The organism is Salinibaculum sp. SYNS191 (assembly GCF_037338445.1).
GTDB classification, from domain to species: domain Archaea; phylum Halobacteriota; class Halobacteria; order Halobacteriales; family Haloarculaceae; genus Salinibaculum; species Salinibaculum marinum.
In genome coordinates this window covers 2348730-2459406 of the sequence record NZ_CP147838.1, presented here as the reverse complement: position 1 = coordinate 2459406, position 110677 = coordinate 2348730, and the positions used below count along the sequence as shown (strand labels likewise).

At 67.5% G+C, this 110677-nt stretch carries 111 protein-coding genes, 3 tRNA genes, 3 rRNA genes, 1 other RNA gene and 1 pseudogene (2 of these 119 only partly in view); 62 read left to right on the top strand and 57 right to left on the bottom strand.

From position 1 onward, the window contains the following. The 5 genes from WDJ57_RS13200 to WDJ57_RS13180 form a co-directional block, all read left to right on the top strand. On the top strand, positions 1-31 hold the final stretch of the coding sequence (locus WDJ57_RS13200; RefSeq protein WP_338901280.1) for a dCTP deaminase. Its footprint begins 395 nt before the window's first position; the window shows 31 of its 426 coding nt (coding positions 396-426); the start codon falls outside the window, past its left edge; the stop codon is at positions 29-31. Between the two features lie 253 nt (positions 32-284). Continuing rightward, on the top strand, positions 285-671 hold the full coding sequence (locus WDJ57_RS13195; protein WP_338901278.1) for a 30S ribosomal protein S6e: 387 nt from the start codon (positions 285-287) through the stop codon (positions 669-671). Then, positions 668-1099, top strand: a complete 432-nt coding sequence (locus WDJ57_RS13190) for a DUF7112 family protein (protein ID WP_338901277.1) — start codon at positions 668-670, stop codon at positions 1097-1099. The genes WDJ57_RS13195 and WDJ57_RS13190 overlap by 4 nt, the downstream gene beginning before the upstream one ends. An 83-nt stretch (positions 1100-1182) precedes the next feature. Beyond that, positions 1183-2061 (top strand): CheF family chemotaxis protein, encoded by an 879-nt coding sequence (locus tag WDJ57_RS13185; protein ID WP_338901276.1) that lies wholly within the window; start codon positions 1183-1185, stop codon positions 2059-2061. Positions 2062-2198: 137 nt separating this feature from the next. Beyond that, a complete protein-coding gene (locus WDJ57_RS13180) occupies positions 2199-2600 on the top strand; it encodes a twin-arginine translocation signal domain-containing protein (RefSeq protein ID WP_338901275.1) in 402 nt (133 codons plus the stop codon). Between the two features lie 286 nt (positions 2601-2886). On the opposite strand, the gene WDJ57_RS13175 is transcribed toward WDJ57_RS13180, so the two are convergent. From WDJ57_RS13175 to WDJ57_RS13155, 5 genes are all read right to left on the bottom strand, one after another. Beyond that, positions 2887-3750 (bottom strand): CheF family chemotaxis protein, encoded by an 864-nt coding sequence (locus WDJ57_RS13175; RefSeq protein WP_338901274.1) that lies wholly within the window; start codon positions 3748-3750, stop codon positions 2887-2889. Between the two features lie 66 nt (positions 3751-3816). Further along, positions 3817-5049, bottom strand: a complete 1233-nt coding sequence (locus WDJ57_RS13170) for a HEAT repeat domain-containing protein (protein WP_338901273.1) — start codon at positions 5047-5049, stop codon at positions 3817-3819. A 26-nt stretch (positions 5050-5075) separates the two neighbouring features. Then, positions 5076-5885 (bottom strand): CheR family methyltransferase, encoded by an 810-nt coding sequence (locus tag WDJ57_RS13165; protein ID WP_338901272.1) that lies wholly within the window; start codon positions 5883-5885, stop codon positions 5076-5078. Continuing rightward, positions 5882-7885, bottom strand: a complete 2004-nt coding sequence (gene cheA / locus WDJ57_RS13160) for a chemotaxis protein CheA (protein WP_338901271.1) — start codon at positions 7883-7885, stop codon at positions 5882-5884. Before cheA ends, WDJ57_RS13165 begins: the two co-directional genes overlap by 4 nt. 1 nt (position 7886) lies before the next feature. After that, entirely contained in the window at positions 7887-8942 is a 1056-nt protein-coding gene (locus WDJ57_RS13155) for a protein-glutamate methylesterase/protein-glutamine glutaminase (protein WP_338901270.1), read from the bottom strand. Positions 8943-9143: 201 nt separating this feature from the next. Between WDJ57_RS13155 and WDJ57_RS13150 the strand changes: the two genes are divergently transcribed. The 19 genes from WDJ57_RS13150 to WDJ57_RS13060 all read left to right on the top strand — a co-directional run bounded on the left by WDJ57_RS13150 (position 9144) and on the right by WDJ57_RS13060 (position 24678). Further along, positions 9144-9569 (top strand): chemotaxis protein CheW, encoded by a 426-nt coding sequence (locus WDJ57_RS13150; RefSeq protein WP_338901269.1) that lies wholly within the window; start codon positions 9144-9146, stop codon positions 9567-9569. Between the two features lie 53 nt (positions 9570-9622). Next, positions 9623-10348 (top strand): RAD55 family ATPase, encoded by a 726-nt coding sequence (locus WDJ57_RS13145; RefSeq protein ID WP_338901268.1) that lies wholly within the window; start codon positions 9623-9625, stop codon positions 10346-10348. 163 nt (positions 10349-10511) lie between these two features. Continuing rightward, on the top strand, positions 10512-10847 hold the full coding sequence (locus WDJ57_RS13140) for an ArsR/SmtB family transcription factor (protein WP_338901267.1): 336 nt from the start codon (positions 10512-10514) through the stop codon (positions 10845-10847). A gap of 252 nt (positions 10848-11099) precedes the next feature. Further along, positions 11100-11381 (top strand): DUF7521 family protein, encoded by a 282-nt coding sequence (locus WDJ57_RS13135; protein WP_338906298.1) that lies wholly within the window; start codon positions 11100-11102, stop codon positions 11379-11381. A gap of 49 nt (positions 11382-11430) precedes the next feature. After that, complete coding sequence (locus tag WDJ57_RS13130) at positions 11431-12042, top strand: archaellin/type IV pilin N-terminal domain-containing protein (RefSeq protein WP_338901266.1); 612 nt, start codon at positions 11431-11433, stop codon at positions 12040-12042. 264 nt (positions 12043-12306) lie between these two features. Continuing rightward, positions 12307-12948 (top strand): archaellin/type IV pilin N-terminal domain-containing protein, encoded by a 642-nt coding sequence (locus tag WDJ57_RS13125; RefSeq protein ID WP_338901265.1) that lies wholly within the window; start codon positions 12307-12309, stop codon positions 12946-12948. Positions 12949-12956: 8 nt separating this feature from the next. Then, entirely contained in the window at positions 12957-13586 is a 630-nt protein-coding gene (locus WDJ57_RS13120; protein WP_338901264.1) for an archaellin/type IV pilin N-terminal domain-containing protein, read from the top strand. A gap of 95 nt (positions 13587-13681) precedes the next feature. Further along, positions 13682-14332, top strand: a complete 651-nt coding sequence (locus WDJ57_RS13115; protein WP_338901263.1) for a DUF7500 family protein — start codon at positions 13682-13684, stop codon at positions 14330-14332. A 130-nt stretch (positions 14333-14462) separates the two neighbouring features. After that, positions 14463-14822 carry a chemotaxis protein CheY gene (gene cheY, locus WDJ57_RS13110; RefSeq protein ID WP_338901262.1) on the top strand — a complete coding sequence of 120 codons (360 nt, stop codon included), beginning with the start codon at positions 14463-14465 and terminating at the stop codon, positions 14820-14822. A 1-nt stretch (position 14823) separates the two neighbouring features. Beyond that, positions 14824-16035 (top strand): chemotaxis protein CheC, encoded by a 1212-nt coding sequence (locus tag WDJ57_RS13105; RefSeq protein WP_338901261.1) that lies wholly within the window; start codon positions 14824-14826, stop codon positions 16033-16035. 2 nt (positions 16036-16037) lie between these two features. After that, complete coding sequence (locus WDJ57_RS13100; protein WP_338901260.1) at positions 16038-16562, top strand: chemotaxis protein CheD; 525 nt, start codon at positions 16038-16040, stop codon at positions 16560-16562. 221 nt (positions 16563-16783) lie between these two features. Continuing rightward, positions 16784-18343: a FlaD/FlaE family flagellar protein gene (locus WDJ57_RS13095; RefSeq protein WP_338901259.1), complete on the top strand. Its 1560-nt coding sequence runs from the start codon at positions 16784-16786 to the stop codon at positions 18341-18343. Next, entirely contained in the window at positions 18327-18770 is a 444-nt protein-coding gene (locus WDJ57_RS13090) for a flagellin (protein WP_338901258.1), read from the top strand. The genes WDJ57_RS13095 and WDJ57_RS13090 overlap by 17 nt, the downstream gene beginning before the upstream one ends. A 16-nt stretch (positions 18771-18786) precedes the next feature. After that, positions 18787-19248 (top strand): flagellin, encoded by a 462-nt coding sequence (locus WDJ57_RS13085; RefSeq protein WP_338901257.1) that lies wholly within the window; start codon positions 18787-18789, stop codon positions 19246-19248. Between the two features lie 31 nt (positions 19249-19279). Then, a complete protein-coding gene (locus tag WDJ57_RS13080) occupies positions 19280-19747 on the top strand; it encodes a flagellar protein G (protein ID WP_338901256.1) in 468 nt (155 codons plus the stop codon). Next, the gene (locus WDJ57_RS13075; protein WP_338901255.1) at positions 19744-20505 is read left to right on the top strand and encodes an ATPase domain-containing protein; all 762 of its coding nucleotides are present in this window, start codon (positions 19744-19746) and stop codon (positions 20503-20505) included. Before WDJ57_RS13080 ends, WDJ57_RS13075 begins: the two co-directional genes overlap by 4 nt. 12 nt (positions 20506-20517) lie before the next feature. After that, positions 20518-22191, top strand: a complete 1674-nt coding sequence (locus tag WDJ57_RS13070; RefSeq protein ID WP_338901254.1) for a type II/IV secretion system ATPase subunit — start codon at positions 20518-20520, stop codon at positions 22189-22191. After that, positions 22191-23939 carry an archaellar assembly protein FlaJ gene (flaJ, locus tag WDJ57_RS13065; RefSeq protein WP_338901253.1) on the top strand — a complete coding sequence of 583 codons (1749 nt, stop codon included), beginning with the start codon at positions 22191-22193 and terminating at the stop codon, positions 23937-23939. Before WDJ57_RS13070 ends, flaJ begins: the two co-directional genes overlap by 1 nt. 310 nt (positions 23940-24249) lie before the next feature. Further along, positions 24250-24678 (top strand): DUF5807 family protein, encoded by a 429-nt coding sequence (locus tag WDJ57_RS13060; protein WP_338901252.1) that lies wholly within the window; start codon positions 24250-24252, stop codon positions 24676-24678. A gap of 168 nt (positions 24679-24846) precedes the next feature. Here the strand turns inward: WDJ57_RS13060 and WDJ57_RS13055 are convergent, their stop codons facing one another. Together WDJ57_RS13055 and WDJ57_RS13050 are read right to left on the bottom strand one after the other, a co-directional pair. Then, entirely contained in the window at positions 24847-25935 is a 1089-nt protein-coding gene (locus WDJ57_RS13055; RefSeq protein WP_338901251.1) for a DHH family phosphoesterase, read from the bottom strand. 45 nt (positions 25936-25980) lie between these two features. Next, on the bottom strand, positions 25981-26436 hold the full coding sequence (locus tag WDJ57_RS13050) for a universal stress protein (RefSeq protein ID WP_338901250.1): 456 nt from the start codon (positions 26434-26436) through the stop codon (positions 25981-25983). A gap of 88 nt (positions 26437-26524) precedes the next feature. Here WDJ57_RS13050 and WDJ57_RS13045 point away from each other — a divergent pair, with 88 nt between their 5' ends. Beyond that, a complete protein-coding gene (locus WDJ57_RS13045) occupies positions 26525-26965 on the top strand; it encodes a universal stress protein (protein WP_380629677.1) in 441 nt (146 codons plus the stop codon). Here WDJ57_RS13045 and WDJ57_RS13040 read toward each other — a convergent pair. Both WDJ57_RS13040 and WDJ57_RS13035 read right to left on the bottom strand, forming a co-directional pair. Further along, on the bottom strand, positions 26962-27486 hold the full coding sequence (locus WDJ57_RS13040) for a GNAT family N-acetyltransferase (RefSeq protein WP_338901249.1): 525 nt from the start codon (positions 27484-27486) through the stop codon (positions 26962-26964). The genes WDJ57_RS13045 and WDJ57_RS13040 overlap by 4 nt on opposite strands. After that, positions 27483-27845, bottom strand: coding sequence for a universal stress protein (locus tag WDJ57_RS13035; RefSeq protein WP_338901248.1), 363 nt, complete (start codon positions 27843-27845; stop codon positions 27483-27485). Before WDJ57_RS13035 ends, WDJ57_RS13040 begins: the two co-directional genes overlap by 4 nt. 114 nt (positions 27846-27959) lie before the next feature. Between WDJ57_RS13035 and WDJ57_RS13030 the strand changes: the two genes are divergently transcribed. After that, positions 27960-28634: a DUF5806 family protein gene (locus WDJ57_RS13030; protein ID WP_380629680.1), complete on the top strand. Its 675-nt coding sequence runs from the start codon at positions 27960-27962 to the stop codon at positions 28632-28634. Position 28635: 1 nt separating this feature from the next. Then, positions 28636-29052 carry a hypothetical protein gene (locus WDJ57_RS13025; RefSeq protein ID WP_338901247.1) on the top strand — a complete coding sequence of 139 codons (417 nt, stop codon included), beginning with the start codon at positions 28636-28638 and terminating at the stop codon, positions 29050-29052. Between the two features lie 13 nt (positions 29053-29065). Here WDJ57_RS13025 and WDJ57_RS13020 read toward each other — a convergent pair whose 3' ends face one another. From WDJ57_RS13020 to WDJ57_RS13010, 3 genes are read right to left on the bottom strand one after another with little or no spacing between them, the layout of a single operon-like run. Next, positions 29066-30448, bottom strand: coding sequence for a dihydroorotase (locus WDJ57_RS13020; protein WP_338901246.1), 1383 nt, complete (start codon positions 30446-30448; stop codon positions 29066-29068). 24 nt (positions 30449-30472) lie between these two features. After that, positions 30473-31150 (bottom strand): lipoyl protein ligase domain-containing protein, encoded by a 678-nt coding sequence (locus tag WDJ57_RS13015; protein WP_338901245.1) that lies wholly within the window; start codon positions 31148-31150, stop codon positions 30473-30475. Positions 31151-31190: 40 nt separating this feature from the next. Further along, complete coding sequence (locus WDJ57_RS13010; RefSeq protein ID WP_338901244.1) at positions 31191-31583, bottom strand: NUDIX hydrolase; 393 nt, start codon at positions 31581-31583, stop codon at positions 31191-31193. A 193-nt stretch (positions 31584-31776) separates the two neighbouring features. Here WDJ57_RS13010 and WDJ57_RS13005 point away from each other — a divergent pair, with 193 nt between their 5' ends. Continuing rightward, the gene (locus tag WDJ57_RS13005) at positions 31777-32598 is read left to right on the top strand and encodes a hypothetical protein (protein ID WP_338901243.1); all 822 of its coding nucleotides are present in this window, start codon (positions 31777-31779) and stop codon (positions 32596-32598) included. A gap of 20 nt (positions 32599-32618) precedes the next feature. Here the strand turns inward: WDJ57_RS13005 and WDJ57_RS13000 are convergent, their stop codons facing one another. Next, on the bottom strand, positions 32619-33083 hold the full coding sequence (locus WDJ57_RS13000; protein ID WP_338901242.1) for a GNAT family N-acetyltransferase: 465 nt from the start codon (positions 33081-33083) through the stop codon (positions 32619-32621). Further along, complete coding sequence (locus tag WDJ57_RS12995; RefSeq protein ID WP_338901241.1) at positions 33080-33652, bottom strand: cysteine hydrolase family protein; 573 nt, start codon at positions 33650-33652, stop codon at positions 33080-33082. Before WDJ57_RS12995 ends, WDJ57_RS13000 begins: the two co-directional genes overlap by 4 nt. A gap of 101 nt (positions 33653-33753) precedes the next feature. Here WDJ57_RS12995 and WDJ57_RS12990 point away from each other — a divergent pair, with 101 nt between their 5' ends. From WDJ57_RS12990 to WDJ57_RS12975, 4 genes are all read left to right on the top strand, one after another. Beyond that, positions 33754-35205: an Hvo_1808 family surface protein gene (locus WDJ57_RS12990; RefSeq protein ID WP_338901240.1), complete on the top strand. Its 1452-nt coding sequence runs from the start codon at positions 33754-33756 to the stop codon at positions 35203-35205. Next, the gene (locus WDJ57_RS12985) at positions 35202-36491 is read left to right on the top strand and encodes an Hvo_1808 family surface protein (RefSeq protein ID WP_338901239.1); all 1290 of its coding nucleotides are present in this window, start codon (positions 35202-35204) and stop codon (positions 36489-36491) included. Before WDJ57_RS12990 ends, WDJ57_RS12985 begins: the two co-directional genes overlap by 4 nt. 73 nt (positions 36492-36564) lie before the next feature. Next, positions 36565-37725: a nicotinate phosphoribosyltransferase gene (locus WDJ57_RS12980; RefSeq protein WP_338901238.1), complete on the top strand. Its 1161-nt coding sequence runs from the start codon at positions 36565-36567 to the stop codon at positions 37723-37725. A gap of 21 nt (positions 37726-37746) precedes the next feature. Then, complete coding sequence (locus WDJ57_RS12975; protein ID WP_338901237.1) at positions 37747-37953, top strand: hypothetical protein; 207 nt, start codon at positions 37747-37749, stop codon at positions 37951-37953. Between the two features lie 31 nt (positions 37954-37984). On the opposite strand, the gene WDJ57_RS12970 is transcribed toward WDJ57_RS12975, so the two are convergent. Both WDJ57_RS12970 and WDJ57_RS12965 read right to left on the bottom strand, forming a co-directional pair. Next, positions 37985-39058: an iron transporter gene (locus WDJ57_RS12970; RefSeq protein WP_338901236.1), complete on the bottom strand. Its 1074-nt coding sequence runs from the start codon at positions 39056-39058 to the stop codon at positions 37985-37987. Positions 39059-39170: 112 nt separating this feature from the next. Then, the gene (locus WDJ57_RS12965; RefSeq protein WP_338901235.1) at positions 39171-40445 is read right to left on the bottom strand and encodes a DUF7405 family protein; all 1275 of its coding nucleotides are present in this window, start codon (positions 40443-40445) and stop codon (positions 39171-39173) included. A gap of 285 nt (positions 40446-40730) precedes the next feature. Here WDJ57_RS12965 and WDJ57_RS12960 point away from each other — a divergent pair, with 285 nt between their 5' ends. Both WDJ57_RS12960 and WDJ57_RS12955 read left to right on the top strand, forming a co-directional pair. After that, positions 40731-41840 carry a spondin domain-containing protein gene (locus WDJ57_RS12960; RefSeq protein WP_338901234.1) on the top strand — a complete coding sequence of 370 codons (1110 nt, stop codon included), beginning with the start codon at positions 40731-40733 and terminating at the stop codon, positions 41838-41840. 86 nt (positions 41841-41926) lie between these two features. Then, the gene (locus tag WDJ57_RS12955) at positions 41927-42790 is read left to right on the top strand and encodes a hypothetical protein (protein WP_338901233.1); all 864 of its coding nucleotides are present in this window, start codon (positions 41927-41929) and stop codon (positions 42788-42790) included. Positions 42791-42861: 71 nt separating this feature from the next. Here the strand turns inward: WDJ57_RS12955 and WDJ57_RS12950 are convergent, their stop codons facing one another. From WDJ57_RS12950 to WDJ57_RS12915, 8 genes are all read right to left on the bottom strand, one after another. Then, positions 42862-43065: a hypothetical protein gene (locus tag WDJ57_RS12950; RefSeq protein ID WP_338901232.1), complete on the bottom strand. Its 204-nt coding sequence runs from the start codon at positions 43063-43065 to the stop codon at positions 42862-42864. Between the two features lie 330 nt (positions 43066-43395). Next, a tRNA-Lys gene (locus tag WDJ57_RS12945) sits at positions 43396-43469 on the bottom strand. 34 nt (positions 43470-43503) lie between these two features. Further along, positions 43504-44184 carry a DUF7119 family protein gene (locus WDJ57_RS12940; RefSeq protein WP_338901231.1) on the bottom strand — a complete coding sequence of 227 codons (681 nt, stop codon included), beginning with the start codon at positions 44182-44184 and terminating at the stop codon, positions 43504-43506. A 52-nt stretch (positions 44185-44236) separates the two neighbouring features. Then, positions 44237-44362, bottom strand: a complete 126-nt coding sequence (locus tag WDJ57_RS12935) for a hypothetical protein (RefSeq protein WP_338901230.1) — start codon at positions 44360-44362, stop codon at positions 44237-44239. 626 nt (positions 44363-44988) lie between these two features. Beyond that, positions 44989-45156 carry a DUF5786 family protein gene (locus WDJ57_RS12930; protein ID WP_338901229.1) on the bottom strand — a complete coding sequence of 56 codons (168 nt, stop codon included), beginning with the start codon at positions 45154-45156 and terminating at the stop codon, positions 44989-44991. Between the two features lie 66 nt (positions 45157-45222). Beyond that, positions 45223-46059 carry a ZIP family metal transporter gene (locus tag WDJ57_RS12925; protein WP_338901228.1) on the bottom strand — a complete coding sequence of 279 codons (837 nt, stop codon included), beginning with the start codon at positions 46057-46059 and terminating at the stop codon, positions 45223-45225. A 78-nt stretch (positions 46060-46137) separates the two neighbouring features. Beyond that, positions 46138-47115 (bottom strand): magnesium/cobalt transporter CorA, encoded by a 978-nt coding sequence (gene corA / locus WDJ57_RS12920; protein ID WP_338901227.1) that lies wholly within the window; start codon positions 47113-47115, stop codon positions 46138-46140. Next, positions 47108-47266: a hypothetical protein gene (locus WDJ57_RS12915; RefSeq protein WP_338901226.1), complete on the bottom strand. Its 159-nt coding sequence runs from the start codon at positions 47264-47266 to the stop codon at positions 47108-47110. Before WDJ57_RS12915 ends, corA begins: the two co-directional genes overlap by 8 nt. 77 nt (positions 47267-47343) lie before the next feature. Here WDJ57_RS12915 and WDJ57_RS12910 point away from each other — a divergent pair, with 77 nt between their 5' ends. Further along, positions 47344-48114, top strand: coding sequence for an HNH endonuclease (locus tag WDJ57_RS12910; protein WP_338901225.1), 771 nt, complete (start codon positions 47344-47346; stop codon positions 48112-48114). A gap of 12 nt (positions 48115-48126) precedes the next feature. Here the strand turns inward: WDJ57_RS12910 and WDJ57_RS12905 are convergent, their stop codons facing one another. After that, a complete protein-coding gene (locus WDJ57_RS12905) occupies positions 48127-49383 on the bottom strand; it encodes an iron-containing alcohol dehydrogenase family protein (protein WP_338901224.1) in 1257 nt (418 codons plus the stop codon). Positions 49384-49386: 3 nt separating this feature from the next. Continuing rightward, the gene (locus WDJ57_RS12900; RefSeq protein WP_338901223.1) at positions 49387-50340 is read right to left on the bottom strand and encodes a ring-cleaving dioxygenase; all 954 of its coding nucleotides are present in this window, start codon (positions 50338-50340) and stop codon (positions 49387-49389) included. Positions 50341-50451: 111 nt separating this feature from the next. On the opposite strand from WDJ57_RS12900, the gene WDJ57_RS12895 reads away from it, so the two are divergent. Together WDJ57_RS12895 and WDJ57_RS12890 are read left to right on the top strand one after the other, a co-directional pair. Continuing rightward, positions 50452-50667 carry a hypothetical protein gene (locus WDJ57_RS12895; protein WP_338901222.1) on the top strand — a complete coding sequence of 72 codons (216 nt, stop codon included), beginning with the start codon at positions 50452-50454 and terminating at the stop codon, positions 50665-50667. Then, positions 50664-51506, top strand: a complete 843-nt coding sequence (locus WDJ57_RS12890; protein WP_338901221.1) for a 3-keto-5-aminohexanoate cleavage protein — start codon at positions 50664-50666, stop codon at positions 51504-51506. Before WDJ57_RS12895 ends, WDJ57_RS12890 begins: the two co-directional genes overlap by 4 nt. A 1-nt stretch (position 51507) precedes the next feature. Here WDJ57_RS12890 and WDJ57_RS12885 read toward each other — a convergent pair whose 3' ends face one another. Both WDJ57_RS12885 and WDJ57_RS12880 read right to left on the bottom strand, forming a co-directional pair. Continuing rightward, positions 51508-51951, bottom strand: a complete 444-nt coding sequence (locus tag WDJ57_RS12885) for a MaoC/PaaZ C-terminal domain-containing protein (protein WP_338901220.1) — start codon at positions 51949-51951, stop codon at positions 51508-51510. Continuing rightward, positions 51951-52304 (bottom strand): winged helix-turn-helix transcriptional regulator, encoded by a 354-nt coding sequence (locus tag WDJ57_RS12880; RefSeq protein ID WP_338901219.1) that lies wholly within the window; start codon positions 52302-52304, stop codon positions 51951-51953. The genes WDJ57_RS12885 and WDJ57_RS12880 overlap by 1 nt, the downstream gene beginning before the upstream one ends. 182 nt (positions 52305-52486) lie before the next feature. Between WDJ57_RS12880 and WDJ57_RS12875 the strand changes: the two genes are divergently transcribed. Next, complete coding sequence (locus WDJ57_RS12875; RefSeq protein ID WP_338901218.1) at positions 52487-53122, top strand: alpha/beta hydrolase; 636 nt, start codon at positions 52487-52489, stop codon at positions 53120-53122. A gap of 774 nt (positions 53123-53896) precedes the next feature. Here the strand turns inward: WDJ57_RS12875 and WDJ57_RS12870 are convergent. The 4 genes and pseudogenes from WDJ57_RS12870 to WDJ57_RS12855 all read right to left on the bottom strand — a co-directional run bounded on the left by WDJ57_RS12870 (position 53897) and on the right by WDJ57_RS12855 (position 56956). Next, a complete protein-coding gene (locus tag WDJ57_RS12870) occupies positions 53897-54331 on the bottom strand; it encodes a hypothetical protein (protein WP_338901217.1) in 435 nt (144 codons plus the stop codon). A 68-nt stretch (positions 54332-54399) separates the two neighbouring features. After that, positions 54400-55402 (bottom strand): annotated as a pseudogene (locus tag WDJ57_RS12865) (RNA-guided endonuclease InsQ/TnpB family protein). A 144-nt stretch (positions 55403-55546) separates the two neighbouring features. Next, positions 55547-56386: a VOC family protein gene (locus WDJ57_RS12860; RefSeq protein WP_338901216.1), complete on the bottom strand. Its 840-nt coding sequence runs from the start codon at positions 56384-56386 to the stop codon at positions 55547-55549. A 42-nt stretch (positions 56387-56428) separates the two neighbouring features. Beyond that, entirely contained in the window at positions 56429-56956 is a 528-nt protein-coding gene (locus WDJ57_RS12855) for a hypothetical protein (protein WP_338901215.1), read from the bottom strand. Between the two features lie 144 nt (positions 56957-57100). On the opposite strand from WDJ57_RS12855, the gene WDJ57_RS12850 reads away from it, so the two are divergent. Next, entirely contained in the window at positions 57101-58354 is a 1254-nt protein-coding gene (locus WDJ57_RS12850) for an MBL fold metallo-hydrolase (RefSeq protein WP_338901214.1), read from the top strand. Positions 58355-58357: 3 nt separating this feature from the next. Here the strand turns inward: WDJ57_RS12850 and WDJ57_RS12845 are convergent, their stop codons facing one another. The 6 genes from WDJ57_RS12845 to WDJ57_RS12820 form a co-directional block, all read right to left on the bottom strand. Further along, on the bottom strand, positions 58358-59158 hold the full coding sequence (locus WDJ57_RS12845; RefSeq protein ID WP_338901213.1) for an ABC transporter ATP-binding protein: 801 nt from the start codon (positions 59156-59158) through the stop codon (positions 58358-58360). A 5-nt stretch (positions 59159-59163) separates the two neighbouring features. Continuing rightward, complete coding sequence (locus WDJ57_RS12840) at positions 59164-59964, bottom strand: ABC transporter permease (RefSeq protein WP_338901212.1); 801 nt, start codon at positions 59962-59964, stop codon at positions 59164-59166. Further along, positions 59954-61015 carry an ABC transporter substrate-binding protein gene (locus tag WDJ57_RS12835; RefSeq protein ID WP_338901211.1) on the bottom strand — a complete coding sequence of 354 codons (1062 nt, stop codon included), beginning with the start codon at positions 61013-61015 and terminating at the stop codon, positions 59954-59956. The genes WDJ57_RS12840 and WDJ57_RS12835 overlap by 11 nt, the downstream gene beginning before the upstream one ends. A gap of 93 nt (positions 61016-61108) precedes the next feature. Continuing rightward, a complete protein-coding gene (locus WDJ57_RS12830; RefSeq protein ID WP_338901210.1) occupies positions 61109-61384 on the bottom strand; it encodes a hypothetical protein in 276 nt (91 codons plus the stop codon). 99 nt (positions 61385-61483) lie between these two features. Next, positions 61484-61881, bottom strand: an RNA gene (gene rnpB / locus WDJ57_RS12825) — RNase P RNA component. A gap of 44 nt (positions 61882-61925) precedes the next feature. After that, the gene (locus WDJ57_RS12820; protein WP_338901209.1) at positions 61926-62933 is read right to left on the bottom strand and encodes a threonine aldolase family protein; all 1008 of its coding nucleotides are present in this window, start codon (positions 62931-62933) and stop codon (positions 61926-61928) included. A gap of 151 nt (positions 62934-63084) precedes the next feature. On the opposite strand from WDJ57_RS12820, the gene WDJ57_RS12815 reads away from it, so the two are divergent. Continuing rightward, positions 63085-64398, top strand: coding sequence for an MFS transporter (locus WDJ57_RS12815; RefSeq protein WP_338901208.1), 1314 nt, complete (start codon positions 63085-63087; stop codon positions 64396-64398). Between the two features lie 69 nt (positions 64399-64467). Here WDJ57_RS12815 and WDJ57_RS12810 read toward each other — a convergent pair whose 3' ends face one another. Continuing rightward, positions 64468-64953, bottom strand: coding sequence for a redoxin domain-containing protein (locus tag WDJ57_RS12810; protein ID WP_338901207.1), 486 nt, complete (start codon positions 64951-64953; stop codon positions 64468-64470). Between the two features lie 211 nt (positions 64954-65164). Here WDJ57_RS12810 and thiE point away from each other — a divergent pair, with 211 nt between their 5' ends. The 6 genes from thiE to WDJ57_RS12780 all read left to right on the top strand — a co-directional run bounded on the left by thiE (position 65165) and on the right by WDJ57_RS12780 (position 74413). Then, positions 65165-65842: a thiamine phosphate synthase gene (gene thiE / locus WDJ57_RS12805; protein ID WP_338901206.1), complete on the top strand. Its 678-nt coding sequence runs from the start codon at positions 65165-65167 to the stop codon at positions 65840-65842. Then, the gene (thiM, locus tag WDJ57_RS12800) at positions 65839-66669 is read left to right on the top strand and encodes a hydroxyethylthiazole kinase (protein ID WP_338901205.1); all 831 of its coding nucleotides are present in this window, start codon (positions 65839-65841) and stop codon (positions 66667-66669) included. Before thiE ends, thiM begins: the two co-directional genes overlap by 4 nt. Beyond that, positions 66666-67433 carry an SDR family oxidoreductase gene (locus WDJ57_RS12795; protein WP_338901204.1) on the top strand — a complete coding sequence of 256 codons (768 nt, stop codon included), beginning with the start codon at positions 66666-66668 and terminating at the stop codon, positions 67431-67433. The genes thiM and WDJ57_RS12795 overlap by 4 nt, the downstream gene beginning before the upstream one ends. A 115-nt stretch (positions 67434-67548) precedes the next feature. Next, complete coding sequence (locus tag WDJ57_RS12790; protein ID WP_338901203.1) at positions 67549-68946, top strand: MBL fold metallo-hydrolase; 1398 nt, start codon at positions 67549-67551, stop codon at positions 68944-68946. Then, on the top strand, positions 68943-69224 hold the full coding sequence (locus WDJ57_RS12785) for a DUF3006 family protein (RefSeq protein ID WP_338901202.1): 282 nt from the start codon (positions 68943-68945) through the stop codon (positions 69222-69224). The genes WDJ57_RS12790 and WDJ57_RS12785 overlap by 4 nt, the downstream gene beginning before the upstream one ends. A gap of 149 nt (positions 69225-69373) precedes the next feature. Next, on the top strand, positions 69374-74413 hold the full coding sequence (locus WDJ57_RS12780; protein ID WP_338901201.1) for a PAS domain S-box protein: 5040 nt from the start codon (positions 69374-69376) through the stop codon (positions 74411-74413). A gap of 15 nt (positions 74414-74428) precedes the next feature. On the opposite strand, the gene WDJ57_RS12775 is transcribed toward WDJ57_RS12780, so the two are convergent. After that, complete coding sequence (locus WDJ57_RS12775) at positions 74429-75823, bottom strand: FAD-dependent oxidoreductase (RefSeq protein WP_338901200.1); 1395 nt, start codon at positions 75821-75823, stop codon at positions 74429-74431. Between the two features lie 209 nt (positions 75824-76032). On the opposite strand from WDJ57_RS12775, the gene WDJ57_RS12770 reads away from it, so the two are divergent. Continuing rightward, positions 76033-76392: an ArsR/SmtB family transcription factor gene (locus WDJ57_RS12770; RefSeq protein ID WP_338901198.1), complete on the top strand. Its 360-nt coding sequence runs from the start codon at positions 76033-76035 to the stop codon at positions 76390-76392. 441 nt (positions 76393-76833) lie between these two features. Here WDJ57_RS12770 and WDJ57_RS12765 read toward each other — a convergent pair whose 3' ends face one another. Then, on the bottom strand, positions 76834-77232 hold the full coding sequence (locus WDJ57_RS12765) for an ArsR/SmtB family transcription factor (protein ID WP_338901197.1): 399 nt from the start codon (positions 77230-77232) through the stop codon (positions 76834-76836). A gap of 193 nt (positions 77233-77425) precedes the next feature. After that, a tRNA-Cys gene (locus WDJ57_RS12760) sits at positions 77426-77501 on the bottom strand. Between the two features lie 668 nt (positions 77502-78169). On the opposite strand from WDJ57_RS12760, the gene WDJ57_RS12755 reads away from it, so the two are divergent. After that, entirely contained in the window at positions 78170-78457 is a 288-nt protein-coding gene (locus WDJ57_RS12755; RefSeq protein WP_338901196.1) for a hypothetical protein, read from the top strand. Between the two features lie 97 nt (positions 78458-78554). Here WDJ57_RS12755 and rrf read toward each other — a convergent pair. The 5 genes from rrf to WDJ57_RS12730 all read right to left on the bottom strand — a co-directional run bounded on the left by rrf (position 78555) and on the right by WDJ57_RS12730 (position 84625). Beyond that, positions 78555-78676, bottom strand: a 5S ribosomal RNA gene (gene rrf / locus WDJ57_RS12750). 118 nt (positions 78677-78794) lie between these two features. Continuing rightward, positions 78795-81709, bottom strand: a 23S ribosomal RNA gene (locus WDJ57_RS12745). A gap of 254 nt (positions 81710-81963) precedes the next feature. Next, positions 81964-82035 (bottom strand) — tRNA-Ala (locus WDJ57_RS12740). A gap of 120 nt (positions 82036-82155) precedes the next feature. Further along, a 16S ribosomal RNA gene (locus tag WDJ57_RS12735) occupies positions 82156-83628 on the bottom strand. Together the 16S, 23S and 5S rRNA genes with 1 tRNA gene alongside form the textbook arrangement of a ribosomal RNA operon. 685 nt (positions 83629-84313) lie before the next feature. After that, positions 84314-84625, bottom strand: a complete 312-nt coding sequence (locus tag WDJ57_RS12730) for a non-histone chromosomal MC1 family protein (RefSeq protein ID WP_338901195.1) — start codon at positions 84623-84625, stop codon at positions 84314-84316. 236 nt (positions 84626-84861) lie between these two features. Between WDJ57_RS12730 and WDJ57_RS12725 the strand changes: the two genes are divergently transcribed. From WDJ57_RS12725 to WDJ57_RS12715, 3 genes are read left to right on the top strand one after another with little or no spacing between them, the layout of a single operon-like run. Further along, positions 84862-85059: a hypothetical protein gene (locus WDJ57_RS12725; protein WP_338901194.1), complete on the top strand. Its 198-nt coding sequence runs from the start codon at positions 84862-84864 to the stop codon at positions 85057-85059. A 16-nt stretch (positions 85060-85075) separates the two neighbouring features. After that, a complete protein-coding gene (locus WDJ57_RS12720) occupies positions 85076-86128 on the top strand; it encodes a quinone-dependent dihydroorotate dehydrogenase (RefSeq protein ID WP_338901193.1) in 1053 nt (350 codons plus the stop codon). Between the two features lie 55 nt (positions 86129-86183). Then, on the top strand, positions 86184-86933 hold the full coding sequence (locus WDJ57_RS12715) for an alpha/beta hydrolase (RefSeq protein ID WP_338901192.1): 750 nt from the start codon (positions 86184-86186) through the stop codon (positions 86931-86933). Between the two features lie 17 nt (positions 86934-86950). Here WDJ57_RS12715 and pheT read toward each other — a convergent pair whose 3' ends face one another. From pheT to endA, 4 genes are all read right to left on the bottom strand, one after another. Further along, on the bottom strand, positions 86951-88732 hold the full coding sequence (gene pheT, locus WDJ57_RS12710; RefSeq protein ID WP_338901191.1) for a phenylalanine--tRNA ligase subunit beta: 1782 nt from the start codon (positions 88730-88732) through the stop codon (positions 86951-86953). Next, entirely contained in the window at positions 88732-90243 is a 1512-nt protein-coding gene (locus WDJ57_RS12705; RefSeq protein WP_338901190.1) for a phenylalanine--tRNA ligase subunit alpha, read from the bottom strand. The genes pheT and WDJ57_RS12705 overlap by 1 nt, the downstream gene beginning before the upstream one ends. Positions 90244-90604: 361 nt before the next feature. Further along, the gene (locus WDJ57_RS12700; RefSeq protein WP_338901189.1) at positions 90605-92242 is read right to left on the bottom strand and encodes a tryptophan--tRNA ligase; all 1638 of its coding nucleotides are present in this window, start codon (positions 92240-92242) and stop codon (positions 90605-90607) included. Further along, complete coding sequence (gene endA / locus WDJ57_RS12695) at positions 92239-93306, bottom strand: tRNA-intron lyase (protein WP_338901188.1); 1068 nt, start codon at positions 93304-93306, stop codon at positions 92239-92241. The genes WDJ57_RS12700 and endA overlap by 4 nt, the downstream gene beginning before the upstream one ends. Positions 93307-93412: 106 nt before the next feature. On the opposite strand from endA, the gene WDJ57_RS12690 reads away from it, so the two are divergent. After that, complete coding sequence (locus WDJ57_RS12690; protein ID WP_338901187.1) at positions 93413-94063, top strand: HAD family hydrolase; 651 nt, start codon at positions 93413-93415, stop codon at positions 94061-94063. Between the two features lie 4 nt (positions 94064-94067). Here the strand turns inward: WDJ57_RS12690 and WDJ57_RS12685 are convergent, their stop codons facing one another. From WDJ57_RS12685 to WDJ57_RS12665, 5 genes are all read right to left on the bottom strand, one after another. Further along, the gene (locus tag WDJ57_RS12685) at positions 94068-94787 is read right to left on the bottom strand and encodes a DUF91 domain-containing protein (RefSeq protein WP_338901186.1); all 720 of its coding nucleotides are present in this window, start codon (positions 94785-94787) and stop codon (positions 94068-94070) included. 91 nt (positions 94788-94878) lie between these two features. Further along, positions 94879-95472 carry a DJ-1/PfpI family protein gene (locus WDJ57_RS12680; protein WP_338901185.1) on the bottom strand — a complete coding sequence of 198 codons (594 nt, stop codon included), beginning with the start codon at positions 95470-95472 and terminating at the stop codon, positions 94879-94881. A gap of 198 nt (positions 95473-95670) precedes the next feature. Further along, positions 95671-95919, bottom strand: coding sequence for a hypothetical protein (locus WDJ57_RS12675; RefSeq protein ID WP_338901184.1), 249 nt, complete (start codon positions 95917-95919; stop codon positions 95671-95673). Between the two features lie 196 nt (positions 95920-96115). Further along, positions 96116-98485 carry a DEAD/DEAH box helicase gene (locus tag WDJ57_RS12670; protein WP_338906295.1) on the bottom strand — a complete coding sequence of 790 codons (2370 nt, stop codon included), beginning with the start codon at positions 98483-98485 and terminating at the stop codon, positions 96116-96118. A gap of 75 nt (positions 98486-98560) precedes the next feature. Then, positions 98561-100966, bottom strand: coding sequence for a DUF2298 domain-containing protein (locus tag WDJ57_RS12665; RefSeq protein ID WP_338901183.1), 2406 nt, complete (start codon positions 100964-100966; stop codon positions 98561-98563). A 93-nt stretch (positions 100967-101059) separates the two neighbouring features. Here WDJ57_RS12665 and WDJ57_RS12660 point away from each other — a divergent pair, with 93 nt between their 5' ends. From WDJ57_RS12660 to WDJ57_RS12615, 10 genes are all read left to right on the top strand, one after another. Beyond that, positions 101060-101605: a hypothetical protein gene (locus WDJ57_RS12660; protein ID WP_338901182.1), complete on the top strand. Its 546-nt coding sequence runs from the start codon at positions 101060-101062 to the stop codon at positions 101603-101605. Between the two features lie 60 nt (positions 101606-101665). Further along, positions 101666-102646 (top strand): lipoyl synthase, encoded by a 981-nt coding sequence (lipA, locus tag WDJ57_RS12655; protein WP_338901181.1) that lies wholly within the window; start codon positions 101666-101668, stop codon positions 102644-102646. Between the two features lie 146 nt (positions 102647-102792). Then, a complete protein-coding gene (gene pdhA, locus WDJ57_RS12650; RefSeq protein WP_338906294.1) occupies positions 102793-103917 on the top strand; it encodes a pyruvate dehydrogenase (acetyl-transferring) E1 component subunit alpha in 1125 nt (374 codons plus the stop codon). Continuing rightward, a complete protein-coding gene (locus tag WDJ57_RS12645; RefSeq protein WP_338901180.1) occupies positions 103914-104918 on the top strand; it encodes an alpha-ketoacid dehydrogenase subunit beta in 1005 nt (334 codons plus the stop codon). Before pdhA ends, WDJ57_RS12645 begins: the two co-directional genes overlap by 4 nt. A gap of 2 nt (positions 104919-104920) precedes the next feature. Next, positions 104921-106546 carry a dihydrolipoamide acetyltransferase family protein gene (locus WDJ57_RS12640; protein ID WP_338901179.1) on the top strand — a complete coding sequence of 542 codons (1626 nt, stop codon included), beginning with the start codon at positions 104921-104923 and terminating at the stop codon, positions 106544-106546. A gap of 52 nt (positions 106547-106598) precedes the next feature. Beyond that, on the top strand, positions 106599-107024 hold the full coding sequence (locus tag WDJ57_RS12635) for a cyclic nucleotide-binding/CBS domain-containing protein (RefSeq protein WP_338901178.1): 426 nt from the start codon (positions 106599-106601) through the stop codon (positions 107022-107024). Positions 107025-107056: 32 nt separating this feature from the next. Next, positions 107057-108472, top strand: a complete 1416-nt coding sequence (lpdA, locus tag WDJ57_RS12630; protein ID WP_338901177.1) for a dihydrolipoyl dehydrogenase — start codon at positions 107057-107059, stop codon at positions 108470-108472. A 2-nt stretch (positions 108473-108474) separates the two neighbouring features. Beyond that, positions 108475-108921, top strand: a complete 447-nt coding sequence (locus WDJ57_RS12625; protein WP_338901176.1) for a DUF2085 domain-containing protein — start codon at positions 108475-108477, stop codon at positions 108919-108921. A gap of 77 nt (positions 108922-108998) precedes the next feature. Then, a complete protein-coding gene (locus WDJ57_RS12620; protein WP_338901175.1) occupies positions 108999-109433 on the top strand; it encodes a TM2 domain-containing protein in 435 nt (144 codons plus the stop codon). 120 nt (positions 109434-109553) lie between these two features. Next, positions 109554-109988: a hypothetical protein gene (locus WDJ57_RS12615; RefSeq protein ID WP_338901174.1), complete on the top strand. Its 435-nt coding sequence runs from the start codon at positions 109554-109556 to the stop codon at positions 109986-109988. Between the two features lies 1 nt (position 109989). Here the strand turns inward: WDJ57_RS12615 and phaC are convergent, their stop codons facing one another. Next, positions 109990-110677: the 3' portion of a class III poly(R)-hydroxyalkanoic acid synthase subunit PhaC gene (phaC, locus tag WDJ57_RS12610; RefSeq protein WP_380629713.1), read on the bottom strand. It continues 644 nt past the right edge of the window; 688 of the gene's 1332 nt are visible here — the last part of the coding sequence; the start codon falls outside the window, past its right edge; its stop codon occupies positions 109990-109992.

Here is a 110677-nt window from a genome sequence, read left to right as displayed (position 1 = left end):
CTCGACGCTGGTGGCCGCCGAGTCCGAGTAGCGGTCACTCGGGGTCGCCCGGCCAGGGGACGTCCGACCAGACGACGACGGCGGCGAGGACGTAGGCCACGGCGGCGATGGCGACCATGCCGCCGGACCACACGTTCGAGGTGTCGCCAGAGGGTGGCCCAGGGCGGGACACGGAGGGCAGCGCGCATGCCGGCACTCACCAGCGGTCAGCGTGAGTATGTTCGGGTGTCGGTGGCCGCTCGAAAAAGGTGGGCTTTTTAGGCCAGACCGGTTTCGAGTGGACAATGGCAGAATTCACCGTCGCCGTCGCGGACCCCGAGGACGGCACGACCTATCAGGTAGACGTGGCAGACCAGGACGCGAACCGCTTCATCGGCAAGGAGATCGGCGAGGACGTCGACGGGAGCGCCGTCGGCCTCGACGGCTACACGCTGGAAATCACCGGCGGGTCCGACGACGCCGGCCGACCGATGCGCGAGGACGTCCTCGGCGCGGACCTCAAGAACGTCCTGCTGGAGGGCGGCACCGGCTACAAGCCCCAGACCGAGGGCGAGCGCAAGCGCGTCACCGTCCGCGGCCGCGAGGTCAGCAACGCCACCCGCCAGATCAACGCCACCATCACCGGCCGCGGCGGCGGCGAGGTCGCGGACCTGCTCGGCGACGAGGAGTGAGCGACCGCGTCCCGTCCGACAGCGACGCCGTCGATACCCACCGCGCGCACGTCGAGACGGTCGGGCGGACCGCCCGCCCGCGGGTGCCGGTGCCGGAAGCTATCGACCTCGCCGTCGGTGACGTGATTCGACTCTCGCTGGAAGGCGACACGTACCACACACAGATAGCGGAGGCCCTCGACGGCACGCCCGACATCCGCGGGGCCTTCGCCAACGCGCGCCTGGCGCGGACACCGAACGAGGGCGAGGACCACCTCCGGCCGTGGACCGAAGCCGTCGGACTCAGTGCTGGGGACCCCGTGCTGGTCGACGTGGTGACACCGGGGTTCAAAATCGGACTGCGCCGGCCGGGCGAGCGGGTCGTCTACGAGGCGACGGACGCGCCGTCGGGGTCGCTGGCCGACATCGCGCGGGACCTCGACGGCTAGCGCGCGGCGACACCTCGTTTTCTCAACTGATACTGGCACGAAACGCTCAATATACGGCCGGAGTAATTGTCCGTCAGGAACACATGTCGGAGTCCGTCATCGCCGATTTCGTCGCCAAATTCAACTCCGAGAGCACCGCCCGGGGCAAACCCGCCACGGGTCGGGTGGTGCTCAGCCAGAAACGGCTGGTGCTGGCGGCGAACGACGAGGAGAAGGCGACGATTCCGCTCTCCGCCGTCTTCGACGTCGCCGTCGGGCACGTGCCCGACGACCTCGGCGACTTCTTCGACTCGACGGTCACCATCGCGTTCGAGCGCAACGGGAACCGCTACGTCGCGGCCGTCGAGGCCGGCGACGACAAGATAGAGAAGTTCTCGACGGTGCTGTTCAAGGCCATCCTCAACGGCACGGACATGACCGTCAAGCACCCGGCGCGGGTGGGCGGCCGCGTGACCGACAGCGAGTACGCCCCGGCGAAACTCTTTCTCCAGCCCCGGACCGTCGAGTTCAGGGGACGCGACGGCAGCGTGGACATCAGCCTCTCGACGGTCACGGAGTTCAGCCGGAGCACGCGGGAGATACACGGCACCAAGGCACCCGTCCTGGAGGTCCGCCACATGGACGAGGGGCAGTCGACGCTGACGATGGCCGCGACCGACTCCCCGCGGAAGATGTCCATCCTCGGCCGGTACCTCCGGCTCGAGTACTCGGACCTCATGGGCGAACTCGAAGACGTCGAGATAAACAACGACGAGAAGGAGATTCTCGTCGCGCTGTACTCCGGCGCGGGCGAGCAGGGCATGTCGCTGGCGAGCGTCGTCGGCAAGGACCCCTCGAAAGTGACGATGATGCTCAACAGCCTCGAAGCCGACGAACTCGTCGTGGACTCGAAGCAAGGGACGAAACTCACCCCGAAAGGGCAGGTCGTCGTGAGCAACCACCTCGAAGACGTCAACGCCTGAACCACGAGACAGCGCCGGGAAAGGTCGAGTTATTTCCACGCGAACGTGAAGTATCTAAAAAGTCCGCTGTACGCGGGCCATAACTATTCGCCTGACCGGTGAGACTTCGCACGGGCCATCGCGCCCGGTAACCCCAGATGGACGACAGAGAGCGGTACGACCGACGAACCGTACTGACGGCCGGCGCAGCCATCGGAGCGACGGTGCTCCTCGCCGGCTGTGGCTCCCCGGATACCGTCAACGAGACAGACGGAATCAACGACACTGACGTGGAGACGGAAACCGAGATGGCAGGAGCGGTGGAGACCGAAACCGAGACGGAGATGGCTGAAGCGACAGAGACGGAGATGGAGACGGAGACCGAAGCCGGAATGGACGAAACCGAGACCGAAGCCGGAATGGACGAAACTGAGACCGAAGCCGGAATGGAAGAAACAGAGACCGAAACCGGAATGGAAACCGCGTCGCCGGCGGGAAACGAGACGATGGAAGGCGGGTCCGAGATGGAGACGGCGACAGAGACGGCCGAAACGACCTGATTCGGGCCGTCGTCGACGGCCCGGTGATTTTTCCTGGCACGACCGGAGCACGGCCACCCGCTCAGTGTGCCCTCGCGCGCACCCTCTGATATCGTGCACTCACAGCCACGGGTCGCCGCTCGCTATTGGTGATTCCTCGCTTCGGTCAGAACCACGCTACTCGCTGCTCGCGGCTCCTAGTGTCGCCGCTCGCTATCCGAGGCCTCACTTCGTTCGGCCTCGCTCCTCACGGGTCGCTTCGCTCCCCGTTCGCGCTCCGTGGTTCTTCCCTTCGGTCAGAACCACGCTACTCCTCACCCATCGCTTCACTCGCGATGTGCCGGCCGCGGGCTTTCAGCGTCACCTCGCGGCGGACGCGCCGCTCTTCGAGGATGCCCTGTTCGATGAGGTCGTCGAACGTCTCCTCGACGGTCTCGACGTCCATCCCGACGAACTCCGAAATCTGGAACGGCGAGACGCCGGAGTACAGCGCCATCAACACCTCGCTCTCCTCGTCGGAGAGTTCGACGTCGGTGGTGTTCTTCTGCTCGCCCTTCCGGAGCAGCGAGGCGAGTACCTGCACGTGCTGGCGCTTGCCGGAGATGTTCGTCTGGACCGCGGTGGCGTCCTCGGTGTGTTCGACCTCGACGACCGCCCGCTCCTCGCCCGCGACCGTCGCCTCGTGTTGCTCGACGGACCCGACGTCGTCGATGTCGATTTCGACGAACTGCCCGGTGGCGATGGCGAGGTCGACCTCGCCCTCGTCTATCTTCAGCCGGCCCTTCTCCCAGCCGGTGTCCTGGACGACGCCGCCCTCGACGGCGGGGTGTTTCGCGAGGATGACCTCCTGGTCGAGAATCGCCCTGTAGAGGGTGTGTTCGAACGCCTCGTGGTCCTTCGGCGAGATGAGCGTGACGTCCCCGCCCATCTGCAGCGAGATGTAGCTCGACACCTGCGCGAGCGGCTGGTTGGCGTCCTGGCGGCCCTTGATGGTCCGGATGCGCGACAGCGGGATGGTGCGCTTGCCCTCGTTGCTCACGAGCACGAGTCGCTTCGTCGAGAGGAGGATACGGCCGCCGACCCACTCCACGTCGGGCACTTTCCGCCCGTCCTTGACGACCTGCGCGAACTGGCCGCGCTGGTCCGCCAGCTTCTGTTCACCCTCGCTCATCTGTGGCTGCGCTGTTCGTGCGTTGGAGGCACGGCAGTATTAACGGTTCGGCTGCCCACGCCGGCATCACATCCCGGAGTGACCGCCCAGCTTCGACAGCGCCGAGAAGGCCTTCTGTCTGACCTGCTCGTCCTCGGTGTCGTCGAGCAGTTGCTCGATGCGCCGGCCCGTCTCCTCGTCGCCGACCTTCCCCAGCGTGAAGACCGCGTGGCCGCGGGCCGTGCTGTCCCCGTCCGTGTCCTCGGCTATCTCCAGGAGTTTCCGCTCGACGTGGCTGCCGCCGATTTCGGCGAGGCTCGTCGCGGCGAACTGCTGGGCCATCTGGTCGCCCTCCTGGAGGACGTCGACCAGCGCGTCGATTGCGTCGTGGTTGGTCTGGTCTTCGGTCACCCGGCCGAGCAGCCACGCCGTGTTGCGCACCTGGGCGGGCTGGGTGCTCTGGCGGAGAATCTCGACCAGCGGTTCGACCACGGTGGCGTCGTCGGTCTCCGAGAGCCGCTCGACGACAGTCTCGCGAATCTCGTGGCTCTTCTCGGTCGGGACGTTCGCGAGCAACTGGATGAGCGAGTAGACGGCGGTCCGCCGGACGGCCGAGGACTCGTCGCCCAGCGCGTTGATGAGCGCCTCGACCGGGCGGTCGTTGTCGAAACTCCCGAAGCCGGCGACGGCGATGCGCCGGACGCGCTCGTCGCTGTCGTCGTACAGCTCCAGAAGCGCCTGCAGCGCCTGGCGGTTGCCGATGTTCCCCAGCGCCTCCGCGGCCTCGCGGCGGACGCCGGCCTTCGGGTCCGAGAGCAGTCCCGTGAGCGGGTCAGTCGCGCGTGCGTCGCCGATGACGCCGGTCGCGCGGGCGGCGCGAGCACGGACCCGGGGGTCCCTGTCGTCGAACACTTTCGCCAGTTCCGGGACCGCGTCTTCCACCTCCAGTTCCCCCAGCGCGTTCGCCGCGGCCATCCGGAGTTCGGGGACATCCGCCGACAGCGCGCGGACGAAGGCCTTTGCCTTCATCCAGTCGGCGGCGTCGTCGTCGAGGTCGACGTTCGCCATCCGCGTGAGCAGCTGCTCCAGCGCGTCCTGACCGAGCTGGTCGAGCGCGTCGATGGCCTCGGCGGCGACCTGCCCCTCCTCCTCGTCGGCAGCCTGAACCAGCGCTCTGACGATGTCGTCGCGGTCGTCGTGGTCCTCCAGCCGCCCCAGCATCTCGGCGGCTCGCTGGCGGACGCGCGGGTTCTCCGAGCGCCGGAGCGCCCCGATGAGTTCCTGGGCGTTCCCCTCGCGCTCGTACTCGTACAGCGACATTGGCAGGGGGTACGACCGGTCGACAATTAGTCCCGTCGGTAGATGCGGTGTTGCTTGTGCACCGGCTCGAAGTGCTCGCGCGATTCCGAGGGCAGGGTCTCGGTCATGCCTATCATCAGGTGCCCGTCGTCGCGGAGCGAGCCGCGGATGGTCTCGAAGATGGGAATCTTGTAGTCCGCGTCGATGTAGATGAGCAGGTTCCGACAGAGCACGAGGTCGAAGTCACGCTTCGGGTCGCCGCGGATGAGGTCGTGCTGTTCGAACGTGACCTTCTCCTTGACCCGGTCGCGGACGGCGAACTCGTCGCCGTCCTGGTCGATGTACGTCGAGTAGTCCTCCAGCGGCTCCAGTTCCTCCGCGATGTCGGTCGTCTGTGAGGTCTCGTACTGGCCGCGGCGGGCCTCCCGGAGGATGTCGCGGTTGATGTCCGTCCCCGTAATCTCGATTGCGCGGTCCCGGATGTCGGGGTCGTCGAGCGCCAGCATCGCCACCGAGTAGGGTTCCCGGCCGTCGGCACAGGGGGCCGACCAGATGCGCACCCGCCGGGAGTCGGCCGTCAAATCGCGCAGGACCAGGCGGAGCTTCTCCCAGGCATCGGGGTTGCGGAAGAACCCGGTGACGTTGATAGAGAGCGAATCGAGCAGGGCGTCCTGCTCGTCGGCGTCGCGGTCGAGCAGGCGCTGGTAGGCGCGGTAGCTGTCGACGTCGGTCCGGCGCATCCGCGCGGTGATGCGGCGGTCGAGGTACGCGTCGTTGTAGAACCCCGATTCGAAGTCCATCTCCGCCTCGATGTACTCTAGCAGACTGGTGAAGGCCCGGTCCTCCTGGCGACTCATAGGGTCACCACGTCGAGGATGTGGACGATGTTGCCGTCGCCGAGTACCGCCGTCCCGGAGAGACCGGGGGTGCCACTGAGGATGCCCTCCAGCGGTTTGACCACCACCTCCTCCTGTGCGTTGACGGAGTCACACTTCAGCGCGACCTGGCGCTCGGACTCGCGGATGCGGACCAGCATCCCGTCGTCCACCTCCTCGACGTTCTCCAGGTCCAGGTCCTCGCCGCTGCCGTCGGTCGCCGCGCGGCCGGGCACGTCGAAGGCCTCCCCGAGGTCGATGACGGGGTAGATCTCGTCGTTGTGCTTGATGACCTGCTGGTCGTTGACCCGCTTCATGTCCTCCGTGCGGGTAATCTCGTCGACGTTCTTGATGGGGATGCCGTACTCCTCGTCGCCCACCTCGACGAACAGCACCTTGACGATAGCCATCGTCACCGGCAGGCGCAGCGAGACGGTCGTCCCCTCGCCGGGCGTCGACTCGACGTCGACGGAGCCGTCCAGTTGCGTGACGGTGTCGTGGACGACGTCCATCCCGACGCCGCGGCCGCTGGTGTCGGTCACTTCATCGACCGTCGAGAAGCCGGGGTGAAAGACCAGGTCGTAGATGGCCGAGTCGTCCATCGTCTCCAGTTCCTCCGGCGAGCGCACGTCCTGGGCGATGGCCTGCTGCTCGATGGCCTCAACGTCCAGGCCGGCCCCGTCGTCCTCGACCTGGATGATGACGTGGTCGCGCTCGCGGGAGGCCCGCAGCGTGACCTGGCCCTGGCGGGGCTTGCCCTTCCGTTCGCGTTCCTCCGGCGGCTCGACCCCGTGGTCCAGGGAGTTCCGGATGATGTGCATCAGCGGGTCGGAGATCTCGGTGAGGATGGTGCGGTCGAGTTCGATGTCCTCGCCCTCGATGTCGAAGTCGACCTCCTTGCCGAGTTCCCGCGAGAGGTCCCGGACCATGCGGGGGAACTTCCCGACGACTTTCTTCAGCGGGATGAGCCGCATGTCCATCACCGTGTTCTGGAGGTTCGCGGTAATCTTGTCCAGTTCGTTCAGCGTCTCCCCCGCCGAGTCGAGGTCCTCCTGTTCAACCGCCCGGCGGAGCTTGATGCGGCTGGTGACCAGTTGCTCGACCAGGCCGTGCAGGTCGTCCAGCTGGTCGACGTCGACGCGGACGGACTTGATTTCGTCGACGGAGTGGTCCGAGTCGCCGCCGCTGTCCCCGGCGGAGGAGTTGTCGTCAGACCCGCCGAGGTCGTCGGTCACGTCGGTGACCGTCGCCGCCGCGATTTTGCCGACCGACTCCATCTCGGCGTCGACCCGTCCCAGGTCCCCGGCGTCGATGAAGAGGCTGAAGGTGTCGTCGTACTCGCCGTCCTCGATGGCCGCGCGGTCGGGACTGGTCGCCAGGATGTCGAACACCTCCTCGACGCCCTCCATGGCGAAGATGGCGTCGACGCCGGGCATGTCCGTCTCGCCGACGTCGACCGCCACGTGGACGACCTTCTCGTCGGCGTCGTCGGGGTCGACGTCGACGGCGTCCAGGTCCACGTCCGCCGCGCCTGCCCCGGACCCGCCGCCGGCGGTGCTGGTGCCGGCGTCACCGCCCGCGCCGCCTTCGCCGGCGACCTCGACGCCCTCCTCCAGCACCGCGCGGAGTTGCGAGACCATCTCGTCCGTCTCGGTCTGGGGTTCGCCGGTGTCCTCGATTTCGCCGACGATGACCTCTATCTGGTCGACGCCGGCGAAGATGAGGTCCATCACGTCGGGGGTGACCTCCATCTCGCCCTGGCGCATCTCGTCGAGCAGGTCCTCCATCGCGTGAGCGAGGTTCGAGGCCCCCTCGAAGCCCATCGCGCCGAAGTTGCCCTTCAGGGTGTGGGCCGTCCGGAAAATCTGGTCCATGGCCTCCCGGTCGCTCGGGTCGGACTCCAGGTCCAGCAGCGAGTTGTTCAGTTTCGTTATCTCCTCTTCACTTTCGCGGATGAATGCGTCGAGATACTGGTCGTCCATGTTAGTTCACCTCTGCTCGTGCCGTGTGCAGAATCCCGTCAACGATGTCCTCGATGGGGAGCACCTCGTCGACGGTACCCGTCTCGATGGCCCGCTTTGGCATCCCGAACACCGCCGACGTCTCCTCGTCCTGTGCGATGGTCCGGCCACCGGCCGCCTTGATGTCCTCGATGCCGGCCGCGCCGTCCTCGCCCATCCCGGTCAGGATGACGCCGACCAGCGGGTCCGTGACGACCTCCGCGGCGGAGGTCATCGTCGTGTCGACGGCGGGACGGACGCTGTTGACCGGCGGGTCCTCGTTGAGTTTCACCCGCATGCGCCCGCTGCGGTAGTTCGAGACCACCATGTGCTTGCCGCCCTGGGCGACGAGTGCCTCCCCGCCGCCGATGCGGTCGCCGTGGCCGGCCTCGCGAACGTCGTAGTCGCTGCGGGCGTCGATGCGCTGTGCGAACCGCCCGGTGAACCCGTCTGGCATGTGCTGGACGACGAGCACGCGAAAGTCCGCCGCCAGCGGGAGCTCCGACATGACGCGTTCGACCATCTTCGGGCCGCCCGTCGAGGACCCGATGAGCAGCGTCGGGTTGTCGACGTAGGTCCGCGTCGACGGCGTCCCCGTCCGCGAGGGGCCGTCGTCCCCGCCGGAGTCCGCGGGGTCGACCTCGGCGACGCTCGTCACCATGTCGACGAGCTGGTCCTCCAGCCGAGACATCTCCATCGACACCTCGCCGCCGGGTTTCGTGAAGAAGTCGACGGCACCCTTGTCGAGCGCCTCGAAGGTCACGTCGGCGTTCTCGTCGGTGTGGGCCGACAGCATCAGGACCGGCGTCGGGTGCTCGGACATGATGCGGTCGACCGCCTCGATGCCGTTCATCTCGGGCATCTCGACGTCCATCGTCACGACGTCGGGGTCAAGGTCAGCGACCGTCTCGACGGCCTCGCGACCGTTTCGTGCCTCGCCGACCACCTCGATGCCGCCGTCCTCGAGCATGTCCGAGATGACACTCCGCATGAAGTGGGAGTCGTCGGCGACGACCGCCCGGGGGCGTCTCCCGACCATCAGACGGTCACCCGGGTCAGGTGGGGCTGCTGGCGCGACGCAATCGGCTCCATTCTCGTCCCGAAATGCGGTTACGTGGGGGATAAATACACCGCTCCCGTAATCAAATGTGATAGCCTGGAGGGCAGATTTAAGACGTTTTGCCAGTTCTCACGAACTACTGGCAACACCGCCGTCGGGTGGTGAGAAGCGAGGGAGACTATGTCAACAACCAACGGGCAAGTACTCGAATTCAAGCTTGGCGAGGAGACGTACTGCGTGAGCATCGACTACGTGACCGAAATCGTGGACATCGGTGACCTGACGACGGTGCCGAACTCGCCGCCACACGTCGAGGGCGTGATGGACCTGCGCGGTCGGACGACCTCTATCGTCAACCCCAAAGTCGTCTTCAACATCGGCGGCAACGGCGAGGAACGGCGCATCATCGTCTACGACCCCGACATCGTGGAGGACCAGGGGGCGGCCGGGTGGCTGGTCGACGAGGTGTACCAGGTTGTCCAGGTCGACGAGGCCGACGTCGACACCTCTCCGGCCGAGGACGACGACGCCATCCGCGGCGTCGTCAAGCGCGGCGACGGCGACTTCGTCATCTGGGTCGACCCGAAATCCGTCCACGCAGGGTAGAACAAGACTTTTCTACACGGCAGCCACAGTTCGTCACAACCAACTTATAAAACATGATTGAACTAACGAAAACAGGCATCGACGGTCTCGACGACATCCTCAACGGCGGTATCGTGAAGAACTCGACGACGCTCGTCAGCGGGAATCCAGGGGCAGGCAAGAGCATCTTCGGGCTGCAGTACATCTACAACGGGGTCGAACTGTTCGACGAGAAGGGCATCTACCTCTCCTTCGAGGAGAACGAGAGCGACCTGCGACAGGCCGCCGAGTCTATCGGGTTCGAGAACTGGCAACAGCACGTCGACGAGGGGACCATCAAGGTGTACGACAAGCAGGCGCTGCTCCGGGAGAACGACTTCAGTGCCGCGCTGGAGTTGCTGCTGGACGACCTCGACGACGAGCAGTACGAGCGCCTGGTGCTCGACTCGCTGACGATGTTCCAGCTGTTCTTCGAGGACGAGCGCGAGAAGCGGACCTACCTGCTGAAGTTCACGGACATCCTCCGGGAGAACAACCTCACCACGCTGATGACCAACGAACAGGGGACCGTCTTCCCCGAGACAGACATCGGCCTGGAGAACTTCCTCACCGACGGCAACATCTTCCTGCTGCAGACGCCGACCGACTCCGGGGTGAACCGCTACGTCTGGGTCGCGAAGATGCGTAAGCAGAACATCGACACCGACATCTTCCCGATGGAACTGGGGCAGGGTGGCATGAAGGTCCACCAGAACGCCAGCGCCTTCTCGATGATGAGCGAGGAAGACTCGCCGATCTGAGCGCTGCGAGTAATTATTGCCAGTAAAAACGGCCGTTTTTGAGTGTTTTAGAGCGCAAGAGTCCACTCTGCTCGTGAGAGGATTATTGCGGGAAAGTAGCGAAAACGCACCATTTCAATACCCGATATTTTTATACTATGCGTGGTTTAGATTTTGATAACCGATGGCTACCGTGGATTTGCTCCAGACGCTGGGGAACAAATACAGCGCGGAGATTCTGGACGCGACCGAGGAGCCACGTTCGGCCCAGGAACTGAGCGACGAACTGGAGATTCCGATCGCGACGTGCTATCGGCGCATCGACGAACTGACCGAACACGACCTGCTGGAACTGCACGACAACATCCTCTCCGACGACCGGCGTCGAATCAAGGTGTACCGCCGGAACGTGGAGGCGATTCGCGTCGACTTCGAGGAGGACCTCTCGGTGAACGTCGAGGAGCGCTCCGAGGTCACCAACAAACTCGACGAGGCGTGGCGGACGCTCTCGGAGAGCTAAGTTAGGTTGGATTTCATAGTCTTCGCCCACGCGCGCGACCCGCCGACCCCGGCGCGCCAGTACGACCCCCCAGCGCGCCAGTACGACCCCCCAGCGCGCCAGTACGACCCCCCAGCGCGCCAGTACGACCCCAGCATGACGCTATCGCCGTTCTGACGCCTTGCTATCACTCGCTGGATGCCGTTATCACGAGAGATATTTTCGAAGGTGGATTTAAGAGACGATGGTAGTAACTACGAGGTAGTGACCAACATAGTCGAAGTCCTCTACGCGGTGACGACGCTGGTCTTCGTAGTCGCTGGACTGACGATGGTGGGCATGGCCGTGCGTGCGTACGTCCAGACCGCCCGTCGCGCCATGTTGCACCTCTCGGTCGGATTCTCGCTGGCGGTGGCCGGCGCTGCTGCCACGATGATCAGCGCCTTCCTGCTGAACTTCAGCGGGAGCTACCTCGAATCCCTCCTGCTGGTCAACAGCGGCTTCACCACGTTCGGGTTCCTGTTCGTGATGTACAGTCTCGTCACCTACGAGTGACAGCAAGCGCAAGAATACACCCGTGTCCCCTCTCAGCCCCCTCTCCACGGTGACACCACACACCCGGGAGCGGGGACAGGCCGGCATCGGGACGCTCATCATTCTCATCGCGGCGATGTTGATCGCGGCGCTGTCTGTCGGAGTGATGTTCGAGACGACTGGACTGCTCCAGGGCAAGACGGCGTCGGCGAGCGGCGACGTCTCCGACCAGATAACCGGGCAGATAGAGATAATCGCAGTCTCCGGACAGGTGTACGATGGGACCACCGTCGATGTCGTCAACGTCACCGTGAAGTCTGCCGACGGGAAGGCGGTCGACCTGCGCGACGCCACGATACAGTGGGTCGGGCCGTCGGGTGCAGCGACGCTCGTGTGGGCGGGCGCAAACGCGACCGGTCCGACGTTCGGCATCACCATGGTCGGGTCGGCAGGCCAGCGAGTGTTGGCTGACGACACCGACCGGGCGACGCTCACTATCGACCCGGGTGACGCAATCAACGCGACGACGCGGATAGACGGGCAGACAGTCGACATCGAGGAGACTGGCGCGGGACTCCAGCCCGGCGACCGGGTCAGTGTGGACATCGTGACGGACTCGACGACGACCTATTCGCTCCGTGTTCCGGACAGTCTCCGGGGGAACGAGACTGTCGGGTTGTGAATACTCCCACATAGCCGACAACTATCAGGAGTCGAATCGGGGGTCACCTGCTCGGTCGTGCTCGAATACGACCGTGATCGGTTTCCCGCTTTTCAGCGCCCAAAACAACCAATATCAACTTTGAATCCCGGTTTTCAACGGTTGAATTGGCCTATATGCCAGTTACCTCAGTTTTCATTGTCGATAATTAGCGGGTTACCCTTATTAACACTGGATAGGAATCGTCAGGATAAGTCTGCGGCAGATGCCCAGGCGAGACAAACCATGAAACTGGAAATGCCACACAAGCGAGACAGAGGCCAGGTCGGTATCGGGACCCTCATCGTGTTCATCGCGATGGTCCTGGTCGCCGCCATCGCGGCCGGCGTCCTCATCAACACCGCTGGCTTCCTGCAAAGCTCAGCCGAAGACACTGGCCAAGGTGCCAGCGAACAGACCACCAACCGCCTCACCGTCGCATCCAGCGTTACTGGGTTGGTGAACAATTCATCATCCCCTAACGCTGCCGTCGGCAAAATAAATATGAACGTGAAACGAGCACAGGGTGCAGAAGACATCGATCTCAGTGACACCACCATCCAGTTCGTTGGTCCAAACGGGGTTGCAGACCTGATATACAACAGTTCACTTGATGGTGGTGGCGGCTACGCTAACTTTACTGTGGAGAAAGTGCAGGACGACGGCAAAAGTCTCACCACCGGGGACCCAGTCCTAAACGACGCTACGGATCAGGCGAAGATAATAATTGATCTGAACAGCAGTGGTAGCGTTGACGCAATGGGCAACATGACGACTGGCGAGGAAGCGACGATGACGATCACGACGCGCGCCGGCGGTGAAACCGAGGTCCGCGTCAGAGTACCCGACACTCTCTCCGGGAAATCCGCCGTCACCCTCTCACCTTAACTAGAAAAATGAAACTGGAAATGCCACACAAGCGAGACAGAGGCCAGGTCGGTATCGGGACCCTCATCGTGTTCATCGCGATGGTCCTGGTCGCTGCCATCGCGGCCGGCGTCCTCATCAACACCGCTGGCTTCCTGCAAAGCTCAGCCGAAGACACTGGCCAAGGTGCCAGCGAACAGACCACCAACCGCCTCACCGTCGCATCCAGCGTTACGGGAGACGTAATTGGAAACAATGTCACAAACATTTCGATGAATGTCAAGCGGGCGCAAGGTGCAGAAGACATCGACCTCAGTGACACCACCATCCAGTTCGTTGGTCCAAACGGAGTGACCGACCTCACGTACAATGAGACGGTAAGCGTGGGTGAGGCAAACTTCAATGTAAGCAAGGTGCAAGACAATGATAACAGTCTTGACACTGCTGAAAGGGACCCAGTCCTAAATGACGAGACAGACCAAGCGAAAATCGGTATCAACCTTGGCGGTCAAGGTTCAAATGATCCGGCACTCGTCAACATGACGACCGGCGAGGAAGCGACGATGACGATCACGACGCGCGCCGGCGGCGAAACCGAGGTCCGCATCAGGGTACCCGACACCCTCTCCGGGAAGTCCGCTGTCACTCTCTCGCCCTAACGCCGCTCCCTTTCTTCCGTTCTTGCACACGCGAGAACAGCCAAGCGTCAGACATCGCCGACGGAATTATACCGCTCTACGACAGATAACGAAGTATGCCAAACGGGCCAGAGGATATCGAGCCCGACGATGGGGGGAATCCCGAGGATGGACCTATTCTCTCGCCCGAAGAGCTGGAAATCGCCGAGGACGAACACGTCACCCAGCTCGACGAGGGCCGGTTCGTCGTCTCACCTGATGCCCGACAAGATAGTGACCAATCTCATCAACCAGGGACGACGTCTGCAGAGCAGCCAGACCCAGACCCGTCACAGCAGCCCTCGAGCCAGCAGCGAGAGTCAACGTCACCGCAACCGCGTCGAGCGGAACAGAATCCCCGAGAGCAACGACGGGAGATATCCCGCGACGATGTACACAAGTGGCTCAGACAGAGCTTCGAGAACGGTGGCTCCCGCTACGGCTTCGACGTGACGGCGACGTTCGACGGAGCCGTCAGTCAGCGGCGGATGGCATCGAACGACGTGGTGACCATCTTCGAGAGTCTCATTCTCTGGTACGCACAACAGGTCGACGAGGACACACCAGTCGAAGAGATACTGGGCATCCTGCTCATGGAGGCAAACGTCCCGATTCGGTACCCTCCCCAGAGTCTGAAGAATCTCGTCAAGTCGACCGGCCTCGGACCAAACGACACGATCGCCGACCTCCTCGCCGCTGTCGACGAAGACGACGGTGTGGAACTGTAGGCAGCGAGAGAGAAGCGCGAGACTGCCAAAGTTGTAGTATCTGTCCCTGCGCCGTCACGCGAATATCAACGCCGATAATTTACGGGACACATTTATCCCGCTTTTCGGAGTAGACACGGGACGAGCAGGTATGGCAGAAGTACTGATAGCCGACGACTCGGAGTTCATGCGCAATCTCCTGCGGGAGATTCTGGAGGAGGACCACACCATCGTCGGAGAGGTGGAAAACGGCGTCGAGGCGGTGGAAGTGTTCAAGGAGGAGCGGCCGGACCTGGTGATGATGGACATCGTGATGCCCATCCGGGACGGCATCGAGGCCACCGACGAGATAAAGACCGCAGCCCCGGAGGCGAACGTCATCATGTGTACCAGCGTCGGCCAGGAGGAAAAGATGAAAGAAGCCGTCAAGGCCGGCGCTGACGGCTACATCACCAAGCCATTCCAGAAACCGAGCGTGATGGAAGCGATTCAGGACGTCGTGCCATCCTAGGATGAAGGTAGACGTCCAGTCGCTCGGTACGTTCAACCAGCTCGCCCACGAGGGGGCAGAGCAGGCGACCCGCTCGATGTCCCAGATGACGGGCATCGAGGCCGCGGTGGACGTGACGAAGATATCGCTCGTCGACCGCGCCGACATCGGCGAGGAACTCGGGACCAGCGAGTTCGTCGGCGTCCAGTTCGGCTTCGAGGGGGCGCTGAGCGGCGAGACGGTGCTCGTCTTCGACCGCGGGAGCAGCGACACCATCGTCGACGCGCTCATGCCGGGTGCCGACGACCCGGGGATGGCACAGTCCGCCGTCGAGGAGATCGGCAACATCATGATGAGCGGCTTCATCGACGGGTGGGCCGACCACCTCGGGGCGGCAATCGAGCACACGCCGCCGGAGTACATCGAGCGGACGGGTGCGCGCGTCCTGCCGGACGCGCCGGCGGCGAGCGAGAACGACCAGATATTCGTCTTCCGGAGCGAAATCGAGTGGCTCGACGAGTCCGTGAACTTCTACATCTACATGCTCCCGGAGTACGGCCCGCTGGCGAAGCTGATGGGCGACCAGGCCGAGGCTGCCGACGACGCCATCCCCATCGAGAAGCTGGAGGTCTTCAACCAGATGACCCGCCGCGGGACCGAGAAGGCCGCGGAGAACGTCGAGATGATGGCCGGCATCGAGACGGAGGCGGAGGTCAGCCAGATATCCTTCGCGCCGATCGAGGACGTGCCGAAGCAGGTGGGCAACGACACCTACGTGGGGACGGTGGTGGAGTTCACCGGCGTCCCGAGTGGCTTCCTGCTGGTGCTGTTCGACGAACCGTCCGCGGTGACCGTCGCAGAGGCGCTGATGCCGATGGAGGTCGACGGCGAGGGGTTGACCGACCAGCACAAGGCGGCCATCGAGGAGCTGGGGAACATCATGACCAGCGGGTTCGTCGACGGGTGGGCGAACGTGCTCCAGCAGTCCGTGGACCACACGCCGCCGCGGCTGGTCCACGACATGGGACAGGCGATCATCGACCCGCTGGCGGCTCAGCTCGGCCAACAGCAGCGTCACGCGTTCATCATCGACTCGAAGATGAAGACCGACGAGGTGGAGTTCGAGAGCGAGATACACGCGCTCCCGAACGAGGCACAGTTGCGCGAGGCGCTGGAGGCCCTGGAGGTCGACCGCGCCGACCAGACCGAGGCGGACGTCGAACAGATATTCTAGTCATGAAAGTCTACGACGGGAGCACCCAGTCGGAACAGGCGGAGGAGGCGGAGCCCGAGCGGGTGAAAGTCGGCATCGCCGAGTACGACGTGACGACCGACGGGGCGGTGCTGACCACGAGCGGACTCGGCTCGTGCATCGGCGTCGCGCTCCACGACCCGGAGACGGGCGTGTCGGGACTGGTCCACGTCATGCTCCCCTCCGCCGACGAGATGGACGACGGGAACGCGGCGAAGTTCGCGGACACCGGAACGGAACTGCTCGTCGAGGAACTGGAGGCGGCCGGCGCATCCACCCGGCGCATCGAGGCGAAAATCGCCGGCGGCAGCGACATGCTCGACTTCTCCGAGAGCGGGACGGGTATCGGGGTCCGCAACGCCGAGCAGGTCCGCGAGACGCTGTCCGAGTACGGCATCCCCATCGTCGGCGAGGACGTCGGCGGCGACCACGGCCGCTCGCTCCGGTTGGAATCCCGGACCGGCGACCTCGTGGTCAAGAGCGCGAACCAGGAGGACTCCCGCCTCTGAGTCGGGGGCTGCGTCCCCGTCAGACGACCGGCCGACACTGTTATTACGATTGATACGTCACACCATGCGCTCGCGAGTTTAGCGCCGAAATCAACGTCAGACATAAATTTCGGTTTCTATGTGAGTAATTTACCATTAAACGTACGTATTAAATTAGTATATTATCAACGATGATAGGCTAGACGGTACATTCAAGAGTGTAAGTATCTACTTTTCAGCCAATGAGTAGTGCCGCGTTCGCCCAGCCCCTGCAGACCGTCGTGCCGGAAGTGACGGATGCAGTGTGGCTGTTCGTGCTTCTCACGGGCGGACTCGTCGGCATGAGCATCCGGAACATGCTGGAGGGTATCGTCGGCGACGAGGACGACGACCCGGACACCAGCGACGACGACGACCTCGGCGGCGGCGGACTGATGGCCGAGGACGGTGACGACGGCGGCGACGACCTCGGCGGGCTGGGCGGCCTCGACGACGGCGGCGACGACCTCGGTGGCTTCGGCGACGACGAGTTCGGCGACATGGACGACGGCGGCGGTGGCGGGGGCAACGTCGACGAACTCGAACACCGCCTCGACGAACTCGAAAACGAGGTCGGGAGCCTCTCCTCGACGGTCAACACGGTGCGCAACGAGAACGAGCAGATCTCCGAGAGCGTCGAGGAGGTCGAGGAGAACGTCCGGAAGCTGCTGGACATCTACGAGATGGTGACCCGCGGCGTGAACCCCTTCGCCGACGACATCGACGCCGGGATGGGCGGCGGCATGGGCGACGGAGGCTCCTTCGGCCTGTTCGACGACGACGGCGACGACGGCGACGGCGACGACGAACTCGACGCCGACATCGCCGAGGCGGACGCGGAGGGCTTCTTCGACGACGACCTCGTCGAGGACGAGGGAGGCATGGAGCCCGACGGTGACGTCGACGACGTCCTCGGCGGCGACGGCGGTGGCGACGACTTCGAGGACGCGTTCGACGAGGGCTTCGACGACGGCGGTGACGACCTCGGAGGAATGGACATGGACGACGACACCGATTCCGACGACAGCGGCGGAACGTCCTTCGCGGACCTGAAAGACGAGTACGAATCGGGTAACGCCGACTGGGCGGACGACGATGACGACGCCGCGGACGACGAGGGCGAACTGGCGATGGACGAGGAGTTCGAGGATGCCGACGACGGGCTGGAGGACGCAGACGAGGAGGCCTTCGAGGACGACCTCGCCGACGACGAACTGTTCGACGACGTCATCGACGAGGAAGAACCGGCCGACGGCGGTGCCGACGCCGTCGAGGAGACGACCGAAACGGCGGTCGAACCCGAGCCCGAACCAGAACCCGAGCCCGAACCGACCACGGAGGTGACGCCGGACCCCGAACCAGAACCCGAGCCGGTCGCGGAACCCGAGCCGGAACCAGAACCGACGGCGGAGACCGAGGAACCGAGCACCGGCCAGTCCTCGGACGAGGGGAAACCGTACCTGGCGACGCTCCCGGAGGGTTTCGCCTCGGACCTCATCGTCGTGGAGTGGCTGGAGTTCCTCGTCGAGGAGGCAGGCGTCCGCGAGACGGCTCGCGCAATCGACTACTACGAGAACATCGACTGGATAGACGAGGCGGTCGCCGACGACCTGCACGAGTACCTGCGCGGCTTCGACGGCGGCGACACCGGCACGCTAACCATCGACCACCACACGCAGAGCCTGAAGTACATCAGCCAGCTCAACGGTGGCAGTGCCGCAGTTGGTATGATGGGGGGTGGTCTCGATGGGATTCAGCGTTAGCGGCTCGGCGGCCATCATCTTCGCCGCGCTCTTCATCGCCTTCGGCATGTGGTACACCGCCTCGGCGAACACCTTCGAGCAACTGAACGACGCGAAGTCGGACCGGACGGACGCGGTCCGCGCAGCGGGAAGCTCGGGCGTCGACGTGACGAACGCGACGTACAACGCCTCGACGGACGAACTGACCGTGACCGTCGAGAACACCGGTGCGGCACAGTTGACGCTCGACTCGACGGACCTGCTCGTAGACGGTCAGTATCAGACGGACTGGCAGGACAACGCCACCGTCGAGGGCAACGCCGACACGCGGCTGTGGCTGGGCAGCGAGGTGCTGACGGTCACCGTCTCGCTGCCGAGTCAGCCCGACCGGGTGAAAGTGGTCGCCGGCACCGGCGTCTCGGACACCGCAGGGGTGACCGCGGCATGAGCGGAGGTGACCACTGATGGGATTCGGCACGAGCGGCAGCCTGCTGGTCGTCTTCACCGGGCTGTTCATCGCGATGGGGACGCTGTACACCGCCACGGGCAACGTCAGCGAGCAACTGAACGAGGCCGGCGAGACGCAGAACGAACGGTTCCTCGCCGCCCAGGAGACCGACGTGACCGTCACCCGGGCGGAGTGGAACACCACCGAGTCGAACCTCACCGTCGCCGTCGAGAACGGCGGCGAACGGGCGCTGTCGGTCGAACACACCGACGTCGTGGTCGACGGCACGTACGTCCCCGTCGAGGTGTTCGAACGCGCCGACGTCGACGGCGTGTCGACCGATACCTGGCGGCCCGGCGAGGTGCTGGTCCTCGAAGACGCCGACACCGTGGCCGACTTCCCGGCGGCGCCCGGGCGGGTGAAGGTCGTCACCGAGACGGCCGTGGCCGACGTCGCGGAGGTGACCGTGGTCCCATGACGGGGTCGCGGCTCCGGGAGGTGCGTGCCTGATGGCGAGCGTCTCCATCTCCCACATGATACTGTTCATCGCCAGCATGGTCATCGCGGCCAGCGTCGCCGGCGTGTTCACCTCCAGCGTGAACGACCTCAGCAACGCCATCGCCGACCAGGGCCTGGAGGTGAGCGACAGCGTCCGCACGGACGTCGAGGTCATCAGCGACAACGGCACCGGGGCCTGCGTCTACAACTGCTCCGGCAACGGCAACCTCACGCTGCTGGTGAAAAACACCGGTACACAGCAGTTACCGGCCAGAGGGGACCTGATAGACGTGCTGGTGAACAACCAGTTCCAGCCGCCGGGGGACGTCAGCGTGACCGTGCTCGGTGACGACGACGTCTGGCGGTCCAACGCGGTGGTCCGCATCGAAATCGCCGAACCGGGGCTGGGTTCGGGTGACCACCGCGCCAAGGTCATCCTGAACGGCGACGAGGAGGTGTTCGAGTTCAGAATCCCATGAGTCTCGCACAGAACGACCTGTTCTCCATCGGGCTGAAAGAACGGGACAGACTCGACAAGGAACTCGGCGGCGGACTGCCGCCCGGGAGCATCGTCCTCATCGAGGGCGACTACGGGGCGGGCAAGTCCGCGATAAGCCAGCGCTTTACCTACGGTCTCTGCGAGGAGGGCCACACCGTGACGATGCTGTCGACGGAACTCACGGTGGGGAGCTTCTTGGAGCAGATGCACTCGCTGGACTACGACATGGTCGACCACATGCTGGACGAGAACGTCCTCTTTCTCCACGCCGACATCGGCGACTCGAACAACTTCTCCGGCGGTGGCGGCGACGAGGACCGCAAGCAGTTGCTCAAGCGTCTGATGGAGGCGGAGGTGATGTGGGACTCCGACGTCGTCATCATCGACACGTTCGACGCCATCCTCCGCAACGACCCCAAGTTCGAGGCGCTGGTCCGGGAAAACGAGGAGCGCCAGGCGGCCCTGGAGATTATCTCCTTCTTCCGGGACGTCATCTCCCAGGGGAAGGTCATCGTCCTGACCGTCGACCCGACGACGCTGGACGAGGAGGCGCTGGGCCCGTTCCGTTCCATCGCCGACGTCTTCCTCGAACTGGAGATGGTCGAGGTCGGCAACGACGTCCGCCGGCAGATCAGCGTGATGCGCTTTGCCGGGATGGGCGAGCAGGTCGGGGACACCATCGGGTACTCGGTGCGCTCGGGGACGGGCATCGTCATCGAGAGCCGGAGCGTCGCATGAGGAGGCAACCACATGACTGAACACGGAACACCGAACCCATCGGACGAACTCAGACAGCACGCGGCCAGACGGCCACACCTGCGGGAACACCTCCAGAAGTTCAAGCAGATCACCGGGGAGTTCCCGAAGTTCATCGAGGAGGCCGACGACGACTACGAGTCCGACCGGCCGAACGTGCTCTACCCCGTGGGCGGCCCCATCTACTGTCACATCTACGGCGACATCGGGCAGGACATGAAGTACTACGCCATCGAGCCCGAACTCGGCGAGGAGGAGCGGACCGTCTTCGACAAGGTGCGCAACCGGCTGCTCGAACGCAGCGTCACCAAACCAGCCCCCGAGAACGAGGCCGAGTACGACGACCGCATCGAGGAACTCCTCCAGGAGACCACGCGCATCAAGAACAACGAGTCGGGCAACGGGGTCCTGACGCGCCTGTCGAAGATTACCGACATCGGCAAGGTCGAACTGAAGGAGGCGACCTACGAGAACATCCGCTACCGACTCAATCGTGACATCGTCGGGCTGGGCCCCCTGGAGCCGGTCATGCGCGACCCGGCCAACGAGGACATCCACGTCATCGGCCGGGACCAGTGTTTCGTCGACCACTCCGTCTACTCCATGCTGGAGACGACGGTGGAGTGGGAGAGCAAGGAGTCGTTCGACCAGTGGCTGCGCAACATGGGCGAGCGCATCGGCGACCCCGTCTCCGACTCCGACCCCATCGTCGACTCGACGCTGCCCGACGGGTCGCGTCTCAACCTCATCTACTCCGACGACGTCAGCATCAAGGGCCCCTCGCTGACCATCCGCCAGGGCGACGAGATTCCGCTCTCCATCTTCCAGATTACGAAGTGGGGCACGCTCAGCCCGCAGTTGTCGGCGTATCTGTGGCTCTGTCTGGAGAATGAACAGACGGTGTTCGTCGTCGGCGAGACGGCGTCGGGGAAGACGACGACGCTGAACTCCATCATGGCCTTCATCCCCCGGGACGCGAAGATATACACCGCCGAGGACACCGCGGAGGTCGTCCCGCCCCACGACACCTGGCAGCAACTGCTCACCCGCGAAGGGGAGGACGAGGGGACCAGCATCGACATGTTCGACCTGGTCGCGGCCGCGCTGCGGTCCCGTCCCGACTACATCATCGTGGGTGAGGTCCGTGGCGAGGAGGGGCGGATGGCCTTCCAGGCCGCCCAGACCGGCCACCCTGTCATGCTGACCTTCCACGCCAGCGACATCGTCTCGATGATTCAGCGCTTTACCGGCGAGCCCATCAACGTCCCCGAGACGTTCATGGACGTCGCCGACGTGGCGCTGTTCCAGAACCGCGTCAAACAGGGCGACCAGGTCCTGCGCCGTGTCACGTCCGTCCAGGAGATCGAGGGCTACTCCAAGGAGATGGACGGCGTCGTCACCCGGCAGGCCTTCTACTGGGACCCCGTCGAGGACGAAATCGTCTTCCAGGGGATGAACAACTCCTACGTCCTCGAAGAGCAGATTGCGACGCTCCTGGGGTACGAGGACACCCGCGACATCTACGACGACCTGGACTTCCGGGCGAGCATCATCGAACGGGCCATCCAGGAGGGCATCGTCGGCTACCACGAGGTCAACGACCTGATCGCAGACTACCAGCGCGACGGCGTCGAGGGGCTCCCCTTCGACATCCACAGACAGGACTGATGGCGACCGAAGACAGCGGCGGGCTGGACCTGACCGTCTCACAGACCGTCCAGGGGCTGGTGGACTCCTACCGGCGCATGCACATGCCGATGGGGCAGTACGTCTCCTTCATCCTCATCCCCTCCTTCGGCTTCCTGCTTCTCAGCCTGCTGGCCGCACTCCTGCTGGACCTGCCGCTGATGATTCGGTTGCCGATTCCGCTGCTCGGCCTGCTCGCGTTCGGTGCTGCGGTCTTCTACCCGAAGATACTGCTCTCCCAGCGCAAGCGCCAGCTCAACAACCGCTTTCACCTGATGGTCACGCACATGACGGTGCTGGCGACGACGAAAATCGACCGGATGGAGGTCTTCCGGACGCTCTCTCAGGAGGAGGAGTACGGCGAACTCGCGAACGAGATGCGCCGCATCGTCGAACTCGTCGACACCTGGAACCAGAGCCTCGACGACGCCTGTCGCCGCCGGGCCAAGGAGATTCCCAGCAACGCCGTCTCCGACTTCCTCGACCGGCTGGCGTACACGCTCGGGGCCGGCCAGTCACTGGAGGACTACCTCCTCTCCGAGCAGGAGCAGATTATCCAGGAGTACTCGACGGTCTACGAGTCCTCGCTGGACAGCCTCGACGTCATGAAGGACCTCTACCTGTCGATGGTCCTGTCGATGACGTTCGCGCTGGTGTTCGCCGTCGTCCTGCCGGTGCTGACCGGGACCGACCCGACGCTGACCGTCAGCGCCGTCATCGTCCTGTACGTCTTCGTCCAGACCGGCTTCTTCCTCGCCATCCGCTCGATGGCACCCTACGACCCGCTGTGGTACCACCCGCCGGAGAAGTCCTCGCCCGCAGACGGCAAGATGCGAAAGAGCTTCTACGCCGGCGTCGGCCTCTCGGTCGTCCTGCTTTTCATCTCGCTCGGCGGGATGTTCGGGTTCAGCCCCGTCGCGCTCGGCGACGTCGTCCCCTTCGTCTCCGAGCCGCTGTCGCTGCCGCTGTACGCTGCCATCCCCGTGACGCCGCTCATCATCCCCGGCATCGTCCTCCGCGGGGAGGAACAGCAGGTCAAGAGTCGCGACCAGGAGTTCCCGAGTTTCATCCGCGCGCTCGGGGCGACCGAGGGGGCCAAACAGTCGACGACCTCGGCAGTGCTGAAGTCGCTGCGACACAAGGACTTCGGGGCGCTCACGGACAACGTCAACAGCCTCTACAAGCGCCTGAACATGCGCATCGAGCCCGCTGAGGCCTGGCGCTACTTCACCGCCGACTGCCGCTCGTATCTCATCCAGGTGTTCTCCGAGATGTACCTCGTCGGCCGCGAGATGGGTGGCTCGCCGAAGCTGCTCGGCGAACTCATCTCCTCGAATATGAACGAGGTGCTGCAACTCCGCCAGCAGCGCCGGCAGGCGACCACGACGCTCGTCGGCCTGCTGTACGGCATCACCGCCGCCTCGACGTTCGCCTTCTTCATCGGGCTCCAGGTCGTCAACATCCTCTCGAGCATGAGTCTCGACCTCCAGACCGGCTCGGAGTTCGACGTCGGCACGCTCATCAACACCGGCGTCTACGACATCCCGCTCATCGAGTTCCTGCTCGTCATCGTCATCATGTTCGGCGCGATGCTGTCCTCTCTGATGATTCGCACCGTCGACGGCGGCCACAAGATGAACACCTACATCCACTTCGTCATCCTGACCTGGATCGGCGCACTCGTCGCCATCATCACGAAGACGCTCGTTACGTCGGTTATTGCCATATGACTACCACTTTTTACTTCGTCGGGTGTCGCACCGCGGCGAAGCCGCGGGCGCACCACTCCTCGTAAAAACGTGGGGAAAAAGGCTGCTCGCGGCCGGTAGGCCGCTCGCAGGTGCTGCGCTTCTCACTACCGCTACCGCGACCGCACGACGGCAGGCCTGCCCTTCCCCGACTCGCGCGCCCTCGCGTGAGAGACGGTCGCTTCGCTCCCGTCTCGTACTGCTCGGGACGCGCTCGTGGCCACCGCACTGCTAACCGCCTCGCTACCCCGGAACAAGTCCCTTTTCAGCCTCGGTGTTCTCGCAGAAGGTAATGACCGACAGCAAGCGCGACGAATTTCTGGCCGGCGAACGCCCCGACGACGTCGCCTTCTTCCTGCACGAGACGGCCGTCTCCGGCATCGACGCACTCGCCGAGAAGGGCGAGCGGACCGACGACGGCGTCGTCCTCGTCGTCCCGGGTGACACCGGCCGGGCGGCCTTCCAGTCCGCGACCGGTATCGACCCGATGGGCTTCGCCAAGGAGGCGATGGGCACCGAGGGCGAGGTGTCGCGGGACCTGACCGGTGGCGTCTGTCCCGAAGGGGAGGGCGAGGGCCACGAAGCGCGCCTCGTCTTCGCGTTCGCAGAGGAGCAAAACGAGGATGTGGGCGACCTCTACGCGGAGGGCGACGTCGTCCACGCCTACGTCGCCTGCGAGTGCGGGGAGCGCTACTCTGAGAAGTGGGTCGCCGGAGAGTAGGGCGGACTATTCCTCAGCGGCCTCGTCGGCCGCACTCTCCGCGGGCAACCGCCGGAACGCGTCAGAACCACCTTTTTCCGGTTCGGGTGCGCTCGTTGCTCTCGCGCACCACTCACCGCAAAAACGTGGGTGAAAAACGCCGCTCGCTCGCGTCGCTCGTTCGCGGTGCTACTCCGCGGTGTCGTCGGCCGCACTCTCCGCGGGCAACCGCCGGAACGCGTCGATGATGGCCTGTTTCGCCGTCGCGCCGCGGGTCGTCCAGTGGTGGGCGTAGTCGAGCATGTCGTCGTAGATGTCGGGCTTGCACCCGGCGGCCTTCGGGTGGCCGCCGCCGTTGACCTGCTCGGCGACCTCGTGGCACCGCTCGAAGTTCTCCGTGCCGCGGATGGAGGCCGAGCCGGCGGGTTTGACGACGACTGCGGCGTCGGCCCCCCGCTCGCGCAGCGCCTCGGCGACCTCGTTCTGTGAGCAGCGGCCGTAGGTGACGCCGACCGTCCAGTCGCCGACGTCGCGCAGCTCCGCGCGCTCGACGGCCTTCTCGATGAGCGCCTCCTTCTCGACGCGGCGCTCGGCGAGGTACTCCTCGACTTCCGTGGGGAGGTCAGCGCCGTGGTCCAGCACCGTCGCGATGTACTCCTCGGGGTCGGCCCAGTGGGAGTAGTCGGCCAGGTCGTCGCTGCGCTCGTCGTCGCGAATCCAGAGGTCGTGGTCGCGGGTGACCGCGGCGAGTTCGGCGTAGCGGTCGTCGAAGTCGTGGTCGAGTTCGGCGAGTGCCACGTCGGCGGTGCAGACCTCGTCGCTGTCGCCGACGACGAGGTCGACGCCGGCGTCCCGGACCTGCGCGGCGAGATCGTCGTGCCACTGGTGGTGGTCGTACCAGGCGACGTGCTCAACGCGGGCCGCGAGCGCGTCCACGTCGGCGATGTCGTACTCGCTGTCGGGGCAGAGGTCGCAGACGTAGACCGTCGCCTCCGGTTCGGCGTAGGTCGCGGCCCACTCGATTGCCTCCTCCAGTTCGTGCGGACCGGCGGGGACCAGCGAGCCCTCGCCGTGGGCGATGCGGACCAAGGCAGTGCAGGCCAGGCCGTCAGCGTCGGGGTCGGCGATGACCACCACGCCGGCGTCTGTCAGGCGTTCGGCGGCCTCGCGCTCGGCCTGTTGCTCCTCGATAGAGTCGGGGTGAAAGAAGCCCTCGCCGGGGAGGACGGATTTCCGCCCGAGCGAGAGACGGTCGTCGTCGATGAGCCAGTCGTCCATACCCCACCACTGCGGGGCGGGCGGTAAGAACTCCTCGGTCGGTGCTCAGCTCGGCATCTCCTCGTCGGAGAGCTGACGGACCGTGAGGACCGGAATCGGCGAGCGGCGGACGATTGCCTCGGCGACGCTCCCGAGCAGGAAGGCGTGGTCGCCGTGGCGGCCGCGGGTCCCGGTGGCGATGACGTCGGCGTCGTACTCCTCGGCGTAGTCGATGATTTCGCTGGCCGGGTCGCCCTTTCGGACGCCGGTGACGACGTCCTGCTGGTCGGCGGTCTCGATGGCGTGTTCCTCGACGTACGAGAGGGCCTCGCCGCCGGCAGCGTCGAGGGCGTCCTCCAGGTCGGACCGGACGTCCGCTGGCGATTCGTCGAGTTCGCCGGTGTCGAGAACGTAGAGGGCGTGGACCGTGGCGTCGAACCGGTCGGCGAAGTCGAGAGCGAGCCGAACGGCCCGCTGTGCGCTTTGCGAGCCGTCCGTGGCGATGACGACCGTCTCGAACATACATCTGCTACCGCAGGCAGGCTAAAAAAGAACCCCGGTTCGTCGGGCACCGGCGGCTTTTTTGTCGTGCCGCTCGCACGGCCGAACAATGGATATCGAAATCGACCTCGTGCTCGCCCCGGTCGACGGCAGCGAGGAGGCAGAGCGCGGCGTCGAGTACGCGATCGCGATCGCCGAACGCTACGGTGCGGACATGCATCTCCTGCACGTTCTCGACCAGCGCGTCGCGCGCGGCATCGAAACGGGCGACGTCTCCGCCGAGACCGTCGCCGACCAGCACCGGGCGTTCACGGCCCGAATCCGCGACCAACTCGACGACGTCCACCTCTCGCACTCCTCTGCAGCCGGGTTCTCCGACCAGCGACTCACGCAGACGCCCGGCAGCGTCATCCTCGACGCTGCGGAGGAACTGGACGCCGACTTCCTCGTCGTCCCCCGTGAGTCCCGGATGGAATCGGAGAGCGCCACCCTCGGCAAGGCAGCGCTGTACGTCCTCGAGTACGCGAGCCAGCCGGTACTGTCCGTCTAGCCGAGTCGAATCCCCATCTCCAGTTCGAAGCTCTGACTCTCGGTCGTCTCGAATCCGACCTTCTCGTAGAGCCTGACGGCGGGGTCGTTCCACCGCTCGACGGTCAGCCAGACCTTGTCGATGCCCTCCTCCTGGCCCCAGCCGAGCAGCGAGCGGACCAGTTCGGTGCCGATCTGTGCGCCCTGGTACGCCCGGAGGACGAAGATGGCGAGTTCGTACGAGCCGATGTTGTCGGGGACGAGCATCGCGTGGCCGACGGCCTCGCCCTCGTGCCAGGCGACGACGTTGAGGCAGTCCTCCATCACGACGTTGTCCAGCCAGTCCTGGATGGCGTCGTCGCGCGTGGGCGGAATCCCCTGCGCCCTGTCCTCGGGGTTGAACTCGAGGTACATCTCGAAGAGGGCGTCTTTCGCCTCGTCGCCGGCGCGTTCGACGGTTATGTCCCTGTCCTCGGCGTCAGTGAACTCCCGCGGGGGAGTCGGAAAGTCGTCGACAGTCTCGTCGGGAAACTCTGGTGTCATCGTATCAAGGTCACCGAGATGGATGCGTTCAGCAGGACGAATTCGGTCACGCGGTCGAGACGGATTTTGCCAAGTGGACTCCGCTCGCCACCGGGCAGGGCGATTCGGTCGACGGCCTCGCGTTCGGCGAGTTCGACGATTTTGCCACCGGGGTCGCCGTCGACTTCCTCGACGGCCGCGTCGAAGTCGAGGTCGTCCAGCCGGTCGTGGACGCGCGCGACGAGTTCGTCGACCGGCGTGGCCCCGTCGCCGTAGACGGCCACGGTGAGGTCGTCGCCGGCGGTCTGCGCGCGGGAGACGACTCGCTCCAGCGCACGCAGCCCGTCGTCGGCGTCCCCGATACCGAGTAGGATGTGCATACGTCCTTGCAGGCCCGCCCTGGTCAAAAGTCTCCCGACACGGGCCACACTGACGGAACCCGCCACACACCGACAGGCGACAGTATTTTTCGCGCCCGGCACGCACCCACGGTCATGACAGACGGCACGGACGAGCACGCCGACGGTGAGAGCGACGGCGACGCCGACACCGGGATGGGTGACGGGGACGCGGGGACGACCGGAGCACAGGACGCGAACGAGGACGCGACAGCGGTCGACCAGGCTCCCACACCGGACGTCCCCGAAGACGTCCAGACGTACGACCGCTTCACGAAAATCGACGGCAGCACCTACGACCGGGCAAACGAGTTCCTGCGCGAGCGGACCTACATCACCGCCCGGGAGTGGGCAATCGCGCGCCTCTGTGCGGACTTCCGGACCGAGACCGGCGTCGAGATGACGAAAATCGGCGAGCACCTGCCCGAACTGGTGCCCTTCATGACCGACACGTACACGCCCCAGGCGGTCAACCAGGCCCGCGCCGCCTTCGAGGAGAAGGTGCGAAAGTCGGGTGCGACCTTCCTCTACGGGGCGATGAGCGACTTCTTCACCGCCGAGGAACTGGACGACGTCATGTACGAGGCCACCGAGGTGGCGAAGTTCCTGCTGGAGGTCGAGGGCGTCGACCTCTCCGTCGAGGAGGAACTGGCCGCAGAGGACCGCATCTCCGAGGTCATGCGCGAGGTCCGCGAACACTCCGCGGCGCTGCGCCACGACGAAGTGACCTGTCCGGAGTGTGGCCATCACTTCGAGGCGACCGAGGACTGAGATGGACCCCCGGAGGCGGGCGCTCGCCGTCGACTTCGTACTGGCCGCCGGCGGGACCGCAGTCGGTGCGCTCGGTCTCGGTGGCAGCCCCGCGTGGTCGGTCGGCATCGCCGCGTTCGGGTTCGCTTTCACCGTCTGCGGGCTCTTCCTGGCGGAGCAGACCCCCCTTCTGACACTGGTCGACGAGCACACACCGCTGTCGTTGCTGGTCGGGTTCGGCGCGGTGCTTGCCGTCGGCCTGGTGCTCGTCCTCGGCTGGACCGTCGTCGCGTCGCCAGCCGCGACGCTGCTCGTCGGTTCCGGTGTCGGTCTCGGGAGTTACCGGGCCGTCTACGGTCTCGTCAGGCCAGTTCCGGAGACGCGCCTTGCGCAGGCCGGGGGAGTCACCGAGAACGTCGGGTCGGAAGGGCCGTTCTGAACGCGACGAGACGTCATTCCGGGTTCGAGTCCGGACTCTCGTCGGATTCGGTGTCATCCGAGGGCGTCTCCCCCGCTTCTGACTCCGAAACAGCGGCGTCGACCGACCCGTCCCCCTGGTCGCGGACGCACTGCCCGTGGTGGTCGCCGAAGGTCTCGGTCGCGGCGTCCTCGCGCTCGTAGGCGACGTGGCCCCGGACGAGCGTCATCTCCGGGAAGACGGCCTCCCAGCCCTCGAAGGGCGTCCAGTCGCAGTTGGTGTGCAACTGCGCGGCACGGATAGGCTCGGTCGTCGCGGTGTCGACCAGCACGAGGTCGGCGTCGTTGCCCTCGGCGATGCGGCCCTTGTCCGGCAGGTCGAAGACGTCGGCGGGGTTCGCGGCGGTGAGGTCCCGGACCCGCTCGTAGGAGAGGTCGCCGTTGCGTGCCTCCGCGAGTAGCAACGGCAGGGCCGTCTCGACGCCGGGGACGCCGCTCGGCGCGTCCCAGATGCTCGCGTCCTTCTCCTCGCTGGTGTGTGGCGCGTGGTCGGTGGCTATCATGTCGACCGTCCCGTCGGCGACGCGGTCGTAGACGCGCTGGCGGCGCTTCTCTCGCCGCAGCGGCGGGTTCATCCGGCCGTGGGTGCCCAGTTCCGGCAGGTCGTTGCGCGAGAGCAGCATGTGGTGGGGCGTCACCTCGCAGGACATCCCCGCCGCGCTGGCGACATCGATTCCTTCGGGCGTCGACGTGTGGGCGATGTGGATGCGCGTCCCCACCTCGTCGGCGATGTGGCAGGCGCGGCGGACAGCGACCTCCTCGGCGCGGGCAGTGCGGTAGGCGCTCCAGGCGTCAGCGTCCGTCCGCTCGCGGGCGCTCTCGTTGAACGCCGTGGCGTCTTCGGCGTGGACGGTGACCGTCACGCCCGCCTCGGTCGCGCGTTCGAGCGCGTCCGCGAAGAGGTCCGTGTCGATACCCATGTCGCCGGTCGAGTCCGCGAGGAAGACCTCGCCGAGCGCGAACAGCGGGCGGGCCAGCAGTTCGTCGGGGTCCCAGTCCGGCGTGACGCCGCCGTTGATGCCGAAGTCCACGAGCGACTGGGCAGCGAGGTCGCGCTTCTCGTCGAAGGCCGCGCCGTCCACCGTCGGCGGGTCGGTGTTGGGTTGGTCAACGACGGTCGTGACGCCGCCGGCCGCGGCGCTACGGGAGCCGGTCACCCACGTCTCCTTGTGCGAGAAGGCGGGTTCCCGAAAGTGGACGTGGGTGTCTATCATCCCCGGCAGGAGCCGCTTGCCCGAGGCGTCGACGACGCGCTCGTCACCGGCCTCCAGGTCCTCGCCGACGGCGTCGATACGCTCGCCGCGGACCCGAACGTCCCGGGTTCGGCCGTCCGCGAGCGTGGCGTTCTGGAAGAGCATACCCCATCTCCACGCCCGGGTGTCCTAAGTCTCCCGGAGGCGCTCGACTGCCGCGTCGTCCCCGCCGTAGGCGTCGACGATGGCGTCCGCGACTGCCTCGGGGTCCGACGGACCGCCCGCGGCGGCGACGCTGTCGACCGTCTCCGGGTCGAAGGGAACGTCGAGCGCGTCGTAGACCGGCGCGAGCACGTCGGCGATGGCCGCGTCGTCGCGGACGACCACGACGCCGGCAGTGACGGCGACGTCGCGGCGGACCCGCTGGGCGAGGCCGGCGAGCTTGCCCGTCGCCTGCAGCGAGTGGATTCCCGGGCAGAAAGAGGCGTCCGGTTCGCCCCGGCGGACGTCGACGCCGAGGCTATCGAAGGCCCGCCGGTAGCGGGCCGTCGCCGCCTCGTAGCGGGACTGGATTGCCGTCCGGTTGGCACCGGGGTCGGCGTGAACGACTGCGAGCGTCGACCCGGTGAAGGCGACCGCGCGACCGCCGACATCGCGTTCGACGGGCGGGTAGCCCCCCCGGTCGGCGGCCGCGCGTGCGCTGTCGTACCCCTCCGTTCGGGCGTCGCGCCGACCGAAGGCAACCTGCCGGTGTGGCGTCCAGACCCGCAGCGCCGGCTCGCCGGTCTCGACGGCACGCTGGACCATCGCCCCGGTCCGGTCGTGGTCGGCGTCGACGTTTCCGGCCCGGCCGCGGATGACGCGCATGGTCGCCGTTGGGGCGGGACGGGCAAAACCATCCCGACAGTCAGGGCGTCACAGCGTCCCGGACGATGGCGGCGTGGTCGAAGCCCGTCTCGGGGAGGTCCGTCGGGTCGAAGGTGTCGACGCGGCGTGCCTCCTCGCGTGGCTCGGGGGACTGGCCGGGGGTCCGCGGACGACAGAGGTACGCCGCGCTGACGTTGCCACGTTCGTCTCTCCCGGGCGCGTCGTAGAGGCCGACGAACTGAATCGGCTCGACGGAGAGGCCGACCTCCTCTGCGACCTCGCGCTGGCAGGCGGCCGCGGCGGTCTCGCCGCGCTCGACGATACCGCCGGGGAGGACCCACTGACCCTCGTGGGGGTCGTGGCTCCGTTCCATGAGCAGGACCTCGCCGTCGAGGAGAACCACGCCGTCTGTCGCGAGTGGGCGGATGTCCATGCGACTGTCTACGGGACGACGGCTGTCAAGTGTGGCGAACAGGCGACACGTGGCGGGAGCGCGAAGCGGTGTGTCGCACAAGCGCAGACCGCTCCGCGGCGAGTGTCAGAGCACGGGCGGTCTGGCCCCTTCCTCACTGATAAACCTCCGCCGGAGCGAGGGGTCTAAGCCCGCGCCCGCCAACTGGCAGGCGATGGCAGTCACGCTCGGCCGGGACGCCCTGTTGCAGTACCGCCGGTTCTCGCTGTACAATTCCCCGTTCGTCGCCCACGACCGCGGCTGCGCCATCGACCTCTATCCCGGCGACGAGCAGACGACAGTCGAGACGGCCCCCTCCCCGGTCGCTGGCGAGGTGCTGGAGACCCGGACGGTCACGGCCCCACCGCAGCCCTACGCCGCCGAGGAGGACCACCTGATTCTCGTCGACACCGGCGAGTACGTCGCGCGGCTGTTGCACGTGAAACCAAGGGTCGAGGCCGGCGACGTGGTGGCCGTCGGCGACCCGCTGGGCGAACTGGTCCGTGCCGGCTTCTTCGCGCCGTGGGTGCCCAACCACATTCACCTCGGCTTCCGCGAGTACGACGCGAACCCCTACCGTGCGTCGGGGTCCCTGCCCGTCGACGTCGCGGTCGAAGTGACCCCAGTTCCGTGGGACGGCACCGGGACGGTCACCGCTGCTGGCGAGACGTGGGCGTGGCTTGACGCGCCTGTCCATCCCGCGCCCGGCGAGGGATTCGCCGGCGTCGAGAGCGGGGGCGGCGTCCTCGACGGCGGGTTCCCCCACTACGACGGCGGGGGACTGCTCGGGGGTGGCGACCGGGCCGAACTCGCCGGCGGGCGCGTGGGCACCGTTTCCGGTCGAGACGTGACGTGGGACGACGTGACGGTGCTGGCAAACGGCGAGGCAGTGACCGGCGTCGCGCTGTTTTGCGCGCGGGACCGCCTCGGCGTGAAACTGGTCGGCGAGACGGTCGGCCTGCACGCAGGCGAGCGCGTGCGCGTCACTATCGAGTAGCCGGGCTTCGAGCAGCCGGGCTACGCCGTCGCTGTCAGGTCCTTCTCGTAGGCGATGAGCGTGTACTCGCCGCGCGGGGACGTCCCGACCTGTTCGTAGCCGTTGGCGGGGTAGAACTCGACGGCCTTTTCCTGGCGCTGTGCCGTCTCCGCGTGCAGCGTCTCGACGCCGCGCTCGCGGGCGGCCGTCTCCAGCGCGTCGAGCAGTCTCGACCCGATGCCCTCGCCCTGGCGGTCGATGGCGACGCGCATCCGGAACAGTTCGCCCTCGGTCCCGTCGACTCGGAGGCCGCCGATGGCGACGATTTCGCCGTCGTCCTCGACGACCAGGAACTCGCCGCCGGCCTCGATGTACGACGCCCGGACGTCCTCAATGTCCTCCGGGTGGGGGATGTCTGCGGGGTCGGTGCCGGCGTCGCGGAGCACCCGCTCGTGGAGGCGACGGACCGCCTCGCCGTCGCCGGGCCGATAGCGGCGGACGTTCACGCGAAGTCCACGGCTTCGAGCGTCTCTACCTCGCCGAACAGGAAGTCGGCGTGGTCGAGCGCGTACTCGCGGTGGCCCTCCTCGATGTAGCCGACGGCGTCCTCGACGAGGACCGGGCGGTAGTCGCGCAGCCCCGCGCTCCCGGCGGTGTGCAGGACGCAGACGTTCGCCAGCGTGCCGCAGATGACCAGGTCGTCGATGCCGTGGGCCTCCAGCCACCCCTCCAGTTGCGTCTGGTGGAAGGCGTCGTAGGTGTGTTTCACGACCACGAGGTCCTCCTCGGCCGGTTCCAGTTCCGCGACGAGTTCCGCCTCCCAGGAGCCCTCCAGGACGTGCTCGCCCCAGCGCTCGAACTCGTCGTAGTAGTGGGCGTCCTCGAACTGCTCGGGCGGGTGGACGTCGCGGGTGAACACGACGGGCACACCCGCGTCGTGGGCGCGCTCGACGAGTTCGCCGCAGGGCTCGATTGCGTCCTCGCTGCCCGGCGCGTAGAGGCTCCCCTCCGGGTGACAGAAGCCGTTCTGCATGTCGACGACGACGACCGCCGTCGAGTCGGTATCCAGTTGCATGGCCGACGCTAGGGCACCGGCGCCAATAGATGTTGATGCAATGGCGGGAGCGGCGGGCCAGCGCTAAAGGTTTATCCGTGTCTCGGCCCGAAGGGAACGCAATGCGGCGACTCCTCCTGCTTGCGGCGCTCGTCGTCCTGGCCGGGTGTGCGACGCCCTTCGCGGCCAGCGACGACAACTCGACGGCCGCCGGCACGCCAACGCCAGTGACGCACGACGAACGACCGGACCCCGACAGCGACCGGCTGGGCTGGGAGAACGGCCTCTGGCACGACGACCCGGTCGCCGTCGACCCCGCCGACGGGCTGAACGAAAGCGAGCGCGCCCAGGTCATCAACCGGGCGATGGCCCGCGTCGAGGTGGTCCGCAATCTGGAGTTCGACCGCGAGGTCAACGTCAGCGTCATCAGCCGCGACGAGTTCGACGCCGGTTCTGCCGGTGGCGGGGGCGAGACCGGCGAGGCACTGCGCCGGTTCGACAACGCGAAGTTCGAGGCGCTGCACCTCATCGGGAAGGAAACCGACTCCATCGCCGAGCAGGACGACACGCGCAACCGGACCATCGGCGGGTTCTACAGCCCCGCCCGCGGGAACATCGTCATCGTCTCCGAGTCCGACAGCCCGCAGTTCGACGGGGAGCGAACGCTGGCCCACGAACTCGTCCACGCGCTGCAGGACCAGGAGTTCGACCTCTCGCGTGACCGCCCGACCAGCCGCGACGCGTACAACGGCCGCAACGGCCTCGTCGAGGGCGACGCCGGCGCCGTCGAGGACGCCTACCTCGACCGCTGTGGCGACACCTGGTCGTGTCTGCCCCGGGAGAACACTAGCACCGGGGCCGGCGGCAACGCCAGCGCCGCCCCGTTCAACCTCGGCGTGTACATCCTGGAATTTTTCCCGTACAGCGACGGTCCCGGATTCGTCCGGGCCCTGGCCGACGGCGACGACTGGTCCGCGGTCAACGACGCCTTCGAGAACCCGCCGAGCAGCGCCGTCGAGGTCATCTACCCCGACCGCTACGGCTCCTTCGAGCCCCGGGACGTGCAACTGCGCGACCGGAACAGCGGCGGCTGGGAGCGCGTCCGGCCGGAGAGCCGCCCCGACCACGGCGTCCTCGGGCAGTCGGGCCTGACCGCCATGTTCGCGTACACGCTGTACGACGACTACGAACCGCGGGGCGTCGTCGCGCCACAGGAGTTCCTGAACCTGAACGCGAACGGGACGGTCGACCGCTCGGACCCGTTCGACTACGCGCTGCCGGCGGTGGACGGCTGGACCGGCGACCGGTTCCACGCCTACGCGCGCGGCGACGAGCGCGCCTACGTCTGGCGGCTGACCTGGGAGTCCTCGGCGGAGGCCAGCGAGTTCGCCGAGAGCTACCGGCGCCTCGTCGGCCACTGGGGTGGCGAGGCGGTCGGTGACGGCGTCTGGCGGGTCGCCGACGACAGCCCCTTCGCCGGCGCAGTCGACGTCACGGTCGACGGCGACACGGTGACCATCGTGGGCGCGCCGAGCCGGAGCGCGCTGGGCGACGTGTACCGGGGGGCGGGATGAAGCGAGTCGCACTCCTGACCCTGCTGGTCGTGCTCGCGGGCTGTGCCGCCATCGGGTCGACCGGCGACAGCGGGTCCGCCGCGACGCCGGCGGGCGACCTCGGGGTCGAGGCCGGCTACAGCTACGACGACCCGGTGTCGGTCACGGTCGACGATGGCCTCAACGCCTCCGAGCGCGACGCTGTCGTAGCCCGGGCGATGGCACGCATCGAGCGCATGCGCGGGCTGGAGTTCACCGAGTCGGTCAACGTCACCGTCATCTCGCGGGCGGAGTACCGCGAGGACCAGCCCTTCGGGACCAACGCGACCCACTCGCAGTGGAACAACCAGGTCTGGGAGGGCCTGTTCATCGTCGGCGAGGACCGCGACATCAGCGACGTGTTCAACGAGACCTACGGCGGGGCTGTCCTGGGGTACTACGAGCCCGGCAGCGGCGACATCGTCGTCGTCAGCGACAGCGAGACGCCGACGGTCGACCGCGACACGCTGGTCCACGAACTCGTCCACGCGCTGCAGGACCAGCGCTTCGGCCTCGACGAGAGCCCGGACACGCAGGACAGACAGCTCGCGCGCAACGGCGTCGTCGAGGGCGAAGCCTCCATCATCGAGGACCGCTACCGCGCGAACTGCGGCGAGTCCTGGGACTGCATCGAGTCGGTCCCGACCAGCGTCGCTGGTGGCGGCGTCGACCGCGGCCTGCTCGACGTCGTGCTGTACCCCTACGTCGTCGGCCCGACCTTCGTCGAGACCGTCCAGAACGACAGCGGCTGGGAGGCCATCGACTCGCTCCACGAGGACTACCCCGCGAGCACCGAGCAGGTCACCCGGCCGTCGCTGTTCCCCGGCGAGAAGCCGGTGAACGTCAGCGTTGCCGACCGCTCGAACCCGGAGTGGGACCGGTTCGACCACGACCCCGTCGCGGACACCGTCGGCCAGGCCTCGCTGTACGTCATGTTCGCCGACAACGGCGTCATCGCGAGCGGGAGCGGGCGCTACCAGCACCCGGCGACCGACGGCTGGGCCGGGGACGCGCTGGTACCCTACAGGAACGGCGACCAGTACGGCTACGTCTGGGAACTCGCCTGGGACACTCCCGAGGACGCCCGCGAGTTCGGCGAGGCCTACCGCGAGTTGCTGGGCCGGTTCGACGCGACCCGCGACGGGGACGTCTACACGGTTCCCGACTCCAGCACGTTCGGCGACGCCTTCCGGGTGACCCGCGACGGCACGCGGGTCCGCATCGTCAACGCGCCGACTGTCGACGCACTCTCCGCCATCGACGGGTGACTGGAGACGTTTCGTCTGCATCACCGCCGTCTGAAGAGAAACTGCTTTCAGCCGACGGGCCGAGAACACGGACATGGCTGCGTTCGACATCGTCCCCGAGTCGGCAATCGCCGAGGGTCGGGCGACTGATGCGTACTTCGACCGGACCGTGGAGGCCCTGGAACACGCGGGCAAGAACCCCCACGTCGTCGCCGAGGTGACGATGGACCAGTTCCCCACCGGCGAGTGGAACGTCTTCGCCGGTGTCCGGGACGCCGCGTCCCTGCTGGCGGGTCACGCCGTCGACGTCGACGCGCTGGCGGAGGGCCGCCTGTTCGACGGCGGCCCGGTCATGCGCATCGAGGGGCCGTACCTGGAGTTCTGTCGGCTTGAGACCGCGCTGCTCGGCTTCCTCTCGCACCCGACCGGCGTTGCGACGAACGCACTGGAGACGCGCCGGGCCGCGCCGGAGTCGCTCGTCCTCAGTTTCGGCACCCGCCACGTCCACCCATCCATCGCCGCGATGGTCGAGCGGGCGGCGCTTGTCGGCGGGCTGGACGGCATCTCGAACGTCGCCGCGGGCGAGGTCATCGGCCGCGAGGCCGGCGGGACGATGCCCCACGCGCTGGTCATCTGTTTCGGCCGGGGCAACCAGGAGCAGGCCTGGCGGGCCTTCGACGAGGCCGTCGCCGAGGACGTGCCCCGCGTCGCGCTGTGTGACACCTACGACGACGAGGTGGAGGAGACCCTGCGGGCCGTCGAGGCCGTCGAGGACCTCGACAGCGTGCGCATCGACACGACGGGGTCCCGCCGTGGCGACTTCCGGCACATCCTCCGGGAACTCCGCTGGAAGCTCGACGCGCGCGGCCACGAGGACGTCGGCATCTTCGCCAGCGGCGGCATCGACCCCGAGAGCATCCGTGACCTCCGGGACGTGGCCGAGGGCTTCGGCGTCGGCAGCTACGTCAGCAACGCCGACCCCGTCGACTTCGCGCTCGACATCGTCGAGGTCGACGGCGAACCCGCCGCCAAGCGGGGGAAACTCGACGGCAAGAAGGAGGTCTACCGGACCCCCGACGGCGCACACCACGTCGGCCTCGCGGACCGCGACGGTCCGGCAGACGGCGACGCCCTCCTGCGGCCGCTGGTCCGCGACGGCGACGTCGTCCGCGAGTTCGACGTCGACGCCGCGGCCGAACGGGCCGCTATCGACGCCGAGAACGTCCGCTTCGGGGAGGACCCACGGGATTATTGAACAGCGGGTCGAAGTGAGAGTATGGTCGACCGAGCCAGTCTCCTCGAAAGCATTCCCCACTACCTCGCGATGCTGGCCGTGATATTTCTCGTCCTCATCGTGCTCCGGGGCTTCGTCGGCAACCTCGGGTTCTGGGTCGAACTGGTCGTCGTAATCGTCGTCGCATCCCTCTACGCCCCGGTCGTGCGGCGGCTGGGCGTCGCACCGAGTTCCTGGGAGAAGCGCTGAGCGGCGGGAGTCCCGCGTCGTCGTGAGGGCGTCAGACCGTCAGCGAGATGCCGTCCATGTCGACGAACGCCGTCTCGTAGCCCTCGTGACGGGCGATCTGGGGCGGCGCGTCGACGGCGATGTCTGCCGTGGTCTGCGAGGGGACGCTGTCGACGACAGCCCCGTAGTGATAGCCCAGGTCGGGGTGCAGCGTCTCGGTGAGGTCGCCGTCGGAGACCGTCTCGCCGTCTTTCGAGAGCGTAGCAGCGAGGGACATAAAGGGGAGCGGGTAGCGGTTGTACGGCGTCCGCGCGGAGACGGCGAGGTAGGTCCCCTCGCCGTCGACGCCCTCCGGGGGGGAGTCCAGCGTCGTGATGGCGAACATGCCGTCGCCGGTTTCCCCCACGCCCCGACCCGTCGCCAGCAGGGTGCCCGGCAGGGCCTCGGCGGCCGGAAGCTGGCCGGAGGGGACCATCTCCATCGGCATCGGGTCCACGGCAGCGCGCTCGCCCTGCCGGTCGGGGAGGCGTTCGTAGGACACCTCGTCGAGTTCCGACTGGCTGAACTCCAGCGTGAACGTCGGCTCCGCGCGGTCGGCGAGCGCGCCGGCCAGCGCACCGGCGCGCCGGGTCTCGACGGGGCCGAAGGTGACCTGGACCTCGTAGGTGCCGTCGCCGTCCAGCGCGACGTTGTCGCCGAAGTGGACGCCCATGTTCTGGGAGAGCATCGGCCAGAGTTGCTTGTTCGAGACCACCGTCTCGCCCTCTTTCGTCGCGGTGACGCTGGCGCTGGAACTGGGGATGACCGTCCCCGTCTCGCTGTCCCAGGCGGTGAGCATCAGGTGGACCGTCTGCTCGTCCTCGATGGCGACCTGCCGGACCCGGTCACCGGTGACCAGCCAGAAGCGATGCGGGAAGCTGTAGGTGAGCGCGAACCGGTAGCGGCCGCTGGAGGCCATCCCCGCCATCTCCATCCCCTCGACGTGGGTCGGGACGTACACCGCTTCGGGCCTGTTCTCTACCAGCGGCGGGGTCCGCGTCGTCGCCGTCTCGAAGAAGCCGCTACAGCCTGCCGTCGCCGCGGACAACCCGGCGACGCCGGCCGCGAGGAACTGCCGTCGTCTCATCGAACCGTTCTAGCGGAGCGACGACCAAGCCCGTTCTGGTACGCGCCTCGAAACGCCGCCGGAACGGACGGGTGCGCTACGTCGGCCGCGACCTGCATCGTCGACGGGTGCGCTACGCCGGCCGCGGCGTCGGCAGCGCGCGGTGGGCGCGCGGCGGAATCAGGTAGTTCCCGCGGCGTTCGACGGTCATGTACTGGAGGATGCCGTTGTTGGTGCGCTGGCCGACCGCGCCATCCGCGGCGAGGTCGGTCCCGTTCATCATCGACCGCGTGGTCACGAAGTCGGTGATACCCGCCTGCAGCGAGAGGAAGTGGACCGTGGCCTGGTCGTCGTCGGTCGAGTCGAAATCGCGCCGGAGGAGGAGCGGTTCGCCGTCCCGCCTGGCGCGGGCGTTCTTCTGGGCGTGGCCGACCACGCCGGATTCGGCGTCCTCGCTGGCGTGGGCGGGACAGCCGTGTGCCTCCATCCCGTTCGAGTTACCGAGGTTCTCGCCGGTGCCCTCGACGGCCCCCTCCTCGGCGTGGGCCGGGCAGAACATCGTCGCCACGCGGTGGAAGCGGTCGTCCTGCTCGTACCACTGCTGGAGGTTCAGGCGAATCTTCGAGACCTGCTGGGTGGTTCCGCCGGCGAAGGGACCTTCCGTGATGGTGACGCTGTCCTCGCTGGCCTGGCTCTTCTCGAAGCCGGACTTGAAGCCCATGTACATCGGCGCGTCCTCCGGGACTGGCTCCGAATCCGGGATACCCGCCACGTCCTGGTTCTCCGCGGGCAGGCCGTCGCCGATGAAGCCCGTCCGGCGGTCGACACGCGAGAGCGCGTCGGGGAACCCGGAGACTGCGACGCCGTTGACTTTCTCGCGCTCGCCCCGCAGCGCCTCCTCGACGCCGAGGACGACCGACCCGTAGTCGCTGGCGAGGTGGACGGCCACGTCGGCGGTGTCGAGGTCGGGGTCCTCGAAGGGGGCCAGCGCCTGCGGTTCCAGCAGGTCGACGCTGTCGGGCAGGGCGTCGTCGAACCGGTCGAAGTACGCCGGCGAGTAGCCGACGGTCAGCAGCAGGCCCTCGTTGCTGTGGGGATAGGCGCGCTCGACGGAGCGAAGCGCGGCCTCGACGGCCTCGCGGTCGGCGGCCGTGGGCGTGTCGTCGTCGTAGTCGAACTGGACGAGCGCGTGGTGGCGCGGGGGGACGTCGTTGCCGTGGTCGTCCGTCGGGAGGGCCGCGTTCCAGGCGTGCTGGCGGTCGGGGAGGCTCGCGGGGTCGTCGGGTCCGGTCGACAGGTCGGGTTCTTCGCGACCCAGGCAAGCCGACAGCGCGGCCGTGCCCCCGATGGCGACCGCTGCCTTGACGAACGCCCGCCGGGAGACCCCACCGTTGCGACTCGGATTCATCGGACACGTCTAGGGAACACGGCCGTTAGACGGTTTTGGTACGGCCCTCGAACCCCGCCGGACAATCCGGGATTACCGCACGCTGTCGGGCCGTCTGCGGTCGTGCGCCGACCGTACTACACGCAAGCTTACCGAAACCACCCCCGGCGACGGGGCCGGGCTTACTCTCGAATATGTCACACATAACAAATCTCCGAGCAGGGCAACAACCCACACCCTCGACAGCGAGGGCCATACACAGATGACACGACAGACATCACAGCGGCGGACAGACGAGGTGCACGCATGACCGACGACGGGACGGGACCCAGCCTGACCCGACGGCGCGCACTGGCACTCGGCGGCGCCACCGTCGGCGGGCTGGCGCTCGGCGACGCGGTGCTGGCACAGACCGACGACGGGGACGAGACGGACGACGAGACAGACGACGGGGTGGACGAGGGCGAGGACGGCGAGGCACGGGCCTACCGCGTGACTGTGGCCAACCTCACGCCGGGACAGCCGTTCACGCCGCCGGCCGTCGCCCTCCACCAGCCCTCGGTAGAGGTGTTCTCCGTCGGCGAACCGGCCAACGAGCCGACGCAAGAACTGGCCGAGAACGGGAACCTCGACCCGCTGCTCGGCCTCATCGAACAGACCGACGCGATTCGCGCGGCGGCCGTGGGCGAGGGGCCGCTGGTTCCGAAAGACGACCCCGGCGACACCGGCAACCCCTACTACACCACCGTAGAGCTGTCGGCCGACGCCAGCGCGACGCACCTGACCGTCGTCAGCATGCTCATCGCCACGAACGACGGCATCGTCGGGGTCGACACCGTGGAGTTGCCCACGGAAGTAAACGAGTCCAAGACCCTGTACGCCAACGGCTACGACGTCGGAACGGAGGAGAACACCGAGCTGTACGCCGACCTGGTCCCGCCGGCGAAGACGCTCATCTCCGGCGGCGAACCGGAGGGGACGACCGAGAGCAACCCCGAACTCGCCGAAGACGACGTCATCCGACCCCACCCGGGCATCGAGGGGAGCGGCGACCTCGACGCGTCGATATACGACTGGGACGAACCCGCTGGCTTGGTCCACGTCGAACGCATCGACGCCGTCGAGGAAGAAGTGACCGAGACCCCCGAAGAAGAGACGGCGACCGCCGAGGAGGGGACGCCGGAAGAAGTGACGCCTGACGAAGCGACGGAGGCCCCCGAAGAGGAAACCGAGACGCCCGGGGTCGAGACTGACACACCAGGCGTCGAGACTGAGACCCCGGGAATCGAGACAGAGACGCCGGGAGCCGAGACCGAAACGGCCGACGAGGGGGCGTTCCCCGGCGAGACGGGAACGCCGACCGACGAGACACCGCCGGGCGCGGTACTGGGCAACGAGAGCAACACGAGCACGTAGGTCGGGGTGGTCGCTCGGGCCGACCCGCGGCCGCCGTTTCGAACGAAAGGTAACGGTTATAGGCCGGGGCGCCGGAGCGACACAACATGCAACGTCGAGCCGCGGCGGTCTACTTCGTCCTCTTCCTGGTGATTGGCGGCGGTGCGTACGGCTTCATGCAGGTCGGGATGAGCGCCCCGACGGTCGACTTCGAGGACGCGACGACGTACTCGGAGGGCGACACGCTGACAGTTGGGGGGACGACCTACACCGTCACGACAGTCGAAGCGGAGACAGAGTCCGGCGGTCACGGTGGCGGGACGTCCGTGTCCTACACCGGGGAGCTGACGACACTGAACGAGTCGAACATGGAGACGGCGACGCTCGAGAACGGGTCGACGGTCCCCTTCCGCGAGGGCACCTACACCGTCACGGTCGCCAACGAGACGAACGTCTCGGAGTTCTCCCTCGTCGAGACGCAGAACGTCACGGCCATCATCGCCAACGACTCCGACGCCACTACCATCGTGACCGACGACGAGACCGGCGAGCGCTTCGTCCGCTTCCAGAACGGGTCGACCGCCCTGCTGTCGGAGTACCTGCCCACGCCGGACACCGCCACCCGCGCGGTCGGTGACGAGTTCTTCTACGCCGAGGAGAACGTCACCACGACCGTGGACGCGGTGACCCAGAGCGAGGTCACGTTGACCTGGAACAACCCCGCAAACGAGAGCATCGAGTTCGGCGAGGGCGGCAACATCACGCTCGGCGGCGAGAGCTTCTTCGGACACTTCCCCAGCGAGGACACCGTCCAGGTGCTGCGCAGCGACCAGTACTACAGCCAGTACCAGACCGTCCTCGACAACATCGACTACTTCCACGAGCGGACAAACGGCATGTGGGGCATCGTCATCGTCAGCTTCCTGGCCGCTATCGTGCTCGTCTCGGCGGCCTACCTCCCGAACAAGTAACGGTTCCGTCTTCGCTTTTCTCGCGTCGTCCGACAGCCAGAATGTTCTGCGTCTGTTCCTCTACAGGCGATTCACGCGTCGTAGCTCAACCACGCCAGCCCGGCGCCCAGAACGAACAGAACGAGGACGCCCAGAAGCTGGAGCACCGTCGCGCCGGCACTGTTGCTCGTCGCCCAGGGCTGGCCGACCAGCGTTCCCACGCCGACGAGAATCAGGAGGGCACCGACGGCGATGCCGAGCGGTTCCAGCGTGTCCTTGACATCGAGTACGTTCATATACACCCTCTCCGGCGCTCCCCGACGTAAATTGCGTGGTTTCGCGTCTCGACCGGCCGACGGGTCAGACGCCCGGCCTCGGTCGCCAGACTGTCGACCTCGTCCCCGGCGAGAGCGCACGCGTGACGGGCTGCGGGTTGTGACTGGGCTGTACCCGCAGCGAGCGACGCGAATGCGGATACTGGAGGGAGTGAAATGTAGCGGGCCGGGAGGGAGTTGAACCGAGTGGAGACGTGCTCGCTCACATCGTTCGCTGTGCGCGACTCCCCGGGTTCAACTCCTTCCTGCCGGTTCACTCACCACCTCGTTGTCACTCGGTGGTTCGTTGCACGGGCCGGGAGGGAGTTGAACCCCCGACCATCTGGTTAAAAGCCAGACGCTCTGCCTAACTGAGCTACCGGCCCTCGAAGGAACGTGGGGGTGTCGTCGGCTAAGGGTTTACGATTGGTCGTCCCCGAATCTGGCGTCGAGTATCTCGCCGACGAGTGCGCCTGGGTCGCGGTCCTCCAGCGACGCGATGCGGCGGAGTTCGCAGTAGGGCTCGGGGGGAAGCACCATCGTTATCTCGCCGAGGTTGATGCCGTTCTGTCTGAGCGCCACCTCGACGTCGGTCCCGTCGTTGACGGTGCTGGCGACCGAGCGGACCTGCCGGACGGTCAGGTCGTGGTCGAGCACCGCCCACGCGAGGTGGAGGCGGGCCTCGCCGGAGACGCGGGCGATGTGTTTCGCCGCCGTCGGCGCGATGTCGCCCTTGGCGACGTGGCGGCGGATGGACTGCGGGAGGTCGTGGACCCGCGACCACTTGCGGATGAACGAAACCGTCACGCCGTCGCCGGCACGCGCGGCGGCGGCCTTGTACGACCCCTCGCCGCGGACGAGCGCGGCACACGCGGCGGCCCCCCGGAGCATCAGGACGTTGTCGTCGGCTCCGGCGGTGTTGTTCGCGAACGCGGCGACCGTCTCGGCAGCGAGAGAGAGGCTCTCGGCATCTTCGGGGTCGAAGGCGACCGCGCGCTCTGCGTGTTCACCGGTCAGCGTCGGGTCGCCGCGGATGACCGGTTCGCCGACCGGCGACTCGCGGCCCGTCGGCGGACTGGTCTCGTTCCCGTCGTCGCTCATCGGTTTGTCATTGGTGGGCAGGAACAAAAACGTCTCGCGGCTGTGAGACGGCTCAACTGTCGTCGCGCTGCTCGGAGAGGTGCTCCCAGACCTCCGCACATCCGCACCCGTCCTCGACGTCGTCGAGGTGGTCGGTCGCTGACTCCTCGTCGGGACGGGGGTCGGATGCGCTCGTCATATCTCGTCCTCCGCGATTCGCACGGCCGTCCACACCGCGTCGGCACGGACCCGCGCACGTCTCTCAGTCATCACCCCACTGTACCAGTTCCCACGTCTTAAAGCCGCTCTCCCCTGTAAACGCTACCCTGACTCCCGTCTACCAGCAACACGTTCCCCTACCTACGACGGACAGATACGGCAGTGACGCTGGCCCAGTTGCGTCGCCCGACGGCGCGAACGCGCCAGTTCCGTCCCACTACTGCGGCTCGTCCGCCGCACCAGCGCCCGCTCACCCCGTCGAACCCGGCCGGAGCGCGTCACTGCGAGGGGAGCGGCGAGAAACGCCGCCAGACCGGCGAGCCAGCGACTCCGGGGACGGTTTCCGGGGCTGTCTGCGTGTGGGAAAACCAGCAACAAACACCTGTTTTCGTGGGTGTCACGTCGTGGCGCTGTCGGGAGAGGAGTCCGGCCGCTCCCGCGAGGTGCGCGAGGAGAACGACAGAGCCGCCGCGAGGCAGGCCAGAGAGAAACGGCGAAACCACCGCGGCGCGGGCCAGAACCGTCGGCTACGGGAGAGCGAAAGAGTGAGAAGTCACGGTGGAACGGGTCGATACGGTCCGGCGACAGTGGGTCGGCCGTCCGCCCCTACTTCATGTCCTCGAGTTTGTCCAGCAGTTCCTCCTGGGATGCGTCGGATTCGAAGGAGACGTCGCCGTCGTGTGTGTGCTCGTGGACAGTGACCCCGTCGTTGTCGTCGACGTCCCCGGCGTTCTGGTCTTGCTGCTCGGATTCGTCGTAACTACCAAAGCCCATTACGTATGGGGTTTGGGGCGGGGGACTTGAAAACGGCGCGGTTCGGTGCCGGTCTGTGAGTCGGTTTCAGGCCGCGAGCGACACGTCGAGAAAGAGCATGACCACGATGCCGAGCATGGTCCCCAGCGTGGCGATGCGCTCGTGGCCGCGCGTGTGCGTCTCCGGGATTATCTCGTCGCTGATGACGAAGAGCATCGCGCCCGCGGCAAAGCCCATCGCGTAGGGGAGTATCCCGGAGGCGAGGGTGACCGCCGCGGCACCGAACACCGCGAGGGGGATCTCGACGACGCCCGAGCGGACACCGGCGAAGACGGCGTAGGCCCGCCGGTCGAGGCCGGCGTTGATGGCCGCGACCGACACCGCCAGCCCCTCCGGGATGTTCTGGATGCCGATGGCGAGCATCAGCGCCAGCGCGTTGGCGACGTCGCCGGAGCCGAAGCCGACGCCGACGGACAGTCCCTCCGGCATGTTGTGCAGCGTGATGGCGAGGACGAAGAGGACGAGCGACGCGAGCCGTTCCTCGGAGACGGGCAGGTCCACTGGCGGGTCGGCGGCGTCGGGCCGTCGCCGGCCGGTCAGCAGGTAGTGGGCGTGGGGGACGAGCATGTCCGCGCGGTCGAGAAAGAGCCCGCCGAGGACCACCCCCGAGAGAACCGGGATGGGGCTGCCGCCGGGCGTCGCCTCGATGCCGGGGAGGATGAGGCTCGTGAAGCTGGCAGCGAGCATCACCCCTGCCGCGAAGCCCAGGGCGGAGTCCAGCGCTCGCTCGCTCGGGTCGCGCCAGACCAGCACCAGCGACGCCCCGAAGAGGTTCAGCGCCGCGATGACGATACCCCCGACCAGGCCCTGGACCAGGGGGTCCGTCCCCACCAGGTCGACGAAGATGTCCTGGGCCTGCGCCATACCCACCAATGCTCGTGACGGTGATTTGAATGTGTGGTCTCGGCCGCGAGGGCGGCGAGACGTGCCAGCCCGGACCCCTCACAGCCAGCCGCGCCGCCGGAACTGGACGACCATGATAGCTATCACCAGGCCCATGCCGAGCATTACGGCGGGGTAGCCCATCGGCCAGCCGAGTTCGGGCATGTTGAACTGCGAGTCTCCGAAGTTCATGCCGTAGACGCCGACGACGAAGGTCAGCGGAATGAAGATGGTGGCGACGACGGTGAGTACCTTCATCACCTCGTTGGTCGACTGCGAGAGCGTGTTCAGGTAGATGTCGCGCGCGCCGCTGGTGAGGTCGCGGTAGGTCTCGGTGAGGTCGACGACCTGGACGAGGTGGTCGTAGACGTCGCGGTAGTACTTCTCTGTCTCGGTGGCGACGAAGGCGGAGTCGCCGCGGGCGAGCACGCCGACGGCCTCGCGGGTCGGCCAGGCAATCTTGCGGAAGGCGAGCAGGTCCCGCCGGACGGCGTTGATGCGTTCGAGCGTCTCGATGTCGGTCGACGTGACGACCGCCTCCTCGATGCTCTCTATCTGGGATTCGAGCTGGTCGAGGATGTCCAGGTACTCGTCGACGAGGCCGTCAATGACGCGGCAGGCGACGAAGTCGGCACCCCGGGTGAGCAGCCGCTGGTCCTCCTGCTCGACGCGCCGCCAGACCGCTTCGACGGCCGCGACCGACGCCGTCGAGAGCGTGACGAGCCACCCCGGACCGATGAACACCCCGACCGGCTCGTCGTCGACCTCCTCCTCGAAGGTCTGCTCGCCCCGCCGGAGTTCGGCGTCCTTGACGAGGGTAAAGGAGTAACCGGGGAACTCCTCGGTCTTCGGGCGGACGTCCCTGCGCACGTCCTCGACGGTCAGCGGGTGGATGTCGAAGGCCTCGGCCACCCGTTCGAACTCCGCGACGGTGGCGTCGGTGGCGCGGACCCAGGTCGTCCCGCTGGCCTCGCGCGCGGCCGCGAGGTCGTCGTAGGCGTCGACGCTCCCGCTCTCGAAGGCGATGGCCTCAATCACGCGAGACACCCCCGAAGGCGAACAGCGTCAGCCCTACCATGAGCCCGGTGAGCGAGAGCGACCGGCCGGGGTAGGCGACCCACAGCGCGACGGCGTAGGCCGCGAGCGAGACCAGGGACAGCCCGAGACCGGCCGTCTGGAGTCTGTCCATACGCTTCGTGTCACACCACCACGCAAAAAGCTGTTCCCGGCCGGCGCGCTTTTGCCCCGGTCGACCGAAGCCGGTGTATGAGCATCGAACTGACGGTCGAGCAGGCCTACGACTCCGCGAAAGGCCGGACCGTCGCGCACCTCGACCGGGGGACGATGGGCGACATCGGCGTCGCCGACGGCGACACCGTCGCACTCGTCGGGGACGACCGGGCCGTCGTCACCGCCAGGCCGGCCAGGGACGGCGACGCAACTGGGGTCGTCCACGTCGACGGCTTCGCGCGACAGAACGCCGGCGTCGCCCCCGGCGAGACGGTCACCGTCGAACCGGTCGCCGCCGACGACGCCGCCGAACTCACCCTCCGGCCGGTCGCCGCCCAGTGCTGTCCCATCGGGGCCGACCACGCCGGCCGGGTCCACAACGACCTGCTGGAGACGCCGACCCGCGCCGGGTCCCGCGTCTGGGTGATGGTCGGGCCACAGCAACCCTTCGGCGTCGTCCTGGGAAGCTGGCGGCCGCTGGAAGTGGTCGCGACCGACCCCGAGGGCCCGGTGGTCGTGACCCGCAGCACCGACGTGACCGTCGAGTCGGCCATCGACGACGTGGAGGCCGGCTCGACCGCCGCCGACGTCGAGTCCTGGGAGTCCCTCCGCGAGGCAGTCTTCGAGCGCGACGGACGGGCCTGCCGGAACTGCGGCGTCGACTTCGACACCGGGAGCGTCAGCCTGGAGGCGCACTTCGTCGTCCCCCCGGTCCACGGCGGCACGGTCGGGGTCGACAACCTGGTGACGCTGTGCCGGCAGTGCCACGCCACCGCCCACGAGTCCGTGACGACGCCCTCTGTCTGAGCGGCCCGCCGCTTACCAGGCCGCCGCCAGGACGTCCTCGATGTCCGCGGGGGTCGGGTCGAGGCCGGGCGGCGCGTTCGACATGAAACTGTCCGCGAGGACGTGCTCTGCGACGGCCGGGAACGCCGAGCGCTCGGGGCCGTCCACGTCGCGGAGCCGCGTCGGCAGGTCGAGCGCGTCCCGGACCTCGGCGACGGCGTCGACGACGGCCGAAGCGGCGTCCTCGGCGTCCGCGACGTCGAAGGCCCGCGCGAGCAGGTCCCGGCGGGCGTCGCACTGCTCGAAGAGGTACCGCAGGACGTGGGGCGCGACGACAGCGTGGGCCGCGCCCTGCTGGACGTCGTAGGTCCGGGTCAGCCCGTGGCCGAAGGCGTGAATGACCGACAGCGTCCCCTCGTCGGGCCGGGAGATGCCGTACTGGACGAGCGTACAGCCACGGACGAGCGCGTCGAACACCCAGTCGTCGCGCTCGCCCGCACCGAAGGCGAGCAGCCCCTCGCGAAACAGCGACAGCCCGCGCATCGCCGTGGCGTCGGTGACGGGCGTGGCGGTGGCGGCGTACAGCGTCTCGATGCCCTTGTCGAAGCCGTTCATCGCCGACGCCGCCAGCACGCGGTCGGGCGTCGTCGCCACGAGGGTGGGGTCAGCCACGACGGCGACCGGCATCAGACCCGAATCGGCGATGCCGCCGCTGGTGGGCTCTGTCACCAGCCCGTTATCGGGCGTCGCGGTCATGCCCGCCACGTGAGAGACGTCCGCGCCCGCAAGCGTCGTCGGGACGGCGACGATGGGGACCAGCCCCTCGTCCGGGACGGCCAGCGTCCCAGTCTCCTGGAACTCACGGCCAGCAGCGGCGATGACCTCCTCGACCGCCTCGCCGTCGGCTTCGGCCGCCCGGACGCGCGCGGCGAGGACGCTCACCTGTTTGGCGACGTCGAGGCTGCTGCCGCCGCCGAGGGCGACGATGCAGTCTGCGTCGACGTCCCGGAGCGCCGCGACGCCGGCCGCAGCGGTCGCGAGTCGCTTCTCCGGCGTCGTCTCGGCGAAGACGGCCGCGAGGCGGTCGCCCAGCCCCTCGCGGACGGGATTGACGACATCTGCCGTCGTGCCGACGGTCCGCCCGGTGACGACGAGCGCTCGCTCCAGGCCGTGCGCGGCGAGTTCGTCGGCGAGGCCGGCGGCGCTGTCCCGGCCGCAGCGCAGGACGGGCGACTCGTAGTCGAAGCGGAAGGGGTCGGTGACGCGCGCGTCGGTCGGGTCGGCGGGCATCGCTCAGTCGCCGCCCGCCGGCGGCCCGTCGAAGTCGGGGAGCCGTGACTCGATGCGCTCGCGGTCGGGTTCCAGGCGCTCCGGCAGCACGAGCCGCGACCCGAGGTCGGCAAGGTCCTCGTCGGCGGTGAAGCCGGGTTCGGGCGTCGCCATCTCGAAGAGGATGCCGCCGGGTTCGCGGGTGTAGATGGACCGGAAGTACGTCCGGTCGATGACCGGCGTGGGCTCTACCCCCGCCGCGGCGTAGGCCTCGCGCCACTGCTCCTGTTCGTCGACATCGGCGGCCTCGAAGGCGACGTGGTGGACCGTCCCGACGCCCATCCGTCCGCGGCCGAGGTCGGTCTCGACGAGGTCCACGACTGAGCCGGGGCCGCCGGTCGCGCTCCGGTAGCGCAGGCGGCCGTCGGCCTCGTCTGCGCGTTCGTAGCCGAGCACGTCGGTCAGAATCTCCTCGGTCGGGCCAACGTCGCCCACCGCGAGCGTCACGCCGTAGAAGCCCCGGAGCTGGTGCGCTTCGGGGACGGGGCTGTCTCGCCAGGGGACCGCGTCGCTGTCGGCGTCGGCCGCGACCAGTTCGAGTTCGATGCCGTCGGGGTCCGAAAAGCGGAGGACCGTCTCCGCGAAGCGCTGTTCGCGCTCGTACTCGACGCCCGCAGCCTCTAGCCGGTCGGCCCAGTAGTCGACGGAGTCCTCGGGGACGAGATAGGCGGTGGTACGCGTCTGGCCCGCGCCGAACTCGCCGCGGCGGCCCGCCTCGCCCCAGGGGAAGAAGGTGATGTTCGTCCCGGGCGTGCCCTCGCCGTCGCCGAAGTAGAAGTGGTAGGTGCCGGTGTCGTCGTGGTTGACCGTCCGCTTGACCATCCGCAGGCCGAGCGTGCCGACGTAGAAGTCCGCGTTGCGCTGGGGGTCGCCCACGATGGCCGTCACGTGGTGCAGCCCAGGTGTCTGTGGTGACATGCAGATATGTAGGGGCCGGACGAACGTGACTGTTCGCCGACGCCGGCGTCACCAGGTGACGTCGATGTCACCGCGAGGAATCGTTAACTCGACACGCGCCCAAACCGGAACGTGACCTGCCCCTACCTGGAGTACCGCGCGGCCGGCGACGGGCACGCGTTCGACGGCGAGCGGGCCTACTGCACCGCCGCCGCCGAGTTCGTCCAGCCGATGCGGGCGGACGTCTGCAACGACCGCTACGAGCTGGACCACGCGACGGACTGCGAAATCTACCGCGAGCACCGTGGGACGACCGGGAGCGACGCGGCCGGCGAGGGGGAACCATGACCTACGACGACTTCCTGGCCGGCGAACCGGCCATCGTCACGGCGGCGCTGACCGGCGGCGTCCACGGGAAGGAAGCCAACCCGGCGATTCCGGAGACCCCGGAAGAAATCGGCCGGGCCGCGGCCGCCGCCGAGGACGCGGGAGCGGCCGTCGTCCACCTCCACGCCCGCCGGCCGAACGGCGAGCGCGAGTTCTCGACCGAGCGCTTCCAGGAGATAGACGACGCGGTGCGCCGCCACGCCGACGACATCGTGATTCAGCACTCGACGGGCGGGACCGGCGCGCCCGACGACCTGCGCCACCGGCCGCTGCGGACGGACCCGCCGCCGGAGATGGCGTCGCTCGACATGGGACCGCTCAACCGCTACGACCACCTCACCAGCGAGAACACCCGCGGGCTGGTCGACTCGCTGCACGCGGAGATGGTCGACCGCGGCATCAAACCCGAACTGGAGGTGTTCAACGACGGCCACCTGAACGAGGTCCACGGCCTGCTGGAGCGCCGGGCGGTAGCCGACCCCGTCTACGCGACGCTCATCTTCGGCCCCGGAACGCTGACGCGACCCCGCCCGCGGAACTTCATCAACGCCATCGACAACCTCCCCGACGGCGCGCTGTTCAACACGCTGGGATTCGGCCGCCACCAGCTTCCCTTCGCGACGCTGGGACTCCTGTTCGGCGGGCACGTCCGCGTCGGCCTGGAGGACAACGTCTACTACCGGCGGGGCGAACTGGCCGAGAGCAACGCGCAACTGGTCGAGCGGGTCGTCGACGTCGCGGAGACGCTGGGGCGGCCGGTCGCCACGCCGAAACAGGCCCGGGACCTGCTGGGGCTGTGACTCACTCGACCAGCAGCAGGAACTCACAGGACAGGACCGTCTCGTCGTCCTGGTTGACGGCGGCGACCTCCTGGCGGACGACGCCGGTAGCTTTGGGGTGGTCGGTCGGCTCCTTGTCGACGACCTCCACGTCGCCGTGTATCGTCTCGCCGATAAAGAGTGGCTGGACGAAGCGCATGCGGTCGATGCCGTAGAAGGCGACGACGTGCTCGCGGGCGGCGTCGCTGCGGGACTGCCAGACCAGTCCCGTCAGCACCGAAAAGACCAGCGCGCCGTGGACGATGCGCTCGCCGAAGGGGGAGTCGGCCATCACCTCGGCGTCGGTGTGCAGGTGGTTGAAGTCGCCGCTGACGCCCGCGAAGTTCACGACGTCCGCCTCGGTGACCGTGCGCCCGCGGGTGGTGAAGCCGTCGCCGACGGACACCGCCTCGAATCCACCCTCCATCAGTCGTCGGCGGGGTCCGAAACCTCGACCCACTCGTCGGCCCAGGACTCGATGGCATCGAAGACCGGACACAGCGACCGGCCCTTCGCCGTCAGCGAGTAGTAGGTCGCCACCGGGGCGTCCTCCTCCATCCGCCGCTCGACGAAGTCCATCTCCTGGAGGTCGTCGAGCACGCGCGAGAGCGTCCGCGAACTGGCCGAGGTGGACGTCTTGAGTTCGTTGAACCGCTTCTCGCCCTCCTGGAGGTCGTGGAGCACGACGAGTCGCCACTTCGAACCGATCTGTTCCAGCGAGTCGATGACCGAACACGGACCGTCCTGCTCGGACTGCGAACGGCGTTCCTCGATTGCCATTACCCTCCGTTCGGCCCTGGCCCCCAAGAAGGTTCGTATCCGAACCAGGTAACACGACGGAAGCTCCTGCGTCGTGAGAGTCCGCGGACAGCGCCGCGATTCCCGAGACCGCGGGGTCCGTCCACCAGCGGGACACTCATCCCCGTGGCGGACCTGAGAGTGGCCATGGAGACCCCTCACCCATGACAGGCCCACACCAGGACCAGCCGGTGGTCACGGTCGGCCCACCAGTCGACGAGGCCGACGTGGCGCTGGTGCTCGTCCACGGCCGCGGCGCGACGGCACAGAGCATCGTCACCTCGATGCAGCGCCTCGGCCGGGACGGCGTCGCCATGCTCGCCCCCCAGGCCGCGCGCAACACCTGGTACCCCCACTCCTTCCTCGAACCCGTCGAGCGGAACGAACCCGGCCGCTCGTCGGGGCTGCAGGCCGTCGGCGACGCCGTCGCGACGGCGACCGACGCGGGGATTCCGGCGGAGAAGGTAGTCGTGCTCGGCTTCTCACAGGGGGCCTGTCTCGCCAGCGAGTTCGTCGCGCGCAACCCGCGCCGGTACGGCGGCGTCGTCGCCTTCTCCGGCGGCCTCATCGGCGAGACGGTCGACCCCGACGACTACGAGGGCGACCTCGACGGCACGCCGGCGTTCCTGGGCTGTAGCGACGTCGACCCGCACATCCCCGTCGAGCGCGTCGACGTGACCGCGGAGGTGTTCGAGCGCCTGGGTGCCGAGGTGGAGAAGCGCATCTACGAGGGCATGGGCCACGGCGTCAACGAGGACGAACTGACCTACGTCGCCGGGATGGTCGACCGCCTGCTGTAGCTCGTACTGTTGGGGTCGTCAGAGAACAGCTCAGGAGGTAGTTGATTCGAGTTCCGTCGAGTAGTTGATTCGGGTTCCGTTGAGTGCATCACCTGCGCAGTGAGCGTGCGTATGTGCCGACAGGTTGTCTACTCCGAGACGGGAGCCTGTAAAGCTACAATCGCCAGTAGTACCAGACTGAGACCAGCAAAACTCAAAATGGCTAAAACCACTTCACCACCGGGGTCTCTCCCGAAGACTACCCCGCTAAGGAGGCTCACGGCTAACACCAACAGCAACTGGATTCGTTGTAACTGATGCTGGAGGGCACTATCGGCCATATCCCGCGCTACTCCCCATCCTGCAAAGTCGTTTCTCATTCTTCGTCGATGCTTCGTAACGCCTCCTCGGTATTGGCCGGTCAGTCAGCCAGCTAATTGAGCGGTCTGCAGTCCGACAAGCATCCGCCGAGCGAAGCGAGGCGGTTCACTGAACGCGAGCCGGAGCCGAGCGTTCAGCCTTTTTAGCGTAGATTTTTGCCGGGAGTGGTTCCCGCAGCGAGCGCGAGACGCGACCAGCGGGAGCGTCTCGGATGCGCGAACGGCGAAGCCGTGCGCGCGAAGCGAGCGAGGAAACCCGACCGGGAAAAAGGTACTCTGTATTGAACGGATAGGAAGAGCGAAGAACGGGCATGGGAACCGGTGTGCCACACCCTCCATACTGTTTGCTATGCCGTCGGAGAGAGATGCGGTACCCGTGGTGCCGAAATGCTGCGGGGGAGTGGAGCCGACAGTATCACTCACCCTGCGTAAACCCGGCAGCGGTCAACAGCGACAGGAACAGCAGCATCGGCGAGTGCGCGAGAAAGACGAGGAAGTAGAGGACGCCGAGGTCCACGCGCCCGACGTAGCGCAGGACCAGTTCCGGAACCGCCCACCACGACACCGCGGCCAGCACGAACGAGAGCGCGACCAGCACGGACAGCCAGTCGGTCGGCGAGAGGAGAAACCGGACGTAGCGCTCGACGCCGGCGGACCCGCGGACGAGACCGGCTCCGACCACGGCTGCGGCCCCGACCAGCAGGGCGGCGACGAACGGCCCCGGCGGGAGCGACCGGCGGACGACGCCGGTGACGACGTCGGGGTTCAGCGCCGCATAGGGCGGCAGCGACAACAGGAGATACAGCCCCACGAACAGGACGAGTTGCTTCAGTCGCCCCGGCGGAAGCATATTGAGGACAGACACGTCACTGCAGTTTGAATGTTACCCCGCGCACGGTGGCGCGGGGAATCCCCCTCTCACGAGGGCAGGCTTCCTGTTTCGATGACGTGACGTGCAGACACGCGCTGGAAATCAGTGGTGTCCGTAGCGGTCACAGTCTCCACAGGCGTGTCTTCGGGCCATCCCAACCCTAGTTCAGCAAAGCCGCGTCGGAGGACGTTCATCGCCGCGTTCGCATCCCGATCCGTCTCGAACCCACACGCCGGGCAGGAGTGTTCCCTGACCCAGATGGGTTTCGCGGTTTCCACACCACACCGGGCGCACTCCTTCGTCGTCCCCCCGGCTTCGATCTGCACGACGTGCGTGCCGTACAGGTCGCCCTTGTATTCGAGAAGTTGAATGAATTGTCGCCACGCCGCATCCTGCTTGTTCCGAGCGTTGCCGTCGCCCTGAAGCATCCCCTGAACGTTGAGGTCTTCCACGAACACGGCGTCATACGTCTTGACGAGCCACGTCGTGAGTTTGTGCTGATAGTCTAGCACTTTGCGACGAATCCGGCGCTTCACTTTGGCGACCGTCTGGCGTTGTCTCTCGTAGTTCCGACTACCGTGTTCTTTCCGCGAGAGTTTGCGTTGCTCGCGTCGAAGACGCTCGTACTCGTCTTCGAGGTTGAGCCAATCCACGGTCTTGCCGTCGCTGGTGTGGACCCCGCTTTTCATCGAGGTCGAAACCAGACTGATTGTACGTCACGCTTCGGTACTCGCTGGGTGCTTGCCGTTTGAGCCGACCAACATCGTACCCGTTCTCTTTGAGTTCGCTCAGAACGGTGAGGTTGTGGTGGAAGCGGGCGACGGTGGCTTGTGCGGCTTTCGAGTGCAGGTCACCGAACACCAGCCACCTGCGCTTCCACTCGGGGAGTTTGTTGTTCTGGTCGTACTCAGACGGTTTGTCGTCTTCAGGACTGTTTTCGTAGTCCCATCGGACGTGGTTGTAGAGTTGGCGATGAATGTCGAGATGGTGTTCCAGTCGCTCCGCTACCTCGTCTGTCGGGTAAGCGCGGTAGCGGTGACTGTATTCCATCGCTGTCTGCTGATTTGTAGTGTGTCTACTTAATGTTTTTTTGCAGATTGTCGGCTTCATCCCCGACCACGGTGGGTCGGGGTATTCGCCTCGCTGACCAGTATAAACTGTGTGCCCCAGCGTAGCGGGGGCACCCGGGGCAGGTCACTCGCCCACAGAGATGCGGACGGCGAGCCGGTCGGGGTCGCGGACGAGGATGCCCTCGGCGGTCTCGGTGACCGCGATGCCAGCCTCGGCAACGCGGTCGCGGACGGCGGCGAGTGCGTCCGCCGGCACCACCAGTTCGAACCAGTCGAGACCCCGGCCGGCGGCGGGGGCGGTGCGGCCGCTCCAGACGTTCAGTCCGACGTGGTGGTGGTAGTCCCCCGCCGCGAGGAAGGCCGCGCCAGTCCACTCCGCGCGCACGCCCAGCCCCAGCGTGTCCTCGTAGAACGCCCTGGCCGCGTCGAGGTCCGTCACCTCCAGGTGGACGTGGCCGACGTCGGCCCCGTCGGGCAGTGCGTCGTCGCCGCTGGACTCGGCGCGGAGGGCGTCGCGTTCCAGCGGGAGCGTGTCCATCCCGACGCGCCCGTCGGCGGTGGGCCACTCCTCGCGTGGGAAGTCGCGGTATATCTCGATGCCGTTGTCCTCCGGGTCCCAGAGGTACAGCGCCTCGCTGACGCGGTGGTCCGACGCACCGGTGAGTTGCCAGGACGTCTCGACCCGGGAGAGCGCCGCCCCGAGAGCGGCCCGGTCGGGGACGCGAAAGGCGGTGTGGAACAGCCCCGCTTCCTCGCGCGACCGGGGGTGGGCGTCGGGCCCGCGCACCAGTTCCAGCAGCGGCCGACCGCCCGCCCCCAGCGTGGCCTGGTCGTCGGTCCGCGCCAGGACGGCGAGGCCGACGACGGAGGTGTAGAAGTCGACCAGGCGGTCGAGGTCGTCGACCCGGAGGGCGACCCTGCCGACGGCGGTGTCGGGTGGCAGAAGCGAGGTCCCGGCGGTCATAACCCCCAGTACGTTAGCCAGGCGGATAATACGCGTGGCCGGTCAGTGGAGTCGGCCCTCGCGGTGCTCGACGTCGTAGGCGAACAGCGCGTAGCCGACCTCGGCAGTGGTGAAGTCGGTGTCAGCCGCGATGTCCCTGATGGGGCCCATCATCGCCACGTAGTCGGCGGCGTCGAAGGACTCCTTGCGGCCGTCGAGGTAGTCGAAGCGCTCCAGCGTCGCCCACACCCGCGTGTCGACGACGGCGTGGCGGGTCGGGTCCAGGGCGGTCAGGACGCAGGATGCGGTCGGGGCCTTGAACCCCGACAGTCCGGAGAGCAAGTGAATCTTCGAGAAGTCGCCGTCGACCGCGAGGACGTTCGCGGTCACCTCGCGACACCGCGCTTCCGGGTTCGACTCGACGTGGTAGGCGCTGCGCGTCGAGGACTCGTAGGCGATGTCGTAGAGTTGCTCGCGGGTGAGGTGGCCCTGGTCGCGGTACCGGTCGCCGAAGTCGTCGAGGCGCTCGGGCAACACGCCCTGTGTCTCCGCGTAGCGGTCCAGATACGTCGCGATGGTGTCCTCGTCCACTGGTGAGCCTCCGGCGAAGCGTCGGCCCGCGGGCGTGAAACGGTTGGTCACCCGGCGACATCCGCCGGAAGCGGCGGCCGTCGCAAGACAGCGGGCGAGGCGAAACCGACGCCGTGAAACGACGCCAGCGGCTAGCCTCGGGCAATGGACCTGCGGTTTCTCGGCGGCGCTGGCGAGGTGGGCCGGAGTGCCATCCTCGTCAACGACTCCCTGCTGCTGGACTACGGTACCCTGACCGGGAACCCGCCGCAGTTCCCGCTCGGCTTCTCGCGGGGCGGCGGCCCGTCGGTAGCGCCCGACGCCGTCGTCGTCTCCCACGGCCACCTCGACCACGTCGGCGCGATTCCCGCGCTGCTTGCCGGCGACCGCCGGCCGCCGATTCACTGGACGCCGCCGACGCGGGACCTCGCGCTGACGCTCGCCCGCGACACCCTGAAGCTCCACGGCGGGACCTACGGCTGTCCGTTCACCGAGGAGGAACTCCGCCGGGTCACCCAGGTCTCCCGGACTCACGGCTTCGGGGAGACCTTCGAGGCGGCCGGCCACGAGGTCACGTTCTTCGACGCCGGCCACATCCCGGGGAGCGCGCACGTCCTCGTCAGCGACGGGGAGACGCGCCTGCTCTATACCGGCGACTACCACACCGACAATCAGCGGCTGATGGCCGGGACCACCGCCCGTCCCGACGCCGACGTCCTGGTCACCGAGAGCACCTACTCCGACGTGGACCACGACCCCCGCGAGGAAGTCGAGCGGCGGTTCGCCGAGAGCGTGAAGACGACGCTGTGGGAGGGCGGCACCGTCGTCGTCCCCGCTTTCGCCATCGGCCGGACCCAGGAGATGCTGCTCATCTGCGAGGCGTACGACATCCCCTGCTACGTCGACGGGATGGGCGTCCGGGTGACCGACATGCTCCGGCAGTACCCCGAGTTCGTCCGCGACGCCGACGCGCTGCAACGGGCGGCCTCCCACGCCCGCGTCGTCGACGGTCGGGACGGCCAGCGCAAGCGCATCGCTAACGAGAACGCCGCCATCGTCACCACGAGCGGGATGCTCTCCGGCGGCCCGGCGATGACCTACATCCCCGAAATCCGGACGCACCCGACGAACAAGATAGCGCTGACCGGCTATCAGGTCGAGGGGACACCCGGCCGGGACCTGGTGGAGACCGGTAGCGCAGAAATCGACGGCCGGCGGATGCCGGTCAGCGCGCAGGTCGAGCAGTACGACTTCTCCGCCCACGCCGACCGCGACGGACTGCTCGCCGTCCTCGGCGAGTACCGGGACACCCCCATTCTCGTCAACCACGGCGACCGCTGCGGGGCGTTCGCCGAGGAACTGCGCGGGGACGGGTTCGACGCGGCGGCACCGGAACTCGGCGAGACGGTGTCGGTCTGAGCCTCAGTCCTCCTCGTCCTCGAAGTAGGCGAGAACGTCCGCTTTGATGTCGGTAAAGGCGTCGCCCGTGCGGTCGCGGGGGCGCTCCAGCGGGACCGGAATCTCGTCGAGGACCGTCCCCGGGCCGGCCGAGAAGACGACGATGCGGTCCGAGAGGTAGACCGCCTCCTCGATGTCGTGGGTGACGAAGCAGATGGTCTTGCGGGTCTCCGCCCAGATGTCCAGCAGTTCGCGGTGCAGCGATGTCTTCGTGCGGGCGTCGACGCTGCCGAAGGGCTCGTCCATCAGCAGAATCGGCGGGTCGACCGCGAGCGCCCGCGCGATGCCGACGCGCTGGCGCTGCCCGCCGGAGAGTTCCTTCGGGTAGGCGTCGGCCTTCTCGGCCAGGCCGACGAGGTCCAGGCAGTAGTCGACGCGCTCGTCGACGGTGGCCCCCTCCGGCGGGCCGACCTCCTCCAGCCCGTAGGCGACGTTGCCAGCGACGGTCCGCCACGGAAAGAGTGCGTCGTCCTGAAACACCATCCCGCGGTCGGGTCCCGGTTCGGTGACCCGCCGGCCGTCGACGCGGACCTCTCCCTCCGTCGCCTCCTCCAGTCCGGCGACGATGCGGAAGGCCGTGGACTTGCCACAGCCGGAGGGGCCGACGATGGAGACGAACTCCCCCTGGCCGACGTCGAAGTCTACGTCCGCCAGCGCCTGCACGGGGCCGCGCTCGCTCCGGTAGGTCTTCGAAACGCCGTCGACGGCGATTTCGGTGTCCATGCTGCGGGTTCGGTCGGTCGCGTGTGATGAGTTGGTCGTCATCGGTGTCACCGCCAGGCGAGGGTGTACGTCTCCGCGAGTTTGATGAGCCGGTCCGACAGGAGAAAGAGGACGCCGATGACGAGCATGTACGCGATGACCACCGGCATCTGGAGGAAGTTGGCCGCGTCCCAGAGGTGCTTGCCGATGCCGGGCACCCCCAGCAGTTCGGCCGCGACCATCACCATCCAGGCCTGGCCCGCGGCGGTCCGGAAGCCGGTGAAAAGCTCCGGCGTGGCCGAGGGCAGGACGATGCGCCGGATGAGCCCGAGGTCGGACTTCGTGCCCAGCGACTGGCCGACCTCGAGCAACTGGTCGTCGACGCTCCGGACGCCGCTCTCAGCGTTGTAGTAGTTTATCCAGAACGCGACGATGGCGATGATGAAGGCCGCGCCGCTGTCGTTGAGGCCGAACCAGATGATGGCGAAGGGGATCCACGCCAGCGGCGGGACCGGCCGGAGCAACCCCGCGACGGTACCGACGGTCTGTGAGGCCAGCGACGACCAGCCGACGAGGATGCCGACGGCCATCCCCAGCGCGGAGCCGACGAGCAGCCCGGGCAGGTAGTGACGCAGGCTCTGGACCACCAGCTCGAACAGCTGTCCCGACGTGACGTCGGCGACGAGCACCTCCAGCACGGCGGGTGGCTGTGGGAGCAGCGTCTGCGGCGTGAAAAGCGCCGCGCCCCACCACAGCGCGACGAAGGCGACGAGCGCCCCCGTCTGGAGGGCGAGGTTGCGGAGCTGGCCGAGGCGGAAGCTACCGGTGCCGGGGACGTCGAGCGTTTCCGGTTCGACGCTACCCGCCATCGCTCACCTCGTCGTAGAAGCTGTGGTCGAAGATGTCGCCCTCCGAGAGGTCCTCGCCGACGGAGTCGAGTTGCTGATGGAAGTCGTTGTAGACCAGCGACTTGTCGACGATGCGGCGGGGGTTCGAGATGAAGTTCGAGGCCGGCGAGTTGATAGCGGTCCTGGCCACCGACGACGAGAGGACGTCCGAGCCGATGACCGCGCTCGCCATCTCGGCGGCCTCGGCGCGGTTCTCGTGGATGAACTCCGTCGCGCGGACGTGGATGTCGACCAGTTCCTGCACGAGGTCGGGGTTGTCGTCGACCAGTGCCTGGGAGGGCTGGAGGACGGCCCCTGGCTGGCCGGGCATGACCTCGCCCGCGTAGGAGAACGGCTGCATGTCGCTGTCCGGGTTCTCCTGCAGCAGGGTCGGAATCGGCTCGATGGCGCTGCCGGCGTCGGCGTTGCCCGTCGCCAGCGTCGACTGGAGCGCGCTGGGACTCTGCCCGACGATTTCCACCACGTCCAGCGAGAGCCCCAGCGCCTCCGTAATCCAGAAGCGGAGGAACACGTCGGGGGTCGAGCCAGCCGGTAGCGTCGCGAACTTCGGTTTGCGGCCCTTGTCCTGGCGGAACTGCTCGAAGGCGTCCGCGCCGTGGTCCGTCCAGTACGAGCGGAACTCGCTGTCGCCGACCATGACGTTCGGTTCGAGGACGTTCGCCGCCACCACTTTTGAGGCGACGCCGTTGGCGATGGCGACCAAGCCCGGGCTGATTCCCACGTAGGCGAAATCGAGCGAACCAGAGGCGTAGGCCTGGACCAGCGGCGGGCCGCCGCCGAAGGTTTTGAGTTCGATGTCCGGCCCGAGGTCGTCGTACCAGCCCTGCTGGTCGATGACGAAGTACTGCATCATCGGGAAGACGTTGAGCGTCCCGAGCGTGAGCGAGTCGGGGGCGGAGCCGCTGCCGCCGTCGGTGCCGCCGTTGCCGCTGCACCCGGCCAGCCCACCGGTCAGTCCGACGAGACCTGCGCCAGCACTCTTGAGCAACCGGCGACGAGAGAGCGTCGTCATACACCGAGAGGGGGGACCGGCGGAGAAAACCTCTCCCGCAAAAGCAGCACTTGCCGGGGCCTATGACGCCGCAGACGGCGTTTTTGGGGTTACCTACGCGATATCGAGGCGGACCTGGAAGCGCTGGTAGCCGCCCTTCGAGAGGTCGAGCGAGCCGACCCACCAGTTCCAGCGCTCGCCCAGCGAGCGGTCGTCGGGTGCATCGTCCAGGTGGTCGAGGATGGTCTCGACGGTGAGGTCGTACCCGAAGTCCTCGGCGATGCGGCCCGAGTCCACGAGGTCCTGGGCCTGCCGGGAGATGGCGCGACGGACCGCCGGCTCGCCGCCGAAGGCCGCTTCGAGTTCCGACTCCAGGCGTTCTCTGTCCACGCTCCGCTATTGGACTGGCCCCGTCTTCAACGTTGGCCAGGAGGCGACGGTGGCGTCGGCGAAGCCGGCAGGGATAGCCGGCGCTCGCGAGAAAGTGGCGGCTGAGGGGAGTAAGCCCCCTTCTGTTCGACCCGGCATTCGGCTGAGCGTCCGAACCGTGTCCGGGCTACCATGCGGTCCGGACTTGCACCGGCGAGGGTTCGCCGTTCCATCCGTTCTCTCCGGTCAGCGTGCTGGGACAGCACGTTATGGCGGGCGGCGTCTGCCGCACCGCGTGACGTGCCGACACGGGTCGGCACGCCGCCCTCGGTGGGTTAACTCCCCCTCGCTTCGTCTCGCTCGGGGTTCGCGCACCTCATCGGTCGCGGAGAGTGGTCTCGTTTCTGTTCCAGAGCCGGCGGTCTCCCGCCCCGGGCTTGCGCCCGGTCGCCCGCCCGGACGGTGGGGGGACTTTCCTCATACCCCGACTGGGGCACGGGGGCCGGGCTCCCTCTGCCGGTCGACCGTAGACGACGGGCGACCCTAAGCCGTTCGGTCCGGGTCACACCGCGCGCTCGACGGCCGCAACCGCCTCCTCGACGTCCGCGTCGTCGACATCCCAGTGCGTACAGAAGCGAATCACGTGCTCGTCGAAGGGGACGCCCAGCACGCCCTCCGCCTCGCAGTCGTCGAGGACGGCCGCTGCTGGTCGGTCGGTCTCCACGATGACGATGTTCGTCTCTGGGTCGGGGACCGAGAGCCCCTCGATGTCGTCCAGCCCCGCCGCCAGGCGCTCGGCGCGGCGGTGGTCCTCCGCGAGTCGCTTGCGATTGTCCAGCGCCTCGATGCCCGGTGCGGCGACGATGCCGGCCTGGCGCATCCCGCCGCCCATGAGTTTCCGGACGCGACGGGCGTCCTCGACGAACTCGGTCTCGCCCGCCAGAATCGAACCGACGGGCGCGCCCAGGCCCTTCGAGAGACAGCACATCACCGAGTCCACCGGTGCGACGAAGTCGGCGGCTGGCCGGTCGTGGGCGACGGCGGCGTTGAACAGGCGCGCGCCGTCGAGGTGAACCGGGACGCCCAGGTCGTGGGCCGCGTCGGCCGCCGCGGCGATGGCTTCGGGCGCGATGGCCGTGCCGCCCTTGCTGTTGTGGGTGTTCTCCAGCGCGAGCAGGCCGGTACCGGGTCGGTGACCGTCGGCCGCGACGTGGCCCGCGCGGACCTGCTCGGGGGTGACGACGCCGCGGTCCCCGCCGTCTATCGTCCGGGGCTGGACCCCCGCGTGCTGTGCGAGGCCGGCCAGTTCCCACTTGTAGATGTGACTCTCGCGCTCGCAGAGCAGTTCCTGGCCGCGCTCGGTGTGGGTCCGGGCGGCGACCTGGTTGCCCATCGTGCCGGAGGGAACGAACAGGGCAGCATCGGTACCGAGCACGTCGGCCGCTCGCTCCTGGAGTTTCTCGACGGAGGGGTCTTCGCGGTAGACGTCGTCGCCGACGGGGGCGTCGCGGGCGGCCGCGCGCATCGCGTCGCTGGGCCGCGTGACGGTGTCGCTGCGGAGGTCTATCATGACCGCACCTTGCGACCCGACGCTGAAAACTCCGCCGCAGTCGCCGGGAACTACCGAGCGCTCCCCGCAACTACGTTTGGCAGGGGTGAGGTACCCGAAAGCGGTCGCCGCCAGCGAACCGTTTAGGCCGGCGGCGGCCGTGGAACGGACGATGGCCGAGTCCACCGCGGCGGAGTCCGAGGGCGACGCGGACCCGCTGGACTCTTTTCGCCAGTTCGTCGCCATGCCGCGGGACGTGCTGGTGCTCTCCGTCGCGATGTTCGCCTTCTCGCTTGGCTTCCAGATGACCACCCGCTACGTCCCCGAGTACATGCGCGTGCTCGGGGCCGGCCCGGTCGTTGTCGGCCTCTACAAGAGCCTCGGGGACCTCATCGGCGCGGTCTACCCCTACCCCGGTGGGGCGGTGTCGGACCGCGTCGGCTCCCGCGTCGCGCTGACCGTCTTCGGGTTCGTCTCCGCGCTCGGGTTCGCCTTCTGGCTGGTCGCGCCCGGCCTCTCACTTTCCCTCGGGCCGGTCACGATTCCGGGCTGGGTCTGGATTTTCGTCGGCCTGTTCCTGGTGCAGGCCTGGAAGTCCTTCGGCCTCGGCGCGACCTTCGCCGTCGTCAAGCAGAGTACCGAGCCCCAGCACCTCGCGGCCGGGTTCGCCTCGACCGAGACGTTCCGCCGGGTCGGCTTCCTGCTCGGCCTGCTGGCCGCCACCGCGCTGTTGGCCGTGACCGCCTCCTTCGTCGTCGGCTTCCAGGCCATCCTCGCCGTCGCCATCGTCTTCGCCGTCGCCGGCACCGTCGTCCAGCACTTCCTCTACGACTCCGCGGCCGACACCATCGGAAAATCCTTCGAAGGCATCGCCGGCATCCGCCGTGACCTCCGGGAGATGCCCGACCCGCTCCAGCCGCTGTTGCTCGGGGACACGCTCGTGCGCTTCGGGAACGGGATGATATACGCCTTCGTCATCTTCGTCATCACGGACATCTGGCAACTGGAGGCCACCGTGTTCGGCATCGCGCTCGGCCCCGCCGCCTTCTTCGGCGTCCTGCTGGCCGTGGAGATGGTGGTGGCGCTGCTCTCGATGTACCCCGTCGCCCGCCTCGCCGAGCGGACGGGGCTGAAACCCGTCGTCGGCCTCGGATTCGTCGTCTACGCCGTCTTCCCCGTCGTCCTCATCACCGCGCCGCCGGACCCGCTGGTCGTCGGCGCTATCTTCGCGTTCTCGGGGCTTCGCTTCGCCGGCCTCCCGGCCCACAAGGCGCTCATCGTCGGCCCGGCCGAGCAGGACACCGGCGGGCGCGTGACGGGCACGTACTACCTCGTCCGGAACACCGTCGTCATCCCCAGCGGCGTCGTCGGGGGACTGCTCTACGGCTTCGACCCGACCGTCGCCTTCGCCGTCGCCACGGCAATCGGCCTGCTCGGGACCGGACTCTTTCTGGTCTTCGGGGAGGAGTTCCCCGCCTACGCGTGAGGCCCCAGCAGCGCCTGCCGGTGGTCGGAGCGGCGTTACTCGACGCGAAAAACGGGCGCTCGGGTCCGGTCAGGCCGCTGCCTCGACCGCTTCCTCGACGGCGTCGAAGTCGGGCTGGTCGGCGGGTTCGTCGGCGACCCACTTGTAGGTGATTTCGCCGTCGGCGTCGACGACGAACACCGCGCGGTTCGCCAGGCCGTGGTAGCCGATGTCCGCCATGTCGATGGAGACGTCGTAGTCCGCGATTATCTCCTTGTTCGTGTCGCTTACCATCCCGAACTCGAAGCCGTTCTCGTCGCGGAACGCGTTCTGCGCGAAGGGGCTGTCGACGCTGACGCCGTACAGCGTCGCGCCCAGTTCGCGATACTGGTCGATGTCGTTCTGGAACTGCGCCATCTCCTGCTTGCACGGCGGGGTGAACGCGCCGGGGAAGAAGGCCAGGACGACCGGGGCCTCGTCGGCCAGGACGTCCGAGAGCGAGAACTCTGTTGTGTCGCCATCGCCGTGTGCGAGCGGTGCGGTGAAGTCTGGTGCGGTGTCGCCTACGTCTGGCATAGTGCGACCACCATTACGTGTGAGAGGTACATAACAGATTGGTTGAACGTCCGCGCACCGGACCGGTGACCGGTCACACCCGGGAGTGTGTGACGCTACGCCACGACGGCTGTGAAACCGGGCGAGGCAGGCCGAAAAACGGCATCTTCCTCGACCCGCCCGGAGAATCGTCAGTAGTAAAACCGCGTGGTGTGTACAGGTCGTCAGCGCTATGACTACGAATTTTGATACGTACCTGGTGACACAGCGCGACCTCTCCGCAGGTCGGAGCACGGAGGAAGTCGTCGAGGCTGCACTGGCGGGCGGCGTCGACGTGGTACAGGTCCGCGAGAAACACCGCAACGCGCGCGAGCAGCTTGCGGTCGCCCGCGCGCTGCGGGAGCCGACCGCCGAGGCTGGCGTGCCGCTCGTCATCAACGACCGCATCGACGTCGCGGTGGCGGCCGACGCCGACGGCGTCCACCTCGGCGACGACGACCTGCCGGTCGACGTGGCCCGCGAGCAACTGGGCGCGGACGCCATCGTCGGTCGCTCGGTCTCGACGGTCGAGGCCGCCGAGGCGGCCGAGGCCGCCGGGGCCGACTACCTGGGCGTCGGAGCCGTCTACGCGACCAGTTCGAAGGACGTCGACGAGGACAACCAGGCCATCGGCCTCGACGTCGTCGCCGACATCGCCGCCGCCGTCGATATTCCCTTCGTGGGCATCGGCGGCGTCACGCCCGAGCGCGCGCCAGAGGTGGTCGCTGCCGGCGCGGACGGCGTGGCCGTCATCTCCGCGATTACGCAGGCCGACGACCCCGGGGAGGCGACGCGGGCGCTGAAGGAGGCCGTCGCGGAGGGTAAACGCCGCCGCGACGGGACCGCCGCGGAGACGGGGGGCCAGGCATGACGGTCGACCTGGAGGGCAGCCTGAGCGCCGTCGCCGAGGGCTCGCCGCTGGTCAACGCCGTCACGAACAACGTCACGGTCAACGACGTCGCCCAGGTCATCCTCCACTGGGGCGGCCTGCCGGTGATGTCCGACGACGAGCGCGAGGTCGACGACATGGTGATGGCCGCACAGGCCTGTCTGCTCAACATGGGCACCGTCAGCGAGGAGGGCGAGGCCACGATGGTCACCGCCGGCGAGGCGGCCAACGAGAAGGGCATCCCGGTCGTGCTGGATCCCGTCGGCGTCGGCGCGACGCCGACCCGGGACCGCGTGGCAGAACGGCTGTCCGCGGACCTGGACGTGGCGGTCATCAAGGGCAACTACGGCGAGGTGACCGCGCTGGGCGGGGAGGCCGCCGACGTGCGCGGCGTCGAGTCCGTCGGCGAGTACAGCGACATCGCCACGACGGCCGTCGCCTGCGCCCAGAAGTACGACACCGTCGTCGTCGCCTCCGGCGAGACGGACGTGGTCGCGACGGCCGACGCGGCCTACGAGGTCACGGCCGGCGACCCCAACATGGGGACCGTCGTCGGCACCGGCTGTATGCTCGGAGCCACGCTGGCGACGTTTGCGGGTGCAATCGAGGACACCGAGGCGGCCGCGCTGGCCGGCACCGTCGCCTTCGGCCTGGCCGGGGAGGCCGCCGCGAACGGCGAGTTCGGGGAGTTCCACGGCCCGGCCAGTTACAACGTCGCGTTCAAGGACGCCGTCGCCGGCCTTCGCGAGACCGACTACGACCCCGCCTCGTCTCGCATCGAGCAGGTGCTCACCGCCGACGCGCAATGACGGCCGACGGGGGCGACGAATCGACTGCCGACCGCCCTGTCGCGCTCGTCACCGGAGCCAGCCGCGGCATCGGCGCGGCGACGGCCCACCGACTCGCCGACGACGGCTTCGACGTAGTTCTCGCCGCCCGGAGCCGGGACGACCTCGACGCGGTCGCCGGTGAGGTCGCCGACGACCACGGCGTCACCGTCCACGCCGTCCCAACGGACGTGACAGACGCCGAGGCGGTGGCGGCGCTGGTCGACGCGACGCTGGAGCGGTTCGGCCGCCTCGACGCCGCCGTCGTCAACGCCGGCACGGGCGAGCGCCGGAACGTCCCGCTGTCGGAGATGCCACTGGAGGAGTACCGCCGCGTGCGCGCGACGAACGTCGACGGCGCGTTCTACACGACGCGGGCCGTGCTCGACCCGCTGCGGGAGACGGGCGGGACGCTCGTCTTCGTCGGCAGCTACAAGGGGAAGTACCCCAGCACGTCGACGCCCGTCTACGCCGCAACGAAGTGGTGGCTCCGTGGGTTCGCAAAGAGCGTGGCCGGCCGCGTCGGTCCCGACGGCGTGGCCGTCTCGGTGGTGAACCCCACGGGCGTCCCGACGGACTTCGGCCGCGACGTCCGGGAGCGGAGCAACGCCGACCGACTCGACTCCGGGGACGTGCTCTCGACCGACGACGTGGCCGACGCCGTCGCGACGGCCGTCGCACAGGACGCGCCCGGTGCGGTCGCCGAACTCGACCTCTTCCGGCGGGACATCTACGAGCGGTTCTGATTCGACCGGTGCGGGGCGATGGGCGTCGCTTCGGCCGCCCGCGGACAGGCGACCCGGACGTATCCCGCAACCACCCCGGGCGAATCGTCTTTATCGTGCTCGGCGTACGGGGAGTGTGAAACTGCCCCGCACGCTCGCGGTCGTCTGTCTGACCGCGACGGTCGTCGTGTCCGGCTGTGCCGGTCTGGCGTCGAACACGACGGAGTCACCCGCGACTGCGACCGCGACCGCGGCCGACACGCTGGAGGTCCACGTCGTCAACGTCGGCCAGTCCGAGAGCCTCCTCGTCGTCGGCCCGACGGAGACCATGCTCGTCGACACGGGCAACTTCGCGACCGATGGCAGGTACGTCCGCCAGTACCTCCGCGAGCGCGGCATCGACCGCATCGACCACCTCGTCGTCTCCCACGCCGACGCGGACCACATCGGCGGCACCGCCGCCATCATCGAGTCCTTCGAGACCGAGGGGAAGGGAGTCGGGGCCATCTACGACCCGGGCATCGCCGCGAGCACGCGGACCTACGAGCGGTACCTCGACGCCGTCGAGGCCCACGACGTCCCCCTCTACGAGACGCGCGCCGGCGACCTGATAGACTTCGCCGACGCGGACGTCGACGTGTTCGGGCCGCCCGAACCCTACGTCGCGGGGCGGGACCGCAACGAGAACAGCATCGTCCTCGAACTCGTCCACGGACAGGCCGAGTTCCTGTTCACCGGCGACGCCGGCCGCCAGCGCGAGGCCGACCTCGTCGAGACCTACGGCGACGTGCTCCGGACGACCGTCCTCAAGACCGGCCACCACGGCAGCGCGAGCAGTTCCTCCGGCGTCTTCCTCGACGCCGTCGCCCCGGCCGCCGCCACGGTCTCCAGTTCGTACGAGTCGCCGTACGGCCACCCGGCGGCGGCCGTCCTCGACCGGCTGGCAGCACGCGCGATTCCCACGTACTGGACCGCGACCCACGGCACGGTTCGATTCACCAGCGACGGCCAGCGCATCACCGTCGCGACCCAGCAGACCGCGCCGACCGACCCGGCGAGACTCCGCGAGGCCGACCCGGTCGTGCCGGGGTCGACCGCGCCGCTGCAGCCCGTCGCGGTCATCTTCGCGGCCAACGGGACCGTCAGGGAGACGGCGGAAGTGGGGACGGTGGCCGCCGACGGCGGACCGACTCCGCCCGATGAGCCGCTTGCGCTGGTCACCGTCCACGCGGACGCGGCGGGTGACGACCGGACCAACCTCGACGACGAGTACCTCGTCTTCGAGAACCGGGGGACAGCGCCGCTGGACCTGTCCGGCTGGACCGTCAGCGACGCCGCCGGCAGCGTCTACACTGTCCCCGACGGCGTCACGCTCGACCCGGGCGAGCGGGTGCGACTGTCCACGGGCGACGGGACCGACACCGCGACGGCGCTGTACTGGGACGCCGGCCGCCCGGTCTGGAACAACGACGGTGACACCGTGACCGTGACCGAGGACACGGGGACGCCGGTCCTCACGGAGGTGTACGGATGAGACTCGACGGGCAGTACCGCGCCGTCGTCGACCGCATCGAGGACGGCCTGGCGGTGCTCGAAGTCGAGGTCAACGGCGACCTCCACGAACTGGTCGTCAACGCCGACTGCCTCCCCCGGGTCGCCCGCCGGGCCGACGCCGTGGTGGACGTCACGCTCCAGGACGGCACGTTGCGGGACGCGACCTACGACAGGCGCGCGACGCGACACCGGCGGCGACAGGCACAGACCCGCTTCGACCGCCTCTCGCGTCGTCTCCCGCGGGACGACGAGGAGTGACCGTCTGAACGTGCTCCAGCACGGCCCGGGGGGTTTCCCCGCCGGTGCGATAAAATTACAACCACATAATATACAAAATATTTACAGTTCTCGGAGTAGACGTATGACCCATGATTTCGGTGGGGCCCTCAACAGCGTCTGCCCTCCTCGTGGGAGACGGCTCACTCGCAGGGGAGCGGTCGCACCTGGAGTGCGAAAGCGGTCGGTCGATAGCGGTCGAGACTCTCGACGCGGGGAAGAAAGCGCCAGACGAGATTCCGGAGGGAGTGGACTGTGCAATTATCGACGGCGGAGCGTCCGGGGTCGACGCCGTCCCGTTGCTCGAACGCTGGACGGCCGAGCGCCCGGCGATGCCGGTCGTGTTCCTGGTCGACGAGCCGGGAAGCGACCTCGCGACCGAGGCGCTGTCGGCAGGGGCAGCCGAGACGCTCCCCCGGCGTATCGTCGCCGAATCGCCCGAACTGTTCTGTGAGCGGGTACGCTCGGTACTCGACCGCCACCACGCCGAGGAGAGTTTCAGGCACCTGTACGACAACGTCGCGGGGGTCGTGACCGTCCACGACCCGGACTCCGGGGAGTTACTGCACGCCAATCAGACCCTCTGTGACCTGCTGGGCTACGACCGCGAGGAGGTCCTCTCGATGCAGGTCGGCGAGTTCACCGCAGACGTCCCCGGGTACGACCAGGAACGGTCGACGAACATCGTATCGAGCGTCGCCGAGCGGGACGACCCGCTCGAAGTCGAGTGGCCGGTCACGACGGCCGACGGTTCGGTCCGGTGGATAGAGTCGCGGCTCAAAACGGTCCGCGTCGGCGGGCGCGAAGTCGTCCTCTCGACGTCCGTCGACATCACCGAGCGGCGGCGACAGGAACGGAGATACGAACGGATCTTCGACAACGTCAACGACCTCGTCTCGATTCACGACCCGTGGGCGGAGGAGATCGTCGACGTCAACGAACCGATGGCCGAGTTGACGGGGTACAGCCGCGAGACGCTGCTGGATATCGACATCGGCGGGTTCAGCGTCACGTCGGAGGGGTTCACCGGCGCTCGCGCCTACGAGATACAGCAGCGGGTCGCGGCGAACGACGAGGCAGAGACGGTCGAGTGGATGATACGGACCGCCGCCGGGGAGACGCGCCGGCTGGAGATAAATCTCGCACCGGCGACGATCGCCGGGCAGGACCGCGTGCTCGCGCTCGCCCGGGACGTGACCGAGCGCCACGAGTACGAACGCCGCCTCGAACGCGAACGCGACCGGCGGTCCGTGCTGTTCGAGAACAACCCCGACCCGGTGCTGCGGGTGAAGTTCGAGGGCGACGAGCCGGTGATTCGGGAGGTCAATCCCGCCTTCGAAGACGTGTTCGGGTTTCCGTCCGCGGAGGTCGTCGGCTCCACCGTCGCCGAAGCGGTCGTTCCGGACGCGGAACGCGAGGAACACGAGCGCCTCAGTAACAGGGTTGCCCGGGGTGAGTCGCTGGAGAAGGAAGTCCCCCGACAGACTGTCGACGGGATTCGCCAGTTCCGCTTCAGAGTTATCCACTTCAGCACCGATCCGGACGCCGACGACGCGACCGAGGCGTACGTCTGGTACACGGACGTGACCGAGCGAAAGCGCCGCGAGCGCGAGTACGAGCAGCTGTTTAACGGTGTCAACGACTCGATCACCGTCCACGACCCGGAGACTGCGGAGCTACTGGACGTCAACGAGGCGTTCTGTGACCTGCTGGGCTACGACCGCGAGGAGATCCTCGACATGGGAGTCGAGGGGTACAGTCCAGACGACGAGGGCTACACGATGGAACAGGCCCGCGAGTTCGTCCAGGAGGTTGTCGAATCCGACGAACCACAACAGACCGAGTGGGTAGTCGAGACCAGCGACGGGGAGAAGCGGTGGCTCGAAGTCAAAGGGACGACCGTGGAACTCGGTGGCGAACTCCGCTACGTGTCCATCGACCGCGACATCACCGAGCGCAGACGACGGGAGCGCGAGTACGAACAGATATTCAACGGCGTCCAGGGCGGCATCACGATCAACGACCCGGAGACTGGCGAGATCGTCGCCGTGAACGACAGCATGTGTGGGCTCCTGGGGTACGACCGCGAGGAGATCCTGGAACTGGGGATCGAGGGCATCAGCGCAGCAGAGCAGGGGTTCACGCCGGACCGAGCGAGGGAACTCGTCGACGAGGTGCTCGAAACCGGGGAGCCGAGACAGTTCGAGTGGGCGCTCGAAACCAGCGACGGCGAGACGAAGTGGCTGGACGTCAGGGGAACCGTCGCCGAGATAGGGGGCGAACGTCGGTATCTCTCCCTGACCCGTGACGTCACAGAGCGGCGACGGCGCGAGCGCGAGTACGAGCAGATCTTCAACATGGCCGGCGACGGGATCGTCATCCACGACCCCGAATCGGGGGAGGTCGTCGACGCCAACGAACAGGTCGCGGAGCTTCTGGGCTACGACCGTGAAGCATTTCTCGACCGGCCGCTCGCCGAGTTCCAGGCGACGGCCGAGGGCGCCAGCGGGAAGCAAGCCAGAGAGATGATCCGGGAGTCCGTCCGGGAAGGAGGACGAGAGTTCGAGTGGCCCCTGGAGACCGCGGACGGTGAGACGGTCTGGGTCCGGGCGAGACACGAGATCGGGGAGATCGAGGGCGAGCAACGGATCGTCGCGCTCCTGCACGACATCACGGAGCGCAGACGACGGGAGCGCGAGTACGAACAGATATTCAACGGCGTCACGGACGCGATTACGGTCCACGACCCGGAGACCGGTGAGGTGCTCGACCTCAACGAGACGATGTGCGAACTGACGGGCTACGACCGGGAGGAGTTGCTCTCGGAGGGACAGGACGTGCTCAACGTCGCCGAAGAGGGGTACTCCACCGAGCAGGCACGGGATATCGTCCGGGAGGTAATGGAGACGGGTGAGCCCCGGACCCTCGAGTGGCTGATAGAGCGCAAGGACGGCCAGCGGCGCTGGGTGGAGGTCAACGCGACCCCCGCGACGCTCAACGGGGAGGACCGGTACCTCGCCCTGATGCGCGACGTGACGGCCCAGCGACGCACGGAGCGCCGTCTCGGCGAGATACTCGACCGCATCGACGAGGCGATATTCATGACGCGAGCACAGGAGATCACCGACGCCTCGCAGTCGCCGGACTACGTGAGTTCGGGCTACGAGGATATCTGGGGGCAGTCGCTGGCGGACATCCGCGAGCACTACCGGGACGGCTTCTTCGGGACGCTCCACCCCGACGACGAAGGCGAGTACCGCCCGTTCGTCGATCGAATCGTCAGGGACATCGACGACGACAGTGCGGCCGACAGCTACTCCCACGAGTACCGAATCGAGCGCCCGGACGGGGAGGTCCGCTGGGTGCAGTCGGACTACTACCCGACCACGTGGGAGGGCGGGTTGCCGCGAATCGTGATCGTCAGCCGCGACGTGACCGAGCGCAAGGCGCGCGAGCGCCGGATGGCGTCGTTCGACGACGCGACCGACGACCTCGCGACGGCCGACACCCCCGCGGAGGCGACCCGAACGGCGGTCGAGGCCGCCACCGAGATGCTCGACCTCCCCGCCGTCGGTGCCTTCCTCTACGACGACGACGACGGCGTGTTGCGACCCGAAGTGCTCGCCGGCCCGATTCCGGGCGCGGTCAGTGCCGACCCTGTCGGCCCGGGCGACGGCCCGCTGTGGGAGAGTTTCGCGACCGGGACCATCGTCGCCCCGGACGGCGGGAACAGGGAGGGCGGATTCCCCGGAGCGGACGACGCGGCCCCGGCGGCGCTGGCCGACCTCGAAGCGTGGCGCGCACTCGCCCTCGGGAACCACGGCGTCTTGCTGGTGGGGTCGCCGGACAGTTCGCTCGCGCCGGAGACCATCCAGGCGTCGCACATGCTGGCGGCGACGCTGGAGGCCGCGCTCAACCACCTCAAGGGGCAACAGCGGCTCGCGGCACAGGAGGAGCAACTCCGGACCCAGACGGAGCGCGCCGAGCGACTGGACCGGATCGCCCGCCTGACACAGCAGGTGGAGGCTGCCATCACGGACGCGACGGACGCCCGCGAGGTCGAACGGGCGGTCTGCGAGCGCCTGGCGAGTTCGGGGCCGTACGACCTCGCGTGGATCGGCGGTCTGGAGGTCGGCACCGACCGACTCACCGCCCGCGCGGTCGTCGGCGGGTCGAACCAGTACGTCGCGTCGATGGACCTCTCGACGACGGACGACAGCGCGGACCCCCACCCTGCGGTCGCGGCCTGGCGGACCGACGAGGTGCGGGTCGCGGACTCGCTGGTCGGCGACGGCCTGGCCGACGACTGGCGACAGCACGGTCTCGCGGAGGGGTACCAGTCGCTCTGTGCCGTCCCACTCAGCTACGACGGCATCACCCACGGCGTGTTGACCGTCGGGACCGACTCACCCAACGCCTTCGGCGACCGCGAGCAGGACGTGCTGGCACAGCTCGGCACCTCGATTGCGAACGCGCTGGCGGCAATCGAACGGCGGCGCGCGCTGGAGTCCGACGAGACTGTCGAACTGGAGTTTCGCGGCGCCGGCGACTCGCTCCCGTTCGCCCGGGCGGCCGACGCCGCCGACTGCCGCGTCAGGCACGAACGGACCGTCGCGAGACAGGATGGCCCCGTGAGCGTCTACTTCAGTTTCGAGGGCGACGCGCCCGACACCGCGGGCGAAATCGCGGAACGGACGCTGCCGGGGTCCGTCGACGTTGTCGCCGACGAGTCTTCCGCGACGCTCGTCGAGGTCCGTACTGACGACTGGTTCGGCTCCCCACTCGCCGAGTACGGCGGTGTGCTGCGGGACGCCTGGGCGACCCCCGAGGAGACGACCATCGCAGTGGAGGTGCCCCAGCAGGCCGACGTCCGCTCGTTCGTCGACCGGCTACAGGTGGTCGCGCCGTCGGTCGAACTCGTCGCCAGACGCCAGCACAGAACGCGGGACCGGACGCCGGCGGAACTCAGCGAGCAGGTCCGGACGGAACTCACCGACCGGCAGTTCGAGGTGCTGCAGACCGCCCTCTCGGCGGGCTACTTCGAGTGGCCGCGCGACAACGACGGCAGCGACGTCGCGGAGCGACTCGACATCACGCAGCCGACGCTGAACAAACACCTGCGACTCGCCGAGAAGAAGATCTTCAGCCTGCTGTTCGACGACGACACGTGAGTCCCCGGCGTCGACCTACCGAAATCCGTCCCGCTGGAGCGACCCCAGCCTTGAATCGAGCACCGGACCGAGGGCGACCGTCCGGAGCACGCCGACGGTCCCGAGCGGTGACGCGAGCGCCTGCGAGACCGGATACGCGTGGTCCTGTCGGGCCGTCTCGGCTCGCCGTCGGACTGTCGTGACCCGGCGGCTCCGTCGGGCCGCGTAGGCGTCGACGACGTTCGCGACGGCGGGATGGTCACGGGTCAACTCCGAGACCAGCGCGAGCGCGTCTTCGAGTCCGAACGACACCCCGAAGCCGCTGGCGGGGGCCACGGGCCAGGCCGCATCGCCGCAAAACGCCACGCGGTCAGCGCCCCACCGCGACCGGGCGGCGTCTCTCTCGGGGAAGCGAGCCTGCCGGACCGTCGCCGGACCGGTCCTGGCCCGGTCCACATCGAGCGCCGCCCGCTCCGAATCCGCCAGCACGTCCCCGACCTCGTCGACGACTGCCCCGAGGTCGTGACGGGGAGTCGTGAGCCCGAGGATGGTTCCCGACTCCGTCGGACACGGCGTCCGCTGGACGAGAGCGTCCCCGAGCCAGCGGTCCCGAAGGGCCCCCCCGTCGAGAGTCTCCCCCTCGACGTGGAACTCGCAGTGGGTCAGCGCCGCGGGTTCGGAGTGTTCCGTTCCGGGGGGTCGAAACGACGTGCGCGGGCGGTCGGTGGCGACGACGAGGTCGAACCACTCCTCGATGCCGTCGCCGAATTCGACCGCGAGGCCGCCGTCACGCCGCTCGACGGCCGTGACAGTCCGGTCCTGCCGTCTCTGTCCGTCGGGGAGGCGCTCCTCGAGAGCCCGACGGAGACGCCGGGTCGGGAAGAGGACTGCCGGGGACCGCCCCGGGGGCCGCTCGTCCGGTGCGACTGTGGTGTGTTCCTGCCCCGCGTCCGCGGACTGTACTGTCACGCTGTCGACGACGGTCCCCTGACTGCGAAGCAGTTGACCGAGGCCGAGCGCGGCGAGGAGCCGCCCCGCGGGCGGCCACAGGTAGGTTATGTGATGTGTCTCCTCCCGACGGGGGGGTGCAACGAGTAGCGGGTCGTAGCCTGCCCGCCGGAGGAGGTGGGTGAGAGCCAGTCCGACGATTCCGTCGCCGACGACGAGAACCTGGCGGTCAGTGTCCTCCCGCAGGCCGTCGGCCGCGGGAAGCAGGTTCCGTCTCGGCACGGACTGCGTCGAGAGGTCGCCGTGGGAGGCATCCGACTCCCCGGGAGCGCTCGACTGCTCGTCGGCGGGACCGGCTGTCGAACTGGGTGGGTGTCCGGTCCCGCCGGTCGTCACGTCCCATCGCTGGCCGGAGTAGCTGGCGAACCGACACGACGCGGCTGCTACGGGAGGGCTCGATTGCAGCAACGGACTCTCTTGCATCGGGGTAACCGGCGCTTCGGCCGGCACTTACCTAAGTAGTCCAGACGTGTTTCACCCAGCGAAACACGCGCGGAACACAGGCGTGCGGACTGTTCCCGTGCGAATTACCCCCGCAGCTATATGCCTAGCCACCGGGGTTTCGGGAGGCAACGTCAGTTGCCGGTATCTTTGGGGAGTGAGCGGTACACAGAAAGTCCAAGAACAGAGCAATGTCACTCAGACAGCCGACACCCGCTGGGTCCGTCGAGCGAACCGCCCCGGAGATGACGCCGTCCTCCGAAGAGATACTGGGTCTGCTGGACGCCGAGTACACGCAGTCGATTCTCGAAGCGACGCAGACCGAAGCGAAGTCCGCGCGAGCGCTCGCCGAGGAGTGCGATGCGTCCCGGACGACTGTGTACCGGCGGTTGAACAGCCTGGAGGACGCCGGTCTCGTCGAGTCGAGCATGCTCTACGACGCCGACGGCCATCACCGGACGGTGTTCGAAGCCACGCTCGAAGCAGTCTCGTTCAGCGTGACGGCGAACGGCCTCTCGGTGACGATCACGAAACGCGGCGACGGACAGTGACGGTCAGCGGACGCCGCTGGTGAGAGGCGGTCCCGGGTGAGGCGCTGCCCGGCGGTGTTTCAGTGCTCGAAACACTGCGACCCGGTTGATATTCCCCGGGCACCAATCGACGACTACCCGCCCCGTTCGGAGGCGGGTCCGAGAGTATCCGACAGTTCCCCGCATCACTGCCCCACTCCCCTCACACTGCCCCCACTTTTCACTCGGGAACGGCCGTCCGAAGCGCACCGAGTTGCCGACCCCTCACGTCGTCGAAAGACCGACGTAGAACACGAGACGTCGAAGGAACCTGGCGAGAGACGCCGTCACGGTCTGCTGTCGAAAAGTACGGGTCGGCCAGTCCGGGACGTGCCACGGTCCACGTCCGGATGCTGTGGCGAGAACGACGCGCAGGCGCTGTAATGGGTCCGTCGGTTTCGGGTGACAGCGGAGCAGGGTACCTCAATCACTCACCTTCTGCGGGTGCTCCATCGGAGTCATCTGTCTGACTTCGTCGACCTGACGCGCGTTACCTGCGATCAACACCAGGGAGTCCCCCGCCGGGGCGTACACGTCCATCTCTCTCCCCTTCTCGGAGTACCACTGGTCGACGACCTCCACGAGGCCGGCCTCGACGAGATTTTCGAGGTGATAACTGACGTTCTGTATCGACGTGTCCTCGTACGCGGCGAGTTCGGACTGCGTTGCCGGACTCTCGTACAGTTGGTCGAGTATCGAGCGCGCGAGCTCCGACGAGAGCACCGAGAAGACGGAATTGGTCTCCTGGTCCGCCAGGCCCAGAACTAACGAGTCCTCGTTCGACACCTCGACGTCCGGTTTCCGTGGGAGGAGCTGGTTCATGTGTACTGTCACGTCCTCCCCTCATAGAGCCTCTGTCACTACGATGGTTGACGCCGCCGCGACCACCGGCTAGATAGATTGCCCGGGGACACGCAACGGAGCACCTATCGTCGCTATCGCAGTTGGCGAGGCATGCGACCACCGAACGGCCGTCGGACGGATTCCTGGCGCGTGGAGTGGTCGGGTTCGAAAAAGCCAAGGCCCGGATTTGAACCGGGGGTGATCCGCTCTGCAGGCGGACGCGTTCGGCCAGACTCTGCCACCTTGGCGCACCTAACTCTACCCAGTTTCCGCCTAAAACCGTAACGGTACTGCTCCGGGCCGGCGCACTCCGGCGGCGGCCGTGGGTATGTGACACAAACTTCAAGTAGATTTATTGACCATCCACCGCTCAATACAGGGTACACAGAACGTCAGGACGGCGTTCACACCACATTCGAGGTGACACCGATGCGCAACACCCCCACACCGACGACGGACGCGGCTGCTAGCCGCGCCGCCGCCGGGGTCGAAATTTTCGGGGGCGTCACGGCGCTACCGGTGTCCACCCGGACCGAGGGCTTCGGCGTGCAGCAGCCCGACGCCGGACCCCGCTGAACCTCGGTCCCTTGCCCGGATAACCGTCTCCCGGTCTGGACTACCCGACCGGGACTGGTGAACACGGGCGTTCTTTCACGACATCTCTCCCCGGCGCGGAGCGTCGGCGTCCCCCGCTGACGAGCGGTCCCCACGCCGTTCCCTCCCTGCGACTTGCCTCTCCAGCGACGGCGCTGCCGTTCCCCCGGGGCGCGAGAGCGAGACCCTGGCTCGCCGTGCCGGTTCGACTCCGGCTCTCGCCGTATGTTACGACCCGTGCTCCACCACCGACGGGGCAGACAGCACTGCACGACAACCAAACGCAGGCGGCGGTCCACCCGCCGCCGTCTCTGAGACACCCATGCAATCGACACATCCCACTACCTGGCGCGCGGTCGTCGCCCTCCGGATTCCCCGCGACGGGCCCGACGACCTCGCCAGCTGCGCACGCCGCCGCCTCGAAGCCCCGGCAGGCGTCGACGCGGCGACCGTGACGAGCGTCCGCCGCATCGAACCGGCACTCGCGGCGACAGTTGTGACTGTCGAGGCAACCGTGGACACGACGAGTGACGCAGACGCCGCTGCGATCGAAGCGTGCCTGAAGGCGGCCCCCGGCAGCCAGCGCGTCGACAGCGTCGAGCGCGCGTGACGGTGTTGCCACTCTCCATAAATACAGAACCCCCCGAACAGCGTCGTCACTGTTCGAGGGAAATGAGTGCGGTGGAGAACGTCCACCGCGGTATGAGTGGAGGCGGCGAACCGAGTTTCCCAGAGACTCTCGTACTCCAGTACTCACCGGAACGCAGGCGGGCTTAACTTCCGTGTTCGGGATGGGTACGGGTGTAACCCCGCCGCTATGGCCGCCTTAACGCCGACTCGTGGATTCGAACCACGATTGTGCACCGTGCGTCGGTCGGTTGATGATCACCGTGTGTACGTGCGATCCAGTTTGCGCCTGGACTCGTTCGGCGAGTCTCAGTACGTATGAATGGTGGCTTCGGTCGGTTAGTTCTCGCGGGCTAAACACCTCGTTGCCTCGGTGCGTACACCCCGAGTCTATCGAACTCGTCTTCTACGAGAGACCTCAGCGGTGCCTCTTTTCCAGGTGGGTTTCCGGCTTAGATGCGTTCAGCCGTTACCCCGTGTGGCGTGGCTGCCCGGCAATGCTCTCTCGAACAACCGGTACACCAGTGGCCACCAACCGTAGTTCCTCTCGTACTATACGGTCGTTCCCGTCAGGCACCATAACACCCCCAATAGATAGCAGCCGACCTGTCTCACGACGGTCTAAACCCAGCTCACGACCTCCTTTAATAGGCGAACAACCTCACCCTTGCCCGCGTCTGCACGGGCAGGATGGAGGGAACCGACATCGAGGTAGCAAGCCACGCGGTCGATATGTGCTCTTGCGCGTGACGACTCTGTTATCCCTAGGGTAGCTTTTCTGTCATTCATGGCCCGCATCAAGCGGGCGCATGAGTTCGCTAGACCACGCTTTCGCGTCAGCGTTCCTCGTTGGGAAGAACACTGTCAAGCCATCTTTTGCTCTTGCGCTCTCCGCCGGGTCTCCGTCCCGGCTGAGATGGCCTTGGGGCGCGCTCGATATCTTTTCAAGCGCGTACCGCCCCAGTCAAACTGCCCGGCTATCGGTGTCCTCCTCCCGGAGTGAGGGTCACAGTCACTGACGGGTAGTGTTTCATGTGTGACTCGGCGACGTGCTAGCGCACGCACCTGTGTAGCGTCTCCTACCTACCCTGCACATCAGCGACCATGTCCCAGCGACAGCCTGCAGTAAAGCTCCATAGGGTCTTCGCTTCCCCTTGGGGGTCTCCAGACTCCGCACTGGAACGTACGTTTCACCGGGCCCAACGTTGGGACAGTGACGCTCTCGTTAATCCATTCATGCAAGCCGCTACTGAAGCGGCAAGGTACTACGCTACCTTAAGAGGGTCATAGTTACCCCCGCCGTTGACGGGTCCTTCGTCCTATTGTACTAGGTGTTCAGATACCCGCACTGGGCAGGATTCAGTGACCGTACGAGTCCTTGCGGATTTGCGGTCACCTATGTTGTTACTAGACAGTCGGAGCGTCCGAGTCACTGCGACCTGCTCGTTTCCCGAGCAGGCATCCCTTATCGCGAACTTACGGGACTAACTTGCCGAATTCCCTAACGTCGGTTGATCCCGACAGGCCTTGGCTTTCACCGCCATGGGCACCTGTGTCGGATCTCGGTACGGACACCGTACTTGCCTTTTCATGGGCCCCAGGTTGAACCGACTTGCGCTATCCCGCCGTTCGTCCGCTTCGTGCCATTACGGCTTCCACGGAGTTGGACGGTTCGACCGGGCGAAGGCCCGGCTCGGTCGACCCCAAGGCGTCGGCGTTTACTGCACGGTGGCGCTGGAATATTAACCAGCTTCCCTTTTGTCACACGCGAGTTACGATGTGACTTAGGACCGGCTAACCCTCGGCTGACGAACAGTGCCGAGGAACCCTTGCCCTTTCGGCCGTCAGGATTCTCACCCGACTTTCGCTGCTACTGCGGCCAGGATTTTCGTTTCGACGCGGTCCACACGAGTTCTCACCCGTGCTTCCACCCGCGCCGAACGCCAACCTACGCAACCGCCGTGTGACGGGCGCGGCTAGGTCTCGGTGGTGGACTTGAGCCCCGATCATTTTGGGCGCCCCGAACCTCGGCCGGTAAGCTGTTACGCTTTTCTTAGAGGGTAGCTGCTTCTAAGCTCACCTCCCGGCTGTCTAGGGCTCGGGACCACCTTCGATCGCACTTAGTCCACACTTTGGGACCTTAACCCAGCTCTGGGTTGTCTCCCTCATGGTACACAGGCTTACCCCGCGCACCGGACTCCCCGCGTCGACAGCGTCCGTGAGTTCGGAGTTTGACAGCCGTGCCGACTCCTCTCGGAGGCGGTCACGGCAATCAGTCTCTCTACCTCACGAACTACCTCGGCGGAGGTCATGCTTCGACATGTTTCGGTTGGAACCAGCTGTTGCCGGACTCGATGGGCCTTTCACCCCTACACGCAGGTCACGGGAGGGTATTGTAGGACACCAACCCTAACAGGCTTCCACATGGCTTTCGCCATGCTTCACCTTGCCCGCGCGTAGATCGTCCGGATTCGGGTCGTGTCCGTCTGGCTCCCCGCCCTTGAAGACGGCGGCCCTGGCAATGCTGCGGCCATGTTGGTTTCCCTGTGCCTCCCCCGATAATCGGGTTAGACTCGCCAAACAGACACACTCCCTGGCTCGTTTTTCAAAACGTACGACGGAACACCGGCTTCTCGTGATTCCTACTGGAGAGTCGCCTCTCGGTCGTTTTTCACGAGACCTTTTGTGCCCCGTCGCTCCATCACCACCTGATTTCAAGCCCTATTTCACCTCCCTTCAGAGGGTACTTTTCAGCGTTCGCTCACGCTACTTGTTCGCTATCGGTCTCGGAGAGTGTTTAGCTTTAGCAGTCGATGCCTGCCATATTCACGAGGGATTTCCAACCCCCGCTACTCCGGAACTGACGCACACCGTACTGACCATCGGTACGGGGCTTTCACCCTGTTTCGCGCTCCATTCCAGGAGACTTCTCGATGATGGTCGGGTGATGAGAGTCAGCCCATACACCACATTGCCCGAAGGCTTCGGTTTGAGCTGTATCGCGTTCACTCGCGGTTACTAACGACATCACGTTGCGTTTTCTCTTCCTGCCCCTACTGAGATGTTTCAGTTAGGGGCGTTCCCCATTGCGCGAAGCAATTGCGGTGGGGATTCCCATTCGGAAATCCCGGGTTCTTCGCCTCCGTGCGGCTTCCCCGGGCTTATCGCAGCTTGGCACGTCCTTCATCGGCTTCCGAGCCGAGCTATCCACCAGGTGGCACAGTAGCCACGTTGTGGGTGTGAGCTCCAAAGGAGCTCACGAATGTGTGAGTTCGGTATGAACTCACGACGTCATGAGACTCGATGAACGAGTCCAGTGGACGCCTGGATCGCACGTACACACGGTTTCATATACACACCTCGTGGTGAACGAGTGCGTGCATCAACCCTTCCCACCCGCGCTTGCACGGGATGGTGCATCGGTCTTCCGTACCCGACTGAACCGCCGTGACCCACTTAAGGGACACGCTTTCAGTCGGGGACGAGACATGGACCCACTGGGATTTGAACCCAGGGCCTCCGCCTTGCAAAGGCGGCGCTCTGCCACTGAGCTATGGGCCCTTCCGCCGTACAGGTGTTAGCCCTGGTAGTTCATAGGTGCTCGGACGGTCGAGGTGACGGTGGTGACGTGAACCCCGCTCCCAAAAGGTGGGCTGGGGCGTCGCCCCAGTCCCGATCGTTAGGAGGTGATCCAGCCGCAGATTCCCCTACGGCTACCTTGTTACGACTTAAGCCCCCTTGCGAAGCCCAGATTCGACCACCGCATGGTGGCCTCATCCGGACCTCACTCGGGTGCTTTGACGGGCGGTGTGTGCAAGGAGCAGGGACGTATTCGCCGCGCGCTTCTGACACGCGACTACTACCGAATCCAGCTTCATGAGGGCGGGTTTCAGCCCTCAATCCGAACTACGACCGGGTTTAGGGGATTAGCGCTCCCTCTCGAGATGGCTTCCCATTGTCCCGGCCATTGTAGCCCGCGTGTTGCCCAGCACATTCGGGGCATACTGACCTACCGTTGCCCGTTCCTTCCTCCGCTTTGGCAGCGGCAGTCCTCCTAGTGTACCCAACCACCGCAAGGTGTTGCTGGCAACTAGGAGTGCGGGTCTCGCTCGTTGCCTGACTTAACAGGACGCCTCACGGTACGAGCTGACGGCGGCCATGCACCTCCTCTCAGTGGCTCCAGTAAGCGCATCAGACTGACCTTCACTGCACACTGTCGGTGCTGGTGAGATGTCCGGCGTTGAGTCCAATTAAACCGCAGGCTCCTCCGGTTGTAGTGCTCCCCCGCCAATTCCTTTAAGTTTCATCCTTGCAGACGTACTTCCCAGGCGGCTCGCTTCACGGCTTCCCTACGGCACAGCGCAGGCTCGTAGCCTGCGCCACACCTAGCGAGCATCGTTTACGGCCAGGACTACCCGGGTATCTAATCCGGTTCGAGACCCTGGCTTTCGTCCCTCACCGTCGGGTCCGTCCTCTCGAGGCGCTTTCGCCACCGGCGGTCCGTCCAGGATTACGGGATTTCACTCCTACCCCGGACGTACCCCTCGAGTCTTCCGGCCCCAAGCCAGACAGTTTCCGCTGGACGCCGACGCGTTGAGCGCGTCGATTTCCCAACGGACTTGTCTGGCCGGCTACGGACGCTTTAGGCCCAATAAGATCGGCCATCACTCGTGCTGCCGGTATTACCGCGGCGGCTGGCACCGGTCTTGCCCAGCACTTGTTCCTGTACCACCCTACGGTACAGAAAAGCGAGGACTGTATGCCCTCGCACTCGGAGTCCCCTTATCGCACTGTCGTGCAGTGTAAAGGTTTCGCGCCTGCTGCGCCCCGTAGGGCCCGGTATCTTGTCTCAGATACCGTCTCCGGGCTCTCACTCTCATGACCCGTACCGATTATGGGCACGGTGGGCCGTTACCCCACCGTCTACCTAATCGGCCGCAGCCACATCCTATGGCGCCGGAGCGTTTCCAGCTCTCTGCTATTCCAGCGTGAGAGCCGTATCAACTATTAGCCTCAGTTTCCCGAGGTTATTGTTGTCCATAGGGTAGTTTGGCCACGTGTTACTGAGCTATATGCCACGAGTATGAACTCGTGCGACTAGCATGGCTAAATCGGACTCCGATAGCAATGGCCTCCGGCAGGATCAACCGGAATGTCTCCCCACAAGGGGGAGGGTTGGCGGGCGCACATCGTAATGATGTGCTAGCTATGTAGCTATCGGGGTTCAGTGTCACCGGTCGTCGAACGCTCGACCGACCGAGTGTCACCGAACTACCAGGGCTAACATCAGATCCCATCTATACGGCGGACCGCAGGGGTGGAATCCTCATTTCCTTCGGACCCAATCGTATGCCGGAAAGGGACTTAAACCCTTCGAGACGGCACGGGTCCGAACGGCCAGGGTCGGTGAGCCCGACCAGGCCGCCTTCGCATTCAATCCGAAGTGCCCTGTTCCACTTAAGGGCATCGGATTGTCCGTCGCCGGATTCGCCCGGCGTCGGTGCGTTTGCATTCCGTCCGGAATGCCCTGTTACACTTAAGGGCATCGGACCGAGGTGGCGGGCTGGTGGGCATCACGCCCTGCGCCGCTTCGCATCACAGTCGAAGGTGGGGGTACATTTAAGACCGTCGAACGGGAGCCGCTTCGTCATGCGGTTACACACCGTGAGTAAACGTGTCGCGTGGCCGGAGGCCGGTCTGTCATCCCACCGTTTGCCGGTCCGGTCTGACCGGGTGGGAGCCACGCGTCTCCGGGAACGGTGGCGACGGTTGTATAGCTGTCCGTCACGGCGCTGTCGCTACCCGCCTGTCGCCCAAAGAATGTGGAATGGTCGACCGACTAGATCTCGTCGAGGTGCTCGACGCCCTGCTTGGAGACGTTGCCCTTGGTGATGTCACCGGGCATCCAGTCGGGCTTGTCGTCGGGCGCCTCCTCCTCCCAGGCCCAGCCCTCGTAGACGTGGACCTTGTGGGTGCCCTTCTCGCGCAGCCGTAGTTTCTGTGGGTCGGCGTCGTCCTCGGACGGTGCCGGGTCGAGCCGTCGCGCCGCTTTCAAGGCCGCCTGCCGAGGCGTCCCGCCGGAAAACACACTTGTTTCTTCACCATTATCAGTTCGGAGCGCAAAATTACGCTTATCGTTGTCTCGTGCCATGGTTTTCACCGCTCCATGTCAATTCAGCACATGGCAGAATATAAATATACCCCCAAATCCGGCTGCCGTTGGGCGGTGCTTTTATAAGATAGGAGCGGCCGAGCCGGCAAGCCGGGGACGAAATGGGGCACAGAGGGCGCGTCGCAGGCTGGCGCGCGCGCCGTCAGGAAGCCTCGTCGCCGCCGCGCGGTAGACTTAAGTGCGTCCTCCGGCGAAGACCGGAATAAGAAACCGCGATGGTTCGAAAGAAGAAGCTCAGCCCAAGTGGCGCGAAAGACGAAGACGGGGAGTACCACAACGTCCACATCAATCTCCACGAGGACGAACTCGCCGTTGCGGGAATGGAGATCGGCGACGAGGTGTTCGTTCGCGTGCGCGACAACAAGATAATTATCCAGAAAGCAGACGCCGACGACGTCGAACACGAGTTCTGAGCGGGCCATCGCTCACATGAGCCTCTACGACATCGCCCGGCCGCTGCTGTTCCGGCTGCCGGCGGAGACGGCCCACTCTCTCGGTCACACCGCTCTCAGACTCAGCCAGCAGACGCCCGTCCGGCGACTCCTCGCGGCCCGGTACGCCGTCGACGACGAGCGCCTCCACACCGAGGCCTTTGGCCAGCGGTTCCCCAATCCCGTCGGCGTCGCCGCGGGCTTCGACAAGAACGCGGAGATTCCGGCCGCGCTGGCGGCGCTGGGCTTTGGCTTCGTCGAGGTCGGCGGCGTCACGGCCGAGCCACAGGCCGGCAACGCCCGCCCGCGGATGTTCCGCCTGCGCGAGGACGAGGCCATCATCAACCGGATGGGACTGAACAACGACGGGGCCGAGGCGGTCGGCCGCCGGCTCAGCCGGAGGGACGTGGACATCCCCGTCGGCGTCAACATCGCCAAGACGGAACACGTCGCGCCCGCGGACGCGCCCGCGGACTACCGGCGGAGCTACGAAGCGGTCGCCGACGGCGGGGACTTCTTCGTCGTCAACGTCTCCTGCCCGAACTCCCAGGGCTTCGAGGAACTCCAGAACCGCGACGCGATGGCGGCCATCTTCGATACCCTCGTCGACGCCGGGGCCGACCCGTTGCTGGTCAAACTCTCGCCGGACCTCCCCGAGCCGGCCGTCGAGGACACCCTGGACCTCGTCGCGGAGTTCGACCTCGACGGCGTCGTCGCGACGAACACCAGCACGGACCGACCGGCCTCGCTGCGGTCACCGAACCGCACCGAGGGCGGCGGGCTCTCCGGCAAGCCAATCGAGGGTCGCGCCACCGAGATGGTCCGGTTCGTCGCCGAGCGCACGGACGTGCCCGTCGTCGGCGTCGGCGGGGTCGCCACCGCCGAAGACGCCTACCGAAAGATACGCGCCGGCGCGAGCCTCGTCCAGCTCTACACCGCCTTCATTTACCGCGGCCCCGCCATCGCCCGCGAGATCAACCGCGGCCTGCTGGACCTGCTGGAGCGGGACGGCTTCGACTCCGTCGCCGACGCCGTCGGGGCAGACCTGTAGTCCCGCCGTCCGGGGACGGGGAGTTTTAGGTAGGAGCCGGGAGTAGCCGGGACCGATGAACGGCCAGCGCCTCCGTCGGCTGGGACGACGACTCGGTGCCTGGCTCGTCGCCGCGGCTGTCGTCGCGGCCGCGGCCGGCATCGTCTTCGTCGGAACGCCGTTCCAGGGCTTCGCTGACAGCGTCGACGCCGTCGAGTCCGACCCCGGCGTGACCGTCACACAGCGCGGTGACACCTACGTCCTCGAACCGGCCAGCGTGAAGTCGGCGACGGGCATTGTCTTCTACCCGGGCGCGCGTGTGCACCCGGACGCGTACCTCGCCACCCTGGCACCGCTGGCGCGCGAGGCGAACGTCACCGTCGTCGTGCCGAAGATGCCGCTGAACCTCGCCGTCTTCGGCCAGGGGACGGCATCGCGGTACGTCACCGACTCGGACGTCGACACCTGGTACGTCGGCGGTCACTCCCTGGGTGGCGCGATGGCGTGCCGGTACGCGCACGCGAACCCCGACACCGTCGAGGGACTGGTGCTCTTTGGCTCCTACTGTGACAGGGACATCTCCGGGACAGACCTGGCCGTCCTCAGCGTCACCGGCAGCGCCGACACGGTCCTGAACAGGGACAGGTACGAGGAGGGTCTGGGCTACCTCCCGGCGGACGCGACAGTGCGCGAATTCCCCATCAACCACACGCAGTTCGGGAGCTACAGCGGCCAGCCCGGCGACTCCCCCAGCGCCGTCAGCTACGACGCCGCCCACGAACAACTGGCCGACGTTACGCTCGCGTGGCTCCGGGGACAGCAATAAAAACGGGTGCGACGGGACTACTCCAGCGCGTCCAGCCGGAACTCGAAGGCCGCCACAGGCAGTTCAAGGTCGTGCTCGACGAGCACCTGCGGGTGAATCTCCCCGACGATACCGACGGACTCGCCGTCCAGCACCACCTCGGCGGCGCGGCCGTCGATGAACGTCGGGTGGGTCGTCGCCGGCGTCTCCAGGTCTGTGCCGAAGGACTTCGCGATGGCCTGCAGGCGCGCCTTGGCGTCCTCGTAGGAGACGTCCGTGCGCGCGAGCACGCCCGCGACGGTCCGGTGCTCGGCGACCCCCGTGTTCTCGCTGTCGTCGACGTGGGCTGCCAGCCCGATTTCGGAGAGGTCCTGGGGGTACGCCCGGTGGGTGTTGTTCTCCAGGACCATCATGAGTGAGGGCAGCGCCCACGTCCGCAGCATCGTGTAGTCCTCGCTGTAGGGCTCCATGATGGTGACCGGCGGCGCTGCGCCGACGGCTCCGGCGGCGTCGGTCTGCTCGCGGCTATCGCCGCTCGCTCGTTCGGCGGTTCGTGGAACCGCCAGACCCATTCTCCCGAAATTCTCCGCCTCGTTTATCATGTGGAAGTTCAGCAGGTCCTCGAAGCCGAGGCCGACCAGCGCGTCGCGGGCGGCGTCCTCCAGGCGCGAGCGCTCGTGGCGGCCGCCGACCGTCGAGACGTCCGGGTACGTCGGCTCCAGGTCGTTGAAACCGTAGGCCCGGCCGATGTCGTCGACGACGTCCAGCGGGTGGAGCACGTCCACGCGGTAGGGCGGAATCTCCACCTCGTAGGCGTCGCCATCCTCGGTCTGGGTGGCGTTCAGGCCCGCACGTTCGGCGCAGTCGACGACCTCCCCTGGCTCCATGGAGACGCCGATGATTGACTCGATGCGGTCGTGGGTGACGGTCTTAGTGTCGACCGAGAGGTCCGGCCGTTCGAGCGTCCCCCCGGCGTACTCGCCGGCGGTGTCCGCGCCGTAGTCGACCTCGACGCGCTCTATCTGGCCGCCGCGGGCGGACAGCGCGTAGCAGACGATGTTGAGCATGTGGTCGATGGTCCACTGGTCGGTGCCGGTCATCTCGATGAGGAGGTCCCGCGACCCCTCCGTGACCTCGGTCCGGCGGCCGTTGATGACCGGCGGGAACGAGAACAGGCCGATTGAGTCGTAGATGGCCGGATAACGGTCCATATCCCGGACGAGGTCGGCGTACTTGTCGCCGATTGGGTGCTCGTCGAGCACCTCGGCGAGTGTCATCTCCGCGTCGGAATCCAGCGGGACGAAGGTGTCGCCGTCCGGCGCGACGCTGGTGTACTCGATGGACTTGTTCGCCCGGCCCTCGTCGGTCGCGGGCGAGCCCTTCAGCATCGTCAGGTCGTGGACGCCGATTGCGCCCTTCGCGCGCTGGCGGCCCATCGTCGCGTGGAGTTTCTCCTGGACCTGGATGAGCGAGGCGAGCGCGTCGTCGTCCATGTCCAGTCCGCGGACGATGGCCCCGGTGACGTATGGCCGTTCGGCGGGCTGGTCGCGCACCTCGATGGTCCAGTCGGCGTCGTTGGCCTTCGGGACGTAGACGCCGCGGTCGTCGCCGTAGTGGTAGCGCAGCGAGCGCGCGATGCCCTCGACGGAGAGGCGGTCCAGGCGGTCCGGCGCAAACTCCAGTTGCATCTCGTCGTCCTCGGTCCAGCCCTCGAACTCCAGGCCGAGGTCGAACAGGTCCGCCTGCAACGCGTCGTCGTCTTTCTCCTCGTGACCGGTCAGCTCCCGCAGTTCGTCGGGGTCGACGTCGACGACTGGCATCAGTGCACCACCTCCACGTCCCGCAGCAGTTCAAGGTCACACAGCGTCCCGTGCACGTCGCGGATGTCCTCGAAGCCGTACATGAGCATGAGCAGTCGCTCCAGGGAGAGCCCCCACGCCATCACGTCGCAGTCGACGCCGAGCGGCGAGAGCACCTCCTCGCGGAAGATGCCGCTGTTGCCCACCTCGACGATGTCGCCCGTCTCCGGATGGGTTCCGAACAGTTCGAAGCTCGGCTCCGTGTAGGGGTTGTAGTGCGGCTTGAAGTCGAGGTCGGTGATGCCGAAGCGCTCGTAGAACTCCGTGAACGTGCCCATCAGGTCGCGCACCGAGAGGTCGTCGGCCATCACCCAGCCCTCTATCTGGAAGAACTCCAGCAGGTGCGTCGGGTCCAGCGTGTCGTTGCGGTAGACCTTCTCGACGCTGAAGTACCGCTGTGGCGGCTCCAGTTCGCCTATCTGGTGACCCGAGAGGTAGCGCATCGACAGCGACGTGGTGTGCCCGCGCAGGTCCAGCCGGCGCGCCGTCTCCTCGGTCCACGGCGAGTGGTAGCCGTCGCCGTCCGGGCCGACGCCGTCCTTGTGTGCCGAACGCACGCGCTCGACGAGGTCCTCGGGGAGGTCCTGAATCTCGCTGGGTTCTTCGAGCGCGAACTGGTCCCAGTGGGTCCGCGCGGGGTGGTCCTGGGGCATGAACAGGCAGTCGTTGATCCAGAACTGCGCGTCGGCGTGTGGCCCCTCCATCTCCTCGAAGCCCATCCCGACCAGGACGTCCTTCACGCGGTTGGCGGTCTGGCGGAGGATGTGCTCCTTGCCGCCCTGGAACTGTTCGGCGTCGGCCTCGACGTTGTACTCGGTGAACTCGACGTCCTCCCACTCGCCGCTCGTGATGAGTTCGGGCGTCAGCCGGTCGACGGTCTCCGCCTCGGAGACGCCGGCCATCAGCGCGTTCACGCCCTCGTCGGTCACCTGGACCGAGCGGACGGTCGACTCCTCGCGGGCGACCAGGCCGCGGCTCTCCAGCGGGTCGATAGTCGCCTCGTCGGCGTCGGGGTCGTCGCCGTCGGCGAGTCGTTCCAGCGCCCGGCGCTCGGGGTCGCTGTCGGGGTCGGCGTCGGGGTCGACCGACACCTCGCCGCTGTCGACCTCGCCGTAGCCCTTCCGGGCGAAGTTGGCGAGCGCGATGTCGACGGCGGGGCCCTCCAGCCCGGACGCGCCGATGAGTTGCCCCAGCGAGACGGGCGACTCGTCGGCGCCGGCGTCGACGGCGGCCGCGTACAGGCGCAGTTCCGGCAGGCCCTCCTCGACGTACTGGCGGCCCTCGTCGGTGAGGGAGACGGACTCGTCGGTCTCCTCGGAGACGGAGACGAGCCCGTCGTCCTCCAGTTCGAAGGCGGCGCGTGTCGCGGCCGCGGGTTTCAGGTCGGCCTCTGTGGCCACCTCGGTCAGCGGGCGGTCCTCGTCGGCACTCGCGGTCTTCAGCACCGCGAGTTGCGCGTGTGGGAGTTTCATTCGTTGATGGGGTTTCCGCAGTATCGTCAGTTAACGGTTCTTACTTGTGTGCGCCCACGGCGCACGGAGTGCGAACGGCGAGTGATGCGAGCCGTGAGCAGCGGGCGGCCACGCCGCCTGAACGGCGAGCGGCCGAAGCCGCGAACCAGGAAGGACAGCGACGGCGACAGCTACCGGGAGCGTCGCTGCCGCGGACGGTTTCGTCGCGGGGGCGTGTCACGGCCGCCGCGAGTCCGCCGCCCGACTCAGGCGAAAAAGAAGCCGAACCCCGCGACTGCCGACTGCTGGCGGGCAATACTCCGTGGCTGGGGTTCGGATGCCATGTGCGACTGCAGGTGACAGAACGACAAAAACGTTGGGCTCAGCGCTTGCGGTCGGAGTCGAGGTCGATGTCCAGTTCGTCGAGTTTGTCGGCCCACTCCGCGCGTTTCTCCTGGTGGTCTTCGAGGAACTCCTGCATCAGTTCGGCGGCCTGCTCCTTGCAGCCGCCACAGAGGCGCTCGCCGCCGACGCACTCGTCGTAGACCTCCTTGGCGAACTCGTCGTCGTCGCCGGCGAGCAGGTAGGCGTACAGTTCGTAGACCGGGCACTCGTCGGCCTTCCCGCCGAGTTCCCGCTGGAGTTCGGCCGTCTCGCGGCCGCCGGTCGTCGCCGACCGCACCTTGTCGTAGCCCTCCTCGGGGTCGTCGAGCAGGCTGATGTGACTCGCCGGAATCGAGGAGGACATCTTGCCGCCGGTCAGCCCGGTCATGAAGCGGTGGTAGATGGAGGACGGCAAGCGGAAACCGTAGCCGCCGTGGTCGAGTTCCACGTTGCGGGCCAGTTGCTCGGCCGCCTCCCGCGAGAGGTCGAATGTGTCGACGTGGTTGTCGTAGACGCGCTTCTCGCCGTCGATGGCCTCGATGAGCGCCTCGAACGCCTCGTCGGTCGCCCGGCGGTCGAGGATGCGCACGCGCGGACGGAGTGGTTCCTTGCCGGCCTCCCGGAGCATCGTGATGGTGCTGTCCAGCGTCGTCGCCGCCACGTCGGTCGCGCCGGGTTCGCGCTCGCCCTCCAGATACTCGGCGGCGTCGCCACACCGGACCGTCTCGTCGGGGTGGCGCTCGGAGAGCGTCTCGTAGGCCTCGCCGATGAGTTCCCGCTCCGCGGCGTCGGCCTCGAAACTCGCGTAGGCCTCGGTGACGCCGAAGTACCGCATCCGCTGTGCGAGGTCACGCGACAGGCGGATGTGGGGGTCCTGGTCGGGACCGACCGGGATGACCGTCGGCTTCGGCTCGTCCAGTTGCGGGTAGAGGATGTCGGCCATCTGCGTGACGACCGACTGCATGTGGGAGACGTCCGTCTCGCCGTCGAAGTCGTAGATGGCCTGCAACTCGGAGAAGTTCGCCTCCGCGCCGAGTTCGAAGGCGAGGTCCTGCACCTCGCGGTTGTCGGACTGACGGTAGAGTTCGCCCGCCTCGGGGTCGAACCCGAGCGCCAGCAGCGAGAGGACGTAGTTGCGCGCGTGCTCGTCGATTTCGTCCCAGGAGAGCCCGCGGGCGCTGTGGGCTTCCAGGTCGGCGATGAGCGCGTAGGCCTCGCCGCCGCGTTGCTGGTGCCAGATTATCTCGTCGAAGACGAGTTTGTGGCCGATGTGGGGGTCGCCCGTCGGCATAAAGCCCGACAGGGCGGCGAAGGGCTCGTCGTCGCGCATCGCCGAAGCTATCTCGCGGTACTCGCGGTGGCCGAAGATGACCCCGCGGCGCATCAGGTAGTGGGGGTTGGGCACCTCGTCGAGGACGTCCTCGAAGCGCTCGATGCCGAACTGGTCGAACAGTTTGCGGTAATCGGAGACCGTCGAGGAGCCCCACGGGTCCAGCGCAACGTCGTCGGCACCGGCTGCGCCGCCGTCGGGGCGGAGCTCCGACGAGGCCGCGTTCGCGTCGGCGGTGACTGCCGGCGCGTCCGCGCGCTCGCTGGGCGTCTGTTCGTCGTCCGCGGGGTCGCTGTCGTCGGTCATGGTGTGAGTCGGCTGGCCGAGAGCCAGTCTATCCCTTCGTTCGCGCCGGTCAGCGCAAAAACCATTCGCTTCCGCACGCCGTGGGCCAGGCGCACGTCCAGCGCCAGGTCCCGCGGCGCGAACGCGTGGTCGGTCGGCAGCACCCGCACCAGCAGTTCGGAGTGGCCCAGGTGGTCCACGTCCGCCACGTCGGCGTAGGTCCGGAAGTCCGCCCCGAACTTGAAGCCGGTCTTCGGGACGACGCCGGCAGTCCGCAAGGCGCTGTAGACCCGCAGGCGGCGGTCGAAGCGCTCGCCCTCGACGTCCCGCCCGCGCTCGACGACAGTCGCCTCGCCGCCGGACCGGCCGTCGTCGACGGTGAGCTTTCCCTGGCTGGCGAGGTAGGCCGCCTCGACGAGCGAGAGCTGGACCGCGTCGCCCTCCTGGTCGAGTTGCTGGCCGTAGAACGCCCGCTCGTGGAGTTCCACGGGCGGGTCCCAGACGAGCACGCGGTCGGCCAGCAGGTCACCCTCGATGGCCGGCAGCGAGTGGTGGGTCGACCCCGTTATCGTCGGCGAGTCGACCTCCAGATACGTGACCTCGCTCTCCTCGTCGACCACCGCCAGCACGCCCGTCCCGTCGCCGTCGACGGCGGCCAGCGACTGCATCTCCCTGGCGGCGATGGCCGCGCGCTCGCTCACCGCGCGCACCCGGTAGGCGGTGGTGTCGTCCCAGGGGCCCTTCCCCCGCGGGTAGACGGCGAAGTCGCCGGTCGTGTCCGCGACCCGCGACTCGCGGGTCGGCGAGAGGTAGAACCCGCGGTCCCGGAGGTCCTTGTAGACGAAGAACTCGACCTCCGAGACGGCCGTCGAGGCGAGAAACGAGCGGAAGTCGAGCCGGTCCCCGCCGCCGGCCCGGCGGTCGACGACGGCGTCGAGGTCGCCGCGAAAGAGGAGGTGCGCGGCCTCCACCGGGTCCAGCGCGACCCCGCCGTCGTCGGGCCGGCCGTACCCGCGGGCGTCGTAGAACTGCTCGCGGGCCCGCCGGTCGGCGCGCACGAGGTCACCGTCGTATGTCGCATCCATGCCTCGCCGTCGGCACCCACGAGGCAAAGCCTCTGCGGTGTCCCGGAAGGTGCGCACCCGCTCCGGGACCACAAGAGCCACCAGTGTACGTAGCGACTCCCCGACCATGGACGCCGTCTGCTTCGACATGGACGGGGTGGTCGTCGACTCCGAGGACTTCTGGATTCCCCGCGAGGTCGACGACCTCTTCCCGACCCTCCTGCCCGACGACGACGTCGACGTCGAGGAGGTGACCGGAATGAACTACCGCGACATCTACGACTACCTCGCCGCGAACTACGACGTCGCGATGGACCGCGCGGCCTTCCTCGCGTGGTACGACGAGGCCGCCGAGACCATCTACGGCGAGGACGTCCGACTGCTCGACGGCCTGGTCGAACTGGTCGACGCCCTCCGCGATCGCGGGGTCGCGGTGGCGCTGGTCTCCTCCTCGCCCCGGCACTGGATAGACATCGTGCTGGCGCGGTTCGCGCTGGAGTTCGACGCCGTCGTCAGCGCCGACGCCGTGGACGTCCCCGGCAAGCCGAACCCCGACATCTACGAACACGCCGCGGACGTGCTCGGGGCGGACCCGGCGGCTAGCGTCGCCGTCGAGGATTCGGGCCACGGCATCGAGGCCGCCCGCCGCGCCGGCATGCACGTCGTCGGTTTCAAGCACGGCGACCCGGACGACACCGACCGCAGCGGGGCGGAGTACGTGGCGACGTCGCCGGCCGACCTCCGCGAACACCTGCTCGCGCGCGTCGACGCGACGTGACCGGTCACTCCAGGTTCTCACAGCCGGCGTCCAGACACCGCCGCCCGGACGGCGTCTCGAAGGCCGGCAGGCCGCAGTCGCAGGCCCCGTCATGGACGCCCTCCGGAAACGCGAACCCGGTGTCACAGTCGGGGTAGTGCTCGCAGCCGAGGATGAGACCGCCCCGGCGGAGCACCCGCAGGTCGCCGCCGCAGTCCGGGCAGTCGAACTCGCGGTCGAAGGCCGCGCGGACGCGCTCGTCCAGCGACTCGCAGGTGCGGTCGAGACAGACCACGAACGACGCGCCGCGTTCGACCCGAAGCCGGGGGAGCCCGCAGTCGCAGGTCTCATCCAGCACCGACGCCCCCGCGGGGAGACCGTAGCTGTCGCCGCAGTCGGGACAGACCACCGAACCGCGAGAGCCGACGAGTCGGCCCTCGCAGTCGGGACAGTCGCCCACCGGGACGCCGGCGTCGGTTGTGGGGTATCGCCCGCGCGTGTGCGCGTCGTGGATGTCGACCGTCAGACGCTGGTCGCCGTCGCTGGCCGTGACCGAGTCGCGGTCGACGGTCACCGAGTCGGGGCGGGTGAGCCAGGCGACGGGCTGGTAGCCGGCGGCGTCGTGAACCAGCGTCGTCCCGTCGGGTTTGATCACCACGAGGACGTCGCCGTGCTGGTGGCGGTCCCGGTCGCCGGTGAACGTCGTCGTGCAGGTGCCCGCGATGACGTGTGTGCAGTCAGGCATGGGCGGACGTGGTCCCGTACCGGTACGTAAAGCTACGGACGGAGCGATGGCACTGTCGGGTCTCCGGTCCGAAAAATGTGTGTGTGGCGGCTCAGTCGTCGGCAGCGGCGACGGGTTCGCCGTGGCTGACCTCGTCGCCGAGCAGGTCCATGAACTGCGCGAGCCACTCGGGGTGGTCCGGCCAGGCCTGGCCGGTCACGAGGTTCCGGTCGGTCGTCACGCCGTCGACCCACGAACAGCCGGCGGCCTCGACCTCCGCGCGCACCGCCGGGTACGCCGTGATGTCGTAGCCGTCGAGGACGCCCGCGGCAGCGAGAATCTGCGGGCCGTGGCACACCGCCGCGACTGGCTTATCCTCCTCGAAGAAGTGCCGGACGGCGTCGAGTACCGGTTCGTGCGTCCGCAGGTACTCCGGCGCGCGTCCGCCGGGGACGACGAGTGCGTCGTAGTCCGCGGGGTCGACGTCGGCCATCGTCGCGTTGAGTTCGAAGTCGTGGCCGCGCTCCTCCAGATACGTCTGGTCGCCGCGGAAGTCGTGGATGGCGGTCTTGACTGTCTCACCGGCCTCCCGCTCGGGACAGACGGCGTGGACGTCGTGGCCCACCATCTGCAGCGCCTGGAACGGTACCATTATCTCGTAGTCCTCGCCGAAGTCGCCGACGATCATCAGGATTGACTTGCCCATAGGTAACACCACACACGTATACGGGGACGGGGCGAATAACGCTGTTGGTCAAACAACAGGTCTCGGGAAAGGGGAGTGGTACTGTGGGGCGTGTGGCCCCGAAGACTCCAGGGGGGAGTGCCCCGTGGCAGGGGCGGGGGTGGTGTGGGAGGGCGTCGGTCGTGTGCCGGTGCAGGTGAGGAGTCCCACCAGCGGCGTCTAGCTGTTGTAGTCGCGCCCGAGGACCAGTCCGGCGACGTTACACGCCAGCAGGCCGCCGACCAGCGACGGGGACTGACCGGCTAGCCCGGTGACGAGCATGCTCACCAGGACGAACGGCAGCAGGACCGCCGTCCAGAAGCCGACGAAGCGGACCGCCGGCAGGCAAACACTCTGAAAGGGCTGTGCGGTCACGCGTCGCCGGAGTGACGCGCTGGAATCGGACTCGAAGGGGGACGCGTTCGACATGGTGGGTCTCCTCACGCCAACCTATACACGCATACCTCCATATAACGGGTCGACGGCTAGCGCGATTTCGGGTCGTTTTCGTCGGCTTGGACCGGATACGGGACGTTTTACACGGTTCTACAGACGTTTCATAACCACCCCAGATTCTTTTAGAGGTTTTACGAACAGTTCTGCTGCCGTTTCGCTACCAGACGGGTCACTCGACCACGCGGACCGAGCGACTGTGGACGACCGGTGGGAGCGGCAGGTCGGGGAAGGTGACGTGGACAGAAAACTCCAGGTCCGCGTCGTCGCCGCCGAAGACCGCGACCGGCAGCGTCGTCTCGCCGAGGTAGCTGTCCTTGCGTGTCATCTCCCGGCCGTTGACCGTCACGCGCAGGCCCGCGCGGGCGCTGCCGGCGGTCGTCCGGACCGTCACCTCGTGGAGCGCCCGCTCGCCCCGGCCGACGGTCTCGGGGAACCCGCCCCAGTCGACGTCGATGGCGGGCAGTTCCCGTGCGTGCTCGACGACGCGCTCGGCTGCACCCTCGCCCAGTCCGGCCGCGGCGAGGCGGTCTGTCCCCGCCTCGACGAGGTCCGCGGGCGTCCGGAAGCCGGCGGCGGCGAGTTTGCCGACCCGCGTCGCTCCGACGCCGTCGATAGCGGTCAGGCCGACGGCGTCGTCGCTGATGCCGTGGTCGACGCGGGCCTCGACGCGGCAGACGAGGTTGGCCTGCTCGGGCGTCCCGAAGCGGTCGACGACCGCCCGGAGCGCGGCCAGCAGGCGCAGCGCGTTCTGGCGGATGATCCACGCGTCGCTTTTGAGCGCCGACGGCGTGGTCCCGTTCATCCCCGCGCGGAGGATGGCCAGCACCTTCCGCGGGCCGGCCTCCAGGTCCGCCGCGGCGTCGCCCAGCACCGCGGCGACGGCCTCCTCCTCGTCGGAGCGGGCGCTGACGCTCTGGAACTCGGTCGTGCTGGCGACGGCCCGGAGGACGTCGAGTTCCGAGAAGTCCTCGCGGTCGGTCAGGTCGGCGAAGCGCCGGGCGGTCTCCAGGCGGAGGTAGAAGGAGGAGGCGAGGCGGCCGAGCGCGGTGGGTTCGACCGAGAGACCGTCCATCTCGACGAACTCGCGGTCGACCAGCCACTGGAGCGTGTCGCTGACGCGCTCGCGCAGGGCGTCGCCGGCGACGTAGTCCGACGCCCGCTGGGCGCGGACGTAGTAGAAGGTGGTCTCTAACCAGTCCATCGCGTCCTCGACGTCGCCGACGGTCCCCAGCGCGATTTCGGCGTTGAGGTGGACGGCGAGGTCCGTGGCGACCGGGTCGCTGGCCTCGTTGGGCGTCTCTGCCAGCCGCGACTCGATCGTCTTGCCGTCTTTCAAGAGGGCGCGGTAGCGGTCGGCGTCGGAGCGGTCGCAGACGACCCAGGCGTACCCCCGGTCGTCGTAGCCCGGCCGCCCCGCCCGGCCGAGCATCTGGAGGACGTCCAGCGGGCTCATGTCGACCTCGCCCTCCAGCGGGTCGTGGAGCTTCGTGTCGCGGATGACGACACAGCGTGCGGGGAGGTTCACGCCCCAGGCGAGCGTCGACGTGGAGAACAGAATCTGTATCTTCCCCTCGCGGAACCACTCCTCGACGCGGTTCTTGTCCTCGCGGGCGAGGCCGGCGTGGTGAAAGCCCACGCCGTCGAGCACCGACTGGCGCAGCGTGTCGTTTTGCAGGTCCGCGGCGTCGTTGTGGAAGTCGTAGTCCCCGCGGGCACCGATGGGGATGTCGCGCTCGGTCAGTTCGTCGCGGGTCGTCTTCGCGGCCTGGACGGTGTCCTGCCGCGAGGAGACGAACACGAGCGCCTGCCCCTCGTCGCGGATGTGCTGCTCGGTCAAATCGAGGGCGCGATAGAGGCGGCGGTACTTGTCGGCGAAGGCGTTCTCGCCGTGGCTGTAGGTCGCCACGTCCGCCTCCAGGGGGACCGGGCGGTACTCCTCGCCGAAGGCGAAGGTGGTCTCCTCGGGGGCGTCGAGCCACGCGGCCACGTCGTCGACGTTGGGCATCGTCGCCGACAGCGCGACGACGCGGGGGTCACAGAGGCGACGCAGGCGGGAGATGGTCACCTCGAGCACACTCCCGCGGCGGTCGGAGTCGAGCAGGTGGACCTCGTCGATGACACAGCAGTCGACGTCCTCGATGAACGAATAGCGGCGCGTGTCGTGTTTGCGCGTCGCGGAGTCGGCCTTCTCCGGGGTCATCACGAGGATGTCCGCGCGCTCGGCCCGGCGGGGGTTCAGGTCGCGCTCGCCGGTGACGACGTACACCGAGTAGCCCAGGTCCTCGAAGCGCTCCCACTCGCGTTCCTTCTCGTTCGTGAGCGCGCGCAGGGGAGCCAGAAAGAGGGCGGTGCCGTCCGCGTCGAGCGTGCGACAGATGGCGACTTCCGCGATGGCGGTCTTGCCGCTGGCGGTGGGGGCGCTGACCACGACGTTGTCCTCCGAGTCGAGCAGCGCCGGGAGCGCCTCTGACTGCATCGCGTTGAAGCGCTCGAAGGGAAACGCCCCCGCAAAGCCGGGTAAGACCTCGGAGACGGGAATTTCCGTCCTGGCGTCGGGGTGGCCTGTCACATCGGTGGACAGGGTGGGGCAAGTATAGTCGTTTCTGTCCGCCGGTCACCCCCCGGCGTCGTCGGCGAGTGCCGACTGGTCGACGCGGTAGATGGTCACCGACGGGTTCTCGTAGGCGACGGTGACCGCCGGCGACAGCGCGGCGAAGTCGCGCTCGCCATAGGCCTCCCGCTCGGAGGGGCCGACGTAGATGTACTCGACCTCGAAGTACCGCAGCGAGTCCCGGGCCACCGCCCAGTCACGCTCGTAGATGGCCTCGGTGTAATTCACGCGGTCACGGTAGCGGTCCAGGCCGTGGTAGCCGGCGGCGTGGCGCCACCCCGCCAGTGTGGGGACGCCCGAAAAGGAGGCCGCGAGGTTCGCCCCCTCGCCCCACGTGTAGACCGAGTCGTCGGTCGGCCGGGAGACCATCGTCGGCTGGCCCTCCGTCTCGGTCCGGAGCCACTCGATGGCGCGCATCCCGTCGGCGTGTGTCTCGCTGACGTGGGCGGTCCCGTTCAGCGAGAGGTCCGGGTCGTCGCCGGCCAGTATCGGGTCCGTGGCCGTCCAGACGGCGAAGGTCGGGAACGTCGCCAGAGCGACGAGCAACAGCGTCGCAGTCACCGCGGCGACTGCACGGAGTCCGGGACGGGGAACGTCGACCGCCTCGTTCGCGCCCGCGAGCGCACGGCGTGCGCGCGAGTACACGCGCGTCAGCGCGACCGCCGCCGCGATACCCCACAGCGCCCAGGTCTGCATGGCTATCTTGTAGACGGTGTTCCAGCGGGGCGCGTTGGGGTCGTAGGGCCACACCGCGACGTAGGCGAGTTCCGGGAACAGCACCAGCCCACCGCCGGCGACCACGAGGACGACGTCGAACCCGCGGGCGCGGCCGGACCGGTGGAGCCACCAGCCCCCGGCGACCAGTGGGACGAACAGCGCGAGCGCGGGGTTGCCGAGCAGCGTCGTCAGGCCGACGGCAGCGGCGAAGCCAACGGCGAGCGCGACGCGACGGCGGCGGGTCCACCCCTCGACCAGCCGGGGGACGAACGCCAGCCAGAACGCGAGCAGGAAGCCGCCCCAGGCCAGCAGGAGGCCGCCGACGTTGCTCGCCGGGCCGAACAGCGCGAGCCCCTCGTTCTGGGCGGTGTGGTCAAGCAGAAACGGGGCGGCCCAGAGACAGGCGAGCGCTGCGACGGTGACAGCGACGACCGCGGCCGTCGCGGCCTCGCGGAGTTCGTCGGCGAGCCACCCCGCGTCGGTGACGGCGTGCCCGCCGTCCGCCCGCGCTGCGGGGAGTGACAGGCGGTCGTCGACCCACGACCCGGCGCGACGCAGACGGGTCGCGACCGGCGCGGGGAACAGCGACGTCGGGTCGCCGTCGGCGAAGAAGACGGTCAGCCAGACGATGCCGACCACGGCCGGGAGGTCGAACGTGTTGGTCACGGCGAGCAGGCCGCCGACGAACGGGAGCGCTCCGAAGACCAGCGCCTGCCGGCGGCGGACACGGTCGGGGGCCGTCCGGTAGTAGGCGAGGGCGAGCCCGACCGCCAGCAGGAGAAAGGGGCCGGCGTACATGTGCGGCCGGAGGTCACCGTTGACGTAGGTCCAGAAGGGGAAGACGTTGGGCGCGTCCGGGACCGAGTAGCGCCCGAACCAGTAGTTGAACTCCCCGCCGTTCAGGAAGCGCGCGGCGTCGACCTTCTCCGGATAGGACAGGCCCGAGCGGATGGCGACGAACAGCGTCCGGCCCCACTCGGCGACCAGGTCCCGGGGGAGGTAACTCGCCAGTCCCCGGGCGGCCGTCGTGAGCGGGCCGGCGAACGCGACGAGGAAGACGCCGAGCAGGCCGGCCACCGGCGTCGGCAGGCCGCGCTCGTCGGCGACGGCCCCGGCGACGCCGTAGGCGGCCGTCGCGAGCGCGGCGAGGACCGTCGGGAGGACGAGGTTGTACGCGTACCGCGGCGGCGTGTCGGTCAGCCAGGTGAGCAGGCCGGACAGCAGCGGCCCGCCGAAGTAGTAGCGCATGCGCTCGCCGGCGAACCAGATGTCCCGCGGCGGGAGCACGTCCGTCCGGCGGACGGCCTGAATCAGCCCGAAGTCGAGGAACTGCTCGCCGGCGTAGGGCGTTATCGCCGGACCGAGCGCCCGCAACAGGAGCAGCAGCGCGAAGGCGACGCTGAACACCGCCAGCGGAGCGACCAGAGGGCGGAAGGCGACGCCGGGCCCGCGGCGAAGGGCGACGGCTGCCGCGACGACGAGGACGGCGACGCCCGCGACGAGCGCGTGGGAACCGAACGCGAACTGGCCGACCCAGTAGGCGGTCACGGTCAGGACGGCGAAGGCAGTGGCCGGTGCCAGCGCGGCGCCCCGGTCCGGCCAGTCGGGGAACAGCCAGCCCACGACGGGCAGCGCCAGGCCGGCCAGGAGGAGGGCGACACCGAACCACGCCAGGGTGAGCGTGGCGTCCATTCACTCAAGTGTCACCTCGTTCGCAGGTAAGTACCTTTTGGAGCCGAGAACCCATCGCGAACGCTTTTCACGAGCAGGCGAGACGTATCACGCATGCAACTGGTCGACGCCCTCCACCCTCGCCGGGCGCTGGTCCTCCCGGCGGCCACGGTCGCGGCCCCGCTCGCCTACTTCGTCCTCCGGGACGCGGGCAGGAGCGGCAGCCTCGGACTCGATCACGCGGCGCTGCTCTGTGGCTCGCTGGTCGCCGGCTACCTCGCGGCCGCCGGACTCTGTTCGGTCCTCGACGGCGAGCGAATCGCGGGCGCCCACTGGCTCGCGGACCGCGCGGTCCACCCCGGGACTGCGACGCTCGCGGTCTTCGGGTCGGTCGTCCTCGGCGCGGGTGCGTACCTCGTCGCCGCGATGGCTGGCGGCGTGCCGTCGATCGTGTCGACGCTGGTGACCCCCGTCGGCACTCTCCTCGGCCTGCCGCTGGTCGTCCTGTACGGCGGGCTGGTCGTCGTCGGCAACGCCGTCGGGTTCGAACCGGCCCTCGCGTGGCAGGCCGCCGTCGTGGGTGTCGGCGTCGCGCTGTCGGTCCTCTGGACGTTCGCGCTGTGTGCCAGCCTCACGCGCCTGGTCGCTCCGAGTGAGTGAGTCCCGGCGACCGACGACCCGGTCCGCAGGCTTTAGTCCGCGGGCCCCCTTGCTCCGACAATGAGTCGGTCCCGCAAGCCGGAGTGGCTGAAGATGCGCCCGCCGTCGGGCCAGCGCTTCACCCACATCAAGCAGTCCCTGCGCGACCGCGACCTGAACACGGTCTGCGAGGAGGCCAACTGTCCGAACATGGGAGAGTGCTGGTCGGGAGGCGCGAACGCGCCTCCGGATGCCGAGGCGGCGTCTGCCGCCGAGGAGGGACGAGACGGCCCCGGCACGGCCACGTTCATGCTGATGGGCGACCGCTGCTCGCGGGGCTGTAACTTCTGCGACGTCGAGACCGGCGGGATGGACCCGCTGGACCCCGAGGAACCCGACAACGTCGCCGACGCCGTCGCCGATATCGGCCTCGACTACGTCGTGCTCACGAGCGTCGACCGCGACGACCTGCCCGACCAGGGCGCGGGCCACTTCGCCGAGACCGTCCGGGCCATCAAACGCCGCAACGCCGACGTGATGGTCGAAGCGCTCATCCCCGACTTCCAGGGCGACAGTTCCCTCGTAGGCAAAGTCATCGACGCCGGGCCGGACGTCCTCGCCCACAACGTCGAGACCGTCGAGCGGTTGCAGTGGCCGGTGCGTGACCGCCGCGCGGGCTACGAGCAGTCGCTGTCCGTCCTGCGCCAGATTGCCACGGAAAGCGACGCCTACGCCAAGACCAGCATCATGCTCGGCGTCGGCGAGTACGACCACGAGGTCTACCAGACGCTGGCCGACCTCCGGTCGGTCGGCGTCGATATCGTGACGCTGGGCCAGTACCTCCAGCCCTCCCGCTCGCACCTGGAAGTCTCGGAGTACATCCACCCCGACGCCTTCGACACCTGGCAGCGCGTCGCCGAGGAGGAACTGGACTTCCTGTACTGTGCCTCGGGGCCGATGGTCCGCTCGTCGTACCGCGCCGGCGAACTGTTCGTCGAAGCGCTCGAACGCGACGGGCTCTCCGCCGATACCGCCCGCCAGCGCGCCCGCTCCGGCGACTGACGGACGGTCAGTTTGGTCGCCGTCGGGCGGGGAAAAGCCCACATCCGTCAGCGTGCGCACCGGTGCGAGGTGGCCCGACCCGCGAAAACCATATACCGACGCCGGGTGATGTTCTAACACATGTCAGTATCAGGTAGGTGGTTCTTCTGAGTACCCTCCAGCGCGACCCGGACGACCGCATCCGCATCCTGGACGAGGACGGCCAGGTGAGCGACGGCGCGACAGTTCCCGACCTCTCCGACGACGAGTTCGTCGAGATGTACCGGGACCTGAAGCTCGGCCGGCACTTCGACCAGCGGGCGGTCAGCCTCCAGCGCCAGGGCCGGATGGGAACCTATCCGCCGCTGTCCGGCCAGGAGGGCGCGCAGGTCGGCAGCGCCCACGCGCTGGCCGAGGAGGACTGGGTGTTCCCGAGCTATCGCGAGCACATCGTCGGCTACGTGCTCGGCTGGCCGCTGGAGGACATCCTGCTGTACTGGATGGGCAGCCCGGAGGGCAACGTCGCACCCGAGCGCGTCAACATGTTCACCGTCTCCGTGCCCATCGCCACGCAGGTCCCCCACGCGACGGGCGCGGCCTGGGCGTCGAAACTCAAGGGCGAGGACCGCGGGTTCCTCTGTTACTTCGGCGACGGGGCCACCTCCGAGGGAGATTTCCACGAGGGAATGAACTTCGCGGGCGTGTTCGACGTCCCCGCCGTCTTCTTCTGTAACAACAACCAGTGGGCAATCTCGGTCCCCCGCGAACGGCAGTCCGCCAGCGCGACGCTGGCACAGAAGGCCTACGCCTACGGCTTCGAGGGCGTCCAGGTCGACGGGATGGACCCGCTGGCGGTCTACCAGGTCACACGGGACGCAATCGAGAAGGCAAAGAGCGGCAGCGGCGCGAACGAGGCGCTCGGGTCGGCGACGCGGCCGACGCTCATCGAGGCCGTTCAGTACCGCTTCGGGGCCCACACCACGGCGGACGACCCCTCGGTCTACCGCGACGACGAGGAGGTCGAACGCTGGAAGCGCAAGGACCCCATCCCGCGCATGGAGCAGTTCCTGCGCGACCGGGGCCTGCTCGACGACGAGCGCGTCGACGCAATCGAGACGGACGTCCAGGACGAGGTCGCCGACGCCATCGAAGCCGCCGAGGCCACAGAGCGGCCCGGCCCGGAGGAGATGTTCGCACACGTCTACGCGGACATGCCCCGGCGGCTGCAGGAGCAACTGGACTACCTGGAACGGCTACGAGCCGACCACGGCGACGAGGTGCTACTGGAATGAGCGAGACGACAGCCGAAACCGAGACGCAGAGTCTGACGCTGGTGCAGGCGGTGCGGGACGGCCTGTACGGCGAACTCGAACGCGACGACGACGTGGTGGTGATGGGCGAGGACGTCGGCGAGAACGGCGGGGTCTTCCGCGCGACGCAGGGCCTCATCGAGGAGTTCGGCGACCAGCGCATCATCGACACGCCGCTGGCCGAGTCCGGCATCGTCGGTACCGCCGTCGGGATGGCCGCCTACGGCCTCCGTCCCGTCCCCGAAATCCAGTTCATGGGGTTCATCTACCCCGCCTTCGACCAGATTATCAGCCACGCAGCGCGCCTGCGCACCCGGAGCCGCGGGCGGTTCACCTGTCCCCTGACCATCCGCGCGCCCTACGGCGGCGGCATCCGCGCGCCGGAGCACCACTCCGAGTCGACGGAGGCCTTCTTCGCCCACCAGCCCGGCCTGAAGGTCGTCATCCCGTCGACGCCGCGGGACACGAAGGGGCTGCTGGCGGCGTCCATCCGCGACCCCGACCCCGTCGTCTTCCTCGAACCGAAGCTCATCTACCGGGCGTTCCGCGAGGACGTGCCGGACGAGACCTACACCGTCGACCTGGGCGAGGCCGCCGTCCGCCGGGAGGGGAGCGACGTGTCCCTGTTCACCTGGGGCGCGATGACCCGACCCACGATGGAGGCCGCCGAGAACCTCGCCGGAGAGGGCATCGACTGCGAGGTGGTCGACCTCCGGACGCTCTCGCCGCTGGACGAGGAGACCATCAAAGAATCGTTCAAGAAGACTGGCCGCGCCGTCGTCGTCCACGAGGCCCCGAAGTCGGGCGGTCTGGCCGGCGAGATAATCGCCACCATCCAGGAGGACGTCCTGCTGTACCAGGAGGCGCCCATCGGCCGCGTGACGGGGTTCGACGTCCCCTTCCCGCTGTACGCGCTGGAGGACTACTACCTCCCCGAGGCGGCGCGCATCGAGGACCAGATTCGCGAGACGGTGGACTTCTAGCGATGTTCGAGTTCAAACTCCCGGACGTGGGCGAGGGCGTCGCCGAGGGCGAACTCGTCCGCTGGCTGGTCGAACCCGGCGACACCGTGGCGGAGGACGAGGTGCTGGCGGAGGTCGAGACCGACAAGGCCGTCGTCGACCTGCCCGCGCCGAAGGCCGGCACAATCGTCGAACTCCACGCCGAGGCGGGTGAGGTCGTGCCCGTCGGCGACGTCGTGGTCACCATCGACACCGGCGACGGCGACGGGGAGTCGGAACCCGGTGCGGACGAGACCGCCCCGGAGCCCGAGAGCGAGCGGCAGGCGGCGGCGAGCGAGAACGGCGAGACACCGGAGTCGAGTGCGAAGGGCGGACGCGTCTTCGCCCCGCCGAACGTCCGACGGCTGGCCCGTGAACTCGGCGTCGACGTCGCAAGCGTCGCCGGCTCCGGACCGGGCGGGCGCGTCACCGAGGGCGACGTCCGCGACGCCGCCAGCAGAGGCGGCTCCGACGACGCCGACGTCGCCTCCGCGGTCAGCAGCGTCGATACGGACAGCGAGACCGACGAGAGCGAGGGGCCGACGTCCGCAATCCAGCGGGTGAGCGACGACAGCGACCAGCTACAGCCCAAATCCGCCGTCTCGAAGCGGACAGCTACCCACGAGGGCACCGAAGCCACAGAGCGCGAGCGGACGCTGGCCGCGCCGGCCACGCGGCGGCTGGCAGCGGAGGAAGGGGTCGACCTCGACGCCGTGCCGACGGAGACGACCCGCGACGGCGAAGCGTTCGTCGAGCCGGGTGACGTGCGGGCCTACGCCGAGGCACAGCAGGCAGCCCAGCAGGCCGACGCGGCGGCGGTCGGTGAGGCCACAGCGAGCGCTACAGAGGTCGAGGAGGGCCCGGACGCCGGCAGCGCGACGGCGGACACGGAACGCGTTACGACGGCAGAAGGCGACGTGACGCGGGAGCCCTACCGCGGCATCCGGCGGACCATCGGCCAGCACATGGAGGAGTCGGTCTACACCGCGCCACACGTCAGCCACCACGACACGGCCGTCGTCGAGGAGTTGGTCGAGACCCGTGCGGAGCTGAAACCGCGGGCCGAGGAGCGGGGCATCTCGCTGACCTACCTCCCCTTCGTCGTGAAGGCCGTCGTCGCCGGCCTACAGCAGTTCCCGGTGCTCAACACCAGCCTCGACGAGGACAGCGAGGAAGTCGTCTACAAGCACTACTACAACGTCGGCGTCGCGACGGCCACCGACGCCGGGCTGATGGTGCCGGTCGTCGAGAACGTCGACGAGAAGGGTATCCTGGAGATAGCCGCGGAGATAGGGGACCTGACCGAGCGCGCCCGCGAGCGCGACCTCGACCGCGAGGAGATGCAGGGCGGGACCTTCTCCGTCACCAACTTCGGAGCCATCGGCGGCGAGTACGCCACGCCCATCATCAACTACCCCGAGACGGCGATTCTCGGCCTGGGGAGTCTCCAGCAACGGCCCGTCGTGGCGGACGGCGAGGTCGTCGCCCGCCACACCCTGCCGCTGTCGCTGTCCATCGACCACCGGGTCATCGACGGGGCGGAGGCCGCGCAGTTCGTCAACACCGTCATCGAGTACCTGGAAGACCCGCGACTGCTGCTGCTAGAGTAGACCGCTCGAAATTCGGCGATAGAGCTATGCTGGCAGCCGGTAAGGGTGAGTCATGATTCCCGTCGATGTAGCCACGGCGATGACGACACCCGTCCGCACTATCGGGGCGGACCGGACGATGGTGGCGGCTGCGCAAGCGCTGCGCGAGGCTGCCATCGGCGCACTGGTCGTCGTCGACGACGGCGAACTCGTCGGCATCCTCACCGAGTCCAGCATCATCACGGTCGTCACCGGCGGGCGGGACCTGGAGACGGCGACGGTCGCGGACTGCATGGTGGCACCGGTCGTCACGATTCGAAGCGACGAGACCGTCGTCGCCGCCGGCGAGCGGATGCGCGAGCACTCCGTGCGCCGGATGCCGGTCGTCGAGGACGGCGACCTCGTCGGTATCGTGACGACGACGGACCTCGCGTACTACCTGCCGCGGCTCCGGACGACGATTCGCTGGGAGCGCCAGCAGGCCCGGCCGCCGGGATAGACTGAAGTCCCTGCCCCCGCCAGACTGTAGCAATGGTCGTTGGTGACGTAACTACGGGGACGGAGGTACTGGTCGTCGGCGGCGGACCGGGCGGATACGTCGCCGCCATCCGCGCCGCACAACTGGACCTCGACGTGACGCTCGTCGAGATGGACGCCTACGGCGGCACCTGTCTCAACCACGGTTGCATTCCTTCGAAGGCATTCGTCTCCGCGACGGACGTCGCCCACCGGGCCGGCAACGCGGAGTCGATGGGCGTCTACGCCGACCCCGCGGTGGACATGCAGGGGATGGTCACCTGGAAAGACCGGCTGGTCCGCCGCCTGACGAAGGGCGTCGAGTCGCTGTGTGAGAACGCCGGCGTGAACCTCGTCGAGGGCCGTGCGGAGTTCGCGAGCCACGAGAAGGCCCGCGTCGTCCAGGACGCCGAGGGCCAGGGCGCCGAGAGCATCGAGTTCGAGCACGCCGTCATCGCGACGGGGAGCCGGCCAGTCGAGATTCCGAACTTCGCCTTCGACGGCGAGCGCGTGCTGTCCTCCCGGGACGCACTCGCGCTGGAGTCGGTCCCGGAGAGTCTCGCCGTCGTCGGCGCGGGCTACATCGGGATGGAACTGGCGACGGTCTTCCAGAAGCTGGGGACCGACGTCACCGTGCTGGAACAACTGGACGACGCCCTGCCGGGCTACGAGGACGACGTGACGGAGGTCGTCCGCGAGCGAGCGGCGGACCTCGGCGTCGAGTTCCACTTCGGCGAGACCGCACAGGACTACGAGGCGACCGGCGACGGGCTGACCGTCCTGACCGAGGACGCCGACGGGGAGACGCAGGCCTACGACGCCGAGCGGTGTCTGGTCGCGGTCGGTCGCCAGCCGGTGACGGACACGCTGAACGTCGACGCCGCCGGCATCGAGACGGACGACCGGGGGTTCGTCGAGACGGACGACCGGGCGCGGACGAGCCACGACCACATCTTCGCCGTCGGGGACGTGGCCGGAGAGCCGATGCTGGCCCACAAGGCCTTCCGCGAGGGCGAGGTCGCCGCGGAGGTCGTCGCCGGGCGGGCGTCGGCGCTGGACTACCAGGCCATGCCCGCCGCAGTCTTCACCGACCCCGAAATCGGGACCGTCGGGATGACCGAGGCCGAAGCCGAGGACGCCGGCTTCGACCCCGCCGTCGGGCAGATGCCGCTGCGCGCGTCCGGCCGGGCGCTCACGCTCGACGAGCGCGAGGGGTTCGTCCGCGTCGTCGCCGACGGGGACAGCGGCTTCGTGCTGGGTGCGCAAATCGTCGCCCCCGAGGCCTCCGAACTGGTGGCCGAAGTCGCACTGGCCATCGAGATGGGGGCGACGCTGGAGGACGTGGCCGCCACGGTCCACATCCACCCGACCCTCTCCGAAGCGGTCCACGAGGCCGTCAAGGGCGCGGCCGGTCACTCGATACACTACTGACGATGGCCGTCGACTGGGGGGAGGTCCGGCGCGGACTCGCGATGGCTCGCCCGTTCCTGCTGTCCCACCACCTGCCGGAGGACTACGACCGCTGTTACGCCCCGGTGATTCGGGGGCGGACGGTTCGGGTGTGTGCCCGCTGTGCCGGTATCTATCCCGGAATCCTCGCGGGCGTGTGGGCTATCTTTGCAGCGCCAGCACTCCCGAGTCACCTCCTTCTCGTCGCCGTCCTGCCGGCACCCGCGCTCGTCGACTGGAGCCTGAGCGCGTTCACGTCCCGAGAGGGGTCGAATCCGGGACGGACCGCCACCGGGGTGCTCCTCGGATACGGCTACGGGCTCGGGCTTGGCCACCTGTTCGTCCGCGGAACCCTCCCCGTGGTCGCCGTCGGTCTCGGCTACGCGGTGCTGGCCGCGGGTCTCCTGTGGTATCACGACCGGCAGGCGTGAGAGGACTGGCTCGTCCCGCGAGCCGGGAACCGTCGCGGCCCCAGATTTACCACGCCAGCGCGAGACGTTTCAGTACCGTGAAATACTGCATCAACTGTGGGGAGCAAATCGCCGACGACGCCGAGGTGTGTCCGGAGTGTGGCGTGAACCAGTCGACGCGACTCGAAGGCGGCTACAGGGGCCGCGGGGAACACGAGAAGTACTGTGTCGACTGCGGGGCGCTCGTCCACAAGCAGGCGGAGCTGTGTCCGGAGTGTGGCGTCGAACAGCCGTCGCGGGGGTCGCTTCGTGACTCCGAGCAGGTGGTCGCCGGACTGCTCGCTATCTTGCTCGGCGGCCTCGGCGTCCACAAGTTCTACCAGGGGAACATGCGAAACGGCGTCCTCTACCTGTGTTTCTTCTGGACGGCGATTCCGGCGATTCTCGGGCTGATAGAGGGGATTCTGATGTTGCTCGCGGACGAGGCGGAGTACGAGCAGAAGTGGGCCGACGGGACCATCCTGGGCCGATAGCAGGCAGTTCCTGAAACGGCATCGCTGGCCGCGCGTCTCCGTACGACCGGCGCGTGACCGCCAGCGCGGCGTCCCGTGAGACGGTGCGTTTATTCGCCCGGCGCGAGGACTCCCGACGAGATGGAACGAACAACCGCCCTGAACGCTGCCCTCCTCCTCGGTGGCGTCGTCCTCCTGGTCGTCCCGCTCGCAGTAGGTCCGAACGTCCCGCCGGACCGCGTCGAGTTCTACGTCGAAGGTGACTGGTCTGACCAGCAAGGTCAGCAGAACCTCGCCTACGCCGACCTCTCGCCGGCCGAACAGGCGACCTTCGACCGCGCGCTGGAACAGTCCAGTCCCGTCAACTACACCGTCGCCGAGGCACCCGAGGGCCTGACGCCGCCGGCGAACCGCATCGACGTCTACAACGTCCGCTACGAGGAGTCGTGGTACCTCCTCCAGGTCAAGCACCTGACCAACAGCGCCGACTTCCTGACGCAGGTGTTCCCGCGGCTGGTCCTGGGGATGGGCGGCATCCTCGTCGGCCTGGCCGCCGGTTTCCGTGAGTTCGCCTGAGTCAGGCGACCTGCGCCAGCCAGTCCTCGGTCCGCGAGGTGTACGTCCCGGCGATGTCGGCGAGTTCCTCCGGGTCGTGTTGCTGGAGGTCGGCGGTCGTCTCGATGCCGGCCTCGCCGAGGCGCTGTGCGAAGGTCGGTCCGATACCCCGGATGGATTCGAGCGCGACGGCCGCCGTCGCGGTGTCGCCCGCCGCCCCGTCGGATGCCGGGGTGCCGCCGGCCTCGCCCGCAGCGGCCCGCTCGGCGTCGCGGCTCGCGTCGCGCTCGGCGAACCACTCGCAGACGTCCGGCCAGAGGTTCTCGTGGGCCTTCGAGGAGACGGAGATGCCGATGTGTCCCGCGGGGAACTCGACGACGCGCTGGTCCTCGCTCCCGATGACGTCGTTGAACGGCTTGCTCGACGCCGCGGGGACGATGTGGTCGTACTCGCCGACTATCTGCTGGACCGGCATCTCGATGTCCCCGAGGTCGATGGGGACCCCGCCCAGTTCGTACTCGCCGTCGACCAGCTGGTTGTCCTTGTAGATGTCGTTGATGAACTCGCGGTAGGTCTCGCCGGCCACGTCGACGCCGTCCCATATCCACAGCTCCATCCGCGCGAAGTTGCGCACGAAGTCGGTGTCCTCGATGTTCTCGTAGAGGTTGACGTACTTCGTGAGGTACTGGTCGATGGGGTCCATCATCGAG

Excerpts from the sequence above, each read along its gene's own strand:
- WDJ57_RS13005 (WP_338901243.1), top strand. The coding sequence starts at position 31,777 with ATGGCAGTCACGCTCGGCCGGGACGCCCTGTTGCAGTACCGCCGGTTC.
- WDJ57_RS12640 (WP_338901179.1), top strand. The coding sequence starts at position 104,921 with ATGTTCGAGTTCAAACTCCCGGACGTGGGCGAGGGCGTCGCCGAGGGC.
- WDJ57_RS13040 (WP_338901249.1), bottom strand. The coding sequence starts at position 27,486 with ATGACACCAGAGTTTCCCGACGAGACTGTCGACGACTTTCCGACTCCC.
- WDJ57_RS12885 (WP_338901220.1), bottom strand. The coding sequence starts at position 51,951 with ATGGAGGGTGGATTCGAGGCGGTGTCCGTCGGCGACGGCTTCACCACC.
- WDJ57_RS12845 (WP_338901213.1), bottom strand. The coding sequence starts at position 59,158 with ATGACGACCAACTCATCACACGCGACCGACCGAACCCGCAGCATGGAC.
- WDJ57_RS12840 (WP_338901212.1), bottom strand. The coding sequence starts at position 59,964 with ATGGCGGGTAGCGTCGAACCGGAAACGCTCGACGTCCCCGGCACCGGT.
- WDJ57_RS12820 (WP_338901209.1), bottom strand. The coding sequence starts at position 62,933 with ATGATAGACCTCCGCAGCGACACCGTCACGCGGCCCAGCGACGCGATG.
- WDJ57_RS12965 (WP_338901235.1), bottom strand. The coding sequence starts at position 40,445 with ATGAATCCGAGTCGCAACGGTGGGGTCTCCCGGCGGGCGTTCGTCAAG.
- WDJ57_RS13185 (WP_338901276.1), top strand. The coding sequence starts at position 1,183 with ATGTCGGAGTCCGTCATCGCCGATTTCGTCGCCAAATTCAACTCCGAG.
- WDJ57_RS13165 (WP_338901272.1), bottom strand. The coding sequence starts at position 5,885 with ATGAGTCGCCAGGAGGACCGGGCCTTCACCAGTCTGCTAGAGTACATC.
- WDJ57_RS13015 (WP_338901245.1), bottom strand. The coding sequence starts at position 31,150 with ATGCGCGTCATCCGCGGCCGGGCCGGAAACGTCGACGCCGACCACGAC.
- WDJ57_RS13075 (WP_338901255.1), top strand. The coding sequence starts at position 19,744 with ATGAGTCTCGCACAGAACGACCTGTTCTCCATCGGGCTGAAAGAACGG.
- WDJ57_RS13050 (WP_338901250.1), bottom strand. The coding sequence starts at position 26,436 with ATGTTCGAGACGGTCGTCATCGCCACGGACGGCTCGCAAAGCGCACAG.
- WDJ57_RS12785 (WP_338901202.1), top strand. The coding sequence starts at position 68,943 with ATGAGACTCGACGGGCAGTACCGCGCCGTCGTCGACCGCATCGAGGAC.
- cheA (WP_338901271.1), bottom strand. The coding sequence starts at position 7,885 with ATGGACGACCAGTATCTCGACGCATTCATCCGCGAAAGTGAAGAGGAG.
- WDJ57_RS13095 (WP_338901259.1), top strand. The coding sequence starts at position 16,784 with ATGAGTAGTGCCGCGTTCGCCCAGCCCCTGCAGACCGTCGTGCCGGAA.
- WDJ57_RS13070 (WP_338901254.1), top strand. The coding sequence starts at position 20,518 with ATGACTGAACACGGAACACCGAACCCATCGGACGAACTCAGACAGCAC.
- WDJ57_RS13120 (WP_338901264.1), top strand. The coding sequence starts at position 12,957 with ATGAAACTGGAAATGCCACACAAGCGAGACAGAGGCCAGGTCGGTATC.
- WDJ57_RS12635 (WP_338901178.1), top strand. The coding sequence starts at position 106,599 with ATGATTCCCGTCGATGTAGCCACGGCGATGACGACACCCGTCCGCACT.
- WDJ57_RS12915 (WP_338901226.1), bottom strand. The coding sequence starts at position 47,266 with ATGGACAGACTCCAGACGGCCGGTCTCGGGCTGTCCCTGGTCTCGCTC.
- WDJ57_RS12755 (WP_338901196.1), top strand. The coding sequence starts at position 78,170 with ATGCAATCGACACATCCCACTACCTGGCGCGCGGTCGTCGCCCTCCGG.
- WDJ57_RS12665 (WP_338901183.1), bottom strand. The coding sequence starts at position 100,966 with ATGGACGCCACGCTCACCCTGGCGTGGTTCGGTGTCGCCCTCCTCCTG.
- WDJ57_RS12990 (WP_338901240.1), top strand. The coding sequence starts at position 33,754 with ATGCGGCGACTCCTCCTGCTTGCGGCGCTCGTCGTCCTGGCCGGGTGT.
- WDJ57_RS12685 (WP_338901186.1), bottom strand. The coding sequence starts at position 94,787 with ATGCCTGACTGCACACACGTCATCGCGGGCACCTGCACGACGACGTTC.
- WDJ57_RS12975 (WP_338901237.1), top strand. The coding sequence starts at position 37,747 with ATGGTCGACCGAGCCAGTCTCCTCGAAAGCATTCCCCACTACCTCGCG.
- WDJ57_RS13115 (WP_338901263.1), top strand. The coding sequence starts at position 13,682 with ATGCCAAACGGGCCAGAGGATATCGAGCCCGACGATGGGGGGAATCCC.
- WDJ57_RS12970 (WP_338901236.1), bottom strand. The coding sequence starts at position 39,058 with ATGAGACGACGGCAGTTCCTCGCGGCCGGCGTCGCCGGGTTGTCCGCG.
- WDJ57_RS13085 (WP_338901257.1), top strand. The coding sequence starts at position 18,787 with ATGGGATTCGGCACGAGCGGCAGCCTGCTGGTCGTCTTCACCGGGCTG.
- WDJ57_RS13010 (WP_338901244.1), bottom strand. The coding sequence starts at position 31,583 with ATGGACATCCGCCCACTCGCGACAGACGGCGTGGTTCTCCTCGACGGC.
- WDJ57_RS13055 (WP_338901251.1), bottom strand. The coding sequence starts at position 25,935 with ATGGACGACTGGCTCATCGACGACGACCGTCTCTCGCTCGGGCGGAAA.
- WDJ57_RS13060 (WP_338901252.1), top strand. The coding sequence starts at position 24,250 with ATGACCGACAGCAAGCGCGACGAATTTCTGGCCGGCGAACGCCCCGAC.
- WDJ57_RS12925 (WP_338901228.1), bottom strand. The coding sequence starts at position 46,059 with ATGGCGCAGGCCCAGGACATCTTCGTCGACCTGGTGGGGACGGACCCC.
- WDJ57_RS13020 (WP_338901246.1), bottom strand. The coding sequence starts at position 30,448 with ATGCTCTTCCAGAACGCCACGCTCGCGGACGGCCGAACCCGGGACGTT.
- WDJ57_RS12715 (WP_338901192.1), top strand. The coding sequence starts at position 86,184 with ATGAACGGCCAGCGCCTCCGTCGGCTGGGACGACGACTCGGTGCCTGG.
- WDJ57_RS12905 (WP_338901224.1), bottom strand. The coding sequence starts at position 49,383 with ATGCCCGCCGACCCGACCGACGCGCGCGTCACCGACCCCTTCCGCTTC.
- WDJ57_RS12680 (WP_338901185.1), bottom strand. The coding sequence starts at position 95,472 with ATGGGCAAGTCAATCCTGATGATCGTCGGCGACTTCGGCGAGGACTAC.
- WDJ57_RS13145 (WP_338901268.1), top strand. The coding sequence starts at position 9,623 with ATGATTGAACTAACGAAAACAGGCATCGACGGTCTCGACGACATCCTC.
- WDJ57_RS13105 (WP_338901261.1), top strand. The coding sequence starts at position 14,824 with ATGAAGGTAGACGTCCAGTCGCTCGGTACGTTCAACCAGCTCGCCCAC.
- WDJ57_RS13035 (WP_338901248.1), bottom strand. The coding sequence starts at position 27,845 with ATGCACATCCTACTCGGTATCGGGGACGCCGACGACGGGCTGCGTGCG.
- WDJ57_RS12615 (WP_338901174.1), top strand. The coding sequence starts at position 109,554 with ATGGAACGAACAACCGCCCTGAACGCTGCCCTCCTCCTCGGTGGCGTC.
- WDJ57_RS13025 (WP_338901247.1), top strand. The coding sequence starts at position 28,636 with ATGGACCCCCGGAGGCGGGCGCTCGCCGTCGACTTCGTACTGGCCGCC.
- WDJ57_RS13080 (WP_338901256.1), top strand. The coding sequence starts at position 19,280 with ATGGCGAGCGTCTCCATCTCCCACATGATACTGTTCATCGCCAGCATG.
- WDJ57_RS12985 (WP_338901239.1), top strand. The coding sequence starts at position 35,202 with ATGAAGCGAGTCGCACTCCTGACCCTGCTGGTCGTGCTCGCGGGCTGT.
- flaJ (WP_338901253.1), top strand. The coding sequence starts at position 22,191 with ATGGCGACCGAAGACAGCGGCGGGCTGGACCTGACCGTCTCACAGACC.
- WDJ57_RS12725 (WP_338901194.1), top strand. The coding sequence starts at position 84,862 with ATGGTTCGAAAGAAGAAGCTCAGCCCAAGTGGCGCGAAAGACGAAGAC.
- WDJ57_RS12675 (WP_338901184.1), bottom strand. The coding sequence starts at position 95,919 with ATGTCGAACGCGTCCCCCTTCGAGTCCGATTCCAGCGCGTCACTCCGG.
- WDJ57_RS12660 (WP_338901182.1), top strand. The coding sequence starts at position 101,060 with ATGCAACTGGTCGACGCCCTCCACCCTCGCCGGGCGCTGGTCCTCCCG.
- WDJ57_RS13140 (WP_338901267.1), top strand. The coding sequence starts at position 10,512 with ATGGCTACCGTGGATTTGCTCCAGACGCTGGGGAACAAATACAGCGCG.
- WDJ57_RS12700 (WP_338901189.1), bottom strand. The coding sequence starts at position 92,242 with ATGACCGACGACAGCGACCCCGCGGACGACGAACAGACGCCCAGCGAG.
- WDJ57_RS13175 (WP_338901274.1), bottom strand. The coding sequence starts at position 3,750 with ATGAGCGAGGGTGAACAGAAGCTGGCGGACCAGCGCGGCCAGTTCGCG.
- WDJ57_RS12995 (WP_338901241.1), bottom strand. The coding sequence starts at position 33,652 with ATGCAACTGGATACCGACTCGACGGCGGTCGTCGTCGTCGACATGCAG.
- WDJ57_RS12850 (WP_338901214.1), top strand. The coding sequence starts at position 57,101 with ATGGACCTGCGGTTTCTCGGCGGCGCTGGCGAGGTGGGCCGGAGTGCC.
- WDJ57_RS13195 (WP_338901278.1), top strand. The coding sequence starts at position 285 with ATGGCAGAATTCACCGTCGCCGTCGCGGACCCCGAGGACGGCACGACC.
- WDJ57_RS13180 (WP_338901275.1), top strand. The coding sequence starts at position 2,199 with ATGGACGACAGAGAGCGGTACGACCGACGAACCGTACTGACGGCCGGC.
- WDJ57_RS13150 (WP_338901269.1), top strand. The coding sequence starts at position 9,144 with ATGTCAACAACCAACGGGCAAGTACTCGAATTCAAGCTTGGCGAGGAG.
- WDJ57_RS12775 (WP_338901200.1), bottom strand. The coding sequence starts at position 75,823 with ATGCAAGAGAGTCCGTTGCTGCAATCGAGCCCTCCCGTAGCAGCCGCG.
- WDJ57_RS12815 (WP_338901208.1), top strand. The coding sequence starts at position 63,085 with ATGGCCGAGTCCACCGCGGCGGAGTCCGAGGGCGACGCGGACCCGCTG.
- WDJ57_RS13045 (WP_380629677.1), top strand. The coding sequence starts at position 26,525 with ATGGATATCGAAATCGACCTCGTGCTCGCCCCGGTCGACGGCAGCGAG.
- WDJ57_RS12690 (WP_338901187.1), top strand. The coding sequence starts at position 93,413 with ATGGACGCCGTCTGCTTCGACATGGACGGGGTGGTCGTCGACTCCGAG.
- WDJ57_RS12705 (WP_338901190.1), bottom strand. The coding sequence starts at position 90,243 with ATGAAACTCCCACACGCGCAACTCGCGGTGCTGAAGACCGCGAGTGCC.
- WDJ57_RS12795 (WP_338901204.1), top strand. The coding sequence starts at position 66,666 with ATGACGGCCGACGGGGGCGACGAATCGACTGCCGACCGCCCTGTCGCG.
- WDJ57_RS12860 (WP_338901216.1), bottom strand. The coding sequence starts at position 56,386 with ATGACCGCCGGGACCTCGCTTCTGCCACCCGACACCGCCGTCGGCAGG.
- WDJ57_RS13125 (WP_338901265.1), top strand. The coding sequence starts at position 12,307 with ATGAAACTGGAAATGCCACACAAGCGAGACAGAGGCCAGGTCGGTATC.
- WDJ57_RS12890 (WP_338901221.1), top strand. The coding sequence starts at position 50,664 with ATGACCTACGACGACTTCCTGGCCGGCGAACCGGCCATCGTCACGGCG.
- WDJ57_RS13090 (WP_338901258.1), top strand. The coding sequence starts at position 18,327 with ATGGGATTCAGCGTTAGCGGCTCGGCGGCCATCATCTTCGCCGCGCTC.
- lipA (WP_338901181.1), top strand. The coding sequence starts at position 101,666 with ATGAGTCGGTCCCGCAAGCCGGAGTGGCTGAAGATGCGCCCGCCGTCG.
- WDJ57_RS12940 (WP_338901231.1), bottom strand. The coding sequence starts at position 44,184 with ATGAGCGACGACGGGAACGAGACCAGTCCGCCGACGGGCCGCGAGTCG.
- cheY (WP_338901262.1), top strand. The coding sequence starts at position 14,463 with ATGGCAGAAGTACTGATAGCCGACGACTCGGAGTTCATGCGCAATCTC.
- WDJ57_RS13170 (WP_338901273.1), bottom strand. The coding sequence starts at position 5,049 with ATGTCGCTGTACGAGTACGAGCGCGAGGGGAACGCCCAGGAACTCATC.
- WDJ57_RS13155 (WP_338901270.1), bottom strand. The coding sequence starts at position 8,942 with ATGGTCGGGAGACGCCCCCGGGCGGTCGTCGCCGACGACTCCCACTTC.
- thiM (WP_338901205.1), top strand. The coding sequence starts at position 65,839 with ATGACGGTCGACCTGGAGGGCAGCCTGAGCGCCGTCGCCGAGGGCTCG.
- endA (WP_338901188.1), bottom strand. The coding sequence starts at position 93,306 with ATGGATGCGACATACGACGGTGACCTCGTGCGCGCCGACCGGCGGGCC.
- WDJ57_RS12960 (WP_338901234.1), top strand. The coding sequence starts at position 40,731 with ATGACCGACGACGGGACGGGACCCAGCCTGACCCGACGGCGCGCACTG.
- WDJ57_RS12900 (WP_338901223.1), bottom strand. The coding sequence starts at position 50,340 with ATGTCACCACAGACACCTGGGCTGCACCACGTGACGGCCATCGTGGGC.
- WDJ57_RS12870 (WP_338901217.1), bottom strand. The coding sequence starts at position 54,331 with ATGCTTCCGCCGGGGCGACTGAAGCAACTCGTCCTGTTCGTGGGGCTG.
- WDJ57_RS13030 (WP_380629680.1), top strand. The coding sequence starts at position 27,960 with ATGACAGACGGCACGGACGAGCACGCCGACGGTGAGAGCGACGGCGAC.
- lpdA (WP_338901177.1), top strand. The coding sequence starts at position 107,057 with ATGGTCGTTGGTGACGTAACTACGGGGACGGAGGTACTGGTCGTCGGC.
- WDJ57_RS13100 (WP_338901260.1), top strand. The coding sequence starts at position 16,038 with ATGAAAGTCTACGACGGGAGCACCCAGTCGGAACAGGCGGAGGAGGCG.
- WDJ57_RS12955 (WP_338901233.1), top strand. The coding sequence starts at position 41,927 with ATGCAACGTCGAGCCGCGGCGGTCTACTTCGTCCTCTTCCTGGTGATT.
- WDJ57_RS12835 (WP_338901211.1), bottom strand. The coding sequence starts at position 61,015 with ATGACGACGCTCTCTCGTCGCCGGTTGCTCAAGAGTGCTGGCGCAGGT.
- WDJ57_RS12645 (WP_338901180.1), top strand. The coding sequence starts at position 103,914 with ATGAGCGAGACGACAGCCGAAACCGAGACGCAGAGTCTGACGCTGGTG.
- WDJ57_RS12935 (WP_338901230.1), bottom strand. The coding sequence starts at position 44,362 with ATGACGAGCGCATCCGACCCCCGTCCCGACGAGGAGTCAGCGACCGAC.
- WDJ57_RS12880 (WP_338901219.1), bottom strand. The coding sequence starts at position 52,304 with ATGGCAATCGAGGAACGCCGTTCGCAGTCCGAGCAGGACGGTCCGTGT.
- WDJ57_RS12770 (WP_338901198.1), top strand. The coding sequence starts at position 76,033 with ATGTCACTCAGACAGCCGACACCCGCTGGGTCCGTCGAGCGAACCGCC.
- WDJ57_RS12765 (WP_338901197.1), bottom strand. The coding sequence starts at position 77,232 with ATGAACCAGCTCCTCCCACGGAAACCGGACGTCGAGGTGTCGAACGAG.
- WDJ57_RS12625 (WP_338901176.1), top strand. The coding sequence starts at position 108,475 with ATGGCCGTCGACTGGGGGGAGGTCCGGCGCGGACTCGCGATGGCTCGC.
- WDJ57_RS12910 (WP_338901225.1), top strand. The coding sequence starts at position 47,344 with ATGAGCATCGAACTGACGGTCGAGCAGGCCTACGACTCCGCGAAAGGC.
- WDJ57_RS12930 (WP_338901229.1), bottom strand. The coding sequence starts at position 45,156 with ATGGGCTTTGGTAGTTACGACGAATCCGAGCAGCAAGACCAGAACGCC.
- thiE (WP_338901206.1), top strand. The coding sequence starts at position 65,165 with ATGACTACGAATTTTGATACGTACCTGGTGACACAGCGCGACCTCTCC.
- WDJ57_RS12730 (WP_338901195.1), bottom strand. The coding sequence starts at position 84,625 with ATGGCACGAGACAACGATAAGCGTAATTTTGCGCTCCGAACTGATAAT.
- WDJ57_RS12720 (WP_338901193.1), top strand. The coding sequence starts at position 85,076 with ATGAGCCTCTACGACATCGCCCGGCCGCTGCTGTTCCGGCTGCCGGCG.
- WDJ57_RS12950 (WP_338901232.1), bottom strand. The coding sequence starts at position 43,065 with ATGAACGTACTCGATGTCAAGGACACGCTGGAACCGCTCGGCATCGCC.
- WDJ57_RS12980 (WP_338901238.1), top strand. The coding sequence starts at position 36,565 with ATGGCTGCGTTCGACATCGTCCCCGAGTCGGCAATCGCCGAGGGTCGG.
- WDJ57_RS12875 (WP_338901218.1), top strand. The coding sequence starts at position 52,487 with ATGACAGGCCCACACCAGGACCAGCCGGTGGTCACGGTCGGCCCACCA.
- pheT (WP_338901191.1), bottom strand. The coding sequence starts at position 88,732 with ATGCCAGTCGTCGACGTCGACCCCGACGAACTGCGGGAGCTGACCGGT.
- WDJ57_RS12810 (WP_338901207.1), bottom strand. The coding sequence starts at position 64,953 with ATGCCAGACGTAGGCGACACCGCACCAGACTTCACCGCACCGCTCGCA.